Source organism: Muriicola marianensis (genome assembly GCF_014638095.1).
Taxonomy (GTDB): domain Bacteria; phylum Bacteroidota; class Bacteroidia; order Flavobacteriales; family Flavobacteriaceae; genus Muriicola; species Muriicola marianensis.
On sequence record NZ_BMFH01000001.1, the window covers coordinates 1,595,256 to 1,710,598 of the forward strand.

Annotated in this window: 110 protein-coding genes (2 of these 110 cut by a window edge); 40 read left to right on the forward strand and 70 right to left on the reverse strand. The window is 48.8% G+C overall.

The features are described 5' to 3' along the window. Nucleotides 1-1,460: the 5' portion of a Na/Pi cotransporter family protein gene (locus tag IEV19_RS07220; RefSeq protein ID WP_188369981.1), read on the reverse strand. The gene continues 316 nt to the left of window position 1, outside the view; only the first 1,460 of its 1,776 coding nucleotides appear in the window; its start codon is at nt 1,458-1,460; its stop codon lies off the left edge, out of view. A 195-nt stretch (nt 1,461-1,655) separates the two neighbouring features. Here IEV19_RS07220 and IEV19_RS07225 point away from each other — a divergent pair, with 195 nt between their 5' ends. After that, complete coding sequence (locus IEV19_RS07225) at nt 1,656-2,162, forward strand: nicotinate-nucleotide adenylyltransferase (RefSeq protein WP_188369982.1); 507 nt, start codon at nt 1,656-1,658, stop codon at nt 2,160-2,162. A gap of 102 nt (nt 2,163-2,264) precedes the next feature. Here the strand turns inward: IEV19_RS07225 and nadD are convergent, their stop codons facing one another. The 6 genes from nadD to IEV19_RS07255 all read right to left on the reverse strand — a co-directional run bounded on the left by nadD (nt 2,265) and on the right by IEV19_RS07255 (nt 7,016). Further along, nucleotides 2,265-2,849: a nicotinate (nicotinamide) nucleotide adenylyltransferase gene (gene nadD, locus IEV19_RS07230; RefSeq protein WP_188369983.1), complete on the reverse strand. Its 585-nt coding sequence runs from the start codon at nt 2,847-2,849 to the stop codon at nt 2,265-2,267. Beyond that, a complete protein-coding gene (gene gmk, locus IEV19_RS07235; RefSeq protein WP_188369984.1) occupies nt 2,846-3,463 on the reverse strand; it encodes a guanylate kinase in 618 nt (205 codons plus the stop codon). Before gmk ends, nadD begins: the two co-directional genes overlap by 4 nt. Further along, nucleotides 3,460-4,317: a YicC/YloC family endoribonuclease gene (locus IEV19_RS07240; protein ID WP_188369985.1), complete on the reverse strand. Its 858-nt coding sequence runs from the start codon at nt 4,315-4,317 to the stop codon at nt 3,460-3,462. The genes gmk and IEV19_RS07240 overlap by 4 nt, the downstream gene beginning before the upstream one ends. Nucleotides 4,318-4,383: 66 nt before the next feature. After that, entirely contained in the window at nt 4,384-5,196 is an 813-nt protein-coding gene (locus tag IEV19_RS07245) for a 3-keto-disaccharide hydrolase (RefSeq protein WP_188369986.1), read from the reverse strand. Nucleotide 5,197: 1 nt separating this feature from the next. Then, nucleotides 5,198-5,953 (reverse strand): 3-keto-disaccharide hydrolase, encoded by a 756-nt coding sequence (locus IEV19_RS07250; protein WP_188369987.1) that lies wholly within the window; start codon nt 5,951-5,953, stop codon nt 5,198-5,200. Nucleotides 5,954-5,963: 10 nt separating this feature from the next. After that, nucleotides 5,964-7,016: a sugar phosphate isomerase/epimerase family protein gene (locus IEV19_RS07255; protein ID WP_188369988.1), complete on the reverse strand. Its 1,053-nt coding sequence runs from the start codon at nt 7,014-7,016 to the stop codon at nt 5,964-5,966. Between the two features lie 245 nt (nt 7,017-7,261). Between IEV19_RS07255 and IEV19_RS07260 the strand changes: the two genes are divergently transcribed. After that, entirely contained in the window at nt 7,262-7,729 is a 468-nt protein-coding gene (locus IEV19_RS07260) for an ASCH domain-containing protein (protein WP_188369989.1), read from the forward strand. A 6-nt stretch (nt 7,730-7,735) separates the two neighbouring features. Here IEV19_RS07260 and IEV19_RS07265 read toward each other — a convergent pair whose 3' ends face one another. The 4 genes from IEV19_RS07265 to IEV19_RS07280 are packed head-to-tail and all read right to left on the reverse strand — an operon-like array spanning nt 7,736 to nt 11,583. After that, nucleotides 7,736-8,872, reverse strand: coding sequence for a Gfo/Idh/MocA family protein (locus IEV19_RS07265; RefSeq protein ID WP_188369990.1), 1,137 nt, complete (start codon nt 8,870-8,872; stop codon nt 7,736-7,738). Between the two features lie 8 nt (nt 8,873-8,880). Beyond that, a complete protein-coding gene (locus IEV19_RS07270; RefSeq protein ID WP_188369991.1) occupies nt 8,881-10,110 on the reverse strand; it encodes a nucleoside permease in 1,230 nt (409 codons plus the stop codon). Between the two features lie 18 nt (nt 10,111-10,128). After that, nucleotides 10,129-10,572, reverse strand: a complete 444-nt coding sequence (locus tag IEV19_RS07275) for a DinB family protein (RefSeq protein ID WP_188369992.1) — start codon at nt 10,570-10,572, stop codon at nt 10,129-10,131. A gap of 15 nt (nt 10,573-10,587) precedes the next feature. Next, nucleotides 10,588-11,583, reverse strand: coding sequence for a sugar phosphate isomerase/epimerase family protein (locus IEV19_RS07280; protein WP_188369993.1), 996 nt, complete (start codon nt 11,581-11,583; stop codon nt 10,588-10,590). A 221-nt stretch (nt 11,584-11,804) separates the two neighbouring features. Here IEV19_RS07280 and IEV19_RS07285 point away from each other — a divergent pair, with 221 nt between their 5' ends. The 3 genes from IEV19_RS07285 to IEV19_RS07295 are packed head-to-tail and all read left to right on the forward strand — an operon-like array spanning nt 11,805 to nt 15,096. After that, complete coding sequence (locus tag IEV19_RS07285; RefSeq protein WP_188369994.1) at nt 11,805-13,523, forward strand: GMC oxidoreductase; 1,719 nt, start codon at nt 11,805-11,807, stop codon at nt 13,521-13,523. Then, complete coding sequence (locus IEV19_RS07290; protein WP_188369995.1) at nt 13,523-14,170, forward strand: gluconate 2-dehydrogenase subunit 3 family protein; 648 nt, start codon at nt 13,523-13,525, stop codon at nt 14,168-14,170. Before IEV19_RS07285 ends, IEV19_RS07290 begins: the two co-directional genes overlap by 1 nt. 11 nt (nt 14,171-14,181) lie before the next feature. Continuing rightward, nucleotides 14,182-15,096 carry a hydroxypyruvate isomerase family protein gene (locus IEV19_RS07295; RefSeq protein WP_188369996.1) on the forward strand — a complete coding sequence of 305 codons (915 nt, stop codon included), beginning with the start codon at nt 14,182-14,184 and terminating at the stop codon, nt 15,094-15,096. A gap of 344 nt (nt 15,097-15,440) precedes the next feature. On the opposite strand, the gene IEV19_RS07300 is transcribed toward IEV19_RS07295, so the two are convergent. From IEV19_RS07300 to IEV19_RS07315, 4 genes are all read right to left on the reverse strand, one after another. Next, on the reverse strand, nt 15,441-17,927 hold the full coding sequence (locus tag IEV19_RS07300) for a ribonucleoside-diphosphate reductase subunit alpha (RefSeq protein ID WP_188369997.1): 2,487 nt from the start codon (nt 17,925-17,927) through the stop codon (nt 15,441-15,443). A 121-nt stretch (nt 17,928-18,048) separates the two neighbouring features. Next, complete coding sequence (locus tag IEV19_RS07305) at nt 18,049-19,035, reverse strand: ribonucleotide-diphosphate reductase subunit beta (protein ID WP_188369998.1); 987 nt, start codon at nt 19,033-19,035, stop codon at nt 18,049-18,051. Nucleotides 19,036-19,504: 469 nt separating this feature from the next. After that, nucleotides 19,505-19,660 (reverse strand): hypothetical protein, encoded by a 156-nt coding sequence (locus IEV19_RS07310; RefSeq protein WP_188369999.1) that lies wholly within the window; start codon nt 19,658-19,660, stop codon nt 19,505-19,507. A 147-nt stretch (nt 19,661-19,807) separates the two neighbouring features. Continuing rightward, a complete protein-coding gene (locus IEV19_RS07315; protein WP_188370000.1) occupies nt 19,808-20,383 on the reverse strand; it encodes a DUF3109 family protein in 576 nt (191 codons plus the stop codon). Nucleotides 20,384-20,509: 126 nt separating this feature from the next. On the opposite strand from IEV19_RS07315, the gene IEV19_RS07320 reads away from it, so the two are divergent. Both IEV19_RS07320 and IEV19_RS07325 read left to right on the forward strand, forming a co-directional pair. Further along, nucleotides 20,510-21,085 carry a MarC family protein gene (locus IEV19_RS07320; protein WP_188370001.1) on the forward strand — a complete coding sequence of 192 codons (576 nt, stop codon included), beginning with the start codon at nt 20,510-20,512 and terminating at the stop codon, nt 21,083-21,085. Between the two features lie 30 nt (nt 21,086-21,115). Next, complete coding sequence (locus IEV19_RS07325; RefSeq protein WP_188370002.1) at nt 21,116-21,316, forward strand: hypothetical protein; 201 nt, start codon at nt 21,116-21,118, stop codon at nt 21,314-21,316. Between the two features lie 20 nt (nt 21,317-21,336). On the opposite strand, the gene IEV19_RS07330 is transcribed toward IEV19_RS07325, so the two are convergent. The 4 genes from IEV19_RS07330 to IEV19_RS07345 all read right to left on the reverse strand — a co-directional run bounded on the left by IEV19_RS07330 (nt 21,337) and on the right by IEV19_RS07345 (nt 24,839). Beyond that, nucleotides 21,337-22,950 (reverse strand): S41 family peptidase, encoded by a 1,614-nt coding sequence (locus tag IEV19_RS07330; RefSeq protein ID WP_188370003.1) that lies wholly within the window; start codon nt 22,948-22,950, stop codon nt 21,337-21,339. Nucleotides 22,951-22,956: 6 nt separating this feature from the next. Continuing rightward, nucleotides 22,957-23,397, reverse strand: a complete 441-nt coding sequence (locus IEV19_RS07335; protein ID WP_188370004.1) for a deoxycytidylate deaminase — start codon at nt 23,395-23,397, stop codon at nt 22,957-22,959. A gap of 116 nt (nt 23,398-23,513) precedes the next feature. Then, on the reverse strand, nt 23,514-24,098 hold the full coding sequence (locus tag IEV19_RS07340) for a HupE/UreJ family protein (RefSeq protein ID WP_188370005.1): 585 nt from the start codon (nt 24,096-24,098) through the stop codon (nt 23,514-23,516). Nucleotides 24,099-24,107: 9 nt separating this feature from the next. Next, a complete protein-coding gene (locus IEV19_RS07345) occupies nt 24,108-24,839 on the reverse strand; it encodes a tellurite resistance TerB family protein (protein ID WP_188370006.1) in 732 nt (243 codons plus the stop codon). 115 nt (nt 24,840-24,954) lie between these two features. Here IEV19_RS07345 and IEV19_RS07350 point away from each other — a divergent pair, with 115 nt between their 5' ends. The 4 genes from IEV19_RS07350 to IEV19_RS07365 all read left to right on the forward strand — a co-directional run bounded on the left by IEV19_RS07350 (nt 24,955) and on the right by IEV19_RS07365 (nt 28,349). Next, on the forward strand, nt 24,955-25,365 hold the full coding sequence (locus tag IEV19_RS07350; protein WP_188370007.1) for a BrxA/BrxB family bacilliredoxin: 411 nt from the start codon (nt 24,955-24,957) through the stop codon (nt 25,363-25,365). 62 nt (nt 25,366-25,427) lie between these two features. Then, on the forward strand, nt 25,428-26,165 hold the full coding sequence (locus IEV19_RS07355; protein WP_188370008.1) for a lysophospholipid acyltransferase family protein: 738 nt from the start codon (nt 25,428-25,430) through the stop codon (nt 26,163-26,165). Then, nucleotides 26,162-26,821 (forward strand): HD domain-containing protein, encoded by a 660-nt coding sequence (locus tag IEV19_RS07360; protein ID WP_188370009.1) that lies wholly within the window; start codon nt 26,162-26,164, stop codon nt 26,819-26,821. The genes IEV19_RS07355 and IEV19_RS07360 overlap by 4 nt, the downstream gene beginning before the upstream one ends. A 103-nt stretch (nt 26,822-26,924) precedes the next feature. Beyond that, entirely contained in the window at nt 26,925-28,349 is a 1,425-nt protein-coding gene (locus IEV19_RS07365; RefSeq protein ID WP_188370010.1) for a Gfo/Idh/MocA family protein, read from the forward strand. Here IEV19_RS07365 and IEV19_RS07370 read toward each other — a convergent pair. The 7 genes from IEV19_RS07370 to IEV19_RS07400 form a co-directional block, all read right to left on the reverse strand. Next, nucleotides 28,341-29,411 (reverse strand): PA0069 family radical SAM protein, encoded by a 1,071-nt coding sequence (locus IEV19_RS07370; protein WP_188370011.1) that lies wholly within the window; start codon nt 29,409-29,411, stop codon nt 28,341-28,343. The genes IEV19_RS07365 and IEV19_RS07370 overlap by 9 nt on opposite strands. Nucleotides 29,412-29,470: 59 nt before the next feature. Next, the gene (locus IEV19_RS07375; protein WP_188370012.1) at nt 29,471-31,021 is read right to left on the reverse strand and encodes a hypothetical protein; all 1,551 of its coding nucleotides are present in this window, start codon (nt 31,019-31,021) and stop codon (nt 29,471-29,473) included. Between the two features lie 24 nt (nt 31,022-31,045). Next, nucleotides 31,046-31,828, reverse strand: a complete 783-nt coding sequence (locus IEV19_RS07380; RefSeq protein WP_188370013.1) for an enoyl-CoA hydratase/isomerase family protein — start codon at nt 31,826-31,828, stop codon at nt 31,046-31,048. Between the two features lie 2 nt (nt 31,829-31,830). Next, complete coding sequence (locus IEV19_RS07385; RefSeq protein ID WP_188370755.1) at nt 31,831-33,249, reverse strand: sensor histidine kinase; 1,419 nt, start codon at nt 33,247-33,249, stop codon at nt 31,831-31,833. A 139-nt stretch (nt 33,250-33,388) separates the two neighbouring features. Further along, nucleotides 33,389-33,937: a CopD family protein gene (locus IEV19_RS07390; RefSeq protein ID WP_188370014.1), complete on the reverse strand. Its 549-nt coding sequence runs from the start codon at nt 33,935-33,937 to the stop codon at nt 33,389-33,391. Between the two features lie 5 nt (nt 33,938-33,942). Next, nucleotides 33,943-37,071, reverse strand: coding sequence for a WD40/YVTN/BNR-like repeat-containing protein (locus tag IEV19_RS07395; protein ID WP_188370015.1), 3,129 nt, complete (start codon nt 37,069-37,071; stop codon nt 33,943-33,945). A gap of 87 nt (nt 37,072-37,158) precedes the next feature. Continuing rightward, nucleotides 37,159-40,290 (reverse strand): VPS10 domain-containing protein, encoded by a 3,132-nt coding sequence (locus IEV19_RS07400; RefSeq protein ID WP_188370016.1) that lies wholly within the window; start codon nt 40,288-40,290, stop codon nt 37,159-37,161. 224 nt (nt 40,291-40,514) lie between these two features. Here IEV19_RS07400 and IEV19_RS07405 point away from each other — a divergent pair, with 224 nt between their 5' ends. After that, nucleotides 40,515-41,315, forward strand: coding sequence for a DUF481 domain-containing protein (locus tag IEV19_RS07405; protein WP_188370017.1), 801 nt, complete (start codon nt 40,515-40,517; stop codon nt 41,313-41,315). 61 nt (nt 41,316-41,376) lie between these two features. Here the strand turns inward: IEV19_RS07405 and IEV19_RS07410 are convergent, their stop codons facing one another. The 3 genes from IEV19_RS07410 to hemH all read right to left on the reverse strand — a co-directional run bounded on the left by IEV19_RS07410 (nt 41,377) and on the right by hemH (nt 44,456). Then, complete coding sequence (locus IEV19_RS07410; RefSeq protein ID WP_188370018.1) at nt 41,377-41,919, reverse strand: porin family protein; 543 nt, start codon at nt 41,917-41,919, stop codon at nt 41,377-41,379. Between the two features lie 117 nt (nt 41,920-42,036). Next, nucleotides 42,037-43,425: an MATE family efflux transporter gene (locus IEV19_RS07415; protein ID WP_188370019.1), complete on the reverse strand. Its 1,389-nt coding sequence runs from the start codon at nt 43,423-43,425 to the stop codon at nt 42,037-42,039. Continuing rightward, nucleotides 43,425-44,456 (reverse strand): ferrochelatase, encoded by a 1,032-nt coding sequence (hemH, locus tag IEV19_RS07420; RefSeq protein WP_188370020.1) that lies wholly within the window; start codon nt 44,454-44,456, stop codon nt 43,425-43,427. The genes IEV19_RS07415 and hemH overlap by 1 nt, the downstream gene beginning before the upstream one ends. A gap of 163 nt (nt 44,457-44,619) precedes the next feature. On the opposite strand from hemH, the gene IEV19_RS07425 reads away from it, so the two are divergent. Beyond that, complete coding sequence (locus tag IEV19_RS07425) at nt 44,620-45,687, forward strand: mechanosensitive ion channel family protein (RefSeq protein ID WP_188370021.1); 1,068 nt, start codon at nt 44,620-44,622, stop codon at nt 45,685-45,687. 24 nt (nt 45,688-45,711) lie between these two features. On the opposite strand, the gene IEV19_RS07430 is transcribed toward IEV19_RS07425, so the two are convergent. Further along, nucleotides 45,712-49,821, reverse strand: coding sequence for an FG-GAP-like repeat-containing protein (locus IEV19_RS07430; protein WP_188370022.1), 4,110 nt, complete (start codon nt 49,819-49,821; stop codon nt 45,712-45,714). Between the two features lie 194 nt (nt 49,822-50,015). On the opposite strand from IEV19_RS07430, the gene IEV19_RS07435 reads away from it, so the two are divergent. Next, entirely contained in the window at nt 50,016-50,858 is an 843-nt protein-coding gene (locus tag IEV19_RS07435; RefSeq protein ID WP_188370023.1) for an N-acetylmuramoyl-L-alanine amidase-like domain-containing protein, read from the forward strand. Nucleotides 50,859-50,874: 16 nt separating this feature from the next. On the opposite strand, the gene IEV19_RS07440 is transcribed toward IEV19_RS07435, so the two are convergent. Beyond that, nucleotides 50,875-51,252, reverse strand: coding sequence for a VOC family protein (locus tag IEV19_RS07440; protein WP_188370024.1), 378 nt, complete (start codon nt 51,250-51,252; stop codon nt 50,875-50,877). A 98-nt stretch (nt 51,253-51,350) separates the two neighbouring features. Beyond that, the gene (locus IEV19_RS07445) at nt 51,351-52,238 is read right to left on the reverse strand and encodes a helix-turn-helix transcriptional regulator (RefSeq protein ID WP_188370025.1); all 888 of its coding nucleotides are present in this window, start codon (nt 52,236-52,238) and stop codon (nt 51,351-51,353) included. A gap of 199 nt (nt 52,239-52,437) precedes the next feature. Between IEV19_RS07445 and hemA the strand changes: the two genes are divergently transcribed. Genes hemA through IEV19_RS07495 form a run of 10 tightly spaced genes read left to right on the forward strand, consistent with a single transcriptional unit; the run spans nt 52,438 to nt 61,365 of the window. Further along, complete coding sequence (hemA, locus tag IEV19_RS07450; RefSeq protein ID WP_188370026.1) at nt 52,438-53,694, forward strand: glutamyl-tRNA reductase; 1,257 nt, start codon at nt 52,438-52,440, stop codon at nt 53,692-53,694. After that, on the forward strand, nt 53,691-54,605 hold the full coding sequence (hemC, locus tag IEV19_RS07455) for a hydroxymethylbilane synthase (RefSeq protein WP_188370027.1): 915 nt from the start codon (nt 53,691-53,693) through the stop codon (nt 54,603-54,605). Before hemA ends, hemC begins: the two co-directional genes overlap by 4 nt. Beyond that, nucleotides 54,602-55,279 (forward strand): uroporphyrinogen-III synthase, encoded by a 678-nt coding sequence (locus tag IEV19_RS07460; protein WP_188370028.1) that lies wholly within the window; start codon nt 54,602-54,604, stop codon nt 55,277-55,279. The genes hemC and IEV19_RS07460 overlap by 4 nt, the downstream gene beginning before the upstream one ends. Before the next feature lie 2 nt (nt 55,280-55,281). Further along, the gene (gene hemE, locus IEV19_RS07465) at nt 55,282-56,313 is read left to right on the forward strand and encodes a uroporphyrinogen decarboxylase (protein WP_188370029.1); all 1,032 of its coding nucleotides are present in this window, start codon (nt 55,282-55,284) and stop codon (nt 56,311-56,313) included. Next, nucleotides 56,310-56,813: a DUF6973 domain-containing protein gene (locus IEV19_RS07470; protein ID WP_188370030.1), complete on the forward strand. Its 504-nt coding sequence runs from the start codon at nt 56,310-56,312 to the stop codon at nt 56,811-56,813. Before hemE ends, IEV19_RS07470 begins: the two co-directional genes overlap by 4 nt. Beyond that, complete coding sequence (hemF, locus tag IEV19_RS07475; protein WP_188370031.1) at nt 56,810-57,721, forward strand: oxygen-dependent coproporphyrinogen oxidase; 912 nt, start codon at nt 56,810-56,812, stop codon at nt 57,719-57,721. The genes IEV19_RS07470 and hemF overlap by 4 nt, the downstream gene beginning before the upstream one ends. A gap of 11 nt (nt 57,722-57,732) precedes the next feature. Continuing rightward, complete coding sequence (locus IEV19_RS07480; RefSeq protein WP_188370032.1) at nt 57,733-58,524, forward strand: PhzF family phenazine biosynthesis protein; 792 nt, start codon at nt 57,733-57,735, stop codon at nt 58,522-58,524. 42 nt (nt 58,525-58,566) lie between these two features. Then, on the forward strand, nt 58,567-59,556 hold the full coding sequence (hemB, locus tag IEV19_RS07485) for a porphobilinogen synthase (protein ID WP_188370033.1): 990 nt from the start codon (nt 58,567-58,569) through the stop codon (nt 59,554-59,556). 51 nt (nt 59,557-59,607) lie between these two features. Then, nucleotides 59,608-60,885: a serine hydrolase domain-containing protein gene (locus IEV19_RS07490; RefSeq protein ID WP_188370034.1), complete on the forward strand. Its 1,278-nt coding sequence runs from the start codon at nt 59,608-59,610 to the stop codon at nt 60,883-60,885. Nucleotides 60,886-60,888: 3 nt separating this feature from the next. After that, complete coding sequence (locus tag IEV19_RS07495) at nt 60,889-61,365, forward strand: methylated-DNA--[protein]-cysteine S-methyltransferase (RefSeq protein ID WP_188370035.1); 477 nt, start codon at nt 60,889-60,891, stop codon at nt 61,363-61,365. Nucleotides 61,366-61,519: 154 nt separating this feature from the next. On the opposite strand, the gene IEV19_RS07500 is transcribed toward IEV19_RS07495, so the two are convergent. Next, nucleotides 61,520-62,641: a hypothetical protein gene (locus IEV19_RS07500; RefSeq protein ID WP_188370036.1), complete on the reverse strand. Its 1,122-nt coding sequence runs from the start codon at nt 62,639-62,641 to the stop codon at nt 61,520-61,522. 168 nt (nt 62,642-62,809) lie between these two features. On the opposite strand from IEV19_RS07500, the gene IEV19_RS07505 reads away from it, so the two are divergent. Next, a complete protein-coding gene (locus tag IEV19_RS07505; protein ID WP_188370037.1) occupies nt 62,810-63,523 on the forward strand; it encodes a 3'-5' exonuclease in 714 nt (237 codons plus the stop codon). Nucleotide 63,524: 1 nt separating this feature from the next. On the opposite strand, the gene IEV19_RS07510 is transcribed toward IEV19_RS07505, so the two are convergent. The 9 genes from IEV19_RS07510 to IEV19_RS07550 all read right to left on the reverse strand — a co-directional run bounded on the left by IEV19_RS07510 (nt 63,525) and on the right by IEV19_RS07550 (nt 70,250). Next, nucleotides 63,525-64,508, reverse strand: coding sequence for an endonuclease/exonuclease/phosphatase family protein (locus IEV19_RS07510; protein WP_188370038.1), 984 nt, complete (start codon nt 64,506-64,508; stop codon nt 63,525-63,527). Between the two features lie 61 nt (nt 64,509-64,569). After that, nucleotides 64,570-64,908 carry a hypothetical protein gene (locus IEV19_RS07515; RefSeq protein WP_188370039.1) on the reverse strand — a complete coding sequence of 113 codons (339 nt, stop codon included), beginning with the start codon at nt 64,906-64,908 and terminating at the stop codon, nt 64,570-64,572. A gap of 14 nt (nt 64,909-64,922) precedes the next feature. Next, on the reverse strand, nt 64,923-65,378 hold the full coding sequence (locus IEV19_RS07520; protein WP_188370040.1) for a GNAT family N-acetyltransferase: 456 nt from the start codon (nt 65,376-65,378) through the stop codon (nt 64,923-64,925). Beyond that, the gene (locus tag IEV19_RS07525; RefSeq protein WP_188370041.1) at nt 65,368-66,213 is read right to left on the reverse strand and encodes an MBL fold metallo-hydrolase; all 846 of its coding nucleotides are present in this window, start codon (nt 66,211-66,213) and stop codon (nt 65,368-65,370) included. Before IEV19_RS07525 ends, IEV19_RS07520 begins: the two co-directional genes overlap by 11 nt. A 9-nt stretch (nt 66,214-66,222) precedes the next feature. Continuing rightward, nucleotides 66,223-66,795, reverse strand: a complete 573-nt coding sequence (locus IEV19_RS07530) for a sugar O-acetyltransferase (RefSeq protein WP_188370042.1) — start codon at nt 66,793-66,795, stop codon at nt 66,223-66,225. A gap of 9 nt (nt 66,796-66,804) precedes the next feature. Continuing rightward, nucleotides 66,805-67,530: a hypothetical protein gene (locus IEV19_RS07535; protein WP_188370043.1), complete on the reverse strand. Its 726-nt coding sequence runs from the start codon at nt 67,528-67,530 to the stop codon at nt 66,805-66,807. A gap of 162 nt (nt 67,531-67,692) precedes the next feature. Then, entirely contained in the window at nt 67,693-68,466 is a 774-nt protein-coding gene (locus tag IEV19_RS07540; protein WP_188370044.1) for a DUF6090 family protein, read from the reverse strand. A 32-nt stretch (nt 68,467-68,498) separates the two neighbouring features. Then, a complete protein-coding gene (locus IEV19_RS07545) occupies nt 68,499-69,260 on the reverse strand; it encodes a DUF6090 family protein (RefSeq protein WP_188370045.1) in 762 nt (253 codons plus the stop codon). A gap of 30 nt (nt 69,261-69,290) precedes the next feature. Then, nucleotides 69,291-70,250 (reverse strand): amidohydrolase family protein, encoded by a 960-nt coding sequence (locus IEV19_RS07550; protein ID WP_188370046.1) that lies wholly within the window; start codon nt 70,248-70,250, stop codon nt 69,291-69,293. Between the two features lie 362 nt (nt 70,251-70,612). On the opposite strand from IEV19_RS07550, the gene hflX reads away from it, so the two are divergent. Continuing rightward, a complete protein-coding gene (gene hflX, locus IEV19_RS07555) occupies nt 70,613-71,824 on the forward strand; it encodes a GTPase HflX (RefSeq protein ID WP_188370047.1) in 1,212 nt (403 codons plus the stop codon). Nucleotides 71,825-72,093: 269 nt separating this feature from the next. Here hflX and IEV19_RS07560 read toward each other — a convergent pair whose 3' ends face one another. The 10 genes from IEV19_RS07560 to IEV19_RS07605 all read right to left on the reverse strand — a co-directional run bounded on the left by IEV19_RS07560 (nt 72,094) and on the right by IEV19_RS07605 (nt 81,447). After that, the gene (locus IEV19_RS07560; protein ID WP_188370048.1) at nt 72,094-72,603 is read right to left on the reverse strand and encodes a DUF2480 family protein; all 510 of its coding nucleotides are present in this window, start codon (nt 72,601-72,603) and stop codon (nt 72,094-72,096) included. A gap of 23 nt (nt 72,604-72,626) precedes the next feature. Beyond that, nucleotides 72,627-72,953, reverse strand: coding sequence for a DUF59 domain-containing protein (locus IEV19_RS07565; protein WP_188370049.1), 327 nt, complete (start codon nt 72,951-72,953; stop codon nt 72,627-72,629). Nucleotides 72,954-72,960: 7 nt separating this feature from the next. After that, complete coding sequence (locus IEV19_RS07570; protein ID WP_188370050.1) at nt 72,961-73,386, reverse strand: SufE family protein; 426 nt, start codon at nt 73,384-73,386, stop codon at nt 72,961-72,963. 99 nt (nt 73,387-73,485) lie between these two features. Beyond that, complete coding sequence (locus tag IEV19_RS07575; RefSeq protein WP_308418528.1) at nt 73,486-74,712, reverse strand: aminotransferase class V-fold PLP-dependent enzyme; 1,227 nt, start codon at nt 74,710-74,712, stop codon at nt 73,486-73,488. Between the two features lie 21 nt (nt 74,713-74,733). Further along, nucleotides 74,734-76,050 carry a Fe-S cluster assembly protein SufD gene (gene sufD, locus IEV19_RS07580; RefSeq protein WP_188370051.1) on the reverse strand — a complete coding sequence of 439 codons (1,317 nt, stop codon included), beginning with the start codon at nt 76,048-76,050 and terminating at the stop codon, nt 74,734-74,736. A 47-nt stretch (nt 76,051-76,097) separates the two neighbouring features. Next, a complete protein-coding gene (gene sufC / locus IEV19_RS07585) occupies nt 76,098-76,850 on the reverse strand; it encodes a Fe-S cluster assembly ATPase SufC (RefSeq protein ID WP_188370052.1) in 753 nt (250 codons plus the stop codon). 34 nt (nt 76,851-76,884) lie between these two features. Then, a complete protein-coding gene (sufB, locus tag IEV19_RS07590; protein WP_188370053.1) occupies nt 76,885-78,330 on the reverse strand; it encodes a Fe-S cluster assembly protein SufB in 1,446 nt (481 codons plus the stop codon). A 17-nt stretch (nt 78,331-78,347) separates the two neighbouring features. After that, a complete protein-coding gene (locus IEV19_RS07595) occupies nt 78,348-78,677 on the reverse strand; it encodes a HesB/IscA family protein (protein WP_188370054.1) in 330 nt (109 codons plus the stop codon). 162 nt (nt 78,678-78,839) lie between these two features. Further along, on the reverse strand, nt 78,840-80,183 hold the full coding sequence (locus IEV19_RS07600) for a hypothetical protein (protein ID WP_188370055.1): 1,344 nt from the start codon (nt 80,181-80,183) through the stop codon (nt 78,840-78,842). A 7-nt stretch (nt 80,184-80,190) separates the two neighbouring features. Beyond that, nucleotides 80,191-81,447, reverse strand: coding sequence for a choice-of-anchor B family protein (locus IEV19_RS07605; protein ID WP_188370056.1), 1,257 nt, complete (start codon nt 81,445-81,447; stop codon nt 80,191-80,193). Between the two features lie 75 nt (nt 81,448-81,522). Here IEV19_RS07605 and thiL point away from each other — a divergent pair, with 75 nt between their 5' ends. Further along, entirely contained in the window at nt 81,523-82,572 is a 1,050-nt protein-coding gene (gene thiL, locus IEV19_RS07610; RefSeq protein WP_188370057.1) for a thiamine-phosphate kinase, read from the forward strand. 1 nt (nt 82,573) lies between these two features. Here the strand turns inward: thiL and IEV19_RS07615 are convergent, their stop codons facing one another. Further along, nucleotides 82,574-82,792 (reverse strand): DUF1660 family phage protein, encoded by a 219-nt coding sequence (locus tag IEV19_RS07615; protein ID WP_163691879.1) that lies wholly within the window; start codon nt 82,790-82,792, stop codon nt 82,574-82,576. Between the two features lie 258 nt (nt 82,793-83,050). Between IEV19_RS07615 and IEV19_RS07620 the strand changes: the two genes are divergently transcribed. Further along, nucleotides 83,051-84,328 (forward strand): branched-chain amino acid transport system II carrier protein, encoded by a 1,278-nt coding sequence (locus IEV19_RS07620; RefSeq protein WP_188370058.1) that lies wholly within the window; start codon nt 83,051-83,053, stop codon nt 84,326-84,328. Nucleotides 84,329-84,339: 11 nt separating this feature from the next. On the opposite strand, the gene IEV19_RS07625 is transcribed toward IEV19_RS07620, so the two are convergent. After that, nucleotides 84,340-85,638 carry an aminopeptidase P family protein gene (locus tag IEV19_RS07625; protein WP_188370059.1) on the reverse strand — a complete coding sequence of 433 codons (1,299 nt, stop codon included), beginning with the start codon at nt 85,636-85,638 and terminating at the stop codon, nt 84,340-84,342. Nucleotides 85,639-85,745: 107 nt separating this feature from the next. Here IEV19_RS07625 and IEV19_RS07630 point away from each other — a divergent pair, with 107 nt between their 5' ends. From IEV19_RS07630 to IEV19_RS07650, 5 genes are all read left to right on the forward strand, one after another. Further along, nucleotides 85,746-88,595, forward strand: a complete 2,850-nt coding sequence (locus tag IEV19_RS07630; RefSeq protein ID WP_188370060.1) for a WD40/YVTN/BNR-like repeat-containing protein — start codon at nt 85,746-85,748, stop codon at nt 88,593-88,595. Between the two features lie 203 nt (nt 88,596-88,798). Next, complete coding sequence (locus IEV19_RS07635) at nt 88,799-89,467, forward strand: succinate dehydrogenase cytochrome b subunit (protein WP_188370061.1); 669 nt, start codon at nt 88,799-88,801, stop codon at nt 89,465-89,467. Between the two features lie 3 nt (nt 89,468-89,470). After that, nucleotides 89,471-91,474, forward strand: a complete 2,004-nt coding sequence (locus IEV19_RS07640) for a fumarate reductase/succinate dehydrogenase flavoprotein subunit (RefSeq protein ID WP_188370062.1) — start codon at nt 89,471-89,473, stop codon at nt 91,472-91,474. Nucleotides 91,475-91,480: 6 nt separating this feature from the next. After that, nucleotides 91,481-92,227 carry a succinate dehydrogenase/fumarate reductase iron-sulfur subunit gene (locus IEV19_RS07645; protein WP_188370063.1) on the forward strand — a complete coding sequence of 249 codons (747 nt, stop codon included), beginning with the start codon at nt 91,481-91,483 and terminating at the stop codon, nt 92,225-92,227. A gap of 106 nt (nt 92,228-92,333) precedes the next feature. Then, on the forward strand, nt 92,334-93,482 hold the full coding sequence (locus IEV19_RS07650; protein ID WP_308418529.1) for a methionine aminotransferase: 1,149 nt from the start codon (nt 92,334-92,336) through the stop codon (nt 93,480-93,482). Here the strand turns inward: IEV19_RS07650 and IEV19_RS07655 are convergent, their stop codons facing one another. From IEV19_RS07655 to trhO, 8 genes are all read right to left on the reverse strand, one after another. Continuing rightward, the gene (locus tag IEV19_RS07655) at nt 93,483-94,634 is read right to left on the reverse strand and encodes a serine hydrolase domain-containing protein (protein ID WP_188370064.1); all 1,152 of its coding nucleotides are present in this window, start codon (nt 94,632-94,634) and stop codon (nt 93,483-93,485) included. 15 nt (nt 94,635-94,649) lie between these two features. Then, the gene (locus IEV19_RS07660; protein WP_188370065.1) at nt 94,650-95,174 is read right to left on the reverse strand and encodes a GNAT family N-acetyltransferase; all 525 of its coding nucleotides are present in this window, start codon (nt 95,172-95,174) and stop codon (nt 94,650-94,652) included. Between the two features lie 325 nt (nt 95,175-95,499). After that, complete coding sequence (locus IEV19_RS07665) at nt 95,500-96,153, reverse strand: CoA transferase subunit B (RefSeq protein WP_188370066.1); 654 nt, start codon at nt 96,151-96,153, stop codon at nt 95,500-95,502. Then, nucleotides 96,153-96,854: a CoA transferase subunit A gene (locus IEV19_RS07670; RefSeq protein WP_188370067.1), complete on the reverse strand. Its 702-nt coding sequence runs from the start codon at nt 96,852-96,854 to the stop codon at nt 96,153-96,155. The genes IEV19_RS07665 and IEV19_RS07670 overlap by 1 nt, the downstream gene beginning before the upstream one ends. Before the next feature lie 15 nt (nt 96,855-96,869). Continuing rightward, the gene (locus IEV19_RS07675; RefSeq protein ID WP_188370068.1) at nt 96,870-99,212 is read right to left on the reverse strand and encodes a penicillin-binding protein 1A; all 2,343 of its coding nucleotides are present in this window, start codon (nt 99,210-99,212) and stop codon (nt 96,870-96,872) included. A gap of 3 nt (nt 99,213-99,215) precedes the next feature. After that, nucleotides 99,216-99,698, reverse strand: coding sequence for a gliding motility lipoprotein GldH (locus tag IEV19_RS07680; protein ID WP_188370069.1), 483 nt, complete (start codon nt 99,696-99,698; stop codon nt 99,216-99,218). Then, nucleotides 99,691-100,857 (reverse strand): PSP1 domain-containing protein, encoded by a 1,167-nt coding sequence (locus tag IEV19_RS07685; RefSeq protein ID WP_188370070.1) that lies wholly within the window; start codon nt 100,855-100,857, stop codon nt 99,691-99,693. The genes IEV19_RS07680 and IEV19_RS07685 overlap by 8 nt, the downstream gene beginning before the upstream one ends. 87 nt (nt 100,858-100,944) lie before the next feature. After that, complete coding sequence (gene trhO / locus IEV19_RS07690) at nt 100,945-102,015, reverse strand: oxygen-dependent tRNA uridine(34) hydroxylase TrhO (protein ID WP_188370071.1); 1,071 nt, start codon at nt 102,013-102,015, stop codon at nt 100,945-100,947. A 271-nt stretch (nt 102,016-102,286) separates the two neighbouring features. Between trhO and recA the strand changes: the two genes are divergently transcribed. The 4 genes from recA to IEV19_RS07710 all read left to right on the forward strand — a co-directional run bounded on the left by recA (nt 102,287) and on the right by IEV19_RS07710 (nt 105,823). Next, on the forward strand, nt 102,287-103,294 hold the full coding sequence (gene recA, locus IEV19_RS07695) for a recombinase RecA (protein ID WP_188370072.1): 1,008 nt from the start codon (nt 102,287-102,289) through the stop codon (nt 103,292-103,294). 67 nt (nt 103,295-103,361) lie between these two features. Further along, the gene (locus tag IEV19_RS07700) at nt 103,362-103,781 is read left to right on the forward strand and encodes a hypothetical protein (RefSeq protein WP_188370073.1); all 420 of its coding nucleotides are present in this window, start codon (nt 103,362-103,364) and stop codon (nt 103,779-103,781) included. A gap of 40 nt (nt 103,782-103,821) precedes the next feature. Next, the gene (locus IEV19_RS07705; protein ID WP_188370074.1) at nt 103,822-104,352 is read left to right on the forward strand and encodes an RNA polymerase sigma factor; all 531 of its coding nucleotides are present in this window, start codon (nt 103,822-103,824) and stop codon (nt 104,350-104,352) included. A 10-nt stretch (nt 104,353-104,362) separates the two neighbouring features. Continuing rightward, a complete protein-coding gene (locus IEV19_RS07710; RefSeq protein WP_188370075.1) occupies nt 104,363-105,823 on the forward strand; it encodes an outer membrane beta-barrel protein in 1,461 nt (486 codons plus the stop codon). 95 nt (nt 105,824-105,918) lie between these two features. Here the strand turns inward: IEV19_RS07710 and IEV19_RS07715 are convergent, their stop codons facing one another. Further along, nucleotides 105,919-106,659 (reverse strand): lysophospholipid acyltransferase family protein, encoded by a 741-nt coding sequence (locus tag IEV19_RS07715; protein ID WP_188370076.1) that lies wholly within the window; start codon nt 106,657-106,659, stop codon nt 105,919-105,921. 72 nt (nt 106,660-106,731) lie between these two features. Here IEV19_RS07715 and trpS point away from each other — a divergent pair, with 72 nt between their 5' ends. Further along, nucleotides 106,732-107,700, forward strand: coding sequence for a tryptophan--tRNA ligase (gene trpS, locus IEV19_RS07720; protein ID WP_188370077.1), 969 nt, complete (start codon nt 106,732-106,734; stop codon nt 107,698-107,700). Between the two features lie 163 nt (nt 107,701-107,863). On the opposite strand, the gene dprA is transcribed toward trpS, so the two are convergent. Further along, on the reverse strand, nt 107,864-108,967 hold the full coding sequence (gene dprA / locus IEV19_RS07725) for a DNA-processing protein DprA (RefSeq protein ID WP_188370078.1): 1,104 nt from the start codon (nt 108,965-108,967) through the stop codon (nt 107,864-107,866). Nucleotides 108,968-109,070: 103 nt separating this feature from the next. Between dprA and IEV19_RS07730 the strand changes: the two genes are divergently transcribed. After that, on the forward strand, nt 109,071-110,015 hold the full coding sequence (locus IEV19_RS07730) for an HU domain-containing protein (RefSeq protein WP_188370079.1): 945 nt from the start codon (nt 109,071-109,073) through the stop codon (nt 110,013-110,015). A 57-nt stretch (nt 110,016-110,072) separates the two neighbouring features. Beyond that, nucleotides 110,073-110,582, forward strand: a complete 510-nt coding sequence (locus IEV19_RS07735; RefSeq protein ID WP_188370080.1) for an acyl-CoA thioesterase — start codon at nt 110,073-110,075, stop codon at nt 110,580-110,582. Here the strand turns inward: IEV19_RS07735 and IEV19_RS07740 are convergent. The 6 genes in view from IEV19_RS07740 to IEV19_RS07765 are tightly spaced (at most 33 nt apart) and all read right to left on the reverse strand, a layout consistent with a single transcriptional unit that may run on beyond the window. After that, complete coding sequence (locus tag IEV19_RS07740) at nt 110,571-111,458, reverse strand: aldo/keto reductase (protein ID WP_188370081.1); 888 nt, start codon at nt 111,456-111,458, stop codon at nt 110,571-110,573. The genes IEV19_RS07735 and IEV19_RS07740 overlap by 12 nt on opposite strands. Nucleotides 111,459-111,470: 12 nt before the next feature. After that, entirely contained in the window at nt 111,471-112,700 is a 1,230-nt protein-coding gene (locus IEV19_RS07745; protein ID WP_188370082.1) for a murein hydrolase activator EnvC family protein, read from the reverse strand. 1 nt (nt 112,701) lies between these two features. Continuing rightward, nucleotides 112,702-113,502: a lipoprotein insertase outer membrane protein LolB1 gene (lolB1, locus tag IEV19_RS07750; protein WP_188370083.1), complete on the reverse strand. Its 801-nt coding sequence runs from the start codon at nt 113,500-113,502 to the stop codon at nt 112,702-112,704. Beyond that, nucleotides 113,492-114,406 carry a tetratricopeptide repeat protein gene (locus IEV19_RS07755; protein WP_188370084.1) on the reverse strand — a complete coding sequence of 305 codons (915 nt, stop codon included), beginning with the start codon at nt 114,404-114,406 and terminating at the stop codon, nt 113,492-113,494. Before IEV19_RS07755 ends, lolB1 begins: the two co-directional genes overlap by 11 nt. A 33-nt stretch (nt 114,407-114,439) precedes the next feature. Continuing rightward, the gene (gene dut / locus IEV19_RS07760; RefSeq protein WP_188370085.1) at nt 114,440-114,874 is read right to left on the reverse strand and encodes a dUTP diphosphatase; all 435 of its coding nucleotides are present in this window, start codon (nt 114,872-114,874) and stop codon (nt 114,440-114,442) included. Continuing rightward, nucleotides 114,864-115,343, reverse strand: the 3' portion of a protein-coding gene (locus IEV19_RS07765; RefSeq protein ID WP_188370086.1) for a lipopolysaccharide biosynthesis protein. It continues 987 nt past the right edge of the window; only the last 480 of its 1,467 coding nucleotides appear in the window; the start codon falls outside the window, past its right edge; it ends in the stop codon at nt 114,864-114,866. The genes dut and IEV19_RS07765 overlap by 11 nt, the downstream gene beginning before the upstream one ends.

Consider the following 115,343-nt stretch of genomic DNA (forward strand, 5'->3'; position numbering starts at 1 on the left):
CTGTAGAAGTCGTATTCCTTCTTCATATGCGGGTTATCCTTAGTGGAATAGGTGCGGATATTCCTGTTGACCTCCCTTGTGTGGCGGATGATCTCCACCATCTTCCGATTGGCAAGTTTGATCTCCATGATGCGGTTGTTCTGGATCGATGTCAGTTTGAGCGAGCTCTGGGCCTGGGTGGCGAACTGAAGAATGGCTCCATAGATAGTCTTTACCTTAGTTAGGTAGAGCTCCCGGACATTTACCTTTAAATCTTCCTCCGTCTTTTTGATCACTTTTTTTGCCTTAATATCCGATCGAAGGTCATCCCTGTGGATATTAAAGGCATGGGTGACGATCTCAAAGACGGCGTTCTCGAACAGGTGTTTGGACTCACTGACCAGGGTAGCTATAGCTGTTTCAGGGAACTTCAGCATCCTCTTGTTGAGGTATTTCGGTTCATCGATACCCCGTACGGGAGCTATTTTTTCGGGTACCGCCCATTCTACGAGTCGGGCTATGGGTTTGATAAACCAGATCAGCAGAAACGTATTCAAAATGTTGAAGACCGTGTGGAAAAGCGAAAGGGCCACCGGGATGGCCGCTGCGCTAACCAGAGGTGAATCACTCCCGGTCTGTACGGCCAGCCAGCTGATCATCCGCATAAAGGGATAAAAAAGGATGAGGACCCAGATAACCCCCAGAAGATTGAAGATCAGATGTGCCCGGGCCGTGCGTTTGGCCTGGAAATTAGCGACAATGGCTGCCAGGTTCGCGGTGATGGTCGTTCCTATGTTCTCTCCCAGTACCATGGCAGCCCCCAGCTCAAAGGGGATCCAACCTTCTGCGGTCATCAGCAGGGTCAGGGCCATCGTAGCACTGGAGGACTGCACTAAAATGGTGAGCACGGTGCCAATAAACAGGAACAACAGGACGGAAGCAAAGCCCAGGTCAGCATAGCTGTTCAGGAATTCAAGGATCTCCGGATTCTGATTGATATCCGGCATGGCATCCTTTAAAAATTGCAACCCGATAAAGAGTACAGCAAAACCCAGGATAAAACTTCCCAGATTCTTTAGTTGATCCTTCTTGGAAAACGTAAAGAGGAATCCCAAACCGCATAAAGGCAGAGCGATAACACTCATACTTACCTTAAAACCCAGTATAGTGATGAGCCAGGCAGTGATCGTGGTCCCGATATTGGCGCCCATGATCACACTAATGGCCTCGGTAAGGGTGAGCAAGCCCGCATTGGAAAAACTCACTACCATAAGGGTGGTTGCCGAGGAGGATTGTATTACCGAGGTGATCAGGAAGCCCATGGAGACCCCTAAAAATTTATTGTAGGTCATTTTGGCCAGGATCCTTCGCATCCTGTGTCCCGCCAAAAGAAGAAGGGCATCACTCATCACTTTCATCCCAAAAAGGAAGAGACCCAGGGCTCCCAGGAGTTGCAAGGTTTGATACAATCCGAATTCCATATCCTCGGTAAGTGATCAGGTATTTATACCGTTCAATTTATCATTATTTTTTTAACCCGCCTATGGATCGTCAAAATCCTATAAAATATATAGGAAAGCTGATAAATATCATTGCGTTCGGGAACCCATTTTCTTATATTATAGGTCCTTGAGTGTTATACTAAATAAGGCATTCGTAACACTAAATTCAATGCCATGAAAAAAGTTATCCTTGGTTTACTTGCTCTTGGACTTGCCATCCCAGCCTTTACCCAGGATGTAAAGGTTGAAGAGCTTACTGAAGTGGTCATCAGGCCGATGAACTTCAAATACTTGAATGCGACCGATGCCAGGGAGGCAGCAGTTCCCGTGAGAATGCTGGAACGCGCCGTCGCCTCCTATGACGTTACGGAAGCTGATTTCTATATGGACGACTTTGATTTCTACACCGTTTCGTTCTATATCCCCGACGGAAAGATCGTCGCTGAATATGACGCAAACGGCAAGATTTTGAGAACTATAGAGAAATTCAAGAATGTTGCATTGCCTAATGACGTTAAGACTGCATTATTGGAAAGGTTCCCCAATTGGACCGTATCCAAAGACGTTTACCGTGTAACCTACACCGAAGAAAACGGTGCTAAAAAGATCTATAAGCTACTGCTTGTGAATGGCGACAAAAAAATGAGGGTTAAAGTGGATCATATTGGAACATTCCTCTAAGTCACCTCTATTGCCCCGGCTTTATTTAGTGATCATGTTAACAAGGAAAAAAGAGGTGCTGTCTGTTTAGGCAGCACTTTCTTTGTATTACTCCGGAAATTCTCAGCGGTAAAAATTCATCTCGTCCATATATCGCCATACCCCCTCAGGCAACATGGGCCTGATATTCTTTCCCTTTTTATGGTTCTTCCGGATAAAGGTAGAAGAGATCTCCATGATCGGGGCATCGATGTAGTGGATATGATCGTGGCCTTCAAATCTCTTGGGGATATCCCCTCCCGAGATCCTGGGATAGACATAGATATGATGGTTTTCCAGGATGACCTCGTAATTCTTCCACTTGTGGAAGGTCTTGAGGTTGTCCTCCCCCATCAGAAGGGAAAAAGCGTACTCTTCCCCGTATTTTTCACGCAGATGCACCAGGGTATTGATCGTATAGTTGGGCTGGGGCAGGTCGAATTCAATGGTGCTCGCCCTGAGTTTTGGATAAGGTTCTACCGCTTCCTGCACCATCTGATACCTGTGATGATCAGACAGCATACTCTGTTTTACCTTAAACGGACTTTGGGGGGTGATCACGAACCAGATCTCCTCCAGATCCGAGAACTCCACCATGTGGTTGGCGATCACCAGGTGGCCGATATGGATGGGATTAAAGGTGCCAAAAAAGAGTCCGACCTTTTTCATTCGCCTTTTTCCCCGGATTGTTCTTCTTCAAAGGACGGCACGACACCCAGGTAATCCGCCACCATCTTATGGGCTTCCTTCAGGGCCTTATCCAGGTCGTAGTTCTTGATGATCCTGTCGAACTGAGGTGCGGTGGCCAGTTCTACGGAGGCCTTTGCGATCCTCATATTGATCTTCTCATCGCTTTCTGTACTCCGCTTTTTCAGCCGGATCTTGAGTTCGTCCACACTCGGAGGTTTTACGAAGACGGCCAGGGTCTGTTCCGGAAATTTCTTCTTGATCCGCAATCCGCCCGCCACATCGATATCGAAGATCACGTTTTTCCCCTCCGCCCATAGTCGTTCTACCTCACTTTTCAGGGTGCCGTAAAAATTGTCCCTGTACACCTCCTCCCATTCCAGGAAGTCCCCGTTCTTTATGTGTTTCTTGAATTCGGAAAGGGTGATAAAGTAATAGTGTTCCCCGTTTACTTCCTTCCCTCTGCGCGCCCTGGAGGTCGCAGAGATCGAAAAGGCCAGGTTGAGTTCGGGCTGATCCAGCAGATAGCGCACGATCGTAGTCTTGCCACTCCCGGAAGGGGCTGAGAATATGATGAGTTTACCCCCACTACTCATAAGACATTGAGCATTTGTTCCTTGATCTTCTCCAGTTCATCTTTCATTTGCACCACCACCTGCTGCATAGGTGCGTAGTTGGCCTTGGAGCCTATGGTATTGATCTCCCGCCCGATCTCCTGGCTTATAAATCCGAGCTTTTTCCCATTGGAGTCAGGAGAAGCCATGGTCTCCCTGAAGTAATTTAAATGGTTCTCCAGCCTTACTTTTTCTTCCGTGATGTCGAGCTTCTCAAGATAGTAGATCAGCTCCTGTTCAAAGCGATTGGCATCCACTTCCATTTTGATGTCTGCCACCGACTTTTCGAGACGTTCCCGTACGGCCTGCAGGCGTTCCACATCCAGATCACCCACCTGCTGCAAAAGGCTGTGCAGGCTTTTAATACGGGAAGAGAAGTCCTTTTCCAGCATGCTACCTTCTTCCGACCTGAAGGCCTGAATGGCATCCAGGGCATGTTTCAGGGCATCCAGGATCGCCTTGTATTCCTCGGAGTCTACCTCATCCTTGTCGGTCTTTAAAGTATCAGGCAATTTAAGGGCCATTTCCATCAGCCTCATGTCATCTCCGTCGGCGATGGTTCTTAGCTGTTTCATATAATGTTTGACCACCGCCTCATTGATCTGGGAAGTGGTCTCGTCACCAGTGATCTCCACATACAGGTTAAAATCGACCTTCCCCCTGTGAAGAGCAGAGGCGATGATCTTACGCAACTCCAGTTCTTTTTCCCTGTAAAGAGGGGGCATCCTCGCATTCAGGTCGAGAGATTTGCTGTTCAGGGATTTCAGCTCTACTGTGATCTTTTTCGTGGGCAGCTGCACGACGTGCTTCCCAAATCCTGTCATGGACTGGATCATAACTTCGGTTTGATTTGGCTAAGGTAATTATTTTCAATCGCCTGCATAAGTCAAATTTTCTAGTGGTTATAACTCCCTGACCCAGATATTGCGGTAACTCACCCTGCTGTTGTCCCCGTGGTCCTGTAACCGGATCGGACCCTTGCCATGAGGCGGATTCTTAGGCCAGCCAATATAGGGGGTGGTTCCTTTGATCTCAACGTGGTCCTGCACGAGGATGCCGTTGTGCAGCACGGTTATGGTTCCTGATTTCGTCTTGGCCCCTGCTTCGTTGAATTCCGGAGCGTGATAGATGATGTCATAAGTATTCCATTCTCCACTGGGCACAGAAGCCATGGCCAGGGGGATGTGCTGCTTGTAGATCGAAGCCACCTGCCCGTTCACATAGGTTTCATTATTATTATTGTCCAGCACCTGCACCTCGTACAATCCCTGAAGGAAGACCCCGCTGTTGCCTCTGCTCTGCCCCTCTCCGGCCACCTCTGCCGGGGAACGCCATTCTATATGCAGTTGTAGATCCCCGAACTGTGCTTTTGTCATGATATCCCCGGTCTTGTCCTTTACCGTCATGCTCCCGTCTTCATTCAGGTGCCAGACCACTTCAGAACTGTCACGGACCATCATCCACTGGTCAAAGGAAGTCCCGTCGAACAAGACGATGGCATCGCTCGGGATTCCGTTATTTCCTTTCGGATCAACCCTGGGAGGAACAGGTTCGTACACCTCTGTCTCTTCAGGAGTCGTAGGTTCTTCTCCCGCATATTCCTCATAAACGATTCCCTCTTCCTTAGTATGAATCTCAACAGCTTCCTTCGAATTCGAATCCTTACAGGAGAAGAGGACCAATAGTGCGATACCGAAATACAGTGCTGATTTCATATCAAAGTTTTTTGATTCTGATATTTCTGAAGGCCACCACATCTCCGTGGTCCTGCAGCCCGATCTTTCCCGTATGGAACTTCCCGAAGCCCTTCCAGCCGGCAAATTTTGATTTTGAGACCATGGCATCCCATTCCTCATTCCCCAGGGGAAAGCTCACGATATCCACCCCGTTGAGATTTACCTTTCCCTTGTGTTCCCCGTAATTAACCGTAATGACACAGGTATTCCACTCGCCTGCGGGCTTTGTGACATCTTCAGTGGGAGCTACCATGTCGTACAGAGCCCCCGCCTGATGCGTGTTACCGGCCTTGGCATCGGGATGACGTTCGTTGTCCAATACCTGTATCTCAGGGCCCGTCTCATAGGGCTGGCCATAGGCATCATCCTCCTTTACTCCCCAAAAAATTCCGCTGTTGGCCCCCTCGGCCACCTTCCATTCCAGTGACAGTATAAAATTGGTATAGTCCTGACGGCTCACAATATTGAAGCTTTCTCCCTTCTTCCTTTCCTTTGGGGGATAGAACACCATGGCGCCTTCCTCAATCTTCCAGTTCTCGGCCATCCCGTCACTTAGGTATCCCTTCCAGTGATCGAAGGAGGTCCCGTCGAAAAGCACTTCCCATTCCTCCTCAACCGAAGTAGATTCCTCTGAAATTGCCATTTCTTCCGCGTTTTTATTTTCTGTTTGTGACTTCTCTTTGCATTGCAGGAAAGAAAGGCCGGCGACTACCAGTAAAATGTGAACTATTTTCATGTGTTAAGCTTTATGTTCCCAGTATTTTTCGGAGCATTTTCTTGTCTATATCCCCTCCGGCAAAATCGTCAAAGGTCTTCTCCGTGGCTTCTATGATATGATCCTGTATAAACTTCGCTCCTTCCCTCGCCCCCTGTTCCGGGCTCTTGATACAGCATTCCCATTCCATGACTGCCCAGACATCGCAACCGTACTGAGTCAGTTTTGAGAAGATCGTCTTAAAATCGATCTGCCCGTCACCCAGGGATCGATATCGCCCGGCCCGGTCCCCCCAGTCGTTATACCCTCCGAAGGCCCCTTTCTTCCCGGTGGGATTAAATTCGGAATCTTTCACATGGAAGGCCCTGATAAACTCGTGGTAGTGATCGATGTAAGTGATATAATCCAGTTGCTGCAGGACGAAGTGGCTGGGGTCATAGAGGATGTTCACCCTTTTGTGGTTGCCGGTGGCCTCCAGAAAGCGTTCAAAAGTATCCCCGTCGTGGAGGTCTTCCCCGGGATGGATCTCGTAACACACATCTACCCCCTCCTTGTCGAAGTGGTCGAGGATAGGCTTCCACCTCTTTGCGAGTTCCTCGAACCCCATCTCAACGAGGCCCTTGGGACGCTGTGGCCAGGGATGCCAGGTATGCCAGAGGAGGGCTCCCGAAAAGGTGGCATGCGATTTCAGGCCTAAACGCCTGCTTGCCGTAGCCGCTTTTTTAACCACGTCAACCGCCCATTCCGTCCGGGCCTTAGGATTGTTCTTCACAGCATCCGGTGCGAAATTGTCGAACATAAGGTCATAGGCAGGATGCACGGCCACCAGTTGGCCCTGCAGGTGGGTAGAGAGTTCTGTGATCTCCAGTCCGTAGGAATTGATCTTGCCCTTGAGCTCATCACAGTAATCCTGGCTGCTTGCAGCTTTATCAAGATCTATGAGAAAGTGTTCCCAGGTCGGTATCTGAATCCCTTTATACCCCAGGTCTGCTGCCCATTTGCACATGCCTTCGAGAGTATTGAAAGGGGGTTTGCTGTCTACGAATTGTGCAAGGAATACAGCTGGTCCTTTTATTGTTTTCATGGAGAGTTGTTTAGTTGTGTTCTTAAAAATGTACCTGATGCCCTTTTCGGATTTTAGTCCTATCTTTAATCGATAAAACCGAAGAAGGCTTCTTAAAAAGGTGAAGTCCTAAATATAGGAAATACACAGAATTAAATGGAAAATGTAACCCATATTATGAGGAGTCGATTCGGGGCAGCGATCTTTCAAAAGGAGGGTTTCCTATTTTTATCATTCCAAAATCTATTTCTTAACCTGCGATTCCTATGAAAAATGCATCAGCGAGAAACCTGTGGGGTGATTTTTTAGACAAGCATCTGGAATACGCCTTTGCCTCAGAACCCACAGTAACTCATTTCTGCGATAACGAAAAAGACGCCAATACCTGCCTTAAACTGGTCCTCAAGGGGGTCAAACGAGCTACGAGCCATTCCCTTCTGGGCCTGCAATACAGGAAAGAACCCCTGCCTAAGATTGGCGACTTCACCATCATTACAGACTGGGACGGAAATGCGAAATGCATCGTGCGCACAGTAGCCGTAGAATTGAAACCCTTCTTTAGCATCAGGGAGTCCTATGCAAAACTGGAAGGGGAAGGTGACAAATCCCTTGCTTACTGGAAGAAGACTCACTGGGATTATTACACCCGGGAACTGGAGCCCTATGGAAGGGTCCCGCGAGAGAGCATGATCATAGTCTGCGAGGTCTTTGAAAAGGTGTTTGAGAGAAAATAAGTACCCCTAGTCCAGATCGACCCAGATATTCCCGCCTTTGTGTGAAGCCACAGTAGCCTCGATAAAGTTTAGGCCGCGAACCCCGTCATTCATGGTTGGGTATTCCCCATCGTTGTATTTCTCCCCCCGGATCGCTCTGGCTACACCGAGGTAGATATTGGCCATGGAATCAAAGATCCCTTCCGGGTGTCCCGGGGGCAGTTTGGTGCCGTCAAGCGAAAGGGCACTGTTGTAGGCATGACCGGGTTTATAGACCTCCATGGGTTCAGTATCGCTGATCTTGTACAGATAATTAGGGTTTTCCTGCTCCCAGAGCAAACCGAATTTCTCTCCGTAGATGCGGATGGCCAGGCCGTTCTCCTCCCCTGTGGCTACCTGGCTCGCCCTGATCACCCCTTTAACGTGTTCTCCCATTCGGATCAAGGCCGTGCCGTCTACATCCATTTGGTTGTCGGCATAGAGGTAGTTGAAGTCGCACAAAAGGGATTTCACCTTTAACCCGGTAGTATATTCAACCATGTTGAAGGCATGTACCCCTATGTCCCCCATACAGGAACTGATCCCGGCCTTTTTTGGATCGAGGCGCCATACGGTTGAGCGCTTGGCCTTGTCGTGAATGATGGGATTGATCCATCCCTGGTAATAACGGGCATCTACCTTGTGGATCTTACCCAGTTCACCTGCTTTGATCATCTCCCGCATTTGTCTTACCATAGGATACCCTGTGTAGGTATGCGTCACCGCGAATACGGTCCCGGCCTTCTTATGGGCATCCCTGAGGATCTTGGCCTCCTCATAGGTAGTGGTCATGGGTTTTTCACAGATTACGTGAAACCCGTTGTCCAGCAATTTTTTCGCCATGGGGAAATGGAGAAAATTAGGGGTTAGCACTGCGCATACCTGTATCCGCTTATCCTTTGGCAGTTTCATCTCTTCTTCCACCAGGGTATCGAAGTCCTTGTAGATCCGGTCTGTGGGTACATCGATCTGTTTAGCAAAGGCTATATTGTCCTCGAATTTCGGATTGAAAACAGCCCCGGTAATGGCGTAATTATCATTGATAAAGGAGGCTACCCGGTGCAAAACACCTATAAGGGAATCTCCTCCTCCTCCGAGTATTCCAAGTCTGATTTTTTTTGGCATTGTGAATTCTATTTTTTGTATTCGATGATTTCGTTCTTAAAGAAGATAGCAAAAAGTGCCATGACCACAAAGGCGAAAATGGCCGGGAAGATCCAGATATTCGTCCAGTCATGAACGTTCTCTGATACCAGGTAGAGGTCTGATATCTTCCCTGCAACCCAGAAACCGATCAGCATTCCAAGTCCGTAGGTGGCCAGGGTGATAAGGCCCTGAGCGGCACTCTTGAATTTCTCACCTGCCTTGGAATCCGTATAGATCTGCCCGGAGACAAAAAAGAAATCGTAACAGATCCCGTGTAAAGCGATTCCGATGATCAGCATAAAGGCCAGATCGCCAGCATTTCCGTATGCAAAGAGGAAATAGCGAACCGTCCAGGCCAGCATACCTGCAAGGATAGTGATCTTAAATCCAAAGCGTTTAAAGAAGAAAGGAAGCAGCAACATAAAGAGTACCTCAGAAGCCTGTCCGATCGTCATTTTGCCGGTAGGATTGGTCACTCCGATCTCAGCGAGAAATGGGTTCGCATTCTGGTAATAGAAGGCCAGCGGGATACAGATGAGAATGGATGAGATAAAAAAGATTAGGAAATTCCTGTCTTTCAGCAGCTTAAGGGCATCCAGGCCCAGGATGGTCGAAATGTTAACATTCCCGTCCTTGATAGACGTTGGCGGTGTCTTCGGAAGTGTAAAGCTGAACAACCCAAGGAAGGCCGAAGCGATTGCTACCATCAGGAAGGTATTTTTCAGCATACCTTCCGCCCTCGATTCCGCAGAATCCCAAAGGAATACATAGCTGATGATGAGACCTGCCACGATCCACCCGATCGTACCGAATACCCTGACAAAGGAAAACTCCTTAGCCGGGTCTTTCATCTGGTTGAAGGAAATGGAATTAACCAGGGCCAGCGTGGGCATGTAAATGATCATATAGCCCAGGACGTAGGGATAAAAGACAGAGAAATCTGGAGCAGTGTACAACTGGTACATCAGGAATGCCCCGAGGAGATGCAGGATCCCCAGGATCCTTTCCGCATTGAAATACCGGTCTGCGATAAGGCCAATAATAAATGGTGCAATGATAGCCCCCCAGGACTGGGTGGAGAATGCCATGGCGATCTCCCCTCCTGTGGCCTTCAGATTATCTCCCAGGAAGGTTCCCAGGGTGACAAACCAACCTCCCCAGATAAAGAATTCCAGGAACATCATAAAGGACAGTTGCACTTTTATTTTCGTATTCATATTGCTCTGTTTAGGTTGTTATCGCTTGTAAAATACATAATCCAGGGAAATCGGTTCTATTCCGTTTGCCCGAAGATCGGCCAGGATCTGAGCCCTGTGGTGCGTAGAATGGTTGATGATGTGAAACAGCATATCCTGTACTGTATTGGTGAACAATCGCCCTTCAGAATTTTGATAGTCGATTCGTGCCTCAAAATCATCAGTGTTGGTAATGATCTCAAAAGTATTGCGCTGGTTCTCATAATGGACGTCCGTCCACTCGGCCTGGGTGTGTTCCTCCCATACTCCAAAGCCCGGCTCTGCTCCGTTTATCCTGGCATTCCAGATATGGTGGGCATTTAAAAGATGGTTAAATAAAGACGTGGTTTTTTCGGGCACATCCTCCATCCGGGCAAAGGCTTCTATCAATTGTTTGTTGCAATAGAAGTTGTAATCAAAGAGTTCATTGAAGAATTCTTCCATGGATATATTCCGGTATTAAGACATTTCAGATGCCGATTTCAGAAGCAAGGCCTTTGTAGCCATGATCCCTTCCTGTTCGCCCAGGTCGTTCCCCTCGTATTCCACTCCGATGAAACCAGTATACCCGGCATCCCTTACGATCTGTAGCATCCTGGTATAGTCGATCTCGGTCTCATCTCCGGCTTCGTTAAAATTATGGGATTTCGCGCTGACTGCTTTTGCGTAGGGCATCAATTCCTGCACCCCTTTGTAGATATCATACATCTCGGCACACCCACTGCCGTAGTCCGCTGGATCGTTGCGCCGGATACAGAAATTTCCGAAATCGGGAAGGGTCCCGCAATTATCCATATTCACCTCAGACATGACCCTCGCGAGCATGGCCCCATTGGAGGACAGACCGCCGTGATTCTCTACAAGAATATTTATCCCCTTGTCCGCTGCATAAGTGGCCAACTGGGTAAGGCCGTCCACCGAATTGGCGATCCAGGTATCAGGTTCCGTGCTGCCTGAAAGGTTGACCCTGATCGCATGGCAGCCCATGGCTTTTGCAGCATCGACCCATTTGTGATGGTTCTCAACCGCACTCTTTCGTTCTGCAGCGTCCGATGTCGCCAGATCACCCTGTCCGTCTATCATGATAAGGACGTTTTCCATCCCGTGTTTCTCGGCCTCGGCATTCGACCTGTCTACAAATGCCGCCATGGCCTCAGCGCTGTAATTGGCCTCCCTCAGTTCTTTGTCGTAGAGCTGGCTCACATATTCGAGGCCGGTAAAGCCCCATTCCGCAGCTTTTGATGCAAAGGCATATGGATCCAGTTCCCCGTCCCAGATCATACGGTGTACCGACCATTGGGCAAGCGAAAGCTTAAAAAAGGGTTCTGCCATGTCAGCAGCAATCTCTGCTTCTTCTGTGCCTTCCTTTTTCCCTTGTTTGCATCCGTATACGCCCAGGATGGATAAACCCATACCTGCTGCTGCGGTATTTCTGACAAATTTTCTTCTCTTCATGGTTGTGGTATTATCTGTATAAAAACACTCCCCATTTAACAGCTTGATAACTATATCCTCCTGCCTATTGGTTGATGGAACCTAACTTACATTTTCGAGTCTTTTGAAACATTCATTAAAACTCCTGTTAATTAACAGGAATTCCTCAAGAATATGGCCGATTAAATGTATACAATTAATTTTATAATTAATACATTTAGCTCTCAAACTACAGAAAAGGGATGAGCAAATTTTATTACAATGAAGTACAGGATTCCTATGATGCTATTGTGGTCGGTTCCGGAATGAGCGGAGGCTGGGCAGCAAAGGAATTATGTGAGAAAGGATTAAAAACCCTTGTTTTGGAACGAGGCAGGATGGTAAGGCACAGGGAGGACTATCCCACAGCCAACATGGATACCTGGGACTTTCCGAACAACGGTGAATTACCCCCGGAGGAAGTCGCCAAACAATTCAAGCAGGCCCGAACGGGATACACGGTAAGGGCCCCCCATAATTTTTGGTTCGTCAATGACCTGGAGCACCCCTATAACGAGACCAAGAGGTTCGACTGGATGCGGGGTTATCACGTAGGCGGCAGATCCCTGCTTTGGGGTCGGCACAGCTACCGGTGGAGCGACCTGGATTTTGAGGCAAATAAGAAGGAAGGCATTGGGGTCGACTGGCCCGTTCGGTACAAAGATATTGAGCCCTGGTACACCTATGTGGAGACCTACGTCGGTATATCGGGAGAAGCTCTTGGTCTTCCCCAGCTGCCGGATAGCGTGTTTGAGCCCATGATGGAACTCAACTGCGTGGAGCAGCACGTTCGGGAAAAGGTAGCTGAACACTTTGACGGTCGTGTGATCACCTCGGGAAGGGTAGCCCATATCAACAGTGATAAACAATTTGGCGGGGACGGTCGGATCCGCTGTCAGTACAGAAACCGATGTATCAGAGGGTGTCCTTTTGGAGCCTATTTCAGCAGTAATTCCTCCACCCTGCCCGCAGCAGAAGCTACCGGAAACCTCACCCTGAGGCCGGATTCCATCGTCCATGAAATCATGTACGACCCGGATACCCAAAGGGCCACAGGAGTAAAGGTTATAGACAGGGTGACCAAAGAGACCTTTGAATTCAAGGCTAAAGTGGTATTCCTCTGTGCCTCAGCCATCGCATCGGCTTCTATCCTGATGCAGTCCAAATCGGATCGATTCCCCAACGGAATGGGCAACGACTCCGATCAGTTGGGAAGAAATATCATGGACCACCACCTGGGTGTGGGAGCGGCTGGGAAGTACGACGGTTTTGAAGACAAGATCTACAAAGGCCGGAAGCCCAACGGGGTATATATCCCCAGGTTCAGGAACCTCGGTGGCAAATCGAACATGTCTACCTTCAAAAGGGGTTACGGATACCAGGGAAGTGGCAGCCGCGGGAACTGGGAAGAGGTCGTCACCGAATTGTCTCACGGAAAAAGCCTGAAGGAGGCCATCCTGAAACCCGGAGGCTGGACTTTCGGGATTGGCGGTTTTGGGGAAGTTCTACCCTACGAGGACAACAGGATGACTCTCGACTATGACAAACTCGACCAGTGGGGTCTGCCAACGGTCACTTTCGATGCCGAATTCAAGGAAAACGAATGGAACATGCGGGAGGATATGAAGGAACAGGCTTTTGAAATGCTCACAAAGGCAGGACTCAGGGATGTACAGGCATTCGACAGACCAGGAGCTCTCGGTCTCGGCATACACGAGATGGGAACGGCCAGGATGGGCAGAGACCCAAAGACCTCTGTGCTCAATGGCTACAACCAGGTTCACGCTGTTCCGAATGTATATGTCACGGATGGGGCATTCATGACCTCAGCAGCCTGTGTCAACCCTTCCCTGACCTATATGGCCTTTACGGCACGTGCTGCAAATCACGCGGCAGAACAACTTAAAAAAGGAGTACTGTAATGGATAGAAGAATCGCTTTAAAAAATATGGGCCTGGCACTGGGGTATACAGTAGCAACCCCCACCCTATTATCCCTAATGCAGGGATGCAAGGAAGTTGAGAAGGTAGACTGGACACCTGATTTTTTCACCAAGGAAGAAGGTGAAATCCTGATCCAGTTAGTGGATATCATCTTACCCAAAACAGATACTCCTTCGGCCTCTGAAGTGAACGTACACGTCTTTATCGATCGGTTTACTAATGAGATTGTGGATGAAGTGCAGCAAGATCTGACCAGGATATCTTTTAAAAGATTTATCGAAAAGGCATTGAAGGAAACAGGAAAGGAGAAAGTCGAAGATCTGACCACCGAAGACCTGGAGCCCCTCTTTGTCAAAGATCTGAACGCACCCGAAGAAGAGGATATAGAAAATATGGAGCTGATGATAAAAAATACGTCAGCAGCTTCCCAAGGCGAAAACGATGCCGTTGCGGATGAAATGATCCATTTTTCCTTTGCAAAAAACCTCAGGGAGATGACCATCTGGGGCTATAAATCATCCGAATACGTAGGGGAGAATGTTCTGGCCTATCTCCCCATACCCGGGGAATACATTGCCTGTGGAGATGTGAACGAACTCACAGGAGGAAAAGACTGGTCCCTCTAACAGGATATGCATTGAAGAGAAGGCACTTTATAGAAAGAACGGCTTTGGCCACCGGAACCCTGTCCCTGACAGGGTTTTCTGTCCTGGGCAAACAGCTCGCCCCTGCCCATACATTTAATCTGAATTACGCTCCCCACATAGGGATGTTTCGCGAAAGTGCCGGGGATGATCCCCTGGATCAGCTTCATTTCATGGCCGATGAAGGATTCCGGGCATTCGAGGACAACGGCATGACAGACCGCCCAGTGCAGGAGCAGAAGGCCATGACCTCAGTCATGAAAGATAGGGGACTGCAAATGGGCGTTTTCGTCGCCCATAAGATCTACTGGAACAGTGCCAACCTGGCATCAGGGGATACTGAAAAACGGGAAGAATTCCTGTCCCAGATCAGAAACGCCGTTGAGGTGGCTAAAAGAGTCGGTGCCAGGTGGATGACCGTGGTCCCCGGACATAAAGATATGCGTTTGGATATGGGTTACCAGACAACCCATGTCATAGAAAGTTTAAAACGGGCCTCAGAGATACTGGAACCCCACAACCTCACTATGGTACTGGAGCCCCTGAATTTCAGGGACCATCCCGGACTCTTCCTCACGGAAAGTCCTCAGGCATATGAGATCTGCAAGGCTGTGGGTTCCCCTGCCTGCAAGATCCTCTTTGATATCTACCACCAGCAGATCCAGGAAGGGAACCTCATCCCCAATATTGAAGCTTGCTGGGATGAGATCGCATATTTTCAGATCGGCGATAACCCGGGAAGGAAGGAACCTACCACCGGGGAAATCAACTACGCTAATGTCCTTAAATTTATTCGCGATAAAGGTTTTACGGGTATCCTGGGGATGGAACACGGGAACTCGAAACCAGGTGTTGCGGGTGAAAGGGCCGTGATCGATGCCTATAAAAAGGTCGACCCAATGCCCTGAATCATCCCTGACTCCATCCTTAGTATTTTCACAAAGCGTTAATTTTCAGATAACTGCAGCCTGCTTGCGATCCGAACCCTATCTTTTGCACGTATATTAATGTAAAGGTGGGTGTCATGGAATACTATTTCTTACTGCTTTTGTTTTATGTCCTTCTATTGTTTGTCGGGAATGCCGCGATCAGGCCCAGGTTTGATAAATAAGATCACAGGCGGAAAAAGAATATACCCCGGGATAACTCCTTTCTTGGGGAAAAGGGTTGCCGGGGCATAAATTAATAAACACTCTCTACTACCTAAGCTGTAAGCATTCCGGGTTCAGGGTAGGTCCAGGTTAATTTTCAATCAAGAACCGCACATGAGGCAGTCGTCGTCTGCCTGACCTGCCTTTGCCTGTGCGATCAAGGCTTTCATTTCTTCCGGGGTCATAGGCTCTACATCCCCTTCTGAATCACTTACCGAAGAGGCCTGTACCTGAATAGCCTTAGCGGCCTTGGGATCCGGAGGAGTTGCGGCCGTTACCTCTGCATCGGCTGCAACACTGACCGGTACTTCCTTCTTCTTGGTGTTATCAAGGGTGAATTTGATCGCATCAACAGCCGCCTTCGTCCGGAGATAGTACATCCCGGTTTTAAGTCCGCTTTTCCAGGCGTAAAAATGCATGGAGGTGAGCTTGGAGAAATTGGCATTCTCCATGAATAGGTTCAGGGATTGACTCTGGTCGATGAAATATCCTCTCTGGCGAGACATATCAATGATGTCTTTCATACTCAACTCCCATACGGTCTTGTAAAGCTCCTTGATGTCCTCCGGAATCCCTTCGATGTGCTGAATAGAACCGTTGGCCCTCATAAGTTCCTGTTTCAGGTTCTCATTCCACAGACCGAGATTTACCAGGTCTTCCAGAAGGTGCTTGTTCACAACAATAAACTCACCGGAAAGTACCCTTCTCGTATATATATTGGAGGTGTAGGGTTCAAAACACTCATTGTTCCCCAGGATTTGGGAGGTAGACGCCGTTGGCATAGGAGCCACCAGCAGGGAATTCCTCACGCCATGCTTTTTGATGCTTTTTCGGAGTTTAGCCCAATCCCATCGACCTGACAGTTCCTCGTCCTTGACTCCCCAAAGGTTATGCTGAAATTTACCTTCTGAGATAGGGGAACCTTTGTACGTGGAGTAAGGGCCTTCCTCTTTTGCCTCCTCCATAGAGGCAGTCACTGCTGCGAAATACAGGGTCTCGAAGATCTCCTGGTTCAGTGCCTTGGCCTCGTCACTCGTAAAGGGCATCCGCAATAAGATAAAGGTATCTGCCAGACCCTGTACTCCAAGACCTATGGGCCTGTGACGCATGTTGGAATTCCTGGCCTCTTCGATGGGATAAAAATTCCTGTCGATAACCCTGTTGAGGTTCTTGGTCACCCTCTTTGTTACGCGGAATAACTCCTTGTGATCAAAAGTGCCATTCTTGACGAACATGGGCAGGGCAATAGATGCTAGGTTACATACGGCCACCTCATCAGGAGACGTGTATTCCAGAATCTCGGTACACAGGTTGGACGACCTGATGGTTCCCAGGTTTTTCTGGTTGCTCTTGCGGTTAGCCGCATCCTTGTAAAGCATATAGGGCGTTCCTGTCTCTATCTGAGACTCCAGGATCTTCTCCCAGAGCTCCCTGGCCCTGATTGTCTTCCGGCCCTTGCCTTCCTGCTCATATTTTGTATAGAGCTTTTCAAATTCCTCGCTGTGACTGGTAAACAGGCCCGGACATTCGTTAGGGCACATGAGGGTCCATTCCGCGTCTGTCTCCACCCGCTTCATGAACAGGTCCGGGATCCACATGGCGTAGAAGAGATCGCGCGCACGCATCTCTTCCTTCCCGTGGTTCTTTTTCAGTTCCAGGAAATCAAAGATGTCGGCATGCCATGGTTCTACGTAGATAGCAAAACTTCCCTTCCTTTTACCTCCGCCCTGATCGACATACCTGGCAGTATCATTAAACACCCTGAGCATGGGAACGATCCCGTTGGAGGTACCGTTGGTCCCTGCAATATAGGAGCCTGTAGCCCTGATATTGTGGATAGATAATCCTATTCCCCCGGCCGATTGGGAGATCTTGGCAGTATTCTTCAAGGTATCGTATATACCGTCTATGCTGTCCTCTTTCATAGCCAGGAGGAAGCAGGAGGACATCTGAGGTTTGGGAGTTCCCGAGTTGAACAGGGTGGGTGTTGCGTGGGTAAAGTACTTTTTGGACATCAACTCATAGGTCTCAATAGCCGAATCCAGGTCGTTGAGATGGATTCCGACGGCTACCCTCATCAACATGTGCTGCGGCCTCTCCACTATCTTCCCGTTCAGTTTCAGGAGATATGAGCGCTCCAGTGTTTTAAAACCAAAATAATCGTAGCCAAAATCGCGGTTGTAGATAATGGTGGAATCGAGTTTTTCGGCATTTTCCAAAATGACCTGGTAAACTTCATCCGAGAGTAGCGGAGCATCTTTCCCCGTCCTTGGATTCACGTACTCATACAGGTCCTTCATGGTTTCTGAGAAGGACTTTTTGGTATTCTTATGCAGGTTGGAGACGGAGATACGCGCGGCGAGCTTGGCGTAATCGGGATGGGCCGTAGTCATGGTCGCAGCGATCTCAGCAGCAAGATTGTCGAGTTCCGAGGTGGTCACCCCGTCGTAAAGTCCTTCAATCACCCTCATGGCCACCTTTACGGGATCTACCAGGTCATTGAGTCCATAACACAATTTACGAACCCTGGCTGTGATCTTGTCGAACATCATGGGTTCCTTTCTGCCGTCTCTTTTTACTACATACATTTTGCTGCGCTTATTTGGTTAGAATACTATGGTTTAGTCAAGTTTCACAAAAACTTAACATTTCAAAAACAGGGCATAAAAAGCCCCGAGTACAGAGGACTTCTTACGCTATGGGGTTTACTTAGAAATCAGCGTCGAAACTGATCTTCTGAGAATCTGTATCTTTTTCCTTATTGAGGACGCCTGCCTTTTGATATTCGGATACGCGTTTCTCGAAGAAATTGGTTTTCCCCTGAAGGGAGATCATATCCATAAAATCAAAAGGATTGGTAGAGTTGTATACCTTTTCACATCCGAGTTCTACAAGCAGACGGTCTGTGACAAACTCGAGGTATTGAGTCATCAATTTTGCGTTCATCCCGATAAGGCTTACGGGGAGAGACTCGGTGATAAATTCCCTTTCTATGTTCAGGGCATCCACAATGATCTCGGTTATTCGTTTTTTAGGCACCTTGTTGACCAGGTGTTTGTTGTGCAGATGAACGGCGTAGTCGCAGTGCATTCCTTCGTCCCTGGAGATCAATTCATTGGAGAAGGTCAGTCCGGGCATTAGGCCTCTCTTCTTCAGCCAGAAAATAGAACAGAAGGCTCCGGAGAAAAAGATTCCTTCAACGGCAGCGAAGGCGATCAACCTCTCGGCAAAGCTTGGGGACTCTATCCACTTCAGGGCCCAGTCGGCCTTTTTCTTTATCGCAGGGAAGTTCTCTATGGCCTTGAAAAGAACATTTTTTTCCTTTTCATCTTTTACATAGGTGTCTATCAGAAGGGAATAGGTCTCAGAATGGATGTTTTCCATCATGATCTGAAAACCGTAGAAGAATTTGGCCTCTGTATACTGCACTTCGTTCACGAAGTTCTCAGCCAGGTTCTCATTCACGATCCCGTCAGAGGCGGCAAAGAAGGCCAGGATGTGTTTGATGAAGTACTTTTCATCTGCATTGAGCTTATTGTTCCAGTCGGAAAGGTCCTGATGCAGGTCGATCTCCTCAGCAGTCCAGAAACACGCCTCGCATTTCTTGTACCATTCCCACAGGTCGTGATGTTTGATCGGGAATATTACAAATCTGTCTTCATTTTCCTGCAAGATGGGTTCTACGACGTCTGACATTTTTTAAGCTGTATTTAGAGTTAGTATTGAGGTGAAAAAGTGCTTCGAGTTGGGACTAACAAAGATTCAAAAATGTTATTAAACTGTAAAGTCTGTTTTAAGATAACGCGACCAAAGTTTTTAACACAACGTGTTGAAATCTAGGCTCGCCGGTTGTAGCTTCGGCCCTAAGCGAAACCGGCATAAACTGATATTTTTTTGAAATGCTTGAACAGGAAGAAGTCTAACCAGGGAGTATATTTTGGGATACTATTCGGTATACTGGCTGGCAAGTCTCTGGGTGCAGTTACGAACCCTCATTAGTTGGAGGTCCGGATGATCATTTTGATAGTATCGATATCGAGCCGGAGTCGGCAATTACATCCCGGAAAAATCAATTTAAAAGCGTAAGAAAGAGAATAAAAAATGCGGAGCTCAGGTAGAAATCCGCATGATATTCTTTAAAAATGAGAGGAAAGGGTATAGATCCTTATGGAGTATCGTTGGCAGCAGGTAACATTTCCTGAAGCGCGAGTTCCTGCTGACCCATTTCGGATTTGACAGCCTCTCTTTCCCTGTTCTCAATGATAGACGCGACCGCGAGTACGAACACGAAGAGAAGGAATAAAAGAACACACTTTTTCATGGTCTTAACTGGTTAGATTATCTATCCTCAGCTCTAATCAAATCCTTTAAATAAGATCGGATTTTAAACCAAGGGAATCTAAGCTAGTCAATGAGAGAGGTCCCTGAAAAAATACTCCATAAACGGTATAAAAAATCTGTGAAATACCTAGCTCGTGGTGCGGTGTTGTCTTGCTACTTCCTCCAGTTCAGCGTACCATCGCTCCCCAAATTTGCGGATCAGGGCATCCCTGACGAATTTGTACACGGGAACCTGAAGCTGCTCCCCGAGTTCACAAGCGGGATCGCAGAGCTGCCATTTGTGATAATTCACAGCAGTAAGAGAAGAATATTCCGTAACCCGAACCGGATACAGGTGGCAGGAAACAGGTTTCCTCCAGGCGGTGGCCCCACGGTTGAACGCTTCCTCTATTCCGCATTTCGCCACACCATCGGCATTGAATACGGTGTAGGCACATTCCTTTCCCTGGATCAGAGGCGTTTCACTTTCCCCATCTTCCCCTATCACCCAGGTTCCCTGCGACTCAATAGCCTTGATGCCTTCGGGTCTCAGGAAGGGTTTTACATCGGAATAGATGGCCTCCAAAATCTCCGTTTCACTTTCCTCCAGGGGTGCGCCCGCATCACCATCTACACAGCATGCCCCTTTACAGGCAGTGAGATTGCAAACAAAGTCCTTCTCGATGATCTCTTCGGATACCAGGGTTTTTCCTAACTGGAACATAGGTTTACGAATAGTTCACAAAGATATCCTGATTCTCAGAACATATTGCCATATTATTTCAGTTTTACTCCACTATGGATGCAAAAAATATATAGTACTTTTGCACCGTTTTTAACGCCTGAAGGTATGCACCTGAATTTTCGCGAAATTGCAACGGCCAGTATTATCCTCTTTGCGGTCATAGATATCGTTGGTAGTATTCCCATCATAATTGATCTGAGGAAAAAGGTGGGGCATATTCACTCAGAAAGGGCATCCATCATCGCAGGCTGCATCATGGTGGCCTTCCTTTTTGTGGGAGAGGAGATCCTAAACCTTATCCGTATCGATGTGTATTCCTTCGCCGTCGCCGGTGCATTTATTATTTTTTTCCTGGCCATTGAAATGATCCTGGGTATTACCCTCTACCGGGATGAAGAGCCGAGTTCTGCCTCCGTGGTACCCATCGCATTTCCGCTGATCGCTGGTGCCGGAACCATGACCGCCCTGCTGTCGCTCAGGGCAGAATTCTACGTGGAGAACATTATTGTGGCTATTATCGTGAATATCATCTTTGTCTACCTCGTATTGAAATCATCGGCAAAAATAGAACGTGTACTGGGCAAAGGCGGACTCGGAGTCATCAGGAAGGTCTTCGGGGTGATCCTCCTGGCCATAGCGGTAAAACTCTTTGCCACAAACATCAATCAGTTATTTCCTTAAGGAAGTAGAGGAATCAAAAAAAGCCGTGCAATGAATAAGAAATTTTCCATCGTACTGATCATCCTGGCCTTAGCCCTGATCGCCTACAATGTAACCGTCATCGACTTTAATGACCCTCTGGGAGAAGACAGCATTATCGCTGTCATCGGAGTAGTGGCGGCCCTTTGCGCCATCATGCTTTTGCTTATCCTTCTCGCCTCGCAAAAAATACAGGATAAACTGAAGGACTAATGAAGTAAAATAGGAAAATTTCAATCCTCTAGAGATGGTTTCTCGGCTTGAATGGTTGGAGCATCCAATTCGAGTACCTTCTGCAGCATGAGATCGATCTCCCCTTTGATCTTGGCACTGAGATTTTCAGAAAACAACTGTTCAGCCAGGGCTGCCTTGAGGTACAATTTGATCCGCTCATCGTACTGATAGAAGTCCATCGTAATATTGCTCTCCAGGGCAAAATCTACAAACTTCTCAAAGAGGATATCATCGACCCTGAAATTTCTTACAAAATCATCTTCGGTATACGAAGCATAACGCTCCCTGTCTTCCTCTAGATGCTCAAAGATAAAACGGGAGATAAATCCGAGGCTTTCCATACTCTTAATGGTCTCCACCTCCATATTTCCGATAGGTACAAAAACATCGGGGATAATTCCTCCGCCCCCGTAGACCACCTTGCCCTTAGGGGTAGTGAACTTGAGAGAATCCGCCACCTTAATACTGTCGGCAGAGACGAGTTCCCCATTTTCATATCGTTCCTCGAACCGCTCGTAATAGTCTTCACTACCGTTGTGGTAGTCTCGCTGAATTGAGCGCCCTGTAGGTGTATAATACCTGGATACCGTCAGCCGCACCGCAGAACCGTCGCCCAGGGCCATTTCTCTTTGTACCAGCCCTTTCCCAAACGAACGCCTGCCGACGATCGTGCCGATATCATTATCCTGTAAAGCCCCGGCGATGATCTCACTGGCCGAAGCCGAGCGTTCGTTGATCAGCACATATACGGGTTTGTCCTCAAAACTACCGGCATCAGTGGCATACATCTTCTCGATCTTGCCTTTCTTGTTCTTGGTAAAAAGGATGAGTTTCCCTTCCTGCAGGAATTCATCGGCCATCTGTTCTGCAATCCCCAAATACCCTCCGGGATTATCCCTGAGGTCCAGGGTTAGTTTCTTCGCTCCGGAACGCTGTAATTCCCTGAGGGCTTTCCTGAATTCCCTGAATGTAGTTTCCGCAAACCTGTTGATCTTGATATAACCCATATCAGGAGATAGCATATAGTAGGCTTCCACGCTTCTAATGGGCACCCTGTCTCGCTGAAGGGTCACATCAAAAAATCGGTTCTCTTTTTTCCGATATACCCTGAGATTCACTGTAGAACCGCTCTCCCCTTTCAGTGTACTCACGATCTTCCTGCTGGGCAGGTTCTTGCCGTAGAGCGTGTCCCCGTCTGCCACCATGATCCGGTCACCGGGCTCTATGCCTTTCAGGAAGCTCGGTCCGTTTTCTATGGTCCTGATCACGGTGATGGTATCCTTGTACATGTAAAAGTTGATGCCAATACCCACGAAATCCCCCTTCATATTTTCGGATACCTGGGTGAGTTCCTCCTTTGGAATGTATACAGAATGAGGATCCAGCTTGTCGAGGATATTATTTACAGTGACATCCACAATGCTATCCGTATTGATATCGTCTACATACTCGTAGTCGATATAATCAATAAGCCTGTTGAGTTTGTCTTTTTTGGAATTGGTTGTAAAAAGCTTTTCAGGGGAGTCATTGAAATTCAGCTTTCCCCCAATCAGAATACCCAAGGCAAGTGCCAGGGCGATCACTGCAGGCCATATGTAATGATATCTCTTCATGAGTCCTTACGCATTGTCTTCGTGGATCTCCGGCAGATGTTCCAGTACAACCCCCGCCTTCTCTAAAAATTCCAGTCCGCTGTTGTCCTTGTACACGATCTGATAGACCACACGTTTTATGCCAGACTGGTGTATGAGTTTGCTGCATTCCCTGCAGGGAGAAAGGGTAATGTACAAAGTGGCGCCCTCACAGGACTGAGTTGAAGAGGCCACTTTAGAAATGGCATTGGCTTCCGCATGCAAGACGTACCATTTGGTGTACCCTTCTTCGTCTTCGCAAATATTCTCAAATCCTGTCGGGGTACCATTATACCCATCGGAGATGATCATCCGGTCCTTGACAATGATGGCACCTACCCTTTTTCTCACGCAATAGGAAAGCTTTCCCCATTCGTGTGCCATCCTCAAATAGGCCTTATCGTATTTTCGCTGCTTTTTCTTGGTCACTTCTAAGCGGATATACTATTGTCTCAGATGGCGATCACGCACTAAGATACCGGCTTTGCCAGAGTTCGCCAACCGATTATGGTTAATATTTAATTAAAACCGTTGAGCCGCACCTTTCACCACGGCCATGTATTGATGATCATGGGAATAGTGATGGCGATCACCAGAGCCGTTGTCCCGATGATAAAATACCTGCGGGGTACCTTCAAAATCCCTTCCAGCAGGGCTGCAAATAGTAGAACGCCGAGAATCACAATAAGTTGTGAGAGTTCTATCCCCATTGCAAAACCCAGGAGTGGATTCAATTTCTCTTCCTCCCCGGCCATAAGCATCTTAAAATAATTTGAAAACCCAAAGCCGTGAATCAATCCAAAAAAAACTGTGGCAACTGCCTGCATTTTAAAGCTGAGATCACTGTGTTCCTTCAATCCTTCCCTGAGGTTGAACAGGGCGGTCAAAAGGATGGTAACCGGGATCAGGAATTCTATCAGGGCCACATCCACCTCTGCAATCCCATAGACAGAAAATGCAAGGGAAAGGCAATGGGCTACAGTAAAGATGGTCACCAGGGTGAGTACCTGCTTCCACATCCTGAACGTGTAAGGGATGGTCAGGGCCATAAGGAAGAGGATATGGTCATACGCATTTAGATCCAGCACATGGCCGAGCCCTAATTCTATATAAAATCCGAAACTACCCATGTTTAACGGTTATATCCCCCTCTCCCTCTGTATCTGTTCGTAGGCCTTCTGTACCTCCTTGAATTTCTCCTCGGCCCCTTTCTTGATGGCTTCGTTCTCTGTATTGACACGGTCCGGATGGTACTTTTTGGCCATGGTCCTGTACGCCTTCTTTACTTCATCATCGGTAGCAGTCTTATCGATCTCCAGGATCTTGTAAGCGTTGTCTGCTGCTTTTACGAACATGGCCTGAATACTTTCGTAGTCGATCCGCCCTATACGTAAATAGCCTGCGATCTCCCGGATCTTGTCTATCTCTTTTGCGCTGATGGACCCGTCTGACTGGGCGATGGCGAATAAAAAGTGCAGGAGCTGGAGCCTGACTTCGTACCGGGTGCGCTGGTTGAGGTAATTACAGATGCGCTGCGCCGAGATCTCCCGTTTCTTGATCACCTCGTTGAACGTCCTGAAAATGGCGTTGGCCTTTTCCTTCCCATAGGTTTGGAGGAAGTACTGCCGAACGTAATCGAGTTCACGCTGGCTGACCTGCCCATCGGCCTTGATGACTATGGAACAGAGGGAGAGCAGGTTGAGTTCAAAATCGGCTGGAGTTACCTTCTGACGGGACAGGTCCTGAAAAATAGTCCTTGCACCAGACCCGGAGCCCATACTGTCCATCACGCTTCCTAAAAAGAAGCCGATAATGGCCCCCGGCAAGCGAAATAAGAAGTATCCGAGAATGGCTGCAATCCAGCGAATCATAAAAAAATTTTGGCAAAGATAGGATTTAGCAAAGAAAAGCGGGGGCAGTGTTAAGAAAGCTTTGGCTAGAAAATAGTAGTTATTCCTTATCTTTGCCCCAATAAAAAATAAGACTATGTATCCCGCAGAATTGATAAAACCCATGAGAGACGACCTTGCATCCGCAGGGTTCGAGGAATTGTTCACCGCAGAGGCTGTTGAAAAGGCCATCCACCAGGAGGGTACTACCCTGGTGGTAGTCAACTCCGTCTGTGGATGTGCGGCTGCCAATGCAAGACCGGCCGCCAAGATGAGCCTCAGAAACGAGAAAAAACCGGATCACCTGATCACTGTTTTCGCAGGGGTGGATACGGAAGCCGTAGATGCAGCCAGAAACCTGATGGTCCCCTTTCCTCCATCTTCCCCCAGCATGGCGCTGTTTAGGAATGGAGAACTGGTCCACATGATCGAAAGGCACCATATTGAAGGTCGTCCTGCCGAAATGATCGCTGAAAACCTCACAGAGGCTTATGACGAATTTTGCTGATCCGCAGGTAGTAAAATAAAATGAACCGCACCTTCTTAAGTGCGGTTTTTTATTTTTGTGGAATGCGAAAGATCCTGGCTTATCCCCTGACCGTTCTTTATTTCCTGATTTTCGGGATCACCCTCCTTATTTTTCATCCCATTCAGTGGTTCTGTCTTAGGGTTTTTGGATACAACGCCCATAAAAAGAGCGTAAGTATTCTCAACCTGGTCCTCATATGGTGCACCTATATCCTGGGAACGCGGTACACCTTTATCAATAAAAACACCATCCCCAATGACAAACCGTTAATCATCGTATCTAACCACCAGAGCATGAATGATATTCCTCCTATCATCTGGTACATGAGGCGCCATCATCCCAAATTCGTGAGCAAGATTGAGCTCGGAAAAGGCATTCCCAGCGTCTCCTTCAACCTCAGACACGGTGGCTCTGTTCTTATAGACAGGAAGGACAGCAAGCAGGCCCTTGCGGCCATTGCAAGACTGGGAGTGTACATCGAAAAGCACAACCGAAGTGCCGTCATATTCCCTGAGGGAACCCGAAGCCGGACAGGAGAACCCAAGAAATTCCAGACCACAGGCCTTAAGGTATTGATGAAAAATGCCCCTTCTGCCCTCCTCGTCCCCATCAGCATCAACAACTCATGGAAAATGCTTCGCTACGGCAAATTTCCATACGGCATTGGCTCCCACCTTATTTTTAAAGTACACCCCCCTATTCCCAACACGGGAGATCCGGAAGCGATCATTGCGCAGGCAGAAGAACTCATTAAAAAAGATATCCTCCCTCACTCATGAACACCACCGAGATCGTAGAGTCTACTATTGAATTTGTCAGGGAAACCCTTGGCGATGCAGAGGCAGGGCACGATTGGTTCCACACTCAACGCGTCTTCAGAAATGCTCTTTTACTGGCAAAGGATGAAGATGTCGATATTCTTGTGGTAAGCCTCGGGGCCCTTTTGCACGATATTGCAGATGCCAAATTTCACGATGGGGACGAAAGCATTGGACCCCGCATGGCTAAGGAATTCCTGAATTCCATAGGAGTGGAAAGTGAAATCATTGATAAAGTGTGCTTTATCATAGAGGAGATATCCTTTAAGAATTCCATCGGCCGGAAAAAGAAAACGGACCTTCCCCTGGAACTGCAGGTGGTGCAGGACGCGGACCGTCTGGATGCGCTAGGGGCCATCGGTGTAGCCAGGGCCTTCCAATACGGAGGCCATAAAAACCGGAAAATATACGACCCGGACATCTCCCCGAATTTAAAAATGGACAAGGAGACTTACAAAAAATCGGAAGGGCCCACTATCAATCACTTTTATGAAAAGTTACTGTTGCTCAAAGACAGGATGAACACGCAGACCGGGAAGAGGATAGCCACCCAAAGACATGAATTCCTGTTGAGCTACCTGGAACAGTTCTACGCAGAGTGGAACGGAGAAAGATGATCGCCTATAGTCCGGTACTTTCCCTTGCCCGGATCACATATCGAGCCAGGTCCCTTTACGAGAATTCTTTTTTTGTATCTTCCGAAATCAAAAAATCTCATTTATGCAAAGGCGAAAATTCATTAAAAATGTTACGGCTTCAACCGCTGTATTCTCAATAGTTCCCAGCTTTGTACTGGGCAAAGGACATGTACCCCCCAGTGATACACTCTATGTAGGCGCCTTTGGGGTCGGTGGAAGAGGGTTGGGGGTGATCCGGGGACTGCAGGAAACCGGAAAGGTGAAGTTCGTATCCTTTTGCGACGTGGACGAAAGGCGTGCTGCTCAGACCTATGAACTTTTTCCCGATGTGAAGCGGTATAAGGATTTCCGCAAGGTCTATGACAAGCAGTTAAAAGATATGGACGCGGTGATGGTGGCTACTCCGGACCATACGCATGCCACTATCGCCCTGCCTTTTATGAGGGCAAAGAAACACGCCTACGTGGAGAAACCCCTGACCCACAATATTGCTGAAGCGAGACTTATGACCAAGGTTGCCCGGGAGAACGGGATCGTTACCCAAATGGGCAATCAGGGAGCCTCCAGTGATGGTAGCCGACTGGCCAAGGAATGGATAAATTCCGGGGTGATTGGAACTGTGGAAAAGGTCGACTGCTGGACCAACCGCCCGGTTTGGCCGCAAGGAGTACCCCTGCCAGAAGGAAAGGATGAGATCCCTGAGGGGCTCGACTGGGACCTTTGGCTGGGACCGGCTGCAGAAAGAGACTACAACAATGCTTATTTGCCCTTCAAGTGGAGGGGCTGGTGGGACTTCGGCACAGGAGCCCTGGGGGATATGGGTTGCCATATCATGGAAACCCCATTTGGAGTACTTGACCTGGGTTATCCCACTGAGGCCGAAGCCAGTTGTACCACCAATTGGGTCGGCGACTTCGTAGAGGCCGATTACAGTGCCTCCTGTCCCGCTTCCTCTATAGTCCGACTTAAATTCAATACGGAAAAACACGGTAACATCGACCTCAACTGGTACGATGGCGGGATCATGCCGGATCTCCCTGACGAATTGAAGGATGGAGAAACCATCGGGGATAATGGCGGAGGTTCCATTTTCTACGGCACCAAAGGGATCCTGGTATGCGATACGTACTCCAGGAATGCGAGATTACTCCCCTCTGAAATGATGGATCTCTTTTCTCCACCGACTCCCACATTGCCAAGGGTGGAAGGCAGTACGGGAGGTCACCAGAGAAACTGGGTGGAAGGTTGCCTGGAGGGCAAACCTACCTCCTCCGCCTTTGAACGTTCCGGCCCTCTCACAGAAGCCGTATTAATGGGTAACCTCGCGATAAAAGGATTTCAATACAAGGAAATAGTACCTCCGGAAGAACCGGGTCGCAGGCCTTCCATCATAAGACCAGGAAGAAAGAAATTGATGTGGGACGGGGAAGCTATGCGGGTGACCAACTGGGAAAAAGCTAATGAATGGGTAAAAGGATTTTACAGAAAAGGCTGGGAATTAAAATAACCTCAGCTGCCCCTTCTTATAACTCTGATGTAACTCAGTATTGAGTTTGGGAAATTTCTTCCCCTTAAAATACCTCTGCTTGGCGATGCGGGCCACTTGGTGAAGATGAACTGCCAGCGGGCCTTCCCCCTTGTTCCTAATACCGAATCTGCTGTCTGACAGCTGACCTCCATGGCAACTCTCTATCTGGCTCAGGACCTTATCAGCCCGATCAGGCATTGTCCTCCTGATCCAGTCAGTGAAGAGTATCCCTATAGCCCCGTTGAGGCGAACGACCGTAAAGGCGAAGGAAAGGGCGCCCTGATCAGATACCGTTTTGGCAAGAGCCATCAGCTCATGGCTGTTGATGCCCGGAATAAGAGGGGCCAGCATAGCGTTTACAGGGATCCCGTACTCTGAAAGCTCTTTGATGGTATTAAGCCGCTTCCCAATTGTTGCTGTCCTGGGTTCCAGCAGGCGCCTCGTCTCTTCCTTCAGAGAAGTGACGGATATGTTGACCCCAATCAACCCGTATGAGTTCAGTTCTGCAAGCAGATCGAGGTCGCGCAGGATCAATGCATTTTTGGTGATGATCCCCACCGGGTGCCTGTATTTCAGGAATATCTCCAGGCAGGCCCTTGTGATCCTGTATTTTTTCTCTGCAGGTTGATAACAATCCGTATTACCGGATAGCACAATGGTCTCCGCCTTCCAGGAGCGGCTTTTCAATTTTTCTTCCAGTAGTTCAGGGGCGTTCTCCTTGATCAGTACTTTTCTTTCAAAATCAAGACCTGCGCTGTATCCCCAGAATTCATGAGTATTCCGGGCATAACAGTAAATACAGCCGTGTTCACAACCCTGATAAGGGTTCATGGAGTAGGACATCCCCACATCCGGGCTGGTCACTTTGTTTACCATGGATTTGGGAAAGACAGGAATGTAGGTTGTTTTATTGTTGTCTGCCAATTCTCCCTGTTTCAGACAGTATTCCAGGAAATCATCCCTCCATTCGGAATGGAGGGTCTCGAATTTATTATGTGAATTGTGTTGGGCACCCCTGCCTTTGAGGTATTCCTTTTTCATGGTATTGGATTATATCCAAATATATGGATATTTTCCAATATTTGTATTTGCAGGTATTGCTAGTGGATGGCTACGTTTACCAATTGTTTTTTGGTACCTCGCTTGGCATAGAACAGGATGGTACCTTCGGGGATGTCTATAAGGGGGCTGGATACCATAAGGGGGAGGCGCGCATCTTTGGAATCTATGATCTTTTCATAGCTCATCTGTCCATTTTCATCCAGCTGAATAACAAACACATTCCTGTTTCGACTCAGGCCCTGTTTAAAGATGATGCGCTCCTTATTCAGTACCTGAGGGTTTTCTGCAGCCGTGCTGATAAAGAAATAAGTCTTCCCATCCCTGGTCAGGGCGCTATAGGAAGTGTAAGCCCCGTCGCCCTGGGTTACTTCTGATTTATTGATGTTCCTGGCCCAAACTGTATTCCCGTCGGGATCGAGTTTTGCACTTACAATATCGTTGTGGTGATATCTTTCTACCCGTATTCTTCCTCCACTGGAGTTGGCTTGAACACTCTGAGTTACAAAATATTCTTCGGCATTGAAAAGGATGTGGTTGTCCGGAGTGACCACGGCACTTTTAAAGACGAGGTTCTGAATTTCCTTGTCGTATTCCTGCCCGAATTTATCGTACATGAACTGTTCGGTAAAGGGGTTGTACTTTTTCCTCTTGATCTCCATAGATGATGGATCTACCCTGAAATAGGCGAGCCCATTATATCGGTTGTCCTTTCTGTCTGCGTAGAACCCGACACAGATCAGGTCACCCTGATTGAAGAGTGGCGTTAGAGACTCCGAATATTTCCCTTCTGAATCGAATGTCAGATTTGTGATCCCGGAGGAAGTGAGGCGGATGAGTTCATACTGGAATTTTCGTTCCAGGGCCGTAAACCTTCTTTTTTTGAAGTAGGCCTTCCCAATGATAAACACCTGGCTCAGGTCAGCGGATACCTCCACGCGTTCAAATGCGTAGTTCTTCTCCTCTACTTCTGAGGAAAAGTCCTGGTACATCACCTGTTTGAGATTGGAGGAAAAGAGATAGATCTCATGCCTGTTGTTCTTTCCCTTTTTGTAATGGGTACTGATGACGAATGAATTCCTGTTCTCCGGAAAAAGCACGGTCGTAGTAAAACCCGAATTGAAATTCCTGTTGTAGTAATTCTTATCCAGAGGTTGCCTTACCGGGGCGGAGTAAAAAGACAGGAGCTTTTCGCTGGTAAAGGAAAAGGGTTCTATCGGACTTCTGTGTACCCAATATTCATAGGCCTCTTCTTCAAAATTATAATCCAGGAAAAGGAGATACAGCTGCCCATTCCTGAAATAACCGTCGACAAATTCCCCCTCTTTTAACTTGTAATTGTACTCGGAGATCAGTTGCAGGTTCTCGTCATAGTGTTCAATAAGATACCCCTTGGGTTTGAGGATAAGTCCTGTATAATAAGCCCTTACGAGAATACTGCCCCCTTTGCCATCATCTTCAATGGCAAGGAGATTAGAGTATTTATACCGATCATTATATTTCTCACCAAAGGTATATTCTATGGGGTATTCCTGTGCCCACCCAAGAATTCCCAGGCCTAGCAGCCCGAAAAGCAGGATCTTTTTTAGCATACGTAAGAATTAAGGCTGATGTGGTCAGGATCCCTGAAAAGAAGCTTTCCTCTTTTCCAGGAATGCCGTGGTACCTTCTTTGAAATCATCGGTGCCAAAACATTGTCCGAAGGCATTGATCTCTATTTCAAAGCCGTCCACATCATTTTTAAAACCTGCATTTATGGCTTTTATTGCCTGACTGATAGCCATAGGGGAATTTTTTGCAATCTTTTTTGCGATGTTCTTGCAGAAATCAAGCAGTTCTTCAGAGGAGGTGATATGATTGACAAGGCCATATTCTATGGCCCTTTCCACATCGATCATACCCCCTGTCATGATCATTTCCATCGCCCGGCCTTTGCCTATAAGCTGTGGTAATCTTTGTGTTCCTCCATATCCGGGAATGACTCCCAGGGACACTTCGGGCAGACCCATCCTTGCGTTGTGACTTGCGATCCTGAAGTGACAGGACATGGCCAGTTCGAGTCCACCCCCGAGGGCAAACCCATTGATGGCCGCAATAATCGGTTTTTGGAGGTTTTCGACGAAATCAAATAGCAGTTCCTGCCCCTGAGCCGCCAACTGCCCTCCCTGTTTTGTATCGAAGTGGGCAAACTCTGAGATATCGGCACCTGCCACGAATGCCTTTTCCCCGGATCCGGTAAGGATGATCACCCTTACTTTGTTGTCCTTTTGCAAAGCTTTAAAAGCAAGGTGGAGCTCTTTAATGGTGGCAGTGTTTAGCGCATTGAGTTTTTTTGGCCTGTTGATCGTCACGATCGCCAGATCGTCTTCTATTGAAACAAGGATATTATTGAATTCCATAATTATGGGGTTTTATTCGCTTTTGGAAACAGCACGGTAAACACTGTGCCCTTACCCGGCTGTGAAGTCAGGGATATGCTTCCCTTATAGGTCTCAACGATGGTCTTGACCATCCCCAACCCAAGTCCCATGCCGCTCGACTTGGTGGTGAACTTGGGTTCAAAGACCTTTTCTTTTACCTCATCCGGTATGCCGATGCCATTGTCTGCCACCGAGATCTTTACATAGTCGCCCTCCGAGGCCACAGAAACCAGGATTCTTGGTGAGGGGACATCAGGCACCGCCTGTATCGCATTTTTCACCAGGTTGGTGACGACCCGGATCAATTGGGTACGGTCTAATTTCGCAATTATTTCCTCTTCCTCAGAGATAAAATGGATGTAATTCTCATTAAAGATATCCAGAGCCAGTTTTACGGTCTTGACCACATTAAGAGTCTCATTCTGCTGGGCGGGCATCTCAGCAAAATTCGAAAATGCAGCTGCGATACTACTCATGGTATCGATCTGCTGAATGAGCGTATGGGAGAACTCCTCTATCTTTTTGCTCGCCTCAGGATCAGCAGGATTAAATTTCCGCTGAAAACTCTGAACGGTGAGCCGCATAGGAGTAAGGGGATTTTTGATCTCGTGCGCCACCTGTTTCGCCATTTCTCTCCAAGCCTGTTCCCTTTCGCTCCTGGCCAGTTTAACTGCACTTTGCTCCAACTGGTCGATCATACTGTTATAGGAATCGATCAGCTTGACGATCTCTTCGCTGGGATTCTTGACGAAGATCTTCTCATTACGCTTGGCGATGTTTGTCTGGTGGAGTTTTTCCGAAATAGTCGCCAGTGATCTCGTTATGTACTTGGAAATAAAATAGGCCAGGACGATAGCGATGATGAACATCAGCAGGTAGACCCCTCCAAGGCGGAAAAGGAATTCCCTTAACTCCATGCTGTTAAAGGAATTATCCTCGTAATAAGGGAGGTTCAGGATGCCAATGGGCTTGAATTTCGGATCCGTGATATACGTGTAAGAAGCCTGGTATTTGTCCCCGGCAGCCAGATTGTCCTCAACCAGCCTTTTATCAGCACTCTCCTTTAGCGCATTCAGTACCTCCGCGCTGAGGCACTCCGAAATGGAATCATTGTAGAATTTTGGCCTGGAACTTTTGATAAGTTGACCTTCCAGGTCATAGATATTGAAATTCACGTTCTGAACGTCCGCGATACGATAGATCTCATCCTTGAATATCAATCCCAGATTCTCGGTAATGACAGGGTAGGTCGTCTCCTGCAAGGTGTAGGCAATGCTTTGTTTTACCTGTTCTTCCTTTCTTTCAAGGCGTTCCTGGTGGTAGTCCCTCGACTGCTCACGGTATTGATATATGGTGACCCCGGCGATCAGCACCGAAGCGATCAACACCAGTAAGATCATGGTAACGAATATCCTGGACCTGAGGGAAAACTTCTTGAACAAGACGCCTTAATTTGAGCTTAAAGATAGCAATAATCGGTCCAAAGTATGCCGAGCCTGCAGGATCCCTTTGCTCTTCCTTTGCTTTAAAACGACTCTTTCAGGCTTCCGGGTTCTTTTCCCTGATCCGTTTATACAGGCGTATACCTAACATGAGCAGTACTCCCAGTGCGATAATTCCCACTACTCCGAAGATCCAGTCGAATGCACTCTTAAGAACGACCAGAAAGGTCACGGCGAACAAGACAAGGGTAGCCCCTTCATTCCATATCCTCATAAAGTGGGATGTATACCGGATCTCATCCCTCTGAAGCTGCAGGTACATCCGGTGGGTCTTGAGATGATAAACAATAAGTAAGACGACAAAAAGCAATTTAACATGCATCCAGGGCTGGCTAAGCCAGGAAGGCATGAGCAGCAGCAACCATATGGCAAAGAGGGTACATAGCACAGCAGATGGCCAGGTGATGATATACCACAATCTTTTGGTCATCAGTTTCAGCTGATAGGTAAGGATGGTCCTGTCGGGTTCAGGCTTCTCAGCGGCTTCAATGTGATATACAAACAGTCTGGGGATATAGAACAACCCTGCGAACCAGGTAACGACAAAGATCAGGTGAAGCGATTTTATATAGTTGTAATATTCCATAGGATCTAATTCACCTGGATAGCCCCTATTCCGCTATCCCACAGCATTTTGTTATAGGCAGGAATGGATTTTTCAATGATCTGTTCTGCCCTTTCTCTCAAAGCCGACCATTGGACGTCCAGTTCTTTTTTTCGGTCTCTTGAACCCTGGTTGACCCGGGGGATCTCGCTGTTGGTCATGTTGATCAGGAAGATATACTCTGCCGTAAATTTATTGGGAAAGTTTTCCACATCGTCATAGGCCTGGGATTTCCTCTGTATCATGTCCTCGTCCCACGCGACCAATTCTGCAAGCAATTGTCTCCCGGATTCCCTGAGGGTACTATCTTCCATGTTCTGCAATAGGTTTCGCAACTGGGCCTGAACCTTAAATAATCGGTTTACCATCCGGTGCATCGCATTGAGCTCAGCCTCCATGGCGCTCATAAACCTGTCGTATTCAGCATATTCCTCCCCGGTTACCCCGAATCCGGGGGTAGGCAGGATATTCCCCTTAGTGACGGTAATGTCATCGCCCATTCTCAGTCGGATCTCATAACTCCCCGGTGAAGCCTTGTGGCCGGTAAATCCCGCTTCCATATACACCCCCGGTATGCCCTCCAGGATAGGATGATTCAAATCCCAGACAAACCTGTTCAATCCCTTTTCTTTTGGCAATACAGGTTTAGGGGGCGGACCCCCTCCATTGTGTTCCTGGTAGGTCGTGTCTTTTTCTGATGTAAAGGTGCGTATGAGCCTGCCTTCTGCATTCCTGATCTCCATGGTCAACGGAGTACTTTGAACTGTTTCGGGCAGTTCGTAATACAAAACCATTCCGTTGGCCGGGTTTACGCCATAAAGGGGGTGTGTTCCGTCGAAATCCTTAGCGTCTCCGTTCAGGGGGCTTCCCCAGGAGGCATTCAGGGCATCTTCCGGGCGGAAGATCCTGAATCCCGGCTTTCCTGGCTCGTACTGGCTGAGAGCCCCCAGGTCGTCAAGAATCCAGAAGGACCGCCCTGATGTGGCCACCAGAAGATCTCCCTGGTGCACCATGAGGTCTGTGACGGGCGCTTTGGGCAAATTAAGTTGCAATGGTTCCCATGAAGTACCGTTATTCCAGGAAATATAGATCCCTTTTTCTGTGCCTGCGTACAGCAATCCTTTACGAGATTTATCTTCCCTGACCACCCGGGTAAAGGATCCGTAAGGTATTCCGCTGCTGATGTTTGTCCATGTCTTTCCGTAATTATCTGTCCTGTAAAGGGCTGGAGTATGGTCATTGAACTTATATCGGGTAGTGGCTATATAAGCCGTTCCGGGATTATGAGGAGACACCTCGATGGCGTTTATCAGGCATTCCTTAAGGCCCTTGGGAGTCACATTCTCCCAACTCTGTCCCCCATCCCGTATGAGGTAGACCAGTCCGTCGTCGCTCCCCGTCCAGTATACTCCTTTTTCATGGGGAGATTCTGTCATATAGGCAATTGTCCCGTAGTTTTCCGCACCCACGGCTTCTACTGTATACGGCCCGCCGCCTTTCCCTTGTTTTTCGTCTATATTACGGGTGAGGTCAGGGGATATTTCCTCCCAGGTAACCCCCATATCCCTAGTCCTGAGTACGAACTGGGCGCAGTGAAAGAAGGTGTTGGGCTCGTGTTGGGATCTTATGATGGGTGCATTCCAGTTAAACAGATATTTCATGTCCCGTGCTGCCCGACCGAGGTATTGGATAGGAGCAGCCATTACCTTGGTGTTTGCGCCTGTTTTGGTGTCGAGCAGGTCGATGTATCCCAGGTAACTTCCTCCCATCACGTACCTAGGGTCGTCCGGATCAAATGCCAGAAAGGCACTCTCTCCTCCTGCCGAGTAAGACCAGTCCCTTTCACGGATACTGCCTGCAGACAGGGCCAGGTGGGCGATCCTAACCGAAGTATTATCCTGCTGCCCCCCATAGAGATTATAGGGAAAGAGCCTGTCTGCATTGACCCTGTAAAACTGTGCCGTGGGCATATGATCCAGGGAAGACCAGCTTTTACCATAATCAAAAGTAATGGCCGCACCCCCGTCATCAGCGATGATCATATTCCTTGAATCTGAAGGGTTGATCCACAGATCGTGGTAGTCACCGTGTTTACCTTCGATCTCTTCCCACGTCTTCCCCCCATCGATAGACCTCAGGGCCTGGGCAGTCATGACATAGACCACCTGCTCATTATTTGGATCGGGGAATACTTCAATATAATACCAGGCCCGCTGTACCAGCCTGTTATCCCCACTAATCATCTTCCAGGATGCCCCGGCATCACCCGAAACGAAGAGACCCCCCTGGTCCTTATCAGAATCACTTTCTATGAGTGCAAATACCTTTTGGGGATTAGCCTGACTGACCGCAATTGCCATTTTTCCTTTTTCCTCGGGAAGCCCATTGTGGATCTTTTCCCAGCTTTCCCCACCGTCTGTCGATTTGTACAAACCGCTGCCTTCACCTCCGCTGATCACCTTGTCCGGCGTTCTCTGGTGGTGCCACATACTCGCGTACATCACCTCTGGGGTAGACCAGACCATGGAGAGTTCATTACTCCCGGTGAGTTCATTCACAAAAAGGACCTGCCTCCAGGTAGCCCCTCCATCCGTACTCTTGTAGATCCCTCTTTCTTTTGTCGGGCCATACAATGCCCCCTGAGCGGCCACGTATACAATGTTCGGATCAGTAGGGTGGATAAGGATGCGTGCTATGTGTTGTGTCTTTTCAAGGCCGATCTTTTTCCAGGTCCGCCCGGCATCTGTCGACTTGTACATCCCATCCCCGTAGGAAGTCATCACGCCCCTGACTGCGTGTTCCCCCATCCCGCAATAGACGATATTCGGATTTGATGCGGAAACAGCTACCGCCCCTACAGATCCCATCTCAAAGTAGCCGTCCGAGATGTTTTTCCAGCTTACTCCGGCATCTGTGGTCTTCCAAAGACCGCCTCCGGTGGTGCCCATATAATAGGTAAGAGGGTCTCCAACCACGCCCGTTGCTGTCACGGAACGACCCCCGCGAAACGGGCCAATATTTCTGTATTTCAAAGGCTTGAAATATGTTTCTGCGGTCTGACCCAATGCACTGCCACTGATGGCAAAGAGCAGGAGGAAAATCTTAATTGATTTCATATGTGAGGTGATGATTGGCGTGATACTTTATCTCTGGAATACCGAAAGGCCCACGTTTAATCTTGTGGGCCTTTTCGGATAAGGTATTTATTCTTCTACAAATAAATAATTCAGTTTGAGGGTATTGAAGGATTCGTTAAACGACCTGATCTCCTCACTGACCACCTTGTCGAACTGGGCCAGCTGTTTCTCAATCTCAGCGGTCAGTTCATTTTTCACCATGATATCCTGGGCCGTCGGATGGAAATCGTCTATGGAAACAAGGCTGTTCAAATGAGCCAGCTTATTGGTCAGTTTGATCGGAAAATTCAGTGGATCCTGACCGCTCCTGTTCTGAGTTTGGTACAAGGCCTTTTCCACTGCTTCGAGATCCGCCTTCATCGCTTTTGCTTTATCCACCAGCTCTTTGGTGGCCTCATTACCCTTATACTGGGCTTTGAAGGAATCGAGTTGTTCCTTGATCTTCCTTATCTTCTTGATGGAACCGTGCGCCTTGTCTACGGTGCTGTTGATATCGCTGATAAAATCGTATTGCTGCTGCATCTGGGCAACCGTAACCTCGGCCCGGGGGTCGGGTAAAATGGTAAAGGGCTGGGATTGTGTCTGCCCATTAACTGTAAGGTGAACGCGGTAGGTTCCTGGTACAGCTTTTGGTCCATCGAGATTGGCCCACCACAGGATCATACCTTTGAAATCCTGGGCACCTTTACCCCGAGTATCCCAAACATGTGTGTTCCCTCCTGATTTCGCCTTAAGCTTCTTGTCGTTCTCTTTGGCATAAGAACTGTAAGAAGCAAGTGTGTCTCCTGCAGTGGTAGTATAAGTAAGGGCTATACTATCCTTCTCCTTGAGATCCTTGAGGTAGAAATGAGTGATCACCCCATTGGGATGGTTCTGCCCTGATGTTTTCGAGGGGGTCCTTGTGGTTCCTCCTTTGGTCCTGTAAGCGTCCTTAGGCTTAAAGAGGATCGCAGCCTCACCGGAAGCCCCTTCCCTGAGCTGGTGCAGGACCGTCAGGTCATCGATGATCCATAAACTCCTGCCCTGGGTAGCCACCACGAGGTTGTTCTCCTTTACGGCAAGATCTGTGATGGGAACAATGGGCAGGTTTAGCTGGAAGGGCTTCCAGCTTCTGCCGTCATTAAAAGAAATGTACATACCTGTTTCCGTACCGGCATACAGCAGTCCTTTCCTTTTGGGATCTTCCCTGACTACCCGGGTGAAATGTTCACTGTCTATCCCGGCGGTGATCTTTTGCCAGGTTTTACCGTAATCGGTGGTCTTATAGAGGTAAGGCTGAAAGTCGCCCAGTTTGTATCTCGTCGCAGCTACATAACAGGTACCTTCATCAAATGCAGAAGGTTCAATGCTGTTCACCATGGACCATTCGGGCATGTTGGAAGGAGTTACATTTTCCCAGTTCTCTCCCCCATCTCTTGAGATGTGGATGAGGCCATCATCGCTCCCAACCCATAAAAGGCCTTCTTTAAGCGGACTCTCATTAGCGGCAAAAATGGTACAATAATATTCCACTCCCGTGTTGTCCTGTGTGATGGGGCCCCCACTGGAGACCAGCTTATCGGGATCGTTGCGCGTGAGATCACCGCTGAGTAGTTTCCAGCTTTGTCCCTCGTCTGTGCTCAGGTGCACGTGGTTGGAAAAGGTGTATAATTTCTTTGGGTCGTGTTTACTGAAAATGATGGGGAAGTTCCATTGAAAACGATATTTCATCCCTTCAGCACCATATCCCATGGGATTATCCGGCCAGACATTGATGCCTCTTGTAGTATTCGCCTTATGATTGACGCGGGTCAGAAAGCCTCCGTAGCTCCCTCCGTAGACAATATCATTGTCAGTGGGGTCAATGGCCAGGTGAGCAGATTCGCCTCCAGCCGTAGATTCCCAGTCGTCGTCCCCTATGGTCCTGCCATCACTTCGGTGTCTTATCCTGATTGTAGAATTATCCTGCTGAGCCGCATAGATCCTGTAAGGGAATGCGTTGTCTGTGGTGACCCTGTAGAACTGGGCTGTGGGCTGGTTGTAATAGGTACTCCAGGTGATTCCTCCGTCATAGGAGATCTGTGCACCTCCATCGTCTCCTATGATCATCCTTTTTGGGTTTTCCGGGGCGATCCAAAGGTCGTGGTGGTCCCCGTGCGGGGCATTAAATGTCTCGAAGGTCTTCCCTCCATCGGTCGATCTGTGATAGCGTACATTCAGGACATACACCATATCCTCGTCCTCGGTATCGGCATAGACCCGGGTATAGTACCAGGCGCGTTGCCTGAGTTTGCGTTCAGAGTTAACCTGACTCCATTTCTTTCCTCCATCTTCCGACCGATACAGGCCTCCTTTATCCTTATTCTCTACGATGGCCCATACCCTGTCAGGGTTTACAGGCGATACTGCTACTCCCATAATTCCCAAAGTATCCTCGGGAAAACCTTCATTTTTTGAGATCTCTGTCCAGGTCTCCCCGCTGTCTGTACTCTTCCAGAGGGCTGAACCTTCCCCTCCGCTACTGAGGCTGTACGGGGTACGCTGTGCTCGCCAGGTTGAGGCATAAATGATCCTGGGATTGGTCGGATCCAGGATGAGGTCTACTGCACCTGCCTGGTCATTGGCATACAGGATCTTTTTCCAGGTTTTACCCCCGTCCGTGCTTTTATATACACCCCTTTCTTGAGATGGCTTGTAGATATCTCCCAGAACAGCGGCGTAGACAATGTCCGGATTGTCAGGATGGATTCGAATCCTTGGAACATGCCGGCTCTTCTCAAGACCAACAGAGCTCCAGGTCTTTCCGGCATCTACTGATTTCCACACCCCGTAGCCGGAAGAGACATTTCCTCTGAGTGTTTTCTCACCTCCTCCAACGTAAATAACATTGGGGTCGCTTTTGGCCACTTCCACAGCACCGATACTGCCTCCGAAGAAGCCGTCAGAGATATTTTCCCACGTCCTTCCCCCGTCCGTGGTCTTCCAAACTCCACCTCCCGTGGCGCCGAAATAAAACAGGTTGGGCTGACCGGGAACTCCGGTTACAGCCGCCGACCTCCCTCCTCGGAAGGGGCCAACCAGCCGGTACTCCAGACTGGAATACAGAGTTTCCGGGTAAGGATCAGAGACCGGTGCTTTGGATCGCCGTTGGGCGCTTACCGTAAACGCGATAATAAATAATGGAATGAAAAATAAAATGAGACGTAAGTTGAGCTTCATTGCAATTAGTGTTCAGGTTCGTAATCGCTAAAAGTACCAAAAAAGGCGTAAATGAAAAACGGCTAATTTCTATTGGTTTTCAAAACGGCGGTTAAGGTTTTCCATTTCACGACCACCTGCTAAATCCGACTTGAATATCAATAGGCATTGGCAAGTACACCAGATCAATTTTTATTTCCGTCTATTCTAATTATCTACCTTTATCCGGTTCAAAAACGATCACTATGAAATCCCTGTTAACCGCCGTTTTGATACTGTGCCTTGCAATCCCCAGGTTGTCTCAAAGCCAGGTGCTGCATACAGAAAACTTCAATGTCATACTGGATTCCACGAAGAGAGTCAAAGGCTCCTTTATCCCGAGTTTCAGATACCGGAATGTGAAACAAAAATTTTTTGAGATAGAGAACACGGCCGACATTTCATTTAAGGTAAATCGCCAGGCCTTTACATTAGCAAACAAACTTGAATATTCCCGTTTCGGGGACGAAGATATCCTCTCTGGTGGGTTTGTTTATTTCGAGAACAGAAATCCTTTACACCAAAATGTATTACTGGAATCCTATGCGCTGATCTTGTGGCAGGAGATACGAGGATTGCGGATTAAATACAGTGTGGGTGTAAACGCCCGAGTTCCTCTGGTGGTCAATTCACGGGAAGGACTTTTTGCCGGACTGGGCCCTTCGTATGAATTTGAGAGGTGGACATACTCAGGAACGTCTGACCCTTCTTTAATACCCCCAGATCCTAAACCGATAGAAGTTGAAAAAATAAGGGCCAACTTGTATATGAACTTTAAAAGTAAGTTGAGCGATGAGTTCACCCTGGATATCAGTGGTTATTATCAACCGGCTTTAGGTAATTTTTTCTCCAATTATCGCCTGGCAAGCAGTTCTGAGATCACTTACAATTTTACCAGAAATATCGGCTTGTCCCTGCTGTATCAAAACATCTATGATCCAAAACCAGTAGTGCCTATCAGCACCTTATTTCACGATGTGAGTGTAGGCTTGAATCTTTCCTTCTGAGAAGGATCAAAAAAAAACAGGAGTCGAAACCCCTGTTTATCAATGCTAGTCAGGTAATTATTTAAAATCTGTAGCCAACTCCTAGCTGAAATCCTTTGGTTCTGAGTTTGGCATCACTAAAACCCGGGTCATCTTCTGCTATATTCGCGACCCCCAGATTGTACCGTGCATCCGCAAAGAAACCTCCTATAACTTCAAAGGCCGCTCCGAAATTCAGTCCGAAGTTAGTGCCTTTCAATCCGTCAGTCCCTCCCTCGGCATCTGCGAGGATACCGATTTGCGGTCCGGCCTGTATGTTAAACCCTTCCACAAGGTAGTATTTCACCATTAAAGGGACGTTTACATAACTTACTTCAGCATCCTGAGCTCCTTCAATAGAGTACAGCAGCTCGGGCTGGAAGTGGAAATTCTCTGAGATCCCTACATCGACGAGACCACCGACATACAGACTGGTGGCACCATCTGGGGAGGCTCCTTCACCGTCGAATACCACCTTGAGGTTAGAGAAGTTTGCTCCCGCTTTCACCCCGAAAGTAACATTCTGGGCATTGGCGTTTGTCCCATAGGCTATCAAAGCAACTAAAAGAATAAGCGTTTTTTTCATGGTTCTATTAGATTTGTTTTAGTTGAAGTAAAAATAGAACTTTTATAAATAAAAATTACAACTTCAACGGTACTGCACGCCCCCCCCTGAATCTTCCAGGGATTTCAGAGCAGTAGCTCAGTTACCCTCTTTTCTTAGAACCAACCTGACTTCACGTTTGAGAAAGTACCCCGTTACTATGGTGGAGAGCGTATCGGCGACAGGAAAAGACAACCAAACCCCTAGTTCCCCGAGGTACAGTGGTAATATCAGTATTAACGGGATAAAGAAGAACCCCTGGCGGGTCAGGGTCAGCAGCAGGGCGGGCACTGCCTTCCCAACGGCCTGAAAATAGGCTGCCCCGATCAACTGAATGGCGATTATGGGGGTTGCTGCAAAGACCCAGCGCATGGCCGAAGGGGTGTTTTCAAGGACAAAGGTATTACTGGCGATTTCCGCTGCCGACATATCTGCCCTATGGCTCAGGAACAGGCCCGTGATCTCTGCCGGAAATACCATCAGCCCGATAAAGACCACCGTAGCCACAACGGCTGCATAGGTGATGGCGGTATTGATGGATTCCCGGACCCGCTGGTATTTCTTCGCCCCGTAATTGTACCCGGCAATGGGCAGGAATCCCTGGGTAACCCCGAAAACAGGGAAAAGTGCAAACATCAGCATTCGTCCTATAATGGCATAAACCGCAACCATGGATTCACCTCCGAGATCGAAAAGGATATTGTTCATGAGCAGGTAGGTGACGCTGGTCACAGCCTGGCGGGAGAGGGTGACAAATCCAAGGGATCCGATCTCCCTTAGGATCGGTAAATGGAGCCCGAAATGAGTCAGGTTTATCTTCAGTTCTGAGTTCCTGGAAAGGAAAAAATACAGAATATAGGCAAAGCAGAGTAGGTAGCCCCCTGTTGTCGCCCAGGCTGCCCCTTCCATCCCCCAGTCGAAGATATAGATAAAGATGTAATCCATCAGCAGGTTCCCGACAGATGGAATGATCATGGCGATCATGGCAAACTTAGGTTTCCCTTCAGCCCTGATCACGGTATTCCCCATCATGCAAAGGGCGAGGAAGGGCACACCGTAAAGGACAATGGTATAGTAGATCTTTGCCGGCTCGAAAATGCCTCCTTTACCCCCGAAGGCAGGGATCAGGTCATTGGCAAAATAGAGGCCAAAGCCCACCATGGTGATGGTGACGAGGAGGGTAAGGGTGATCTGGTTGCCAAAGGTCCTGAGCGCTTTTTCAGGATCATTTGCCCCGAGTGCCCTCGAAATGATACTGCTCCCCCCTATCCCAATGGCCATCCCCAGTGCCGCGATAAAGAAGGATACCGGCAAGACCACATTGATGGCCGCAATGGCAATGGATCCTATCCAGTTTCCCACAAAAATGGTATCCACCAGGATATTCAGGGACATCACCAGGATCCCGATAGAAGCAGGCACCGCCTGTTTGATCAGGAGCCTGCCGATGGGTTCTGTCCCCAGGTCCTCTGCGGATACCCTGGCCATCAGACGGGAAGAATGTGCTGAGTCTGCCAGTCGCGTATCCAGGTCGCCATAAGCGCCACCCAGTCGTCCCGTTCATTCAGGCAGGGAATGTGAATGTAATGTTCGCCTCCGGCTTCTTCGAACTGCTCCTTCCCTTCCATGGCGATCTCTTCCAGGGTCTCCAGACAATCACTGACAAAAGCCGGTGTCACGACGGCCAGCTTTTTCTTGCCTTCTTTTGCAAGACGTTCAAACTCGTAATCGGTATAAGGTTTAAGCCACGGATCGCCCGCCAGACGGGATTGGAAGGAGGAACTGACCTTCTCTACGGGAAGCCCAAGGGCCTCCACGACCAGGTCTGTGGTTTTGTAACACTGGTGCCTGTAGCAGGTGTGGTGGGCCACCGAATTCACCTTGCAGCAACTGCCGTCTATCTTGCAGTGAAAGCGGGTGGGATCCGATTTACGGATATGCCTTTCAGGAATGCCGTGGTATGAAAACAGTACGTGGTCATAATCAAAGTCCTCCAGGCCCTCGGCAATGCTCGCCGCAAGTACCTTGATGTATTCCGGATTGTGGTAAAAGGCCGGAAGTGTGGTGACCTTCATATCCGGGAAATGCTTCTGCTGTTCTTCCAGGGCTTTTACCACCACAGTCTCATAGGAAGACATGGCGTAATGGGGATATAAGGGAACCAGCAAGACCTCATCAACGCCTTTGTCTGCCAATTCCTGTAATGCTTTTTTGATACTCATGCTCCCGTACCGCATTCCCAGGGCAACGGGGAGATCTGTCTGCGCCCTTACCTTCTCGGCAAATCGTTCAGAGATCACGATCAGGGGAGACCCTTCCTCCCACCAAATCTTCTTGTACGCTTTGGCAGACCTCTTGGGACGGGTTTGCAGGATGATCCCTCTCACGATGATGTTCCTCAAAATCTTGGGTACGTCAATGACGCGTTCGTCCATCAGGAATTCATCCAGGTAGGGTTTGACATCCTTGGCTGTAGGGCTGTCTGGCGAGCCCAGATTTACTAATAATACTCCTTTCAAAACAACATTTTTTAGCGCCTCAAAAATACTACTTGTGCCTTAACTGACCAGCGTTCACCTCCAATACTTTGCTTATACGATCATAGAGATTGGTAATAAAATATGGTATTGCGATGATTCTTCCTTATTTTCCATATCGAACCAACGTTACCCATTCGACCCTATGCGAGATGAAATCCTGAAAATTCCCTCGAATACCTCCCTTATGTATGTCTTTGGAGGGCTCCTTCTACTAATGCTGATCTATTTTGCCGCTGTTCTCCTGCTAAGACGGTTGGGAAAGGATCCGGAATATGTGATCCCACCGGATACTATGAAGAAGATCTCCTTTCCCCTAATTCTCATCCTCTTTTCCTTTCTGTTAAGGATGAATTCCTTGAGGGATTTACTGGGATTAGGGGAATTCGGATACGTATTCCGCAAATCGAGCACACTGCTATTTATCTTTTCCTTTACGTGGTTGCTTATCAAAATTATCAAACTCGTCAAGCAACTGGTGATAGAGAATTACGATGTAAGCTCTGCGGACAATCTGAAAGCGCGAAAGGTCTATACCCAGTTCACGATACTGGAGCGGATCTTTATTTTCATAGTTACCATTATGGCACTGGGTATTGCGCTGATGAGTTTTGAGGAAATTCGCGAGATCGGGATCAGCATATTTGCCTCCGCCGGGGTGGCAGGTATCATCATTGGATTTTCGGCACAGAAGATGATCGGCGCTATCCTGGCCGGAATACAGATCGCCATAGCCCAGCCGATCAAGATCGACGATGTGGTGGTGGTCGAAGGAGAATGGGGCCGCATAGAACAGATCACCCTCACCTATGTGGTGGTCGCGATCTGGGATAAAAGACGACTTGTATTACCTACCACTTATTTTATCGAAAAACCATTCCAGAACTGGACAAAGACGACCGCCGATATCCTGGGCACCGTCTTCCTTTACACGGATTACCGCCTCCCCATAGAACCGCTTCGGGATGAACTGAAGCGGATACTTGAAAACACCGAACTGTGGGATGGCCAAGCACAGAACATACAGGTCACTAATGCTACAGCCAATCACGTGGAGATCCGGGCATTGATGAGTGCCAAGGATTCTCCTACCGCATGGGACCTTCGGGTACATGTCAGGGAGCAGTTACTCACCTTCCTTCAAAAGAACTACCCGAATTCCCTCCCTCATACCAGGGTTTTCCTTATCAACGAATTTGATAAAAATGAGTAATGAGGTGGTGATTGCCGACTTACCCTAATCCGAGACGATCACTTTTAAGGGCTTTCTGATGTTCCCATCCTGAACGACCAGGAAATAGATTCCCTTTCCCAGGGATGAAAGAGAGAGGGTCTGCTTGCCTTCCACAGTTCTGACCAACTGTCCGGCAAGGTTGAAGACCTCTACCTTACTGTTCTCCCCCAGAGATGGAATGTTGAGTTCACCGCTTGTGGGATTGGGATAAGCCAATAGGCCTGTGGGTATGGAAATGGTCCTGGAAAATTCCCCTTCACAGGGCAGGCCGGAAGACAGGACAAGAAAGTCACCGTCTGTCACCGGGATATTGAATCGGGAAGTATTAAAGGTGCCCACTACCTCATTGTTCTTCTTCAGGGTAAAGGGAGGTGTGCCTTCCGTCACCTCAAAGCTGGCCCTGAAAGCCAGGCCCTCCTGTTCCAGTTTGGAAGAGACCTCCATAGCGGGTACCTCCTGTATCCTGAGGTCGTAGCAACGTTCAAATTCAGGGTTGTTTTCCACGCTGAGGCAAATAGTGTACATCCCGGGTGGGAGATTAGGGATGACGATCTCCCTGTTAAAACTGAATTCCTGTCCATTTACCGTCAGACGATAGTCGTAGTAATCCGTAGCCTCAATACTGATAGAGCCATCATCACTCCCATGGCAACTTTCACCCCGGGTCCGGACAAGGAAATTCTCAGTTGTAATATTCACCAGACCGTTGAAGTATTCACCGGCCAGGTCAAAGGCCTGGTTCCCGATCTTTTCTCCCATGATCCGCCCGGGAATATCATCGACGGGAGGATGGATGCCCCCCCAGATACGGGACAGACTTGTCTGGTCTGAAGCGTCACGGTAGGTGGCCCATTGCAGGCTGAACCCTTCACTGGGACCCTGTTCAAAGACCAGGAAATTGTTTTGTTCCACATCAAAAACTCCCATACCTCCGGGAAAATAGGCGTCGCCGGTAAGCCTGGTCATTACCTCAGCGGCAGCCCTGGAAAAAGTGGAATGTCCGGAGACGTAGCCCGCAAAAGGAGGGGTGACAAATGTCGGCCTCTGATAAGGCCACCAGCGGGTACCCAGAATCCATCCCACTCCGGCAATGTCAGCAGTTGGGTCTTGTATCTCATCGGGGCCTTTCCAGGCGTAAACCTTGACCTTCCCAACATTCTCATTACTGGCCCCTGCCAAAGGGTCGCCGTTCTGTATGAGTTCTATCCGGCCCGGGATCAGGGGCAGTCCGTGGGGATGGAATCCGGGGAGGGAAGGATCTGAACTCTGTCCTTTTGAGGCCATATAACGGATCGCGGAGATCGGCCTGATATAATCATAATACCCCTTGATGGCCCAGGTATTGATCGCCGCATCGTGCATGGCACCACCCAGTGCCAGGTAACACTTTACATCCCATTCCCATTCGTCTACCACTTCCCCTTTTCCTTCTATCTTCTTAACGGTCTCGGGGTGGTCACTCACGTAATTCAGGATCGTGAACCAGTGCCCGGGAGGCGTTTCAGAGTCCGGTCCGTCTGCCCAGAATTCGGCCAGTACCCTGGCGTAATCAGCCCGTTTTACCAGCTGGGGTTCATACGGGAGTCCGGTAGCCGGGTTTACGGGATGACCCGCCCCTGGATCTCCCCCGTCCATGAAATCGTAGAACGACTGATATTCATCAAAACTCGAGGGAAATGCACTGATGTCTACGTTTCCCAGGCTGGCAGGAGAAATGTCGACTAGGGTGGCATCGGCCGGATCGAGGTGGGATGACCATGAGGCGACCAATGCAAAATGCCACTTGTATGGATCCTCTATCCCGTCTTGAGCAGAATTCTGTATCTGAGGAGGCATACCCGGATCTTCGTAAATATAGCTGTTGAATGAACCATTGTTCAGGATCTTCAGATCGGACTCCTTCAGGGCAAATGGCAATACCTCCCCCCATTCCGGACTCAGGAATTCAGGGACACTGCCGGTGATCGTATTCCCACTCTGGTCTACAAAGCTCTCAAAGGCCAGGGGTTGCCACCTGTTGGGGTCTGCGAGATCGTAGCTGTCCGAGTACTCATCCAGGGCAAGGGGTTCGTTGACCGGCTGGTAGAATTCATTCTCATAACTGTCTTTCTCGTTCGACCCGTCCTGGTACCCGAAGTCGATCAGTTTGGCACCGAGGTAATTCCCAAGCGCGGCATAAGACCCATTGCTGTAGTCCGTACTCGCGAAGGAGGGGTCAAATCCCAGGCTTTCCATCAGTTCATCAAACCGCTGCAAGGCAAAGGTCACTCCCGGAGATTCTGCGAATCGGTACGTTAGAAGCCTGTACATGGCAAAACTGGTGATCTCAGCCCTGGCCTGTTCCAGGTCGGTAGGGGGATCGATCCCATCGAACTCACAGGAAAAACCATGGGCGGTCTTACCTAAAAAAGCTGTCTCGGCCGTCTCGTCAAAAACGGCCCATGCATCGTACATAGCCAGGGCGCTGTGATACAGGTTTCTGGCATGTACCGTGGGCCTGGCAAAGTCGGTTCGTATGGCATCCAGCAAGGCTTCATTCCATTGTCTCGGCACAGAAAGATGGGCAAATTCCTCGGCCCTGGTGCCCACCCCGTTATTCCCGTCGCTCGACTCTACGGGGTTGGTTCCTTCCACCAGGATTACCTTTTGGTTAGGTGCTATATTTTCGAAACGATCCGTGATCCCGCTCAGCCAGGTCACTTCTATATAATCCACCGAGGTGGCATCGCCCAGACCAACAAATTGTGTCTGGCTGTTCTGACTGATAAACCCTTCACCACAAAGGGTGTATCGGTACTGGACCTCACTCCCGATCCCAACCTTTATAAATGAACCCACTCCCATTCGGTTACTCTGGGTTCCTTCGAGCTGGATCTTGAGCCAGTTGTTCTGGGTGGCCGACTGGTTTTCCCAAAGGTTGATGGGTTGATCTCCGATATTGATCACGGCTATATCGGGAAGGCCGTCATTTTGTATATCCCCTATGGCATTGCCATAACTGGCCCTTATATCATCTGCAAATCCCGAGGTGGAAGAATCTGTATAAACCCCATCCCCGTTGTTCTCGTAGTAGGCTGATGAAGGCTTCCCGTCCGACCCGTCCAGATGGCTAACCACATACAGGTCGAGGTCCCGATCATTCTCCCCGTCGAGGAATACCGCCCCCCAGGCAAACCCGTCGAAACGGGTACCGTTAGATTGGGCGATATTGCTGAATGTTCCGTCCCCGTTGTTTCTCAGAAAGGCATTACCGAGCACGCTGGTTGTGAAAACAGGCGGATAGATATTGGTCACGTAAATATCCAGCCATCCGTCATGGTTGTAATCCCCTACGGTGGCCGACATCCCGTCCATCTTCAGGTCCATCCCAGAGGCGATGCTCACATCTATATAGGTACCATCACCCCGGTTCCTGTAAAGTGTATTAGGCAATTCGTCCTTGTCATTGGCCAGGAAGAGATCCTGATACCCATCCCGGTCATAATCCAAAAAAGCCGCACTCTGGGTGAACTGGGCTTCCAGGGACAAACCGGCAGCCGCAGTCACATCGGTAAACACCCCTCCACCCTCATTTCGGTACAGCAGATTATGGTCTACAAAATCGTTGTCCCTCACGATCAGGAAGAGATCCAGGTCCCCGTCGTTGTCGATATCTCCCCAGGAATTTCCCCAGTAGGTTCTGGGTTCAGGGGCGATCCCTGAACTTCCAATGATATTCGCAAAGGCGCCGTTTCCATCGTTCCTGTATAACCAGCACTGGCCTTCATCGCTGTTGGCAAAGAAATCCATGTCGCCGTCATTGTCGAAATCCACCCAGGTCACCTGCCGGGCTTCCAGTCCCCCGCTGCTGATAGGCAGGGTCTGAACCTCGAACTGACCTCCCGTATTTCTCAGGAATTGAAAATCGCGGGTGGTAGAGGCGGGTATGGAAATATCGTCCCATCCGTCATTGTCGTAATCGGCAAAGGAGATTCCCGGACCGTGGAAAGTGGCTACGTCCCCATATCTCACTTCCTGGTCGGCCTTTTGAGAAAGGACATCAGAAAAGAAGGCCTGTCCAAAGGCAGAGATCCCGTAAAAAAAAGAAAAGATCGAAATGGCAGCTTTCTTCATCAGTCTGTTTCCTCGTATTTCGAAGATGTACTCCTTGAGTATTCCGGTAATTTTCGCAATTAAGCATAATTTTTCGGCCAATGCCAACTTAATCGACAGAATTACGGGTCGGAAGGTTGTGTCATCAGACCAATTGCAACAGACTCTCAATAAGCGTTGGGCAAAATAAATTAAAGTTACTTTTGTACCTGACTATGAAGTATTGGATCATTTTTTTTATGACCGTTTTGATCAGTGGGTGGACATATGCCCAGCAGATCAGGTGTACCCCTGCCAATAAAGAGGCGGTCCTGCAAAAACTGGAGCAGATACGAGCCATTCCGGATACCAACCTCGGGGAGGAACTCGTTTCGATTGGCCGAACTTTTCTGGGTACCCCCTATGTGGCCCGCACCCTGGAGGGAAATGTTGAAGAATCACTGGTAGTCGACCTGCAGGGACTTGATTGCACCACCTTCGTTGAGAATGTGATCGCCTTCGGTCTCATCCGCAGGGAGGGTACTTTTACTTTCGATGCCTATCTGGACGCCCTGGAAATAATCCGGTATCGCGATGGGAAATTGAACGGGTACCCTTCCAGATTGCATTACTTCACGGAGTGGATCACAGACAATCAAAAGAAAGGACTGGTCAGGGATGTTACGGCAGAACTTGGCGGAAAGGAAATCCTGAAAACTCTTGATTTTATGACCGGCCACCGCGATCTGTATACAGCTTTGGCAGAAGAAAGGGACTATGAAGAAATGCAGAGGATCGAAAAATCGATCAGCGAGGTACCCCTTTGTGTTCTGTCTGTTGAAGTGTTGAAAGAGAATGAGCACATGTTGGCCTCGGGGGATGTCATCGCCCTGGCAACCTCCATCAATGGACTCGATGTCACCCATACGGGGTTCGCCATCAGGATGCCGGACAACAGGACCCACCTTTTGCATGCCTCTTCATCAGGAGAAGTGGAGATATCCGATCTGCCGCTGGTAGATTATCTGAGAAAGATCAAAAAGAATACGGGAATTATTGTGGCCCGACCTGCATTCTGAACTGTAGAGTGCAGAATCAGACGATCCTCCAGGGCGGATTTTTGCGGTTTTTCCCGGCATAATACAGCACCAGCTGGTTGAGATCAGGGTCTGTCAAACGGGCTTCCCGCCATATCCATCTCTTGTCGTTGGGCATCTCATCGAATTCAATGCCTTTCTCCACCAATTCCCCTACGTATTCATCCAGATTCCGGCATTCAAAATAGACCATGACACCCTGACCCTCCGGCAAGGCATCTACCTGGTGTATAGAGAAAGTAGCATCCCCTTCGGGACATTCAAACCGGGCGTAATTCGGCAGCGCCTTGACAATAAGCTTCAGGCCGAGCTTCTCATAGAAGGCGACAGACTTCGCCAAGTCCAGTGACGGCACTGTTACCTGGTTGAGGTTCATTCGTAGTTTGTTTATTCTAAGGTCGTGCCCTAAATATCTACAATTTGAACCAATTTTAAAAATGCAAAAGCTCCCCTATGTTGGCTTTTCAGTTCAGCCTACTGAGACTGGGCCATCAGGTATTTTTTAGGGGTGGTACCGTATTTTTTCTTGAAGGCAGCGATGAAATGGCTGGAAGTACTGTACCCTACCCTGAGGCCCACCTCATTTACATTGTACTGATTGGATTCCAGCATTTTACGGGCAGTTTCCATCTTGTAATCAAAGAGGAAGCTGTAGACGGAATCGCCGTAGATCTGTTTAAACCCTTCTTTTAGTTTTTTCAGGCTCAGCCCGATCTCCTCAGAGAGTTCCTGCAGTGTCGGGGGTTCGGCCATCCTCTCGAGGATGATCTCCTTTGCCTTGCGGATTCGCTTTACGTTTTCTTCGTCCACCAGGAAGGGGCACTGTTCCTCTACCCCGGGATCGACACGATTAAAACATAGTGCGATCAGTTCATACACCTTCCCTTTCAGATACAGGTCGGATATATTGGGATGAATGTTTTGATTCATCAGCTGACTCAGCACTACAGCAATGGCCGGGGTGATGGCCTCCTGGGTATAGTATTTTTTTTCCCTGAATTCTTCGCTTAAAAAAGGAATCTGTTCTGCCTGACGGGAAAAAAGAGAATGGAATTTCTTGATGCTCATCACCAGGGAGATCATCCAGGAGCCTGGTTGAAGTTCACATTGTAAAGGGAGGTCTATCTGAGTGTTGAAAAGCAGGAGCGACTGTTCTGCAGGTACGTCCAGAGCGTAATTGCCCTGGTTAAAAATAAACTTTGCACCCCCTTTGGTACAGAAGTGGAGTTGCAGATAAGTACGGTCTATCTTCCTGTTGTACTGCTGTTTACGGGACATATCATTTTGAAATTTCAGCATCAGAATTCCGGGCTCCACATAGGTTTCTATAAAAGAACCTTGAGCGATGTTTTTTTCATCCATGAATCTGCATTTTAGAGCGTTATTATTTAGAATATTTCTAAATTAAGATATTGGAAACACCCTGTTTCATGGCAAAAATAGTGGTATTCCGAGATATTCCTAAACCCGGAATGCAAAAAAACCTGAAACGATACTTAAAGTACCTTTAGCGTTATTTTCTCTTTCAGGCACATCTTATTTTTGTGGCTGATTTGTTATGATGAAGAATTACCACATCTCCAGGCATAATTCGTTTTATACCGTAGGGCTGAGTTATCTCAAAGCCGATGCAGATCTGAGAGGAAAATTCAGTCTGGATGAGAATGGAGAAGATAAGATTCTCACTGAGGCGGCAGAACTCGGAATAGACGGCCTGCTCATCACCGCTACCTGCAACAGGACAGAATTGCACGGATTTGCCCAGCACCCGTTTCAGCTTATCAAGCTGCTGTGCGACCATTCCTTTGGTAGTGTCGAGGAGTTCCAGGAAGTTGGATATGTCTATAAAAACTACGAGGCCATCGACCATCTGTTTCGCGTAGGTACCGGCCTCGACAGTCAGATCCTAGGAGATTTCGAGATCATTAGTCAGATCAAAAAAGGGTTTGCCCGTTCCAAGGAAAAGGGATTGACTAATCCTTTCCTCGAACGCCTTATCAATTCTATTCTGCAGGCCAGCAAACGGATCAAGAACGAGACGGAGATCTCCTCGGGAGCCACCTCCGTGGCCTTTGCTTCGGTACAGTATATCCTGGAGACCGTCCCGGATATATCCGAGAAAAACATTCTATTGTTCGGCACAGGAAAGATCGGGAGGAACACCTGCGAGAATCTGCTGAAGCATACGGAGAATACACATATCACCCTGATCAACCGAACCCGGGACAAGGCGGAGAAGGTCGGCGGTAAATTCGATCTGCTGGTCCGGGATTACTCAGACCTTCAGGCTGAGATCCGTCAGGCTGATATTCTCGTCGTGGCAACCGGGGCTCAGAAACCCACCATCTCGAAGTCCCTCCTCCACCTCACAAAACCCCTCCTCATTCTGGACCTGTCTATACCAAAGAATGTGGACGAGGATGTAAACGCACTCCCTGAAGTCACCCTGGTACACCTCGACCATCTCTCGCAGAGAACAGACAAGACCCTGGAGAGACGTAAAAAGTATATCCCCCAGGCCGAGATGATCATTGATGAGATCAAGGCTGAATTCACAAAATGGCTGGAGACCCGTAAATTCGCCCCGGTGATCAAGGCTCTCAAAAAGAAGTTAAAGACTTTAAAGGAAGAGGAGATCGATTTCCATTCGAAAAAACTGCCGGGTTTCAATCAGGAGCAGGCCGATATTATCTCGGAGCGCATCATCCAAAAGATCACCAAGCAGTTCGCCAACCACCTCAAGGACAGCGAAGTGGATGCAGAAGACAGCCTGGAACTCATCCAGAAAGTCTTCCAGTTAGAAGTGGAAAAACCATGAACAGGGTGATCCGGATAGGGACCCGAGACAGCGAACTGGCCCTCTGGCAGGCCCATACCGTAAAGAACAAACTGGAAAAGGAAGGGTATGAGTGCGAGCTCCTTCCGGTAAAGGCCACCGGGGATATCATCCTGGACCAGCCTTTGTACGAGCTGGGGATCACCGGCATCTTTACAAAGACGCTTGACGTTGCCCTCCTGAAAAAAGAGATCGACATAGCCGTACATTCCATGAAGGATGTACCCACGAGCCTGCCCAAAGGGGTGGTACAGGCTGCTGTCTTAAAAAGGGGCAATCCCCGCGATATCCTGGTTCACAAAGGCCTGGATTTTCTCAATGAAGAAGGTGTTGTGGCCACGGGAAGCCTCAGGCGAAAAGCCCAGTGGCTGCATCGCTATCCCCTCCACGAGATCACTGACCTCAGGGGAAATGTGAATACCCGACTACAGAAATTCCGGACCCAGCCCTGGAATGCGGCTATTTTTGCCGCGGCCGGACTCGAACGCATCGACCTGCTCCCGGACCACTTTACGACACTGAATTGGATGGTCCCGGCTCCGGCTCAGGGCGCCATGATGGTTGTTTGTCTGGAGGATAACACCTTCTGCCGTGAGGCCCTCACCACCCTGAACGATGAACAAACCGAGATATGTACCGGTATTGAGCGGGAATTCCTGAAAACCCTGGAAGGGGGCTGTACAGCACCCATTGGGGCCCTGGCCGAGATCAAAGGGGAAAAATTGCATTTTGAAGGTGTGCTCCTGTCTCTGGACGGGCAAAAGATATTCAGAGTCAGGAAAGAAGTCGAATCAGCACATCCGGAAGGTTTTGGTCAATCCTGGGCTAAGGAGATACTTGAGCAGGGCGGGGATGAACTCATGCAGGAGATCAAGCAACAATTGGAAAAATGAATTCCGTTCTGTCGACACGAAACCTCAGCAGCAGTCAGCTGGCCCTCCTGGCCAAATCCGGCATTGGGATGGAGTGTTACGACGCTATCCTGATCAAACTATTGAAGGCTGAACTTCCTGAGGGATTCGATGAGTATATCTTTACCTCCAAGAACGGGGTTAAGGGATATCTGAAAAACCGGGTACCGGAAGCAGAAAACCAGAAAAAGATCACCTGCTATTGTGTGGGAGAGAAAACGCAGGCATTTTTGGAAGAAAAAGGCTTGTTTGTGGCGAAAATGACTCAAAATTCACGAGAATTAGGTGATTTTCTGGTAAAAAACGATAAAAAAGGTCCATTTTTGGTCTTTACGGGCAACCGGAACCGACCCGAACTGGGAAGCAAACTGGAAGAACATCAGATCCCTTTCCGGGAAGTGTTGGTTTATGAAACACACCTCAATCCCAAAAAGATCGAAAAGAATTTTCAGATCCTCCTCTTTTACAGTCCGAGTGGGGTCCAGAGTTTTGTTCAGGTAAACGACCCGAAGGATGAGACCGCACTCTGTATCGGAGAGACCACTGCCCGGGAGGCCCGCAAGCACTTTCGAAAGGTTGTGGTGGCTGATAAGCCGACGACCGATAACGTCATTGAAAAATTAATTGAGAATTTCCCAACCCTTTCAAACGCATAAATATGGCATTAAAAAATGACCTGCTGCTAAAAGCCCTGCGCGGAGAGACCGTTGAACGACCCCCGGTATGGATGATGAGACAGGCCGGCAGATATCTCCCGGAGTTTATGGAACTGAAAAAGAAATATGATTTCTTTACCCGCTGCCAGACCCCGGAACTGGCCTCTGAGATCACTGTGCAACCCATCAGAAGGTACGGGATGGATGCCGCCATCCTGTTCAGTGACATCCTGGTCATCCCCCAAGCCATGGAGATCGAGGTGCAGATGAAAACGGATTTCGGGCCCTATCTCCCCAATCCCATTCGTTCCAAAAAAGACCTGGACCGGGTGGTGGTCCCCGATGTGGAGCAAAGCCTAGGTTACGTATTGGATGCCATTAAAATGACCAAGGAAAAACTCGCAGATGAAGTGCCCCTGCTGGGCTTTGCGGGCTCTCCCTGGACCATCCTGTGCTACTGTGTACAAGGCCAGGGCAGCAAGAGCTTTGACAAGGCCAAGGAATTCTGTTTTACCCAACCCGATACCGCCCATGCCCTGCTCCAAAAAATAACAGATACCACTATCGCCTATTTGAAAGCCAAGGTTAATGCGGGCGTCAATGCCGTTCAAGTTTTTGATTCCTGGGGCGGGATGCTCTCCCCTGAGGACTACGAAATATATTCCTGGCCCTACATCCAGCAGATCGTGGATGCCCTCAAGGACGAGACCCATGTGATCGTCTTCGGAAAGGGGTGCTGGTTTGCCCTGAAAACCATGTCGCAATCAGGTGCTTCTGCACTTGGGGTCGACTGGACATGCTCCCCTCAGAATGCGCGGTACCTGAGCGGAGGACAGATCACCCTCCAGGGGAATTTTGATCCGTCCCGCCTGTTCTCTCCCCCTGAAGAGATCAAAAAAATGGTAAAAAAGATGATCCGCGAGTTTGGAAAGGACCGGTATATCGTAAACCTGGGTCATGGTATTTTGCCTACCGTCCCCCTTGAAAATGCCCGGGCGTTTATCGAAGCTGTAAAAACCTATTCCGAAGGGTGAATGAGATCTGGGCAGTGATCCGGCGGGCACGGCCGAGGCAGTTATTCCGACTGGTGTGGCTTTGCCTGACCCATATCAGGCTGGTATGGCCCACCTACAGGGCAACCAAAAAGACCATCAGCATTGCTGATGAGCACTTCGCCCACGAGCACCGAAGGAATACTCCGGCCAATGCCTTCAGGCATGCCCTTTGGAACTGGATGATCGCAAAAGAATGTACCCTTGTGGTAAAGGAGGAGGAAAAAGTCTTACGATGGACAGAATTGATCACAGATATGCATGAGAGGATACTTCCTGGAAATACGCTAACGAATGCCATGGACCTGCATAACAATGCAGTGGGCAGGACCCTATTTAGAAATGAGGAAAGGAAGAATAACGATAGAAGTGTCTCCTTATTCCTCGAAATGACAGAGAACTCCCTGCTGGTCAGTTCCCTCCAGGAAATACAACAAACTCCGGAAACCCGACTTGTGCATCTTATAAACACGGTATCATGAAAGAAAAATTCTATGCTTATATCGAATCCCTCCAGGACAGGATCTGCTCTTCGCTGGAGAACATTGACGGAAGGGCGTCCTTCCTGGAAGATCTTTGGGATCGTCCGGAAGGTGGCGGCGGCCGTACACGGGTGATCCAGGAAGGAGCAGTCTTTGAGAAAGGCGGGGTCAATATCTCTAAGGTGCACGGCCCACTGCCCAAAAGCATGCAGGCCTACTTCGGGGTGGGTGAATCCGATTTCTTTGCCTGTGGCCTGAGCCTGGTCCTCCACCCGGTCAATCCTATGGTCCCCACCGTACACGCCAATTGGCGGTATTTTGAGCTCTACGACAAATCGGGAAAGGTGGTCGACCAGTGGTTTGGTGGAGGTCAGGACCTCACCCCATATTATCTCTTTGAAGAGGACGCTGTTCATTTCCATGCCGTTTGCAAACAGGCCTGTGACAACCATCGCCCGGAATTCTATACCCGGTACAAAGAACGGTGCGATTCTTATTTCTGGAACGCCCACAGGGATGAGGCCAGGGGGGTAGGCGGACTCTTCTTCGACTATTGCCGACCCGGAGAAGACCTATCCCTTGACCAATGGTATGATTTTGTCACCGAAGTAGGGGATTCCTTCCTGCCTTCCTATCTTCCCATTGTGGAAAGAAGGAAAGACCTGGATTATTCTGAAGCCGAAAGGGACTGGCAGGAGATCCGCAGGGGCCGGTACGTGGAATTTAACCTGGTACACGACAAGGGGACTTTGTTTGGACTGAGGACCAACGGCCGGATTGAGAGTATCCTGATGAGTTTGCCCCCAAAAGTACAATGGCGATATGACCACAACCCGAAACCCGGCAGTCGGGAAGCCCGGCTGGTGGAAGTCCTGAAATCCCCAGAGAACTGGGTAGAAAAGAAATAATCTCAAGCGTTATGAAAACACTCACTCTCTATCAAATTGACGCATTTACTGCTGAACTTTTTCAGGGAAACCCGGCGGCTGTATGCGTGCTGGACTCCTGGCTGGAGGAGGAGACCATGCAGCAGATCGCCATGGAGAACAACCTGGCGGAAACAGCCTTTGTGGTAAAAAGGGATAAGGATTATCACATCCGCTGGTTCACCCCTGAGCTGGAAGTAGACCTGTGTGGCCATGCCACCCTGGCTTCGGCCTGGGTGCTTTTCCACGAGTACGGACACCCGTCAGACATCGTCCATTTCCATTCGGACCGAAGCGGATCGCTTCGCGTAAGAAAGGAAGGGACAGGGGAACTTACCCTGGACTTCCCGATCGACCCATTGGAGGAGGTATCCCCCATAAAGGAGATCAATATCGCCCTGGGGAGGGAACCCCAGAAGATTTTTAAGGGGAAAACGGATTATATGCTCATCTACTCCAGTGAACAGGAGATACGAGAAATAGAACCTAATTTCTTCCTGCTCGACAAGGTAGATGCCCGGGGAGTCATCGTAACAGCCCCGGGTGAGAAGGTGGACTTTGTCTCCCGATTCTTTGCGCCTAAGTGCGGCATCCCGGAAGATCCCGTGACCGGATCGGCCCACACCACCCTGACCCCCTATTGGGCAAAAACATTTGGCAAAACGGATCTTACTGCAAAACAACTTTCCCAAAGAGGCGGAGACCTGAGGTGCCAACTCAGGGGAGACCGGGTATTGATCTCCGGGAGGGCCGTCCCGTATTTGAAAGGCGAAATTACACTGTAAATCTGGTGCAATTCCCGTACCTTTAAAAAGAAATATCTTGCCATGTATCCATTAAGAAGAAACCGGATCTTACGCTCCAATCCCTCCATCCGGAAGATGGTCCGGGAGACCGTACTACAACCCGCTGATTTTCTGGTCCCGCTGTTTGTGGTGGAAGGCCACGGGGTAAAGGAAGAAATACCTTCAATGCCCAATTATTACCGACTCAGCCTGGACCTGCTGCAAAAGGAAGTGAAGGAACTATGGGATATGGGACTTTGCGGGGTGCTGCTTTTTGTTAAGATCCCCGATAACCTCAAGGATAATACGGGGGCAGAAGCCCTCAATCCCCATGGGCTTATGCAACGGGCCATCAAAACCGTGAAGGAAACCTGCCCGGATATGCTCGTCATGACCGACGTAGCCCTGGATCCCTACTCCACTTATGGGCATGACGGGATCGTGGCTAAGGGGCAGATCCTCAATGACGCCACCAATGAGGTGCTGGCCCAAATGAGCATTACCCACGCCCAGGCGGGAGCTGATTTTGTCGCACCCAGCGATATGATGGACGGCAGGATCCGGATCATCAGGGAGGCCCTGGAAGATGAAGAACTCACCAATACCGGCATCATGAGCTATGCCGCCAAATACGCCAGTGGTTTCTACGGGCCTTTCCGGGATGCCCTGGAATCGGCGCCTGTGGCTTCAAAGGAAGCCCCCGAGGATAAACAGACCTATCAGATGGATCCCGGAAACCGACTGGAGGCCATCAAAGAGGCCGAAATGGATATTGACGAAGGGGCCGATATCATTATGGTGAAGCCGGGATTGTGCTACCTGGATATCGTGCGCGACTTAAGGGAAGTCGTAGACGTCCCCCTGGCAGTCTACCAGGTCTCCGGGGAATACGCCATGCTGAAAGCCGCCGCGGACAGGGGATGGCTAGACCACGACACGGTTATGTTGGAGCAATTGATCTCCATCAAAAGGGCAGGTGCCAATATCATCGCCTCTTACTTCGCAAAAGAGGCCGTAAGGCTGCTCAGCTAAGGGGATAATGCCTGAGGTTTCCCTATCTTAAGGATCGAAAATCCAGCACTTATGAGCCGGAGGCAATTCGTGATATTACTTTTCATACTGTACGGTATTTTTGAAACTGCTTATAGTCAAAATACTGAATATAAGGACTTTAATTCTCTTTCGCGAAAGGCAGATTCCATTATAACATTTGGTATTTTAAATGAAGCTTTCCCTGGAGCCCAGGTCCTGGTTGCCCATAAAGGAGAGATACTTTTTCACAAAACCTATGGCTACCATACGTACGACAGCCTGGTCCCCGTACAGAAAAACGACCTCTACGATCTGGCTTCGGTCACCAAGATTTTGGGAACCCTTCCCCTGCTCATGAAGTTGGTGGAAGAGGGGCGAATCGACCTGGATGTCCCTTTTAGCCACTACTGGAAACCCTGGGAAGGGAAAAAGGACAAAAAAGATCTGACCCTGAGGCAAATCCTCAGCCACCAGGCGGGACTGACCCCTTATATAGTCTTTCTCAATGAAGTCATGGAGAACGGGACGCTCAAAAAACGCTTTGTCCGATCTTCCGCCACTAAGAGATTCGGGTTACAGGCCTATGAGGATCTCTGGGTCAGGAACACCTTTGAAAATCGGGTCTTCAGGAAGATCAGCCGGTCTGAGGTAAAACAGGAAAAGAAATACCTGTACTCCGGCCTTGCCTTTTTGCTCTATCCCTCCCTTATAGAACAGATTACCGGCCATTCCTTTACCTACCTGCACACCAAAGAATTCACTTTTCCCATGGAGATCCCCTCCTTGGGATACCTGCCATCTGCAAAGGGATTCCCCAACCCTGTAGTGCCCACGGAATTCGACTCCCTTTATCGAAAAGAGCTGGTGCAGGGGTGGGTACACGATGAAAATGCCTCTTTGTTTGGAGGGGTATCCGGTAATGCCGGACTTTTTGGTACTGCGCGCGACCTGTTTCGATTTATGCAGATGTACCAGAATTTCGGGGAACTGGATGGTCACAGATACCTGAAAGAAGCTACCGTAAAAGAATTCACACGGGTACAGTATCCCGATAATGACAACCGACGGGGACTGGGGTTTGACAAGCCCCTTTTGGACAATGCCGACCAGCCCCTCTCAGAAGCATACCCCGCTCCGTCTTCAAGCCCGGAAAGCTTCGGACATAGCGGTTTTACAGGCACTTTCGTGTGGGCCGATCCTGAATACCAATTGGTATTTATATTCCTGTCAAACCGGGTATATCCCAGCAGGACACACCGAAATTTATACGAATTGAATATCCGTGTTGCCCTACATCAATTGTTTTACGAACACCTCATAAATCAATAACCTATGGTTACAGCATTTGTAAAAACCCCTCTCGGAATGGCAAAGATCGAAGGAGACTCTAAGGGGGTCACTTCTATTTGTGTTCTGGATGATATAGAGGAAACTTCAAGTGAAAATCCACAGGAATTAACCGAGGCTGTCAGACAACTTCAGGAATACTTCAACGGAAACCTAAAGAATTTTACATTCGATCTGAATCCCAAGGGGACCGAATTTCAAAAAAAGGTATGGGGTGCCTTATTAAAGATCCCTTTCGGGAAGACGATCTCCTACCTCGACCTGAGTAAAAAACTGGGCGATCCGAAAGCCATTCGTGCGGTGGCTGCTGCCAACGGAAAGAATCCCATCTGGATCGTCATTCCGTGTCACCGTGTGGTAGGAAGCAAGGGTGAAATGGTAGGCTATGCCGGGGGCATACATCGGAAAAAATGGTTGTTGAACCACGAGCGTTCCGAAAAGCAGCAATCCCTTTTCCCATAAAAACAAACCACCCGGTCTGTAGTGTTTATTTTTCTAATTCCGAATCAGGTAAAGTGGTATGTTGAACGAACTTTTTCGGGGTTAAACCGACTCCGATTGTTATCCTGCCCTCAATTTTCCTTTCAAAACCGACTCCCCGGTCGGATTGCAGTTTTCAAGGCTCCACGAAGTAGGTAGGCACAAAAGAGAGGGGTATCCGGTCTAGTAATTGCCCTGTTTTGGAGATCACGAGGACACCCCCATTAAGATCATTCTGGAAATCGGCATTGGCATATCCCACAAGGAAAACCTCTGCATCGTCATAGTAGCGAATAGCTGTCAGATCTATATTGGAACCGGTGTCGGATTCTACCTGTTGAACGATCCCGAGGATATCGATCTCCACATTGGTATTCGTCCCGAAATCAAAGTAGGCCGGCCCGAAGGGAACTTCTGAGGGCTGGGCCAAGTTGTTGGTGTAGTAGAGGGTAGATCCAAAAACAGTGCCCTGCAGAGGCCCGGGGGGAAGGAATACGTCCAATGTAAAAGGAATTTCTGAGAGTTGGTCAAGCATCTCTATATCGTATACCTGGTAGGTAAAAATGGAATTCCCCAGTCCTACAAGGATACCAATGTTCCCAACGTCATCGATCAGGATATTGGGTATCCCCTGGCCAAAGTCGAGCGTTAACAAGAGCGTCCGGCTCTCCGAATCAAAGATCCCGATCTTGTAGCTGCCTGCCTCATCCCGGTAAGTGAACATCAGCCTTTGGCGGTAATACAGGGGGGCATAAGCCTGCTGTATATTCAGGGCGATGGGCAGGTCTGTAAAACTGCCATCGGAAGGGTCCAGGGTCCTTATCTCAAAATCCCGACTCCCTTTGGGACTGTAGTTCCCCAGGAAAATAAGGTCCTCAGAATTGGCACCCCAGGTGATGGACCGTTCGTCCGTCACCGTATAAAAATCCGGATAGGCCACCGATTGTCCTGTAAAAGTATTGACCTGTACCAGGGAAAAACTCCCGGAAGAAAAGCTGTAAAAGGAGACGACATCCTCCACCTGTCTAAGAGTGAGGTACAGGGGGTCCACCCCCAGGCTTTGGGTCAGGTTGGTCTCCGTCCCAGAACCGGCAATCCGGTCATAGGAAAACCGGTATACATTGTCTGTGTTTTCCCCGATCAGCCTGAAATCGGGAAGGACAACCTCTTCTTCTTCCATGACCGACGCATTGTCCTTTGAGCAGGACCCTATCGTCAGAAGGAGGAGGCAACATCCCAGAAATAGAGAAGAGCGCATGCAATTTTTTCTTAAAAATACACATTCTTAAAAACTGGGGCGTTTCTGAAGGGAAGATTCGGTGAAATGACCTCTCTTTGTATAGTGTCGGGCAATCGGAATTACATTTCTTACTATCTTGAATATCTCGTAGATCATCTATGTTTAAATTCTTGAAAACATCGGATCATGTTGAACAAAGTATCCCTTGAAGACATCCTCTTCCTCGATATAGAGACGGTACCGGAGAGCGCCTCTTTCACCGAGCTGGACGAGGTGAGGCAAGCCCTCTGGGACCAGAAATCCCAATACAAACGGGGTGAAGGGATCTCCGCAGAGGAGTATTACGAAAATGCGGGGATTTGGGCCGAATTCGGCAAGATCATCTGCATTTCGGTGGGCTACTTCCACTTTAAAGGAAGCCGGAGGCAATTCCGGGTCACCACTTTTCACGGGGAGGAGAAAAAACTCCTGCAGGAATTCCGCAACCTGCTCACCACCCATTTCAGGCCTCAAAAATTCCTGCTCTGTGCGCATAACGGGAAGGAATTCGACTTTCCCTATATCGCCCGCAGGATGATCGTACACCACATTCCCCTGCCCGATAAGCTCAATCTCTTTGGGAAAAAACCCTGGGAAGTCCCCCACCTGGACACTATGGAACTCTGGAAATTCGGGGATTACAAGCACTACACCTCCTTAAAATTGCTGACCCATGTGCTGGGTATCCCCTCCCCCAAGGAAGACATAGACGGGAGCATGGTACGACAGGTATATTACGAAGACAACAACCTGGACCGCATCATCGAATACTGCGAACGAGATGTGATTACGGTGGCCCAGGTCATTCTCAGGCTTAAAAATGAACCCCTACTTGAGGAAGAGGAAGTGCTAAAAGTATAGATCACCCCACTTTTTTACTGTACCTCAACTGTACGTACACCGGAAAATGGTCGCTGTGCCCGCCCAGGTATTTTTTTCCCACATAGGTCCGGAACGGGATGCCCCTGTACCTCCCGTGCCATTCTTTCAGGAGGTGATCGTCGAAGATCCCGGCATGGGCAAAGCTGTGGTGGCCGGCAGAATGGTTAAAAAATGTCTTTGACAACAGGATCTGGTCAAAGAGGGACCAGCGGTTCCTGTAATTGGCACTTCCGCTGTTAGCTGTATGTAGGCTCCCCATAGGATTGTGCAGGTCGGCCTCCGCTACCAGATGCATGATGCTCTTATCGGTGGGCCCGTCGTTGAAATCTCCCATGATGATGTAGTTAGGAGATCGAATGTCCTTTTCGATCTTCTTCATTTCCTTCAAAATGGTATTGGCAGCTTCCAGCCGCTTGTAGGCCGTAATGGTTTCCCCATCCCTGCGGGAGGGCCAGTGGTTCACAAAGACATGAAGGTCTTCCCCGTGCAGATCGCCCCGCACATAGAGGATGTCGCGGGTGGCATCCCGCTTTCCGTCCGTGTTGTCCACATATAGTGGGATCCTTTTGGAGGAGGTGACTGAGAAATGGGCCGGGTGGTAGAGCAGGGCCGTATCTATGCCCCTTTCATCCGGGGAATCGTAATGCACAAAGCGATACCCCTTTTTCCTCAGGGCCGGCATGCCCAGCAGGTCGTGGATCACCTTCTTGTTCTCCAGTTCAGCCAGGCCCACCAGGACAGGGGGGTGTGAACTGGTCTTTCCGCCAAGGCGGGAGATGGTTCGGGAGAGTTTCCTCAGCTTGTTGCGGTAGCGTTTGGGCGTCCACTTCTTAAACCCTTTGGGGGTAAAATCATCGTCCAGCTTACGGGGATCATTCCGGGTATCAAAGAGGTTTTCCAGGTTGTAGAAGGCGATGGTGCAAACGTCTTCCTGTCGTTTTCCGGGAAAGAAGGTAAAAGCCATATCTCAGCGTTTGATTCCCAAAATACGAAATCAACTGTTGCAACCGGCCCTGGCTACTGGCTTAGGCAAACCGGTGGTAAAGCACCAGGACCACGCCCAGGAGGAAAAGGCTGGTAAAGATCAGTTTGTTGTGTTTGGCCAGCCACTCCGGGAGGAAGATGTCAAAATTATGCCTGTCGGAGTCGGAATATTTTCTGGCGAGGACGGTCAGGGGACAGAACATTTTAAACAGGAGCAGGACAAGTCCTTCCCCAACGATGATCCCCATCCCGATCCAGGTAAACGTCGTGATCCGACCCGTGATCCCGGAATACAGGATGTAAAAAATAACCCCGACAAACAGGGCCCAGATCAGGGTGTGCAGGATCTTGATCAGCAGGAGTTTTTGAGTATCCTTCATAGCGGTGTTGTAATTCAGGTGAGGTGCATTTTCATCCCCTCATGGGTGGCGGTAAAGCCCAGGGCCTCGTAAAAAGCAATGGCCTCCGGTCTTTTTTTGTCCGTGGTCAACTGGAGTACATGGGCCTTCCGCTCCCTGGCCCGATCGATGGCCCAGGTGAACATCTTCCTGCCGATGCCTTCCCCCCTCTGGTCCTTCCGGATACGCACGGCTTCGATCTGGGCCCTGACCCCTCCCCGGTAGGTAAGGTATTGCAGGAAACTCAGCTGGAGGGTCCCGATGACCTCCCCTTCTTCGTTCTCCAGGACGATGAGTTCCTGGTTGGGATCCACATCTATGGCCTGAAAAGCCCGGACATAAGATTCCGGCAAAGGCTCACGATAATCCTCCCGGGCCATCCCCAGGGGGTCATCGGCCAACATGGCCACAATGGCCGGAAGATCATCTTTTATCGCTTTTCTAAACTTCATTTTTTTTCTTTTTAATCTCTCTTTCTTCAATATCCCGGATCACTGACCGGACCATATTCATTTTGGACAGGTGTTTCCCTGAGAGCCATTTTACCATGCGGTTTTCCTTTAGGCCTAAGTTCTTAAAAATCTCTTTTTCCGAATAGCCTCTGGCATGCTGGGCGGCTACCTGCTCAAAAAAGGTAGACAAAAAATCCAGCTTTTTCTGCAAGGCCTCCCTCCCCTCTGTCAGCTGGGGCTTATGGGAGCAGAAGAGGATGTTAAAATCCAGTTGCAGCACTTTTTTAATGGACTCCATCTGCTGCCAGACCGACTCGTCCGGGAGGAAATACCCAATATAGGTGTTGACAAACAGATCCGCAGAGAACAGCCATTTTTTATCGGGTTCATACAGGGCCACCATGTCCGGGGCATGGCCCGGGATGGGGATCAGCTCAAAGGTATGCCCACTCGTTTTGATAACGCCCTCTACCGGCACCAGGGTGGCACAGGCCTCCCGCTTGCCCCACAGCCACTGTTGCACAAAACTGATCCGGGGAGGGTCCTTCATGATGCGGCAGGTCTCCGTGGAGGCATATGCCTCGCAACCATGCAGCTCCTGCAGGGCTTTGATATTCCCGCTGTGGTCTTCGTGGAAATGGGTGATAAACAACTGCTCTACCTCAAGGTTCTCATTTGCCTGTAAGATCCGCTTTTGTGCTTTCCGCTGGCCCGTATCTATCAGCAGGCCGTCCACAAAATACTGGTATACGAACAGGGTGGGCATGCCCGGAATTGAATAGCCAAACCGCAGCCCCAAAACCCCATCGTGTGTAAATGAATCCGTGACAACCATTGAATTCTTCTAAAGTTTCCGCACCACCTGACACGGATTCCCGTAGGCTAAAACATTATCAGGGATGTCTTTGGTGACCACACTCCCCGCCCCTATGGTGACATTGTCGCCTATTGTGACCCCAGGAAAAATGACCGTATTCCCCCCTATCCAGACATTGTCCCCTATACTCACGGGTCTGGTAGAAGTGAGGTAGCGGGTGTCCGTCCCCTTGCCGATAATGCGGTCCGAAGCATTCAACGGGTGGGAGGCCGTATAGATCTGTACATAGGGGGCTATCAGGCCATTCTTCCCAATGCTGATCTTGTTATTGTCCAGAAAAATGCAGTTGGTATTCACAAAGGTGTTGTCCCCGATGGAGATATGCTCCCCGTAATCGCAGAAAAAGGGGGCTTCTATCCAGACCCCCGAACCCTTTTGTTGAAATAGCTCGCCCAAGATACGGTTTCGCTCGGCGAGATTTTCTGAATCCAGGGTGTTGTACTGCTGCAACAGCTTCCGCGCCCGGTGGTAGGCCCGGAGCAATTCGGGATCCCGGGAATCATAGGCCTGCCCGGCCAGCATTTTTTGTTTTTCGGTCATGATTTTGGCTCAGTTCTCACTTGCTCTGTATTTCTTATGTTCACTTTTGATATACTCCTCCCCAAATTCGCCATTTTCACTGACATGCCTCAGATGCTTACCACGTACCCTCCACAGGTATTTCTCAGTCCGGGAAGATTCTCCATAGATGTCATGGGTTTCCTGAGGTAAAAAGATATTTACTTTGGAAACATAACCCCTGAAGGGTTGTAAATCGATATCGAGTCGGCCGTAACCAAATGAACTTATTTCTAAGCGGTCAATCAAATCGTCAGAAGATGAGTACCGTATCCTGCCCATTTTGTCTGTTCCCACGCTGCCAATTAAAGAATCCTTCGCATAAAGATTGACAAATGACCCATAGGATTCGATAGGCTGTCTTTCCTCGTCATAAAGCTCCAGGGATAAGGTCAGATAACTTCCCTCCTCCTTCGGTTTTTTGTTTCCTGGGCTCCCGCAATGTTCCTTTCTTTCAATCTCAAACCAGGGTTTGGGCCGGCCATAAGGTTCATAATGTAATATCAGGGTATCTCTTTTATCCTCATAGTATCCTTTTTCAAAAAAGGACCCATGTGCAAGAAAGACGCTTGAAGACTTGATGAAACGTGATGAATCGAGAAGTTGAATCCTATGGGTGTGTATCCCACCTTCTTCGCAGAGTTCGTAATTGCCCTGTACGCGCTGAGAGGCAGCCGAGACCGGTATTATTAATAATAGTAATACCCAATATTTCACCCGTTCCTGCATGTTTATTTCCGCGGCATATGGTTCCGGCTTTGGATATTTGTATGGATAATTCTTGGACCTAGCAAGTAACTTCTAACAGACATTTGCGCGATCTTTTCATGAGAAAACCGGGATAAGGGCTTACCAATAGCCAATATTCTGTTTTCATAACTACTTATGGGAGTCTATTTCTTCCTTAACCATATTCAATATTTCTAAGGACCTCTGTTTCAGACTTTCATTTCCAGACTTTTGTAAAGAAGCCAACGTATTTCTATAAGCAACCTTGTTAATAAGTCTAAGCTTGTTAGTGGGTTCGTTCAGTATTTGAATTATTGTATTCTTTAGTTCCTCATCATCCACTATTTTGTTTTGGAATGGATAAAAATCATTGAATTTTTCCACCATCCTTTTGGAGTTTCCGTAGGATGCAAAACCTCCATAATCAATAAATGTATGAGTAGTTAAATTGTCAACAAGATTGGTATTATTGATGTTTGTGTTCATCGCAAATAATTCAATTTGTTGGTTATAGGTTATTAGCTCATCTTTCAAATTTATATTTTGGATTATATTGATTTGATTAGAATTAAGCATTTGAGAAAGGGTCGTATTCGCATTGGTAAACGTCCATCGCGTTGAGAGATCATTCAACTTTGGAAGGATACTGTCCATGTCATAAAAGCCATTATTTGATTCATAATGTTTAATGACTTCATTGGCATGGTTGATTATAATACTTTCGTAATCAATATAGACGTCCAGCATATTTATTTGAGCAGTCAGATCATCCCTTAAATTCATAAGGTATGTAATCTCTTGATCACGAAGTTTTTGATTCTCATTCCAGTTATTGATCCCCAGGGCGATCAGAATCCCGATCACCACCAGGAATATCTCGCCTATGGCATAGAGCAGATACCTGCTGATCTTATTCTCGGTCATGAGTTTTCGTCTGATCTTTCTTAAAAAGGTGATCATTTAGTTTCCAGGTGTTCAATTTCACTGTCGATTTGCGACATCAATCCTACAATCCTGCTCTTGAGCTGGGCGTATTGCCAATCCAACAGGATTTTGGTCCTGTTTCGCGTCGATCGTATATAATACAACATCTCCTTATCGGTCTTCAGGGCCTCAAAATTCAGTGGCTTCAGGCTTCCCGGGAAATCAGGCTGGGTGAGGTCGTAGTCGTAGGCCGACTCAAACCTTGTGGGAAAGACCTCGGCATAGCCCCTTTCCAGCTCATCCACAAAATACCGTTCATTTACCAGGAAGAAATTGTACTGGGAATCGTAAACGCCTATGATGGCATCCCGCAATTCTTTGTTGGAGATGGTGGTGATGCCTTTGGATTTCAGGGTCTCAAACGCACTAGTGGAATACCGGAAAAAGGTGGGGGTCATAAAGTCGGAGAAATTGCGGGAGATCTTCTCAAGGTCGTAATCTATATCATTTTCCAGGGCAAGCAGGATGGTATCCGAGGCCGCCAGCCCCCGTTTATGCCATCTCACATTCCCCTCCAGGTCCTGGAGGTCTTTTTGCAAACCGTCCTTAAAAGAATAGAGCAATTGCAGTTCAAAGGTCTGTTCCTTTCGTTTCTCATTCCAGTTATTGATCCCCAAAGCGATCAGGATCCCGATCACCACCAGGAATATCTCTCCTATGGCATAGAGCAGGTACCTGCTGAATTTGCTTTCAGCCAGCAGTTTTAGGCGTAATTTTCTGAAGAGTGCGAGCATACATCAGTATTCACGAGTGACATTTAACCCCTAACGACTTTTGTGTTTTTGGATCTCTTCCTCTGTTAGCCTGAGGAATCGGGCTGCATTGTCGTAGAAGATGGCCGACTTCTGCTCCAGGGTTAGGAAGCCTGCGTTATTGACAGATTCAATGCCTGTACTGATTACCTGGGGCCATGCCATCTGGTCGGTGCCGTACATGATGCGGTCACCAAATCCCGCATCAATTAATGTTCTTAAGTATTTATTGAACTCTTCCTGAGGTAAGATCCAATTCACCACAGCGATGTCTACATACACGTTGGGATGGGCGTACATCAGAGCCTTCACATCTTCTACGTAAGGCCATCCCCCATGCATAATGTAGAGTCGAAGATTGGGGAAGGCCACCAGGACGTCTTCCAGTTGCTGGGGATTGGCGTTGTAGGTGCGCATAGCACCCAGCATTTCGGGCATCAGGTGAATGCCATAGTTAGGTCCTCCGGGAAAAATGTGGAATCCCACGGGTATGTCCAGCTCCTCGGCCAGGGCAAAGTAGGGGATCTGAGAAGGATCATCGGCCAGTACCCCACCGTAAAATGGAGCCATCTCCGCCATCACCTGAAGGTGGCCTTCCTCGAACTGTTTTCTCAGGGATTCTACGTCCCGGTTGGCCGCCCCAATCAGGATTTCTCCGGAAAAGTCTTCCCCCCAGGATTGGCCATTGGTGACCACAGCCATAACAATCTTGTGCGTTTGAAAGGCTTCCAGTGTTTTATCCTTCTGTTCGGCAGCAGACTTAACCCCTTCGTACACTTCGCCCCTCAGGGTTTCGGGATGTTCAAACCCTATCAGGGGATTTCCATCTGCAAAGGCATGTATATGCATGTCAATGATGGGTCCGCTGTAAGTAGTGGTTGGTTTATCCGCTGGATTAATCTTATTTTCTTTTGGCGTTGTATTGCATGACAGCAGCAATAGGACCACCAGGAAGAGAGTGAATTTTTTCATTTTGAAGGTTTGGTTGTCAGGTATGTGCTCCCTAAGATAGGAAATAAGATGAGATGTGGGTCTGGAAGGATTAAGGTCATCTTTGCATGCCCTCAACAATCAAATCATTATCGATGGTATCATAATAAATATTGAGCGGACTTACCATATGCTTCTAGTAGATCCAGGCAGCCAAGGACCGGAACTCCGGTTTGAGCTCCTTCTCCTCCAGAAGTTTCAGGCGGAGTTTTCTGAAGAGTGCGAGCATTGTTTACTGGTTGGTCACAAAAAAGAAAATTCTGTTATCTCACTTCTAATTTACCACTTTCTCCTTTCTGAATGATATTATAATTACCTCCCCCAGAATTCGTAATTTTGCACCCATGCTGGAGAGAAAGACCATAGACCATGAAAAGGCCGTCCTGATCGGGATCATCAACCGGGAACAGGATGAGGAGAAGGTCACTGAATACCTGGACGAGCTGGAGTTTCTTACCTATACCGCGGGAGGGGAAGTCATCAAACGCTATGTACAGCGCATAGACGTGCCCAACCCCAAGACCTTTATCGGGAGTGGGAAGATGGCAGAAGTAGAAACCTTTGTAAAGGAACACGAGGTAGGCTCCGTCATCTTTGACGACGAGCTTACCCCCGTGCAGCAGCGCAATATAGAAAAGCAGCTCCGCTGCAAGATCCTGGACCGCACCGGGCTGATCCTCGACATCTTTGCCCAGCGGGCCCAGACCAGCTATGCCCGTACCCAAGTAGAGCTGGCCCAGTACGAATACCTCCTGCCCCGCCTCACCGGCCTCTGGACCCACCTCGAAAGACAGCGTGGAGGGATCGGGATGCGCGGTCCGGGGGAGACAGAGATAGAAACAGACCGCCGTATCGTGAGGGACCGTATCGCACTGCTGAAAAAGAAACTCACCAAGATAGACAGGCAGATGGAGACCCAACGCGGCAACCGGGGTTCCCTGGTGCGGGTGGCCCTGGTGGGATATACCAACGTGGGGAAATCCACCCTTATGAACGTGATCAGCAAGAGCAACGTCTTTGCCGAGAACAAGCTTTTTGCCACCCTGGATACCACGGTGCGCAAGGTGGTCATCGGGAACCTACCTTTTCTTCTGAGTGATACCGTAGGGTTTATCCGTAAGCTGCCAACCCAATTGGTGGAGAGCTTTAAAGGCACCCTGGACGAGGTACGGGAAGCAGACCTCCTCCTGCACGTGGTGGATATCTCCCACCCCAATTTCGAGGAACACATAGATTCCGTTAACCAGGTGCTGAGTGAAATCGGGTGTGCCGAGAAGGCCACCATCATGGTCTTTAACAAAATCGACCTGTACAAACATGAAGTGATCGCGGAGGATGATCTCACCACGGAGAAGACCGCCCGACACATGACCCTAGACGAATGGGAGAACACCTGGATGAAGCGCATGGGCGGGAACGCCCTTTTTATCTCGGCCCTGAACAAGGAGAATTTAGACGAATTCAAGCAACGGGTCTACCGGGCCGTGCGGGAGATCCACGTCACCCGCTTCCCCTACAACAACTTTTTATACCCGGAAAACCTGGACGCCTACTAAAAAGGTCCGCTTGGGGTATGTCATTCACCGACGTTTTTGACCCTTCGTAAGACACACAACAAATTCCCCGCGATTGACAACACGGATTTGGCGCTCCGCCTTCCTCTTTTTACTTTTACAGTGTAGTTAAGTGTAAGTGTTTATCCCCAAATCCTACCCTGAACTATTTCTTAGTGTTCATTTCCCCAAATCGACACCAGGAATCAGAAATTGAACATTTCATAGCAAATGTAGACCTGCAAAAATCCCGGCTTCTCGCCGGGATTTTTTTATTTCTTCTTTTTAAACAAGGGCACCGAGGAACAGGCCTCCCCGTACATCACGCTCCGGGCGACGCCCTGTAGTTTTCGGGTGGCCCAGATATAGGCGTTGGGGGGTACGGGCTTGTTCGCACACCCCTTGATGATCACAGGTTTGTCTTTCAGGTGGGATACGTCAAGCGCATCCAGGGTTTTCTGGTAGAGCACGGTCTCAAGCAATTCCAGGCTTCCCTGCACCACCTCAGTCGCAAATGGTTGGAGACGGGTGGTGACCAGCATAAAGGCCCAGCCGGGCACGATAGCGTCCATAGAACAGTGCACGGCCACGAAGGCATCCTCGTACTGCTCCCAGTTGTGCGCCTCCACCTCAGCCCGGAATTCCTTTTCCCTCAGGATGACCCCTTCCATCAGCCAGGGGCTGATATCCAGCACCATACGCTTCCCCTTGGGATAATGATCCTCCAGGTCAAAGGTCACCAGCGGACTGGCACTTACTCTGTTGACGATCTCTTCGGACATGGTCAGAAAATAATGGAAATATTTTACAGTAGGCCCAGCTCCAGCTTGGCCTCCTCGCTCATCAGGTCCTGGCTCCAGGGCGGATCAAAGGTGATCTCCACCTCGGCGTCCTTTACGATGTCCAGGGATTTTACCTTCTCCTCCACCTCCACGGGCAGGGTTTCTGCCACAGGGCAATTGGGGGAGGTCAGGGTCATCAGGATCTTTACCTCGTTGTCTTCGTTGACAAAGACATCGTAGATCAGGCCCAGTTCATATATGTCGACAGGGATCTCAGGATCGTAAATGGTCTTCAGTACCCTTACGATCTTTTCTCCCAGTTCCTGTGTGTCTATAGCGGTCTTACTCATCTCGCTCTTAATTTAATTGGGTTTGGTAGGCCACGGCGTACAGCTTCAGCTGCTTGATCATGCTGACCAGGCCGTTGGCCCTGGTGGGCGACAGGTGCTCCTTCAACCCGATCTCATCGATGAATTTTGTGTCGGCATCGATGATGTCCTGGGGTTTCTGGTGACTGAACGCCCGGATCAGGATGGCGATGATCCCCTTGGTAATGATGGCATCACTGTCTGCGGTAAAGACCAGCTCGTCCCCTTCCAGTTCGGCGTGTACCCAAACCTTGCTCTGGCAGCCTTTGATGATGTGGTCCTCTGTCTTGTATTCCTCTTTGATCAAAGGCAGGGATTTCCCCAGCTCGATCATATACTCATACCGCTGCATCCAGTCGTCGAACATGGAAAATTCTTCAACGATCTCATTTTGTATCTCGGGTATGCTGCTCATCCTGTTTGTTTTGTCGCAAAAATACGATAAGTATTACTGTCTTTCAACAGAACTACCCCATCCTAACATTTTATTCACAAGGAGGTCTCTGCCGGGTGATCAGGTCAGCATCTGCCTGGCCTTTACCAGGGCCTCCACAAAGCGGTCTACCTCTTCTTTGGTATTGTAGAAGCTGAAGCTGGCCCGTATGGTGCCGGGGATCTGGAAGAAGTCCATCACAGGCTGGGCGCAGTGATGGCCGGTGCGTACGGCGATGCCCATCTTGTCTAACAGGGTGCCAACGTCATAGGGGTGGATACCTTTGATATTGAAGGAGATCACGGCCGTCTTTCGCGTAGCCGTGCCGTAGAATTGCATCCCTTCGATACGGGAGAGCTTTTCCGTGGCATAGGCCAGGAGTTCGTGTTCATACGCGTCTATAACCTCCAGGCCGATTGAGTTCAGGTAATCGATGGCCGCTCCAAAGGCAATCCCGCCGCAGATGTTGGGGGTGCCGGCCTCGAATTTATAAGGCAGGTCGGCATAGGTGGTTTTCTCAAAGGTCACCTCGGCGATCATCTCCCCTCCCCCCTGGTATGGGGGTAATTTTTTGAGCCAGTCCTGTTTCCCGTACAGCATACCAATGCCCGTGGGCCCGCAGAGTTTGTGGGCAGAAGCAGTGTAGAAATCTACATCCAGCTTTTGCACGTCTACTTTTAGGTGGGGAGACGATTGAGCCCCGTCAACCAACACGGCTGCCCCTACGGCATGGGCCAGGGGGATGATCTCTTCGATGGGGTTGATGGTCCCCAGGGCGTTGGAGACGTGGTTGCAGACGACAAGTTTGGTACGCCTGGAGAGTAATTTCTTGTAGTCATCCATTTTCAGGACGCCATCGGTATCCATGGGAATTACTTTCAGGGTAGAACCGGTTCGCTCACAGAGCATTTGCCAGGGCACGATGTTGCTGTGGTGCTCCATGGCCGAGACCAGGATCTCATCCCCTTTTTTGAGGAGGGAAGTAAACCCATTGGCCACCAGGTTGATGCTGTGGGTGGTCCCGGAGGTAAAGATGATCTCGTGGGTATGGGCTGCGTTGAAGAACTGCTGTATCTTTTTCCGGCCTTCTTCATAGGCCTCCGTGGCTTCCTGGGCCAGGGCATGCACACCCCGGTGGATGTTGGCATTGTACCGGCTGTAGTATTCGACGATGGTGTCTATGACCTGCCTGGGTGTCTGAGAGGTGGCCGCATTGTCGAAATAGACCAGGGGGTTCCCGTTCACCTTCCTGGTGAGGATAGGGAAGTCCTTTCTTATTTTGGCAATATCCAATTGTGTCTCAGTCATCCCGAAAATGTATTCTCGAAGTTAGAGGTCGAATCCAAGCCGTACCCCCAGTTTTGTGGCGATCAGCTTGTTGATGCGTTTTTTGAGCTCCGGCAGTCGCACGCTCTCCAGTACATTGTTTGCAAAGGCGTACATCAGGAGGCCGGTGGCTTCCTTTCTGGGGATGCCCCTCGACTGCAGGTAGAACAGTGCGTCCTCATCGAGCTGACCTATAGTACAGCCGTGGGAACATTTCACGTCGTCTGCGAAGATCTCCAACTGGGGCTTGGTGTTCACCGTCGCCTGGTCGCTGATCAGCACGTTGTTGTTCTGCTGAAAGGCATTGGTCTTCTGGGCGATCTTGTCTACAATGATCTTCCCGTTAAAGACGCCGGTTGATTTTTCCCCATAGATCCCTTTGTAATCCTGGTGGCTTTCGCAATTGGGCTGTTGGTGGTGCACCAGGGTATGGTGGTCTACGTGTTGCTTTTCCCCCAGGATGGTCACCCCCTTGAGGGTAGATTCTATGTGCTCCCCGTGCTGGTAGAAGTTGAGGTTATTGCGGGTGAGTTTCCCCCCGAAGGAGAAGGTATGCACATTCACCACGCTCTTATCTTTTTGGGCGATATAGGTATTGTCTATGAGGGTGGCCTGTTCGCTGTCATTCTGAACCTTGTAGTAGTCTACAATGGCATTCTTTGCCGCGAAGATCTCGGTCACGCTGTTGGTGAGCACCGGGTTGCCCGTCAGGCTCTGGTGTCTTTCGATGACCTGCAGCTCAGCATTCTCTTCTGCAATGATCAGGTTTCTCGGCTGCAGCATGAGGGAAGCTTCATTCCCGGTGGCGAAATGGATGATCTCCACGGGTTTCTTGGGCGCTTTGTTCTTTGGGATGTAGATATACGCCCCTTCCCGGCTAAAGGCCGTGTTCAGGGTGGTAAGAGATTCATCGTTGGAAGCAGCCTTATTGAAATACACGTCGATGACTGGTTTGTACATGGGCTTGGTGAGAGCAGAGCTCATCAGGCAGATGTCTACCCCGTCATGGGTGGTCTCCGAAAGATAGGAACTGTAGATCCCGTCTATAAATACGATCTTATAGGTATCGATCTCGTGCAGGAAATACTTCTTTACCTGGTGGTATTCCAGGGCGTTCTCTTCCTTTGGGAAAATGCTGAAATCTGTCTTCAGCACGCTGTTCAGAGATGTATATTTCCAGGCCTCCTCCTTTTTTGTGGGGAAGCCCTTGGCTTCAAAATTCTTGATCGCCTCCGTGCGGATATCGTGTACGGGGTGGTCTACATCCACGTTGTTCTCGAATGCCATGAAGGACGATACCAATTTTTCCTTTAGATCCATTTCTCTTGTTTTCTTTGCCCCGTTTCCGGGTAGTCCTTATGATAATCTCAGGCTACGGGTTCTTTCTTGATCCAGTCGTATCCCTTCTCCTCCAACTCCAGAGCCAGTTCCTTGGTGCCGGATTTGACGATCTTCCCATCGTGGATCACGTGTACGAAGTCGGGGATGATATATTCCAGGAGTCGCTGGTAGTGGGTGATCACGATGACCGCGTTGTCCTTGTTCCTGAGTTTGTTTACCCCATTTGCCACGATGCGGAGGGCGTCAATGTCCAGGCCGGAGTCAGTCTCATCCAGGATGGCCAGTTTGGGCTCGAGCATGGCCATCTGAAAGATCTCGTTTCTCTTCTTCTCTCCCCCGGAGAACCCTTCGTTCAGGGAACGGGAGAGGAATTTACGGTCGATGTCGAGCAGTTCGGATTTCTCACGGATGCGCTTCAGCATTTCGTTGGCCGGCATGTCTTCCAGGCCACGGGCCTTGCGCGACTCGTTTATGGCCGTCTTCATAAAGTTGGTCACAGTAACCCCTGGGATCTCCACCGGGTACTGGAAGGAGAGGAAAATGCCTTTGTGTGCTCTTTCTTCAGGAGCCACCTCTTCCAGGTCTTCCCCTTCAAAGACCACAGAGCCTTTGGAGATCTCAAAATCTTCTTTTCCGGCGATCACAGAGGCCAGGGTACTTTTTCCCGAACCATTAGGTCCCATGATGGCGTGTATCTCCCCCGGGTTTACTTCCAGGTTTACCCCTTTCAGGATCTTCTTTCCCTCTACCCCTGCGTGCAGATTTTTGATTTTCAACATGATATTCTCTTTTTCTTCTTTTGTCAATGATTTCTTATCCCACAGAACCTTCAAGGCTGATCTCCAGCAATTTCTGTGCTTCCACGGCAAATTCCATGGGCAGTTTGTTCAGTACCTCTTTGCTGAAACCGTTCACGATAAGGGCGATGGCCTTTTCGGTATCTATCCCCCTCTGGTTGCAGTAAAAGATCTGGTCTTCCCCTATCTTGCTCGTGGTAGCCTCGTGTTCTATCTGGGCTGTCTTGTTCTTCGCTTCAATGTACGGAAAGGTATGGGCCCCGCATTCATTCCCCATCAAAAGGGAATCGCACTGGGAGAAGTTCCGGGCATTCTCTGCCCTGCTGTTCACCTGTACCAGTCCGCGGTAACTGTTCTGTGATTTCCCTGCCGAGATCCCTTTAGAGATGATGGTGCTCCTGGTGTTCTTCCCCAGGTGGATCATCTTGGTACCTGTATCGGCCTGCTGGAAATTGTTGGTCACGGCGATAGAGTAGAATTCCCCGATGGAATTGTCCCCTTTGAGTATACAGGAAGGGTACTTCCAGGTAATGGCCGAGCCGGTCTCCACCTGTGTCCAGGAGATCTTGGCATTGCGCTCACACAGCCCTCTTTTGGTCACAAAGTTATAGACCCCTCCTTTTCCTTCCTTGTCGCCCGGGAACCAGTTCTGGACGGTAGAGTATTTGATCTCCGCATCGTCAAGAGCGATGAGTTCCACAACGGCGGCATGCAATTGGTTCTCATCCCGCGATGGGGCTGTACACCCTTCCAGGTAACTCACGTAGCTGCCCTCGTCAGCGATCACCAGGGTCCTTTCGAACTGCCCGGTACCGGCCTGGTTGATCCTGAAATAGGTGGAGAGTTCCATTGGGCACTTCACGCCCTTTGGGATATAGCAGAAGGACCCGTCTGAGAAAACAGCTGAATTCAGGGCCGCGTAAAAGTTGTCTTTGGGGGGAACCACGGTTCCGATGTATTTTTTAACCAGTTCAGGGTGTTCCTGTATGGCTTCGGAGATGGAGCAGAAAATGATGCCTTTCTCAGCCAGGGTCTTTTTAAAAGTGGTGGCCACGGAAACAGAATCCATAACGATATCCACAGCAACGCCGGCCAGCTTTTTCTGTTCGTCAATAGAGATCCCCAACCTTTTGAAGGTGTTGAGCAGCTCAGGATCTACCTCATCCAGGCTGTTGTACTTGGGCTTTTTATTGGGAGCTGAATAATAGCTGATATCCTGAAAATCGGGTTTTTTGTAGTGAATGTTTGCCCATTCGGGTTCTATCATCTCCTTCCACCCGCGGTAGGCTTCCAGCCTCCACTGCGTCATCCAATCGGGTTCTTCCTTCTTCTTGGAAAGGGCGATGATGACCTCTTCATTGAGTCCTTTGGGAAAGGTGTCCGATTCAATATCCGTATAGAAACCGTATTCGTATTCTTTGGTTTCCAGTTCTTTCTTTAATTCTTCCTCTGTGTAAGCCATATTCTGTGTTCTTCAGATTAAAGGGAAAAACTCTCTCCGCAGCCGCAGGTTCTCTGGGCATTGGGGTTGTTGAAAACAAATCCCTTCCCGTTGAGGCCGCCTGAATATTCCAGGACCGTTCCCACCAGGTAGAGAAAGCTCTTCTTATCGACGAGGATACGCACGTCATTGTCCTCAAAGACCTTGTCTGTATCGTTGATCTGATTGTCAAACCTGAGCTCATAGGACAAACCGCTGCAGCCCCCGCTCTTTACGCCCACGCGAACGTAGTCTTTGGCAAGGTCATATCCTTCCTCTGTCATGAGGGCGGATACCTTCTTTTTAGCCGATTCAGATACTTTGATCATCTTAATTGGACTTATTCTAAATAGTTTACAAATATACACTAAATACAGGGAGTTCAAACGAATCCTAACATTATAATAACATATATGAGGATCAGTCTTTTCTATGCTCCAGGTCAAGAAAAGATCGAAGGCAAAAAAGCGGATAGGTAAAAGGTGGGATTCTTATTCTATTCTTACCATGATAAGGTCTGTACCTCCCCTGTTCTCAAGAGGGAATAGATCTGTGCTTGCAGTCTCTCCTACTACGATGATCGCCCCGTCTGAGGTTTCCAACACGTCAAATCCAAATTCGAGGTCCGTCCCGCCAAGGGCCTGCTCCCACAGCAATTGCCCGTGGCTGTCTACTTTGAAGATCCAGAGGTCGTTCTCCCCTGCATTGGTGCTGACGTCCTGGTCGGTGCTCCTTGAGTTACCCACGATAACATACCCGCCGTCAAGGGTCGGGCAGATGGCTTCAGCTGCTTCGAAGGCTGAGCCCCCATAGGTTCGTTCCCACAGGAGTTGTCCCTGCGCATCTGTCTTGATCACCCAGGCGTCCGAGCCGCCGTGGGAGGCAGATACATCCCCGTCAGCGCTAAAGGTACTGCCAGTGATCACATATCCCCCGTCACGGGTCTGTGCCACATCATTGGCAATGTCTATCTCGGTACCGCCATAGGAATGCTGCCAGGCCAGTTCCCCTGTTTCGCTGACCTTTACCACCCAGAAATCGTAGGATCCTCTGGGGTCCGAAATGTCAAAATCATCGCTTTCCGAAAACCCGGCCATCACATAGCCCCCATCATGGGCCCTGGCGACCGCATGGGCCCGGTCATTGTTGGTCCCGCCAAAATATGACCTCCATTCGATATCCCCTCCAGAATCCAGTTTGGTCCCCCAGAATTCTCCTACTCCGTGCCGGGTAAGGGAGGCATGTTTTTCGGTATATCCATCCGCCCGGGCGGAGGTAATGTCCAAAAATCCGGTAAAGAATAGGCCGCCTTCCGGGGTCTCCACCAGATCGTAGCTGTGGTCGTGACCCGAAAACCCGAAGCTCTGTTCCCAAAGCAGGTTTCCCAGCCCGTCAAGCCTCAGTACCCAGTTGTCGTGAAAGCCTTCATTATTGCTGGCGTCCCCATCGGAGCTCATCGAATAACCTGTGACCGAAAATCCCCCGTCTGAGGTTTGAATGACGGCCTGACCCCGGTCGTCCATAGATCCCCCGTAGGTCCTGGACCATATCGCATCCCCATTCCTATCGGTCTTCAGCAGCCAGTAATCATTCACCTGGGTCGACTTCCCCTGGAGATCCCCGTCTGTGCTTTTGGAATACCCCAGTACGGCAAATCCTCTATCAAGGGTCTCGACCACCGAACGGGGGGTATCATCCCCTGAACCCCCGAACGACCTTATCCAGACTACCTCCCCTCTGAACTCCCGAAGCTCTTCCTCCGGCTCGGGCATTCTGTCATAGGAACACCCAGCCAGAGCCAGGATCAAAAAAAGGAAACCTGTCTTCTTGAACATGACCTTGCTAGTTAGATGGGGCGATCACAAAGAATCCGGAATTGATGTCATTCAGGACGATCTTGCCGCTTTCAAAATAAGGATACACGCTCCACACCCCTGAGAAAGAGGCGTTGTTGGAGGATGGAAAGGTATCAAAATAACCCACTTCCGAGATCGTCCCGCCAGGCAGGTCCGTAATGTCCAGTATTCGAACACCGGCGGTGTAATTGGCCAGATAATAGGTATTCCCTTTCACATAACCGTTGTGGTCGATGGCAGAGGTCGAACCTGTGTAAGTGGTCATCAAAGCAGGGGCATCCAGGTCGACCAGATCAAAGACCAAGGTCCTGGAATTAAAGCCGAAATTGATCTCGTCCAGTTCGTCCCCCAGGATAAAATAACGCTGATCTTCCGTGAACCATCCCTGATGGGTATAGCCCAGATTGGAATACGAAATGGTGGATATGCTGGCAGGGTTTTGTTTATCGGTAACATCTACCACAACCATGGCATTTTCATTGGCCCCTATAAAGATCTCTCTGCCTGTGTAATCGGCGTCCGGGCCGTTGTAGAGGACAACCTGGGCGTCATGGGTGTAGCCGCTATCGCCATATCCCCCCTCTGCTGTTGGATTCAAGGGATCCTGAATGTTGACGAAATGGACCCCTCCATTATAGGCATCGCCCCGGTCGGTGCCCACTCCGTAGGCATAGCCGGTTGCCTCGTTGATGACGATATTGTGTGAATTCCCGAAACCGGTGTACCGTGTATCCGCAGTGAAGGTGGCAGGCGTGTTGGTGACCGAAAGCAGGTTACGCAGGTCAAACACCTGCATCCCGTGCCCCCCGGCTTCTGCTCCGATAAAGGCATAATCCCCATAGACTTTGATATCCCGCCAGGAACTGGATGTGGTGGCCGTAGGCAGTTTGCCGAGGTAGACCAGGTTCTCCGTATCCGTGATCTCTACAAAGGCCGTCCCGTTGTTAAGTCCGACCAGGGCAAATTCCCTTGAGGTTGCAGTGTCTGTCCACCCCCAGATATCATTCCCCGCCGTTGCACCAAGGGCACTCAGATCCAATCGGCCCAGCAGATCGTACCCTTCGCAGGGAAATACTCCGGCCATACCGTTCTCGCAGGGCACAAAACTGGTAACCGGATCTACTGGTTCTTCCACTGGAGGGTCATCCACGGGATTGATAACATTGAAATCAGGTGCAGGGTCATCATTTTTTGAGCAGGCAAAAGAAATGATGAATAAAATGAGGAGGAGGGTTCTTTTCATAGCAAACCGACTTGGGAACGAGTACTTTTCAAAGTAAAGATACGATTTCTGTCAGATCCTCCTTAATTTTGCAGGATGCTGGAAGACAAAGATCCTCAAAAGACATCCCTGGAGAAACTGGGCGAATTTGGCCTGATCGATCGGCTCACACAAGCCTTTTCCCCAAAACAACCTTCTACCCTTTACGGGGTAGGTGATGATGCAGCGGTCCTGAAATTTGGAGACGAGGCCGTCCTGGTAAGTACGGACCAACTGATCGAAGGCATCCACTTCGACCTCAGTTTTATGCCCCTGAAACACCTCGGGTACAAGTCGGTTGTAGTAAACCTCAGCGACATCTGCGCTATGAATGGCATCCCTACCCAGGTGACCGTTTCCATCGCCGTCTCCAACCGCTTTCCGCTGGAAGCCCTGGAAGAACTCTATGCCGGGATCAAGCTGGCCTGCGATATCTACCAGGTAGACCTCGTGGGGGGTGATACCACCTCCTCAGACAGGGGACTGTACATTTCCGTGACCGCCATAGGGCATGCTGCCGAAAAAGAGGTGGCCTATCGAAACGGAGCCCAGCCCAATGACCTGCTGGTCGTCACGGGCGACCTGGGCGGAGCCTATATGGGGTTGAAGGTGCTGCAGAGAGAAAAGGAAGTCTTTAAGGTGAATCCCAATAACCAGCCGGACCTGGAGCCTTATTCCTACATAGTGGAAAGGCAGTTAAAGCCAGAAGCGCGCAAAGACATTGTAGCCTTGCTGAAAGACCTTGAGGTAAAGCCCACTTCTATGATCGACATCAGTGACGGGTTGTCTTCTGAGATCCTGCATTTGTGTGAGAAGAGCAAGGTAGGGTGCCAGGTATTTGAAGATAAGATCCCGCTGGATCCCACGGTGATCTCCGTCTGTGAGGAATTCGTATTGGACAGTACTATGATCGCGCTGAGCGGGGGAGAGGACTATGAATTGTTATTTACAATCAGTCAGGATGATTATCCCAAAATAAAGGGCAACCCCAATCTTACTGTCGTGGGGCATATGACAGAAGCAGATCGGGGCGCACACTTAATTACCAGGAATGAGGAAAGTATACCCTTAAAGGCCCAGGGATGGAATTCCTTTGGGCAAGGGTAATTCAGGCTACTTGCTGTTCACCTGCATGTCTTTTTCTATAGATAATCTCGAGGGTATGATTAATGTCCTGCAATTCGGGGGTGAGGACGGATAAGTTACCACTGACGTCCGTGGTCACTTCCTTTCCACAATGGACGCATTTATATTCCTTGATGTGCTGGGTCACTTTCTTGGACACGGAGTAGTGGTGTCCGAAGATCTGGCAGAATATTTTTTTCATGAAGTAGGTTATTAAATCGCATGGCCTGGTCGGGGGAACCTCAACAATGCATTGTTACATTTTAGTTTTCAGCATTCATCACAGGGTTTCTCGTTAACATTTTAAAAAGGAACGTTCACTTTAAACTATTTATTGAGTGCCCTGCGGTATTTTTCTCATTTTTTCGATGAACGTATCTTTTCTCCCCTTAAGTGTTACGATTAATATGTGATTCCGGATCTCGATTTTTCCATTATCTTTCAACAATATCTTAGTTATATGAGACAAGTCCGGGAACTCCTGGTCACGGCCTTTGCACTCTTTTCCCTCTTCTTCGGGGCAGGGAATCTTATCCTGCCTCCAATGCTTGGGTTTAAGGCGGGGCCCGATTGGTGGCTCGTGGCCCTGGGCTTTGCCGTATCTGCCGTGTTTATTGCCATTCTGGGAATTCGTGCCCATGCCAGATTGCAGGGTACCATCTTCGATTTTGGTGTTAAGGTCTCCCCTGCATTCAGTCTGGTCTACTGTTATATCGTCTATGCGATCTCCATCAGCCTGCCATCCCCTAGGACGGCATCGGTGACACACGAAATGGCCATCGCCCCCTTTTTTGAGGTCAGCTCCCTGGCCACCAGTTTCTTTTATTTTGGCCTTGTCCTGGTCTTTGCCCTCAATCGGAATAAGATTCTGGACATTATCGGGAAACTGATGACCCCTGCCATCTTGCTTATCCTACTCGCTATCATAGGCTTGATCATCTTTTCAAAACCCTTTGAGTTTGTTGAACCCCTGATTGCACATCCTTTCAGTTATTCCATTTTGGAGGGCTACCAGACCTTTGATGCCATAGGTGCGGTGGTGGTCGGAGGAGTGATCATCGTCTCCGTCAACCTCAAAAACAACAAAACTTATGAGGAAAAGCGCAAACTGATCGCCAATGCCGGATGGCTGGCCGGAGGCACCCTTCTGCTGGTCTATTCAGGGTTGATGCTTTCGGCCGCTTTGATGCAATCGGATTTCGAGACGGATATCAGCAGGACAGCACTACTGCAGCAAATGAGTCTTTTTGCCTTAGGTCCGGTAGGAAGGGGACTTTTTTCAATTCTCGTAGGACTGGCTTGTTTCACCACAGCAGTTGGGGTAGTTACCGGTACAGCGGATTTTGTCAGATCCAGATTTTCAGATTCGAAATCGGCCTATGTGATCACCGCCGTGATCGGCAGTCTCCTCGGGGTCCTTATGGGACAGCTGGAAGTAGGGTATATCATAGACGTGGCACTTCCGGCCCTGATGTTCATCTATCCGATCACCATCGTCCTCATCATCCTTAATGCCTTGCCTGAACGCTGGGCCTCAGCGGGCGTATTCAAAAGCGTGGTATGGGTGACGATCCTTTTCAGCATACCCGATTTCCTCCAGAGCCTTAACCTGGGAATTGACCTGAAGGCTGTTAATACACTCATCCCCCTGAGTGATATGCAACTCGGATGGGTACTGCCTGCCTTCCTTGCCCTAATCGTTGCCAATGGAAGAACCTTCTTTAAAAAAAGAAATTAAAAGCCTTTAGATCAGGCCCTGGATTGCATGATGGCTTCAATCTCTTCGGCTTCGATCGGGATGTTCTTCATCAGATTCAGAGGGGCTCCTTTTTCCTGTATCACCACGTCGTCTTCCAGGCGGATACCGAAACCCTCGTCGGGGATGTAGATACCAGGCTCCACGGTAAAGACCATATTCGCTTTCATGGGGGTTTTCAAGGGACCGTAATCATGGGTATCCAGACCTATATGGTGACTGGTGCCGTGCATGAAGTATTTTTTATAGGCCGGCCAGTCCTTGCTCTCATTCTGCACATCGGCCTTGGTGAGCAAGCCCAGCCCCAGGAGTTCCGAGGTCATGATCTTCCCCACCTCCTTGTGGTATTCGGCCCACATGGTCCCGGGGACGAGCATCTTTGTGGCTTCATTCTTAACCCGGAGAACCGCATCGTAAACTTCCCTTTGCCTTTTAGTGAATTTCCCATTGACGGGTATAGTACGCGTCATGTCGCTAGAGTAATTCGCGTATTCTGCCCCTACGTCGAGGAGAATGAGATCGCCATCCTTGCATTGCTGGTTATTGACCACATAATGCAGGACATTAGCATTGTTCCCGGAGGCGATAATAGGCGTATATGCGAACCCTTTAGAACGGTTCCTGATAAATTCGTGGAGAAACTCGGCTTCGATCTCGTATTCCCACACCCCGGGCGCAGTGAAGTTGAGGACACGCCTGAACCCTTTTTCGGTAATATCACAGGCTTGCTGCATCAAGGCGATTTCCTGGGGTTCCTTCACTCCTCTGAGTTCCTGTAAAATAGGGTTGCTCTTGGCCCAGTTGTGGGCGGGGAATTTTTCCTTGCACCTGCGGATAAAACGGTCTTCCCGGGTCTCGGTCTCCACGGACTGGCGGTAGTGCTCGTTGGTATTGAAATAGACCATATCGGCCTCGGTCATCAGGTCGAAGAACACCTTGTCAAAATCTTTCAGCCATTGTATGTTTTGTATCCCACTTACGGCAGTTGCCTTTTCCTTCGATAATTTTTCCCCTTCCCAGACCGCGATATGATCATTGGTCTCCCTGACAAAGAGGATCTCCCGTTGCTCCTTGTTTAAGGCATTTGGAAAAAGCAGGAGGATGCTCTCTTCCTGGTCTGCCCCACTCAGATAGAAAATATCCCGGTGCTGCTCGAAGGGCATGGTGCTGTCTGCACTTATGGGATAGATATCATTGGAATTGAATATGGCGATGCTCCCGGGCTTCATTTTTGCCATGAACTTTTCCCGGTTTTTTACAAAGAGCTTAGGGTCGATAGGGTGATATTTCATCAGGGTATCAAATTTTTCCAAATGTAACCAATTGCGGTCAATTCTTTCAGGTGGCCCTTGTCCTACTTCTGTCAAATTCATACCTTCCAAGAATCAAATTTTTTACTATGAAATACAAGCTTTTTCTGGGTGCTTTGTGCGGAGTTATGATCCTCTACAGCCAGCCTGAGGCTACCTCCTCAAAAAAGGTCATGGATGGACTGTCCCAAAAGGAAAAGATGGAAGCGAACTCCCTCGTCAAAAATATCCCGTTTGAGAATATAGGTCCGACCGTCATGAGCGGGCGTGTGGTAGACATAGACGTGAACCCGAACGACCCCACTGAATTCTATGTGGGCTACGCTTCGGGGGGCCTCTGGCATACCTCCAATAATGGCACTTCCTTCACTCCCGTCCTGGACAATTCTCCTACCCAGAATGTGGGAGATATCGCAGTAGACTGGAAGAGCGGAACCATCTGGGTAGGCACCGGCGAGAACAACAGTTCCCGTTCATCTTACGCAGGGATTGGCCTCCTGAAATCTACAGACCGTGGTAAGACCTGGGAAAATATGGGGTTGGCAGATTCCCATCATATAGGTCGGATCCTGATCAACCCTGATAACGTCAACGAAGTAGTGGTGGGCGTTACAGGTCACCTGTATTCTGAAAATACGGAAAGAGGGGTATACAAGACCACAGATGGAGGTAAGACCTGGAAAAGAACCCTTTTTGTAAACAACGAGACGGGGATTATCGACCTGGCCGTATCACCTGTCAACTTCAACATTCAGTACGCAGCGGCCTGGGACAAAGACCGGAAAGCCTGGAATTTTGAAGGCAACGGCAAGGGCTCCGGCATCTATAAGAGTACAGATGGCGGGAATACCTGGAGGCTGGTAAGCGGCCCGAACAGCGGTTTCCCAACTGGCGACGGGGTAGGGCGAATCGGCCTGGCGGTCTTTGACAATAACCTTGTCTACGCCGTTCACGACAACCAGTACCGCAGGGAGAAGAAACAGGAGGAGGAAGATGAAGAGGAAGGCCTGAAAAAAGACGATTTTAAAGAAATGAGTGTACAGCAATTCCTCGACCTGAAGGATGATGACCTGAACGACTTTCTGAAAGAGAATGGCTTCCAGGAAAAATACAGGGCGGAAAACGTGAAGGAAATGGTGAGGAGCGGTGCGGTCAAACCCGCCGACCTTGCAGCGTACCTTGAGGATGCCAACTCACTCCTGTTCGACACCCCGGTGATCGGGGCGGAGGTCTACCGCAGTGATGATGGGGGCGCCACCTGGAAAAAACAAAATGAGGATTTTATAGACAACCTGTTCTACAGCTACGGATATTATTTTGCACAGATCCGGGTAGACAGGAACAATCCGGAGAAGATCTACCTGGCCGGGGTTCCTCTGATCGCCTCTTCGGACGGTGGCAAGACTTACAAAGCCATAGACGGGGACAATGTGCATGCAGACCATCACGCCCTGTGGATCAACCCGGTAAGACCCGGACACCTGATCAATGGGAACGACGGAGGTGTCAATATTTCCTATGACGACGGGGGGCATTGGATCAAGAACAACTCCCCGGAAGTGGGGCAGTTTTACGCCATCAACATCGATCATCAAAAGCCCTACAATGTCTACGGTGGCCTGCAGGACAACGGGGTCTGGAAGGGTCCGCACAACGCCGAGGAGAACAGTCGCTGGCATCAGACCGGAGAATACTCCTGGAAATCCATCATGGGTGGGGACGGGATGCAGGTTCAGATAGATAAAAGAAATCCGAACATCGTATATACCGGCTTTCAATTCGGCAACTACTACCGCCTCGATCTCTCCTCAGGGAAAAGGAAAAACATACAGCCCAAGCACGAATTGGGGGGGAAACCCTATCGCTTTAACTGGCAGACCCCAATCCTGCTGTCCTCACACAACCAGGATATCATCTATTTCGGCGGGAACAAGCTACATCGTTCCCTGAATCAGGGAGACGACTGGGAAGCTATCTCCGGAGATCTTACCAAGGGTGGAAAAGAGGGTAATGTTGCCTATGGCACCCTCACTACCATTTCGGAGTCTCCTCTGAAATTCGGCTTGCTATATACGGGAAGTGATGACGGACTCATCTACAGGTCGGACAATGGGGGCGGCAGCTGGGACTTGATCTCCGGGCAGTTCCCAAAAGACCTCTGGGTGAGCCGGGTAGCTGCTTCCAAACACGATAAAGATCGCGTCTATGCTTCTTTGAACGGATACCGGTGGGACGACTTTACTCCTTATGTGTATGTCAGCGATGACAGGGGCAGGACCTGGAAGAACATAGGCGCCGGCCTTCCAACCTCACCTGTGAATGTTGTCCTGGAAGATCCGGTAAATGAGGATTTGCTATTTGTCGGGACAGACAACGGGCTTTATCTTTCATTAGACAGGGGAGCATCATGGGAACTGTTCCAGAACGGGATACCGAATGTGGCCGTCCACGATCTGGTCATTCAGCCCGAGGAGAAACACCTGCTGGCAGGCACCCATGGAAGGAGTATTTACAAAGCGGATATCGGCCCCCTGCAGCAAATGACACAGGAGAAGATGGAGGAAGATCTTTTTGTCTACGATATCGCCCCTCTTAAACATTCAGATTACTGGGGGCATAAGTGGAGTGCCTGGGCTGAGCCGAACACACCGGGAATAGACATTACCTTCTACTCCAGGAAGAAAGGAGATTTCACGGCAAAGATCCAGACCCTGGACGGGATCGAGGTAAGCGGATTTGAGATGCGGGCAGACAGGGGCATAAATATCCTGTCTTACGACGTGGCATTTTCAAAAGCAGGGAAGCTGGCCTACCTGTCTAAGAACAAGGTAAAACTTAAAACGGCAGATGATGGTAAGACCTATCTGCCCAAGGGTTCTTATGAATTGGTACTTAGTGGAAATGGAAAAGAGGTAAGAACGCCTGTAGTTATAGAGTAGTTTGAGAGAGTTCTTAAAGTCTTCTTAAGGGAAGGCGATATTTTGTTGAATTTTTAAGGGCGAAAATAGCCTTATGACACCCCCTGGATTCAACAGGGTTGAACACCTGTGAAAATTAGCTCAATACGCCGTAAGTATTGGCCTATTTCGTTTGCTATTGCGGGGGTTCTGCCGTAAATTTGTGACCCTAAACAGTAACTGTAATGAGTAAAATCATACGATCTTCCATAGCCAGAAAAGTCGTAATGGCACTTTCTGGTATTTTTTTGGTCTTATTCCTGGCCTTGCATTTCACCATCAACTTTACTTCGGTCATCTCTCCGGAAACCTTCAATGAATTATCTCATTTCATGGGATACAACGTCATTGTGCAATTTATAATGCAGCCCATCCTGATCGCTGGAGTGGTTATCCATTTCGTGATGGGATTTGTTCTTGAGATTCAGAACAACAGGGCGAGGGGCGTTAAGTACGTACAGTACAAAGGAGGCGCTAACGCTCCCTGGGTGTCCAGGAACATGATCATCTCCGGAGCAGTCATCCTGGCCTTCCTCGGACTTCATTTTTACGATTTCTGGGTACACGAAATGGCCTACAAATACGTGGAAGCCAATCCGGAGGACCCCACCCGGTATTATGCCGAGACCGTTGAGAAATTTGCACCCTTCTGGAGGACCGCTATCTATGTGGTCTCCTTCGGGCTCCTCTCCCTTCACCTGTGGCACGGGTTTGCCTCTTCCTTCCAGACTATGGGGGTCAACAACAAGTATACCCCATCCATTGTCAATTTCACAAAGATATATGCCGTAGCGATCCCCTTAGGTTTCGCCTTTATCGCCATCTATCATCATTTTAATCCGATAATACACTAATATATGGGCATTCTAGACTCCAAAGTTCCAAAAGGGCCCCTGGCCGATAAATGGACCAAACATAAGAACGATATCAACCTGGTAAACCCTGCCAACAAAAGGAATATCGACATCATTGTCGTTGGGACAGGTTTGGCCGGAGGATCTGCCTCAGCCACCCTTGCCGAGCTGGGTTATAACGTAAAGACCTTCTGTTACCAGGACTCTCCGCGCAGGGCGCACTCTATCGCAGCCCAGGGGGGTGTGAATGCTTCCAAGAACTACCAGGGAGACGGGGACAGTGATTACCGCCTCTTTTATGATACCATCAAAGGTGGGGATTACCGATCAAGGGAAGCCAACGTATACCGGCTTGCTGAAGTCTCCGGGAATATCATCGACCAGTGTGTGGCGCAAGGGGTGCCTTTTGCCCGAGAATACGGCGGACTTTTAGACAACCGGTCCTTCGGTGGGGTTTTGGTCTCCCGTACCTTCTACGCTAAAGGTCAGACCGGGCAGCAACTCCTGCTGGGTGCCTATGCAGCTATGAATCGGCAGATCCAAAGGGGAAAGATCAAGTCCTATACCCGTCACGAAATGCTGGATTTAGTGGTGATCGATGGAAAAGCGAGAGGGATCATTGCCCGAGACCTTGTCACAGGTGAGATTGAGAGGCACTCTGCCCATGCCGTGGTCATCGCCTCGGGAGGCTATGGAAACCTCTTCTTCCTCTCAACCTATTGCATGGGAGCCAATGTGATGGCGGCCTGGAGGACCCACAAAAGAGGGGCCTTCTTTGCCAATCCATGCTTTACACAGATTCACCCAACATGTATCCCGGTTTCGGGAGATCACCAGTCTAAGCTCACCCTTATGTCTGAGTCCCTGAGAAATGACGGCCGTATCTGGGTACCTAAGAAACTCGAAGATGCAAAAGCCATTCGGGAAGGGAAATTAAAGCCTACCGAACTTGCTGAGGAAGACAGGGACTATTACCTGGAAAGAAGATATCCTGCATTTGGTAACCTGGTCCCCAGGGACGTCGCATCCCGCGCCGCCAAGGAAAGGTGCGATGCCGGATATGGAGTGAATAAAACGGGAGAGGCCGTATACCTCGATTTTGCATCAGCTATCAAACGATACGGAACTGAGAAAGCCTATACCTCAGGGATCCAGGATCCCGATGAGGACACAGTAAGGAAACTGGGAGAAGAGGTGATCGAAGCCAAATACGGAAACCTCTTCCAGATGTACGAGAAGATCGTAGACCAGAATCCCTATAAGACCCCTATGATGATTTACCCCGCCGTGCACTATACGATGGGCGGACTCTGGGTAGATTACAACCTGATGACCACAGTTCCCGGTTGCTATTCCATTGGGGAATCCAACTTCAGTGACCACGGTGCCAACCGCCTCGGGGCTTCTGCCCTGATGCAGGGACTGGCAGACGGTTATTTTGTCCTGCCCTACACTATCGGTGACTATCTGTCTGACGATATCAGGACAGGAAAGATCCCTACAGACAGCCCGGAATTCGACCAGGCAGAAAAGGACGTCAGGGATAGGCTTAACAAATTAATGTCAGGAAAAGGAAAGCATTCCGTGGATTATTACCACAAGAAGCTCGGGAAGATCATGTGGGACAAATGCGGGATGAGCCGGAATGAGAAAGGCCTGAAAGAGGCCATAAAAGAGATCGCCGAACTGCGTGCGGATTTCTGGGAAAATGTGAAAGTTACCGGTAGTCCGGATTCCAAAAACCAGGAGCTGGAGAAAGCGGGCAGGGTAGCTGATTTCCTGGAGATCGGTGAGCTCTTTGCCAAAGACGCCCTCGAACGCAACGAGTCCTGCGGCGGACACTTCAGGGAAGAGTACCAGACCCCTGAAGGCGAAGCGCTGAGGGATGACAAGAATTACAAGTATGTGGCCGCCTGGGAATACAAAGGCGAGCCCAAAGATGCCAAACTTCACAAGGAAGAACTGGTATATGAGAATATTGAACTTAAGACACGATCATACAAATAAATTGCTATGAAAATATATTTGAAGATATGGCGACAGAAAGACGCCACCTCCAAAGGAAAGATGGTCGATTATACCCTTGACGGGATCGAAGGCGACATGTCCTTTCTGGAAATGCTCGACATCCTCAATGAAGAGCTGATCTCCAAAGGCGAAGAGCCTGTTGAATTCGATCACGACTGTCGGGAAGGGATCTGTGGAACCTGTTCCCTGCAGATCAACGGACGGCCTCACGGACCGGACACCCGTATCACTGCATGCCAGCTGCATATGCGCAGCTTTAAGGACGGGGATACAATCACCATTGAACCTTTCAGGGCCAAGGCATTCCCGGTTGTCAAGGATTTGATCATAGACCGATCTGCCTTCGACAGGATACAGCAGGCAGGAGGTTACATCTCTGTGAATACTTCAGGGAATACCGTTGATGCGAACGCCATTCCGATTGAAAAAGAAAAAGCAGATCTATCTTTTAATGCCGCCACCTGTATCGGTTGCGGTGCCTGTGTGGCTGCTTGTAAAAATGCGAGTGCCATGCTGTTCACCTCAGCCAAGGTATCCCAGTTTGCACTCTTGCCACAGGGTAGGGTTGAAGCTGCAGACCGGGTAATGAATATGGTGAGGCAGATGGATCTGGAAGGATTCGGAAACTGTACCAATACAGGCGCCTGTGAAGTGGAGTGCCCCAAAGGGATCTCCCTTGAGAACATCGCCAGGATGAACAGGGAGTACCTGAGTGCATCTGTCAGAGGATAATAAAATTCTTTTGCTAACCACCCCTGTCCGAAAAGGCAGGGGTTTTTTTATGGATCCCGGTCGATTTCAATTTTACTACCTTTAAAAGAACTTAAAACCACTCCCCTTGATAGATCGTCTTCCTTCCAAATTGCCTGATCTGCAGTCCTCCATCTTTACCGTTGTGGGAAAATGGGCTCACAAGCATCAGGCGCTCAACCTCAGCCAGGGATTTCCGAATTTTGGGGCCGACCCTGAACTCCTGAACTTGGTCTCAAAAGCCTTGGAAGCAGGGTACAATCAATACGCCCCTATGGAGGGCATCTATTCCCTGAGGGAAGTGATCAGTGATAAGATTCATCAACTCTACGGGAGAAGATATGACCCGGATAAGGAGATCACAATGGTAGCCGGAGCCACCCAGGGGATCTTCACAGCCATTACAGCAGTTGTTCACAAGGGCGATGAGGTGATCGTGTTCAAACCTGCGTACGACTGTTATGAGCCCGCCATTGAGCTCAACGGGGGGAAGGTCGTGCCCCTGCAAATGAAAGGGAAGGATTACCGGATCGACTGGGATGAGTTCGGGGCTGCTATCAGCGGGAAGACCCGACTGGTCATCATCAACTCCCCTCACAACCCTACGGGCAACATCCTATCTGAAAATGACATGGAACAACTGTCGGAATCCCTCAGGAACACTGATATCATGGTGCTAAGCGATGAGGTCTATGAGCATATGGTTTTTGACGGGGAAATACACAGAAGCGTTTCCAAATACCCGGAACTCGCCGAGCGGAGCTTTGCCATGGCCTCCTTCGGGAAGACCTTTCACGTGACCGGCTGGAAGATGGGCTATTGTGCTGCCCCTGCCCCTTTGATGAAAGAATTCCGTAAGGTACACGAGTTCAATGTTTACGCCATCAACCACCCCATCCAAAGGGCCCTGGCCGAATACCTGGCTGAACCCGATCATTACCTAGGCCTTTCAGATCTATTCCAGAAAAAACGAGATCTTTTTCTCGATGCGATACATCCCTCACGATTCACTTTTACTCCCAGTAAGGGCACGTACTTTCAACTGCTCGACTACTCCCGTATCACCCAGGAAGGGGATGTGGACTTTGCTAAGCGACTTATATTGGAAAAAGGGATTGCGAGTATACCTGTTTCTGTCTTCAATCTCGGAAATCTGGACCAGAAACACCTTCGTTTCTGTTTTGCCAAGACCGATGAAACGCTCCTGAAGGCTGCGGAGATCCTCAATTCGATCTGATCAGAGAGCCTTTCGCAAGAGGGCCATGAATTCACCCATCTTTGAAGGTTCAAGCCACCGTGTAACCACCACCAGATCGTGTTCCCTGTCGACAACAATGAAATTTCCCCCGAAGCCGGCGGCGTAGAATAGATCTTCAGACCATCCTTCCCAATGCCGTTCTCCTTTGGTATTCAGCCACCAGAGATACCCGTAATTAGGATTGGGAATGGAAGGTGTCGTGGCCTTTTGGATCCAGGTCTCACTGATAATCTGGTCTTGGCTCCATTTGCCTTTGTTGAGGAATAACATCCCGAAACGGGCCATGTCGAGGGTGTTGATAAAGATGCCTCCCCCGCTGTGCCCTCCTCCGGTCACAGATTTTACCTGAACCCCGTCTACCTCGGTCCAGGCATTCTCATAACCAAACCACCTCCAGGTAGAACTCGCACCGATAGGATCCATCACCTCTTCCTTTAAGACTGCCGGGAGGGATTTGCGCCAAACGTGGGTAAGGCAATAGGCCAGCAGGTTTACCCGTACATCATTGTACTCCATCACGGTCCCCGGCTCATTTAGTTCCCTGAATTTCCAGTCGTCCAGATCTCCCTCCCTTGGGGGTCTGTCTGCCCAGTCGAGTCCGCCCCAGAGCTCCCCCGACCAGTCGGAAGTTTGCTGCAGCAAATGCTCCCAGGTGATCTTGGCATTGTGTTCCCCGGAAAAAGTGCCATCCCAGATATATGTATCAACCTTATCTGTTGTGGTGGCAATCAACTCATCGTCCTCTGCCACGCCTGCGACTGTCGAGAGGAAGCTTTTAGTCACACTGAAGGTCATATCTACCCTCCCGACATCCCCCCAGGAAGCAACCAGGTATCCATTTTTCAGGATCATCCCGGCAGGTCCACCTCTCTTCTTGGTGGGACCCAGGATCTCGTGGAAAGGCTCTCTTTTGAACCCTTTGAGGATGGCAATTCTCAGATCGCGGGAACCTGAATATTCATTATTCACAGCAAATTTCACGGCATCATTTATGGCAGATGCATTCATATTCACTTGTTGGGGAGATCGGGTCGTCCATACAGCATGCCTGTCAGGAAAATAGTATGCTTCCTGCCCCCTTGAAGATAGGGCCAGCAACAGAAAAAGCGAAAGAAGCCAAAGTGTTCTCATATCCAAAGTTTAAAATTACAAGGTAGGCAATTGCAGTTTCATCAACCAGTCCATTTGCCTGTCCTTGCCAATATAATAGGGGTGTTTCCCGAACTTTTCAAATCCCAGGCTTTCGTAGAAGGAAATGGCGCCCTTGTTCTCTTCCCAAACTCCAAGCCAAATATAGCGTTTCCTGAGCTCAATGGCTTTTTGGATGACCTCATTGATCATCCGTCTGCCAAGCCCCTTATTCTGGTACTCCGAGACCACATAAATGCGTTCCAGTTCAATGGCCAGGGGATCCTTCAGATCGGTTTGTGCTGCTGCTTCATTGTATTTGAAGTATCCAGCCACTTTCCCTTCATGGTACACAAAATAAAAATGGGATAAGGGGTTCTGTAATTCAGACAACAAAGTCTTTGATGAAAGAGCGGTATTGAGGTAGTGCTGAAAATCCTCAGGGTCGTTCGCGGCTTCGAACGCATCCGAAAATGTCTTTCGTGAGATCTCTGTCAGACTCTCCAAATCTTCAGGTGTACAACGCTTTAAGACCAATTCCACTACACAAGCAAATGAGCCGAAAACTAATAAAAAAAGGAGTAAAACCTATGATTTTACTCCTTTCTTCGCTCGTGTTCCGATATCAGAACATAAACAACTTTTTTGCCAGTTGTAGAACGCCGTGAAAGAAATCGTTCCTGTAGACTTGTACTTTTTCTTCAGAAGGCGCCTGATTAGTCTTTGTGTCCATAGCTTCTTGGGGTTAAGATTAGGTTTAGTTCTTTCATTTTCAAAGGGCTCCTAAAATAATAATAGAACGCAAAAAACCGGCAATAATTGTTGTTAAATTATCGGCAAAAGTTGTGAACTCAGAGAAATGAGAAGTTTATATGACCATTTCCGGAATATCCCCTTCTATGATCAGGTTGCCCTCTGTGGCTTCGGCAATCGTTTCTACTGAAACTCCGGGTGCTCTTTCCAGGAGTTTAAACCCTCCCTCTACTACCTCGAGCACCGCCAGATTGGTGACGATTTTTTTAACGCAGCCCACGCCGGTAAGTGGCAGGGTACAGCGTTTGAGCAATTTGGATTCACCCGCTTTATTGGTGTGGGTCATGGCGACGATGATGTTTTCTGCTGAGGCTACGAGATCCATGGCGCCTCCCATTCCCTTCACCATTTTTCCGGGGATCTTCCAGTTGGCGATGTCCCCGTTCTCCGCCACTTCCATAGCCCCTAAAATGGTCAGGTCTACGTGTTGACCGCGGATCATGGAGAAACTCAGGGCCGAATCGAAGAAGGAGGCTCCCGGGAGGGTGGTTATGGTCTGTTTTCCGGCATTGATGATATCAGCGTCCTCTTCTCCTTCAAAGGGGAAGGGTCCCATTCCCAGAACACCATTTTCACTTTGAAACTCCACATGTATATCACTGCGCACAAAATTGGCTACCAGGGTGGGTATGCCAATTCCCAGGTTGACGTAAAAGCCATCCCTGACTTCCTTCGCTATCCTTTTTGCTATTCCGTTCTTGTCCAGCATCAGTTTCGGGTTCTTACGGTTCGTTGTTCGATTCTCTTTTCGTACTTCTCCCCTTTGAAGATCCTTTGTACAAAGATTCCCGGAATATGAATTTCATTGGGATCAAGAGATCCCGCAGGGAGCAATTCCTCTACCTCTGCAACTGTGATCTTCGCAGCACCACACATACAGGGATTAAAATTCCGAGCTGTGCCTTTGAAGATCAAGTTTCCGGCCTCATCCCCTTTCCATGCCTTTACAAAAGAGAAATCGGCCTTATAAGCGTATTCCAGCACGTACATCTTTCCATTAAACTCACGTGTTTCCTTTCCTTCAGCCACTTCGGTACCAAATCCTGCCGGGGTATAAAAGGCGGGAAATCCGGCCTGGGCCGCCCTGCATTTTTCAGCAAGGGTTCCCTGGGGTGTGAGTTCCACTTCCAATTCTCCGCTCAGCATCTGTCGTTCAAATTCGTCATTTTCACCTACATAGGAGGAGATCATTTTCTTGATCTGGTGCTTTTGCAACAATAATCCCAGACCGAAGTCGTCTACCCCGGCATTATTGCTGATGCACGTCAGGTCCTTGACACCCAGCCTGACCAATTCCGCAATGGCATTCTCCGGGATACCGCAAAGACCGAACCCACCCAACATCAGGGTCATACCGTCCTTTACTCCATCCAGGGCTTCTGCAGGTCCTCCAACTGTTTTTGGGATCATAGTTTGTGGTTTTATTTAGAAATCGAGGTCCAGATCGTCTTCCAGGTCGTCTTCTTCCCCTTCAACCTGTATGACTTTGGAACAATCGAGATTTATGCTCATGTTTTCCGGTGCCGGGAATTCCTCTTTTGAAACACCCAGGTCCGGATTTTCGTAATTCTTTTTCATGTACAGGGCCCAGATAGGCAGGGCCATGGAAGCTCCTTGTCCGTAGTTGATGGACTTAAAGTGAGTGGCGCGCTCTTCCCCTCCAACCCATACTCCTGTGACCAGGTTGGGGACCATACCCATGAACCACCCGTCACTTTGGTTTTGCGTGGTCCCGGTCTTTCCGGCAATAGGATTGGTAAATTCATAAGGATACCCTGTGATGATCTCCTTGTAAAGGGCATCGTTTTTATTAAAACTGTGCCTGAGTCGGGTTCCCGATCCGCCTTCCGTAACCCCTTCGAGGAGGTTGATCATGGCGTAGGCCACTTCCTTGCTCAGTACATCTTTGGTCTCAGGGACGTATTCGTAAAGCACGCTTCCGTTCTTGTCTTCGATACGGGTCACCATGACGGGCTTCACATACACTCCCTGATTGACAAAGGTGCCATAGGCACCCACCATTTCATATACGTTAAAATCGGGTGTTCCCAGGGCAATAGAGGGCACTTCAGGAATCTCCCTGGTAAGGCCGAGGTTTTTTACAATGGAAACGACCGGTTTAGGACCGACCTTGTCGATAAGTTGTGCGGTTACCGTATTTACTGAATTTGCCAGGGCCCTTTTCAGGGTATACATGTTGCCGGAATACCTGCCGTCCGAATTCTTAGGGCACCAGGGTTCGGGGTTGCCGTGTTTCCCTGCTTCTATACAATACTGGCTATCCGGCAGCTCGTCGCAGGGGGACATCCTGAGCTGGTCAATGGCAGCGGCATACACAAAAGGCTTGAAGGTAGACCCGGCCTGCCTTGCGCCCTGAATAACGTTGTCGTATTGAAAATGCTTGTAGTTGATCCCCCCTACCCATGCCTTCACATGGCCGGTCTGGGGTTCCATTGACATCATGGCCGTCCTGAGGATGGTCTTGTAATACCGGATGGAATCCATAGGTGTCATCACGGTATCTTTCTCCCGGGTATCGCTGTTCCAGTCAAATACGGTCATCTCCGTTTTCTGATTGAAGGATTCCCGGATCTCTTCTTCCGACTTTCCGGCTGCTTTCATGGTACGCCACCGTTCGGAATTCTTCATGGCCCTCTCCATGATCGTCTTTATCTCCTCTCTCTCCAGGTCGAGAAATGGAGTTGTAGGGTTACGCTGGGGCGTATTCTGATGAAAGAATTCTGCCTGCAGTTTTTTCATATGTTCCGCCATGGCATCCTCGGCATTCTTCTGCATCCTTGAGTCGATGGTAGTGTACACCTTCAGCCCGTCGAGATATATGTTCCAGGTCTCTCTTTCCCCTTCTGCCACGACCGGTTTTGGGTTGTTTTTGATCCAGTTGTTTAAAAACCCCTGCAGGTACATCCTGAAATAGGTGGCCAGACCTTCCCTGTGCGATTCGGGACTGAAATTGATGTCCATTTTCAAGGCCTGGAGTGAATCTTTCTCCTCCTCAGTAATGTACTCGTATTTCTCCATCTGGGAGAGGACGGTATTACGCCTGTCGAGTACCAGTTGCTCTCTTCGGATGGGATTGTAGAGGGACGAGTTTTTCAGCATCCCGACCAGGACCGCAGACTCCTCAGTTTTCAGGTCCTTGGGTTCCTTTCCAAAATAGATCCTGGAGGCCGACCGGATCCCGTCGGCATTATAGCCAAAGTCGTAGATGTTCATGTACATGGCTATGATCTCCTCTTTCGTATAATTGCGTTCAAGCCTGGTTGCGATCACCCATTCCTTGATCTTCTGGGTAACCGCCTGGAATAGATTTTTTGATCTTACTCCCACGAATAACTGACGTGCCAACTGTTGGGAAATAGTACTGGCACCTCCTCTTTGACCCAGGAAGATAAAGGCCCTCATCGTACCTATACCATCGATCCCGGAATGATCGTAGTATCGTGCATCTTCGGTGGCGACCAGGGCATTGACAAGATTTTCAGGCAGGTCTTCGTAAGCCACAGGGGTCCTGTTGTCATCCAGGTAAAATTTACCTAAGGTGGCCCCGTCAGAGGATATGATCTCGGTGGCGAGATTGGTCTGTGGGTTTTCGAGCCGTTCAAAGGTTGGCATCTCCCCAAACACTCCCCAGGCAGCTAGCAGGAAGATCAGGAATACTCCCAGGATACCGCTGAGAAACAGGATCCAGAACCATTTGATAAAAGGGTGAAATGAATTGTCGACAGATTTTTTCTTTGCTTTCGCCATGTTCTAACGCCTTTCAATTTCCAGACCCACATCGGTGATTCCTTCCAATTCGGATATCCCCTCAACGCTTCCGTTTTTCCGCATGGCCTGTTCTATTCGTATTGTATATACGCCTGAAACGGGCAATTTGATGTTTTCCTTGTACCAAAGCTTGTTTTCTTTGATACTTCCATAACCTAAACCCAGCCAGGTCCCGTCTGCCTCAGCCATCACATACTCCAGGGTATCACGTGTTGTCTCGCCCTCAGGGGATTCCAATTCCGTGATCAGAAACAGGTTGCTGTAGGGAAAACTCTCATCATTCCTGACATTGATATAAAAATCATAAACCTGGTCTGAACTCAGTTCAGGCGTCTTGAATTCTGCAATGTCATCCCTGTCCCACCGACCGTTCTCAAGGGGGTGGAATTCAGAGAATTCTACGGCATTGCCGCATCCGGTCAACAGAGCTCCCAGGAAGATCAAAAGGTATGTTGCTCTATGCATTTTTCCTTGAGGATTTTGCCGGATTCCTCCTTCTTTTGTTGTTCTTTTTCCTTCGTTTTTTCTGCTTTGGCCTGTCGAATCGCGTGAGGCTGTCCTGGCCGGAAGAATTGTCGAATAGTGCTGCCTCTCTTTCCACATTGTCGGTGGCATAGATCTCCAGGCTCGCCACTTTTTCCTTCGACTTGTTCTTCTGTATGATCTCCTGCACCTGCTCCTTTGTCAGGGTATGCCATCGAGACGGGTCCTCCTTGTAGGAATACCAAAGCAACCCTTTGAAGATATCTGTTTTTTGGCAAAAAGCAGTACCCTTTTCAGTGAAGAGTTTGCTTTCCTGTGGAGGGAAATCTTTGAGCGCCTCCAGGTACATGTCGAGTTCGTAATTGAGGCAGCATTTCAACTTGCCACACTGCCCTGCGAGTTTTTGTGGGTTCAGGGAAAGTTGCTGATATCTGGCTGCCGAGGTGCTGACCGACCTGAAATCTGTAAGCCAGGTAGAACAACAAAGTTCCCTTCCACAAGAACCGATTCCGCCGAGTCTCTGGGCCTCCTGCCTGTATCCGATCTGCCTCATTTCGATCCGGATCCCAAAGGCCTTGGCCATGTCTTTGATAAGCTGCCTGAAGTCTACCCTGTCTTCTGCTGTGTAATAAAAAGTAGCCTTGGAACCGTCTCCCTGGAATTCCACATCCGAGATCTTCATTTGAAGTCGGAGCAGGATGGCCATTTCGCGCGACCTTTTCTTGATCTCATCTTCCTTCCCCCTGCATTTCTGCCATTTGTCTATGTCCTTCTGGGTAGCTTTCCTGTAGATCTTGGGCAGCTCTGCATCGTCGTAGGCCACCTTTTTCTTTTTCATCTGTATGCGGACGAGTTCTCCGGTGAGTGTCACGATGCCCACGTCATGGCCTGATTTGGCCTGCGTGGCGACAATATCTCCAATGGAAAGTGGTATATCCTCAGGAACCCGGAAGAATTCCTTCCTGCTGTTTTTAAACCTGACCTCCACACAGTCGAATCGCTTTTCCCCATTGGGGAGAGACATGTTGGAGAGCCAGTCAAATACCGTTAACTTATTACAACCATCCGTACCGCAAGTACCATTGTTCTTGCATCCCCTAGGTTGTCCATCCTTGACGGTTGAACAACTGCTACAACCCATAATTCTTTATCTTGATTTGAACAAGAACACCCGGGTCCTTGCCAAAAAAGGTTCGTAAAAATTCTTACGGGTAAAGATACTATTTTTTTAGTGTGAAGTAAAAGAGTTGCTGACAGGCTCCTGAGGTGGTTTTTTATAGACCAGGACCTCCGAGCGACCTTTTTTAAAGATCTTATTGCTCTTTGATATTCCCTTTCTGAGCTCCTTCTGAACCTCTTCGGGCAGGGCGATGACCTCCTGGCATTCATGAGAACAGCAATGGTCCATCTTCTCCGCACAGGACTCACATTGGATAAACAAGAGGTGGCAGGCCTCGTTGGCGCAATTTACATGGGTGTCACAAGGTTCCCCACACTGATGGCAATTGGATATGATGTCATCGGATATGCGTTCACTTCTCCTCTGATCAAAGACAAAATTTTTGCCCATGAACTTGTTCTCCAGTCCTTTGGCCTTTACCTGCCTGGTGTAATCAATGATACCCCCTTCGAGCTGGTAGACCTGCTTGAATCCCTTATGCCTGTAGTAGGCACTCGCTTTTTCACATCGGATACCTCCGGTGCAATACATGACCAGTTTCTTATCCTCTTTGTGGTCTGATAGCTGTTGTTCAATTATATCGAGTGAGTCCCGGAAGGTATCCACATCCGGGGTGATGGCGTTCTTGAAATGACCTATCTCACTTTCGTAATGGTTGCGCATGTCTACCAGGAGCGTATCCGGGTCCTCAATGAGTTCGTTGAACTGTTCTGCACCCACGTGGATCCCTTTGTCAGTGACGTCAAAGGTGTCGTCATTCAGACCGTCTGCGACGATCTTGTCACGAACTTTGATCTTCAGTTTCAGGAAGGATTTATTGTCGTGTTCGATGGCGATGTTCAAGCGGACGTTTTCCAGGAAGCTGATACTGTCCAGATGGGCTTTAAAAGCATCAAAATTCTCGGCGGGAACAGAAAGTTGGGCATTGATCCCTTCATGGGCCACATAGATCCTGCCCAGGACGTCCAGTGCGTCCCATGCCACAAAAAGATGGTTCCTGAAAATTTGAGGATTGCCGATGTGTGCGTATCTGTAGAAGGAAATCGTGAGACGGTCCTTGCCGGCCTCTTCAATAAGGGCTTCCCTTTCTTTCGCACTTAATGTATTGTACAGTTGCATGCTATACCGTAATTAAGGTGAATGAAAATGAAGGACAAAAGTACAATTTTTGCAGGGTAATCAAATAAAAAAGGGCCCTGATTGTCAGGACCCTTTACGATCACTTTAATGAAATCTTCTTTTCCATAGTAGTCAAAACCAATAAAGTGAACAAGATTTAATAATGCTTTTGAAGTAGATGGGTTTATTTCAAAAAGGTTGCTTTTCTGATTGTGATATGCAAAAAGAAGTGGTAATTTTATCACCCTTTTTAATTTAAGACACAGAAGACATGAGCAGTGAGAAAGAAGCCAAGTTGAAAGCCCTTAAACTTACCCTGGACAAACTCGACAAGACCTATGGGAAGGGGGCTGTTATGAAGATGGGGGATGATGTGGTCGCTGATGTAGAGGTGATCTCATCGGGTTCGCTCGGTCTGGATATCGCCCTGGGAGTTGGAGGCTATCCAAGAGGCAGGGTGATCGAGATCTATGGTCCCGAATCTTCGGGAAAGACAACCCTGACGTTGCACGCGATTGCGGAAGCGCAAAAGAATGGAGGCATTGCGGCTTTTATTGATGCAGAACACGCATTCGACCGTTTTTATGCCCAAAAGCTGGGAGTGGATATTGACAACCTCATCATTTCACAACCCGATCACGGGGAACAGGCTCTTGAGATCGCTGACAATTTGATCCGTTCCGGGGCCATCGACATCGTGATCATAGATTCTGTGGCCGCCCTTACGCCAAAAAGCGAGATAGAAGGCGAGATGGGAGATTCCAAGATGGGATTGCACGCCCGACTCATGTCACAGGCGTTGAGGAAACTCACCGCATCTATTAGCAAGACCCATTGTACCGTGATCTTTATCAACCAGTTGAGGGAAAAGATCGGGGTCATGTTTGGTAATCCCGAAACCACTACCGGAGGTAATGCCCTTAAATTTTACGCTTCTGTCAGGCTCGATATCCGCAGATCTACCCAGATCAAGGATTCCGATGGAAATGTTCAGGGTAACAAAACCCGGGTGAAAGTGGTTAAGAACAAGGTGGCGCCACCTTTCAAGACGGCCGAATTCGACATTATGTACGGGGAAGGGATCTCCAAGGTTGGGGAAATTCTGGACCTGGGGGTTGAATTCGAGATCATCAAAAAGAGCGGGTCCTGGTTCAGTTACGGTGATACGAAGCTCGGACAGGGAAGGGATGCCGTGAAGGTCCTTCTTCAGGATAATCCCGAGCTACTCGAGGAACTCGAGGAGAAGATCAAAGAGGCCATTACCGCCATTAAGGTATAGACCTTTCTCTTCCAGCCCAAAGCAACCTTTATCCCTTAACTTCATCTTAGGGAAAACCTGTAATGAGATGAGCTTAAAGAAACCCTTATCCCTGTTGCTTTGCGTAGTTTTTCTCGGGCTTTCATCCTGTAAGCTGGAAGATGACCGCGTGAATTTCAGATTTGTACCCCTGCAGATCCTTAGCGTAGATCTTCCGGAATCATTCGAACTCAATGAGACCTATGAGATCAGGGTGACCTACCTGCGTCCCAGCGCCTGTGTTTTCTTTGAAGGATTTGATATCACTAAAGAAGGCGTAACCACGCGAAATGTGGTTGCCATCGGTACAGATTTCTACGATGAAGTATGCACCCTGGCCACTGAAGAACTCGAAGCCTCATTTAATTTTATCTGTCTTTACGATGAGCCCTATCTCTTCCGATTCTGGACAGGGGAGGATGAGAATGGGAATCAGCAGTACATAGAGGTGGAAGTCCCCGTGAACTGATCGTAATTTAGGGAGCAGGGATCAAAATCTGACCAACATTTTGGATCTGAAAAAGCTCATACATCGTTGCATAAAAGGAGACAGGAAGGCTCAGGAAAAGCTTTACCGGAAGTATTCCGCTGTCTTATTTGGACTTTGTCTGAAGTATTCCCGAAATAAGATGGAGGCCGAAGACAATCTGCACGATAGCTTCCTCACTATCTATGACAAGATAGACCAGTTCAAGTTCAAGGGCTCCTTCGAAGGTTGGTTAAAGCGGATCACTGTGAATACCGTTTTGCAGAAGTATCGAAAGGAGCAATTCATGAATGTGGTCTCCGATAATTTGAAAGAGGAAGAGGAGGTTGAATTCGAATATGCCGACGTGCAGCTCTCCACCTTATTGCAATACGTACAGGAGCTGCCGACAAAATACAGGCTTACCTTCAACCTGTATGTACTTGACGGGTATACCCACAAGGAGATCAGCGAAATGCTCGGAACCTCAACAGGGACCTCCAAATCTAATCTCTCCAGGGCTAAAATGATCTTGAAGGAGAAGTTAAAGAAAGAAAATATCAACATCGCTTAATTCCATGGGCATGAAAAAGAAAGACATAGAAAAGGTATTCCGGGAAAAGCTCGAAAATTTCAGTCAGATCCCAGAGGAACACGTCTGGGAAAGGGTATCGGCATCACTGGACAAAAAGAAGAGTAAACGAAGGATCCTTCCCGTATGGTGGCGGATAGCCGGCGTGGCGGCCCTGCTTATTGCAGGCCTTTTCCTCTTTCTTCCCGACGGGGATGTTCCCAACCCTTCAGAATCCGTAACGGAAACCCCATCAGTTAGTCCTGCAGACCCTGAACCGGGGTTGATGGATCTGGAAAATACCGAAGACCCAAATAATTCGATCGTCATCTCACAAGAAGATCGTGTGAATGGTCAGGAAACATTAAATGGAAGTCAGGAAGATACAGGAACTGAAAACACAAAAGGTAATGGTTTGAATACCGCTCCGTTAAAAGGGCAAACAACCCTGGCCCGGAATGAACCTTCCATTTCCGGAGATGCCATGGAGAATGTGGAATCATCTTCTCGAAAGGATGCTGCTGAATCCGAGGAAATAGCTTTGGGGCGTGCGCCGATGGCCGGAAAGGAAAATGGAGAAAAGGACATCAAAAAAGAGGTAACCCCTGAACAAACTGTCGCTAAGAATTCAGAGAAAGAACAGGCTGAAGAGGTTCCAGTTCCCGAAACTGAGAAAACTGATGAAAAGCCGTCTATTCTGGAAGCTATTGCGGCCCAGGAAGAGGAGTTGATCGAAGAAAGATCAGGAGGAAAATGGGAAGTAGGTCCTAGGGTTGCCCCGGTCTTCTTCAGTTCACTGGCCCAGGGTTCTCCTATCCATTCGAGTTTCAGGGATAACGCAAAATCCGGAAATGTCAATATGAGTTATGGGGTTGCTGTTAGCTACGAGCTCGCAAAAAGGCTGAAAGTGAGATCAGGAGTACACAGGGTCGATTTTGGCTATGACACAAGGGATGTTTCTTTTTCCTCCTCCCTGAATGCAAATACGAACGGGATCATCAACAACATCGACTACAATCTCAGTTCGCGGAATCTCGTAGTGAGGAGCAATACCAATAGCGGAAAACTCGACCTTGAGAATGCACAGGATGTGGCCGGACCGGATCCTTCCCTGAACGGGAAGATGGTCCAGGAATTCGGGTATCTGGAAGTCCCCCTGGAGCTGACCTATGCGCTGGTTGAGCGCAAAGTAGGCGTCAGCCTGGTTGGAGGAATCAGTTCTCTATTTCTCACCAATAATACCGTAGTCCTTGAATCAAACGGGAATACCACTGAAATGGGCGAGGCAAATAATATAAACGACCTCAACTTCAGTACGAATTTTGGGATAGGCGTCTCCTATGAGATCAACGATAAATTACGACTGAACCTGGAGCCTATGTTCAAATATCAACTGAACACCTTTACCGATACCTCAGGGAATTTTCAGCCGTTTTCCATGGGGGTCTATTCCGGGCTTAATTTCAGGTTCTAAGATGTTGGTTAGGTTGGTTGCTGCCTTCTCAGCGACCCTGAAGCACCTCGCATCTCCGCGGGGTGTTTTTTTATACCGTTGTGTATATTATGACATTAGACGTCCTCCAGAAGTTTCTTCAACATGAAATCCCTGGTGGAATCCCTCAGAGGAATTGCTTGATTTTCGCTAAGAGTTTCGGTTTTAATAAAAGGGTATACACTTACCCGTAAAATTCCGGGGCCACTTCCTTTCAAGGTAAAAGGGAAGCGTTCCTTTGCATCAAAAAAGATCATAGGAACGATCGGTATTTTATGTGAGATCCCCATCTTAAAAGCCCCGTCCTTAAATGAATCCAGGACCACATCCTCCGGGGGTACACCACCTTCCGGAAATATACATATACTCAGGCCCTGGTCCAGCCTTCGTTGTGCCCGCCAATACACCCCCATCCTACTTTTACTGTCGTCCCTGTCTACCATGATACATACCCTTTTGTAGAAAAATCCGAAGATGGGGATCCTGACCAGTTCCTTTTTTCCAACAAAGACGAAGGGATTCCGACTAGCCCTGAGCATAAGCATAATGTCCAGCATGCTCGTATGGTTGGCGATCAACATATAACTTTTACCTCGAATCAGCTTTTCTTGATAACTGATCTTAGGAATACAGCCCATTCCATAGAGGATCAAATTGGCCCAGATATTCCTGGCCAGCCAGAAAAATTGCGGATAGGTCTTTTCGGAGAGGGTTAGGAGCACCAGAAGAGGAGAGAAAAATAAAATCGGAATCGCCACCAGTATGTAAAACCAAACGCGGTACAGCAGTTGGCCGATCCAGATAAGTCCTTTTAACATGGAATCAAAAATAACAATTTTAGCAGGGTTCTAGGATTTCTTTTACTTTTGTCATTCTTTACCAGAAGGCATATGGCGCGAATATTAACAGGGATTCAAAGTACGGGTACACCGCACCTGGGCAACCTGCTTGGGGCGATCATCCCGGCCATTGAGATGGCCGGTGACTCCCGCAATGAATCCTTCCTTTTTATAGCCGATATGCACTCCCTTACCCAGATCAAAAACGGGGAGGAATTGAGGATGAATACATACGCCACCGCCGCCGCCTGGCTGGCTTTTGGCCTGGATGTGGAAAAAACGGTGTTCTATCGCCAGAGCGATGTACCCCAGGTAACCGAACTGGCCTGGTACCTGAGTTGTTTCTTTCCTTACCAGAGACTGACACTCGCCCATTCCTTCAAGGATAAGGCAGACCGACTGGGAGATGTCAACGCAGGCCTGTTCACCTATCCCATGTTGATGGCGGCAGACATTCTGCTTTACGACGCAGACATAGTGCCCGTGGGAAAAGATCAGCTTCAGCACCTCGAAATGACAAGGGATGTAGCCTCGCGATTCCACGCCCAACTGGGGGAAACCTTCGTGATGCCCGAAGCCAGGGTAAAGGAAGAGACCATGTATATCCCCGGAACAGACGGGGAAAAAATGAGCAAGAGCAAAGGGAACCTTATCGATATCTTCCTTCCTGAAAAACAACTCAAAAAACAGATCATGGGGATCCAGACAGACAGCACTCCCCTCGAAGATCCCAAGGACCCGGATAAGGACACAGTCTTCGCCCTGTATTCGTTACTGGCCTCCCCTGCTGATGTAAAGCAGATGAGAGAAAATTACCTCGGCGGGAATTACGGGTACGGTCACGCTAAAAAAGCCTTATTAGAATGTATTCTTGAGAAATTTGAGGTGCCCAGAAAAAAGTTCCTCTACTACATGGAAAACCTATCTGAAGTAGACGAATTATTACATCTGGGATCACAAAAGGCTCAAAAAGTGGCCGATGAAGTACTGCAGAGAGTGAGGGAAAAACTAGGATATTAGAAATTTGTCAAACCGACTAATCAGTTGGTCTATTTACCTCCGGGATTTTTTAATCTGTCCCTTTCCATGGTTTTACTGCATTATTGATCGGTGGAATACGCCCGGGATCCTCTTTACTTCATCCTTTTTACTTTCTACAAACCAAACAGTTTGTTATACCGGTTCAGATGACCTCAAAAAACTTACCCGGCAGAGGTCTGATAGCCCCTTTCATTTCCATTGAAAGGAGTGCAGAGGCTGTCCTGCCAATAGGGAGACCACTTTTCATGGCAATATCATCGAGTTTTAATCGGCCTCCTTCTTCTAATTGAGAAATAATCTTCTGCTCTTCCGCGTCTAATTGAATGAAGAACTGTTTTTGTATCCCAGGTTGGGGCTTTGCCCCCAGATCCCAGTTTAAATGATAGAGAAGATCAGCAGCTGAGGTCAGCATTTGGGCTTTCTGGGTTTTTATCAAGGCATTGGTCCCTTCACTAAAGAGGTCTGAGGGCCGACCCGGAACCGCAAATACATCCCGGTTATACCCATTGGCCATTTCCGCAGTGACCAGGCTACCTCCCCTTTCCCCCGACTCAATGACAATAGTGGCTTCACTCATCCCGGCAATGATCCGGTTTCTCTTCAAAAAATTATTCCTTTCCGGCTTGCTCGTACTCCAGAATTCTGTAAGAAAGCCTCCATTTTCTTCCACAGGCCCGCAAAATCTCTGATGGAACCTGGGATATATCTGGTTCAATCCATGTGCCAGGCAACCTATGGTCTGCAAGCCGAAATCCAATGCAGCCTCGTGAACACAGATATCGACACCATAGGCAAATCCGCTTACGATCACGGGGTTCAAAGGCCTGAGCTCCTCAATGAGCTTCCTGCAAAACTCCCCTCCCTGGCGGGTCATATTTCGCGTTCCTACGATGCTAAGGATCCTTTGGTCTGTCAGGTGTATGTTGCCCCTTGCAAAGAGGAGCAAAGGACCATCGGAACAATGATTTAAATATCGGGGGTACCTGTGGTCCGTAAATGGAAGGACTTCAATTCCCCTGTCAGCAATATGCCGGAATTCCCTTTCGGCCAATTTGAGATACCGGGAATCGAAGAGATTGTGAATATGCTTGGTCCCGATCCCCTTTAGTTGCAGAAATGTGCTCTTTTTCTCCTTAAAGATCCCTGCTGCACTACCGCAACACTGAATGAGCTTTCTTGCAGAAATTTCACCCAGGTTGGGGATGGCCTGTAGTCGTAATAAAGAAATTATTTCCTGATCCATCATCTCTCATCATAAATTTCTAACGCTCAATGTAGTCCAATAGTTATGTTGATAAAAAGTCGAACTGTGTTTTGAAGCAGGTCTATTTTTTTTCATCTTTGTTCTGATGCGTGCCGCAGAATACATACAAGAACTTCTCTACAGATATAATTGCGTTGTCATTCCCGACTTCGGTGCGTTGCTGACGCACGTAAAACCGGCCTACATTGACCGATCAGCTCATACCTTCCATCCCCCGTCCAAGGTACTGTCCTTCAACAGTCAGCTCCAATCCAACGACGGTTTGCTTATCTCTTATATGGCGGAAGCTGAAAAGTCTTCCTACGAGGAGATACAGGACCGGTTGGCGGCAAAGGTAAAGGCCTGGAAAGCACAATTGAAGCAGGGAGAAGCCCTTGTACTTGAAAATATCGGATCCTTCAAACCTACCCGGGAGGGAAAACTTATTTTTCAGCCAACCCGTCACACCAATTATTTAACCTCATCTTTTGGTCTGAGTCCGATCGTCTCCAAACCCATCCTTAGGGAAGTTCTAAAACAGGAGGTTGAAGAACTCGAAGAAAAGGTACCTTTCATCATCACCCGCGAAGAACGGGAAAAGAGCAATTACAGACCTTTGCTCAAGTATGCGGCCATTGTCTTACTTGCCATTTCAGCCGGATTCAGTGGATACCTCACCTACGATCAGGCACAGAGCAATACGGCCCTTTCTCAGCAAAAAGCCCAGGAAATCATCTCCAGCAGCATTCAGGAGGCGACCTTCTTTGATACCAAACCTCTGGAACTACCGGTATTCCGGTTGGAGGTGGAGAAGAATACCAGAAAACGTCACCACATTATTGCCGGTGCTTTCAGGGAGAGGAACAATGCAGACAAGAAGATCAGTCAATTGCGCAATAAGGGGTTTGATGCCTTCTATGTAGGCCAGAATGCATTTGGATTGTACCAGGTGGCCTTTGAGAGTCACGATACCCCAAGGGAAGCCCTCGATGCCCTGAAAAGGATCCGGGCAACGGAATCAAAAGACGCCTGGCTACTCTCTGTAAAATAAGAACCTGACCTTTTCCCGGCTTTAATTACCTCGTATCTTTGCGAAAACCTTATTTCCATGAATCCCAAGAAACCCAGTGATTCCAGGACCGTTATGACTGACCTGGTGCTTCCCAGTGAAACCAATCCGCTCAACAACCTGTTCGGTGGTGAATTACTGGCCAGGATGGACAGGGCCGCCAGCATCACCGCGAGAAGGCACAGCCGCAGGGTAGCCGTTACCGCGTCTGTAAACCACGTTGCGTTTAACAGGTCCGTGCCTCTAGGGAGTGTGGTAACCCTGGAAGCCGCCATTTCCAGGACGTTCAGGACTTCCATGGAAGTATATATCGATGTCTGGATGGAAGATCGTGTAAGCGGGGAAAGAACAAAAGCAAATGAAGCTATTTACACCTTCGTGGCGGTCGATGAAACAGGGAAACCTACGGTTGTACCTCCCATAGAGCCCGAAACCGAACTGGAGAAGATACGTTTTGACGGGGCGTTGAGAAGAAAACAACTGAGCCTGGTCCTCGCAGGAAAGATGAAACCCCACGACGCCACAGAGTTAAAGGCATTATTTATTTGATTTCCGTATGTAATAATTCCACGCTTTCCTGATCAACGGGGGAAAATCCATAGCCCTTGGGTGCGGCCCGAAACGCTTATTCCGGTCCAGACTATCAAGAAATTGTACATCATTCTCAGAAAGTGTGAAATCGAAAACCTGAGCATTGGATTTAATACGGTCTTTGTTCCTCGACTTGGGAATGGTGACCACACCTTTCTGAAGGTCCCATCTCAATACGATCTGAGCAACTGTTTTCTCGTATTTTTTAGCTAAATCGATCAATTCAGGAATAGTAAATATTCGTCCTCTCATCATTGGAGACCACGCTTCGTACTGTATTTGATTATCCTTGCAATAATCGATTAAATCCTGTTGAACAAGATAGGGGTGAAACTCCATTTGATTTACCATAGGAACAACCGAAGCCTTGTCTAACAGGTCCTCAAGATGATGCGACAGGAAATTGCTTACCCCTATGGCCTTCACACGTTTTTCACTATACAGGGTTTCCAAAGCCCTCCATGTTTCCCTGTATTTACCTTTCACCGGCCAATGAATGAGGTACAGATCCAGATAATCCGTGCCGAGTCGCTCCAGGCTTGCTTCAAATGCTCTGATAGTGGAGTCATATCCCTGTTCCGTATTCCATACCTTGCTGACAAGAAAAATATCTTCCCTGGGAATCCCACTCTCCCGAATCCCTTTACCAACACCTACTTCATTGTGATATACAGCAGCTGTGTCTATATGCCTGTATCCGTATTGCAAGGCTGCCTTAACAGCGTTTATGACTTCTTCACCCTCCCTGGTCTCCCAAACGCCAAGCCCGAAGTAGGGCATCTTAACTCCATTTTGCAGTGTAAATCCTCCTTTGATGTCGGTGATACTATTCATGTTCTAACTGATTTACAATTGATAGATCCACTCTTCCGGATTCAATCGGGTTGCATCCCTGTAAAGATAAAATTTCAACTGGGTGAGCCCATTCAGCCGGTTGGTGTAAATCTCCCCTAGTTCTTCCTTGGCCGCCACCTTGTCCCCTTTTTTGACGTAAAGGTTGGCCAGGTTGTAATAGGTGCTGATGTAGTTACCGTGTTTTACCTGCACGCCCTTACCCCCGCCGGGAACAGCTAAGATGGCTATTACTTCTCCTTCGAATACGGCCCTTGCTTTTGCCCCTTCTTCCGTAGCGATGATCACCCCGTTATTCTGGTGTTTGATCCCGGGGTATACGGCATCGCTGTAGATACCAAAACCCTGCCTCTTGATCCCTTTTTCGACCGGCCAAATAAGCCTTCCCTTGTTTGCAGAGAAATTGTTGGCGATAATAGTTGCCTCAGGGGTCAGCACAAACTTGCTTGTATTCGAAGCGTTACCCGCCTCTTTATTAGAGGCGGCGATCGCACTTCGGATCAGCCTTTCTATCTGTTCATCGATCTTTCTGGCCTCAGCCTTTTTCCTATTGATGGCAGCTGTGTAATTGCTCTCATTCTGCCGGATGGTCTTCAGCAATCCTTTTTGTTCCTCGATCTCCTCAAATAGCTCTTTTCGCGCAGCCTTGTTCTCAGCGATCAAATTTTCCTTTTCCTTTCGCTGCTGAGTGAGTTCATTGTTGAGGGCGATCAGATCATCTGTTTTCTTAGCAATTTGCAGGCCCTGTTCCTTCCTGTATTGGGTGTACTGCTTAAGGTATTGTAATCTTTTAAAAGCCTGATAAAAGCTCTTGGAGGAAAGAAGGAACATCAATCTACTTTGACGTGACCGGTTGCGGTATGATTTCTGGATCATATGGGCATATTCGTCCTTCAGGATCTCCAGGTCTTCTCGCAATTTCGCAATGTTCCGGATATTCGCATTGATCTGTCTGCTCAGCAGATTGGATTGCTGATTGGTGACCCTGATCAACTGCTGTCTCACTTTGATCTTCTGATCCAGCAGTTCCATCTGATCCAGCACCGTGCCTCGCTGCTTTCGTTCCGCGAATAGCAACCGGTTCATTTCGCTGATCTCCCGCTGAAGTTGCTCCCTTTTGGCCTCCAGGGCTTTTTGTTCGTTGGTCTGGGCCCATGCAGAAGGAAATGTCAGCAGCACCAACGCAAAGAATAAAATAAGCGGGTATCCGGGAAGGTTCTTCATTTCAGTTCAACACGATCTTTTCATATCCACTCGGGATCTTGTAAGGAAAACTGACCTTGGTATTGAATTCAATATTTCGATACTCTATATCGATCACATTCCGCTGGTCATTGTCTATTGCCAGAATACCCACATTGTTTGGGACGATCTTTTTGCTCTTTTCCTGATAGTCCTTATACCTGATTTCCAGAAGCCTCTTTTGAAGCGGCTGGGAGATCTGCTGGGAAGCCAGCCTGAAGTTGCCAGGATTCACAGTAAAGAAAGTTTTAAAAAGATCAAGGGTCCTCACCGGTTTCAATTCGTATGTAGAAGAATTCACTGAAACCTCGTATTTCTCTTCCCTGAGATCATACAAGGCCTCCCCGAGAAGCAGGTTCTGTACCTTTTTGAAATCCAGTTCAGTCCCTAACAACTTGCTCAAATATTCGAAGCTCCCGTCAAAATAACTGTTTTCCAGCTTATTGTAGAAAGAAACACGTCCCGGAGTGATCATCGCCTTTACAACACCCAGGGGGGCACTCAGCCAGATAGCCTTGTCCTTCTCCATCCTGAGGCTGACCCCGACGGTTTGGCTTGATTCCCCGTCCGAGTAAGCGATGCGCAGTTTGCCGGTAAGTGTTCGAAAATCGACCTGGTTCCTGTAGTGATTCCTGATGACGGTCCTTGCAGGAAGGTTTTCATCAAAAGTCTTGTCGGTCAACAGCTTCGCCGATTTACAGGAAGATAAGGCTGCGAAAAGCAGCAATACATACCCTGCCCTCAGGGCTAATCTGATCCTCTGCCTCTTCTCTTTAAGATCCATTCTTTATCCTGCTAAGATACATATTTGCTTTGTCCGGATCGCCCAACCCCTGGTAGGTGGTGGCGAGCTCCTTGTAAAATTTATTCGTCAATTCCTCATCATTCGCAATGAAGTCCAGCCCCATAAGCAGATACTCTTCAGCCGACTCATACCGTTCGAGTCCGTTGAGAGCAACTCCCTTCATGAAATAGAAAAAGGGTTGGAGAGGATACGCCTCCAAAGCATCTGTCGCTTCTGCTTCCAGTTGCCCAAAATTGGCCTTTTCCATCAAATCCTGTAATCTGCTAACCCTGGTCTGATAGGGGTCAGGCTCCTCTTCTTCCCCTTCAACGGGCTCCGGCACCATATTGTTGTCCTCCACAGCCAAGGAATCTGCGATCCTTGCCTCCATGCGCGTTTTAAACTCACTTTGGTCAAGTTGCTTTAACAGACGGGAAGCTATGTCGAATTTCCCCTTTTCAACCAACAGACTCGCGAGATTCTCCTTTAATCGGGTGTTTTCAAAGGGTATTTGCCCCTTTAATACATTGAGATCCAGAGAACGAGATCCTGCCAGTTCCAGATAAGTGCTCAGATACCACAGATTTTCCGGCTGCTTTCTCAAAGCATCCAGGGCAAACTCCTGGGCCAAACCCATCTGGTTGTTCAGCCGGTAGGTTTTGGCCAGTTCATGGTCGATTACCGGGCTCTCAGGGTCCATTTCCTTACACCTCAGCAACGCATTGATCGCCTTGTCGTAGTTCTCTATTCCTTTTTGCTTGAGGGCCTCAAAAAAATACTCTTGAAATTCATCCGTGTATTCCTCCAGGAATACTTCGGCACTTTCTTCCTCCTGGGCACTAACTAACAGGGGCAGGAATACAGCCAACAACAATAATATCCTGATGAGCTTTGCCCGTTTCATAGCAGTAGTGATTCTTTCCTTCCTCAGTGAAGGTCAACGGGTCCCGGTACTTCCAAATCCACCTGCACCCCGACTTGTCTGGGATAGTTCCCCGACCTCTTCCCAAATGGCGCGTTCGTGCCTGGCTATAACCAGTTGCGCAATGCGTTCTCCATCCTCAATGACAAAAGGTTCCTGAGACAGATTAACAAGAATCACGCCAATTTCACCCCTGTAATCTGCATCTATGGTCCCCGGAGTATTGAGTACTGTAATTCCGTTTCTGGCAGCAAGCCCGCTTCTGGGCCTGACCTGGGCCTCGTATCCCTGGGGTATCTCCAGAAATAATCCTGTTTTGATCACCTTCCTTTCGAGGGGTTCCAGTCGAACCGATTCTTCCAGATTCGCCCTGATATCCATCCCTGCGGAAGACTCGGTCTCATACCCGGGCAGAGGGTGGCGTGATGTGTTGATGATCTTAATCTTCATTGCCTATAAATATTCTTCTAAGAAATTCGTGTTCCATCCTGTAAACCAGGAGTAAAAATACTAAAAGGAAAACGGATCCGATCAGGATATCCCGATTAAAAACATAGAAGGACAAGGCTGAAAAAAGTATAGATATCCCCAGGTAAAAACAGATTTTCCGGAAATTATATGGTATAGGATAGTACTTCTTCCCCAGCACATAGGAAAGTGCCATCATGCTGGCATATGCTGCCAGGGTAGCATAGGCTGAGGCATGGTATCCTATGGACGGAATGAAAAGATAATTGATAACAATAGTGATCACGGCCCCTGCGATGGAAATGTAAGCCCCGAAACGCGTCCGGTCCGTAACCTTGTACCATACCGAGAGGTTGTGGTAGATCCCAAGGCAAAAACTGGCCAGAATGATAATAGGTACGACCGGCATCGCCTCCCAGTAATCAGAATTTCTAACGATCAGTACCTTCAA

Excerpts from the sequence above, each read along its gene's own strand:
- IEV19_RS07435 (WP_188370023.1), top strand. The coding sequence starts at position 50,016 with ATGAAGTATTGGATCATTTTTTTTATGACCGTTTTGATCAGTGGGTGG.
- IEV19_RS07715 (WP_188370076.1), bottom strand. The coding sequence starts at position 106,659 with ATGTTAAAAGGACTTATCTGGATCGGCCAACTGCTGTACCGCGTTTGG.
- IEV19_RS07360 (WP_188370009.1), top strand. The coding sequence starts at position 26,162 with ATGAACACCACCGAGATCGTAGAGTCTACTATTGAATTTGTCAGGGAA.
- IEV19_RS07605 (WP_188370056.1), bottom strand. The coding sequence starts at position 81,447 with ATGAAAAGAACCCTCCTCCTCATTTTATTCATCATTTCTTTTGCCTGC.
- IEV19_RS07655 (WP_188370064.1), bottom strand. The coding sequence starts at position 94,634 with ATGAGAACACTTTGGCTTCTTTCGCTTTTTCTGTTGCTGGCCCTATCT.
- IEV19_RS07330 (WP_188370003.1), bottom strand. The coding sequence starts at position 22,950 with ATGAAGAGATATCATTACATATGGCCTGCAGTGATCGCCCTGGCACTT.
- hemF (WP_188370031.1), top strand. The coding sequence starts at position 56,810 with ATGAAAGAAAAATTCTATGCTTATATCGAATCCCTCCAGGACAGGATC.
- IEV19_RS07620 (WP_188370058.1), top strand. The coding sequence starts at position 83,051 with ATGAGACAAGTCCGGGAACTCCTGGTCACGGCCTTTGCACTCTTTTCC.
- IEV19_RS07550 (WP_188370046.1), bottom strand. The coding sequence starts at position 70,250 with ATGAAAAAATTCACTCTCTTCCTGGTGGTCCTATTGCTGCTGTCATGC.
- IEV19_RS07530 (WP_188370042.1), bottom strand. The coding sequence starts at position 66,795 with ATGACCGAAAAACAAAAAATGCTGGCCGGGCAGGCCTATGATTCCCGG.
- IEV19_RS07300 (WP_188369997.1), bottom strand. The coding sequence starts at position 17,927 with ATGTATGTAGTAAAAAGAGACGGCAGAAAGGAACCCATGATGTTCGAC.
- IEV19_RS07525 (WP_188370041.1), bottom strand. The coding sequence starts at position 66,213 with ATGGTTGTCACGGATTCATTTACACACGATGGGGTTTTGGGGCTGCGG.
- IEV19_RS07415 (WP_188370019.1), bottom strand. The coding sequence starts at position 43,425 with ATGGCCAGGGTATCCGCAGAGGACCTGGGGACAGAACCCATCGGCAGG.
- hemE (WP_188370029.1), top strand. The coding sequence starts at position 55,282 with ATGGCATTAAAAAATGACCTGCTGCTAAAAGCCCTGCGCGGAGAGACC.
- IEV19_RS07370 (WP_188370011.1), bottom strand. The coding sequence starts at position 29,411 with ATGAAAAAGGAATACCTCAAAGGCAGGGGTGCCCAACACAATTCACAT.
- IEV19_RS07460 (WP_188370028.1), top strand. The coding sequence starts at position 54,602 with ATGAATTCCGTTCTGTCGACACGAAACCTCAGCAGCAGTCAGCTGGCC.
- IEV19_RS07270 (WP_188369991.1), bottom strand. The coding sequence starts at position 10,110 with ATGAATACGAAAATAAAAGTGCAACTGTCCTTTATGATGTTCCTGGAA.
- IEV19_RS07355 (WP_188370008.1), top strand. The coding sequence starts at position 25,428 with ATGCGAAAGATCCTGGCTTATCCCCTGACCGTTCTTTATTTCCTGATT.
- IEV19_RS07315 (WP_188370000.1), bottom strand. The coding sequence starts at position 20,383 with ATGTTCCAGTTAGGAAAAACCCTGGTATCCGAAGAGATCATCGAGAAG.
- IEV19_RS07255 (WP_188369988.1), bottom strand. The coding sequence starts at position 7,016 with ATGAAAACAATAAAAGGACCAGCTGTATTCCTTGCACAATTCGTAGAC.
- IEV19_RS07225 (WP_188369982.1), top strand. The coding sequence starts at position 1,656 with ATGAAAAAAGTTATCCTTGGTTTACTTGCTCTTGGACTTGCCATCCCA.
- IEV19_RS07365 (WP_188370010.1), top strand. The coding sequence starts at position 26,925 with ATGCAAAGGCGAAAATTCATTAAAAATGTTACGGCTTCAACCGCTGTA.
- IEV19_RS07745 (WP_188370082.1), bottom strand. The coding sequence starts at position 112,700 with ATGAAGAACCTTCCCGGATACCCGCTTATTTTATTCTTTGCGTTGGTG.
- IEV19_RS07240 (WP_188369985.1), bottom strand. The coding sequence starts at position 4,317 with ATGATCCAGTCCATGACAGGATTTGGGAAGCACGTCGTGCAGCTGCCC.
- IEV19_RS07325 (WP_188370002.1), top strand. The coding sequence starts at position 21,116 with ATGAATAAGAAATTTTCCATCGTACTGATCATCCTGGCCTTAGCCCTG.
- thiL (WP_188370057.1), top strand. The coding sequence starts at position 81,523 with ATGCTGGAAGACAAAGATCCTCAAAAGACATCCCTGGAGAAACTGGGC.
- IEV19_RS07570 (WP_188370050.1), bottom strand. The coding sequence starts at position 73,386 with ATGAGCAGCATACCCGAGATACAAAATGAGATCGTTGAAGAATTTTCC.
- IEV19_RS07500 (WP_188370036.1), bottom strand. The coding sequence starts at position 62,641 with ATGCGCTCTTCTCTATTTCTGGGATGTTGCCTCCTCCTTCTGACGATA.
- IEV19_RS07515 (WP_188370039.1), bottom strand. The coding sequence starts at position 64,908 with ATGAAGGATACTCAAAAACTCCTGCTGATCAAGATCCTGCACACCCTG.
- hemA (WP_188370026.1), top strand. The coding sequence starts at position 52,438 with ATGAAGAATTACCACATCTCCAGGCATAATTCGTTTTATACCGTAGGG.
- IEV19_RS07425 (WP_188370021.1), top strand. The coding sequence starts at position 44,620 with ATGCGAGATGAAATCCTGAAAATTCCCTCGAATACCTCCCTTATGTAT.
- dprA (WP_188370078.1), bottom strand. The coding sequence starts at position 108,967 with ATGATGGATCAGGAAATAATTTCTTTATTACGACTACAGGCCATCCCC.
- IEV19_RS07730 (WP_188370079.1), top strand. The coding sequence starts at position 109,071 with ATGCGTGCCGCAGAATACATACAAGAACTTCTCTACAGATATAATTGC.
- IEV19_RS07430 (WP_188370022.1), bottom strand. The coding sequence starts at position 49,821 with ATGAAGAAAGCTGCCATTTCGATCTTTTCTTTTTTTTACGGGATCTCT.
- IEV19_RS07245 (WP_188369986.1), bottom strand. The coding sequence starts at position 5,196 with ATGAAATCAGCACTGTATTTCGGTATCGCACTATTGGTCCTCTTCTCC.
- IEV19_RS07285 (WP_188369994.1), top strand. The coding sequence starts at position 11,805 with ATGAGCAAATTTTATTACAATGAAGTACAGGATTCCTATGATGCTATT.
- IEV19_RS07755 (WP_188370084.1), bottom strand. The coding sequence starts at position 114,406 with ATGAAACGGGCAAAGCTCATCAGGATATTATTGTTGTTGGCTGTATTC.
- IEV19_RS07290 (WP_188369995.1), top strand. The coding sequence starts at position 13,523 with ATGGATAGAAGAATCGCTTTAAAAAATATGGGCCTGGCACTGGGGTAT.
- IEV19_RS07635 (WP_188370061.1), top strand. The coding sequence starts at position 88,799 with ATGAGTAAAATCATACGATCTTCCATAGCCAGAAAAGTCGTAATGGCA.
- IEV19_RS07310 (WP_188369999.1), bottom strand. The coding sequence starts at position 19,660 with ATGAAAAAGTGTGTTCTTTTATTCCTTCTCTTCGTGTTCGTACTCGCG.
- trhO (WP_188370071.1), bottom strand. The coding sequence starts at position 102,015 with ATGCAACTGTACAATACATTAAGTGCGAAAGAAAGGGAAGCCCTTATT.
- gmk (WP_188369984.1), bottom strand. The coding sequence starts at position 3,463 with ATGAGTAGTGGGGGTAAACTCATCATATTCTCAGCCCCTTCCGGGAGT.
- IEV19_RS07305 (WP_188369998.1), bottom strand. The coding sequence starts at position 19,035 with ATGTCAGACGTCGTAGAACCCATCTTGCAGGAAAATGAAGACAGATTT.
- hflX (WP_188370047.1), top strand. The coding sequence starts at position 70,613 with ATGCTGGAGAGAAAGACCATAGACCATGAAAAGGCCGTCCTGATCGGG.
- lolB1 (WP_188370083.1), bottom strand. The coding sequence starts at position 113,502 with ATGGATCTTAAAGAGAAGAGGCAGAGGATCAGATTAGCCCTGAGGGCA.
- hemC (WP_188370027.1), top strand. The coding sequence starts at position 53,691 with ATGAACAGGGTGATCCGGATAGGGACCCGAGACAGCGAACTGGCCCTC.
- IEV19_RS07385 (WP_188370755.1), bottom strand. The coding sequence starts at position 33,249 with ATGATCTTACTGGTGTTGATCGCTTCGGTGCTGATCGCCGGGGTCACC.
- IEV19_RS07495 (WP_188370035.1), top strand. The coding sequence starts at position 60,889 with ATGGTTACAGCATTTGTAAAAACCCCTCTCGGAATGGCAAAGATCGAA.
- IEV19_RS07710 (WP_188370075.1), top strand. The coding sequence starts at position 104,363 with ATGAAAAAGAAAGACATAGAAAAGGTATTCCGGGAAAAGCTCGAAAAT.
- IEV19_RS07275 (WP_188369992.1), bottom strand. The coding sequence starts at position 10,572 with ATGGAAGAATTCTTCAATGAACTCTTTGATTACAACTTCTATTGCAAC.
- IEV19_RS07510 (WP_188370038.1), bottom strand. The coding sequence starts at position 64,508 with ATGGCTTTTACCTTCTTTCCCGGAAAACGACAGGAAGACGTTTGCACC.
- IEV19_RS07600 (WP_188370055.1), bottom strand. The coding sequence starts at position 80,183 with ATGTTCAAGAAGACAGGTTTCCTTTTTTTGATCCTGGCTCTGGCTGGG.
- sufC (WP_188370052.1), bottom strand. The coding sequence starts at position 76,850 with ATGTTGAAAATCAAAAATCTGCACGCAGGGGTAGAGGGAAAGAAGATC.
- IEV19_RS07280 (WP_188369993.1), bottom strand. The coding sequence starts at position 11,583 with ATGAAGAGAAGAAAATTTGTCAGAAATACCGCAGCAGCAGGTATGGGT.
- IEV19_RS07665 (WP_188370066.1), bottom strand. The coding sequence starts at position 96,153 with ATGCTGGACAAGAACGGAATAGCAAAAAGGATAGCGAAGGAAGTCAGG.
- IEV19_RS07680 (WP_188370069.1), bottom strand. The coding sequence starts at position 99,698 with ATGCATAGAGCAACATACCTTTTGATCTTCCTGGGAGCTCTGTTGACC.
- IEV19_RS07575 (WP_308418528.1), bottom strand. The coding sequence starts at position 74,712 with ATGACTGAGACACAATTGGATATTGCCAAAATAAGAAAGGACTTCCCT.
- IEV19_RS07625 (WP_188370059.1), bottom strand. The coding sequence starts at position 85,638 with ATGAAATATCACCCTATCGACCCTAAGCTCTTTGTAAAAAACCGGGAA.
- IEV19_RS07685 (WP_188370070.1), bottom strand. The coding sequence starts at position 100,857 with ATGGGTTGTAGCAGTTGTTCAACCGTCAAGGATGGACAACCTAGGGGA.
- IEV19_RS07640 (WP_188370062.1), top strand. The coding sequence starts at position 89,471 with ATGGGCATTCTAGACTCCAAAGTTCCAAAAGGGCCCCTGGCCGATAAA.
- hemB (WP_188370033.1), top strand. The coding sequence starts at position 58,567 with ATGTATCCATTAAGAAGAAACCGGATCTTACGCTCCAATCCCTCCATC.
- IEV19_RS07615 (WP_163691879.1), bottom strand. The coding sequence starts at position 82,792 with ATGAAAAAAATATTCTGCCAGATCTTCGGACACCACTACTCCGTGTCC.
- IEV19_RS07405 (WP_188370017.1), top strand. The coding sequence starts at position 40,515 with ATGAAATCCCTGTTAACCGCCGTTTTGATACTGTGCCTTGCAATCCCC.
- IEV19_RS07320 (WP_188370001.1), top strand. The coding sequence starts at position 20,510 with ATGCACCTGAATTTTCGCGAAATTGCAACGGCCAGTATTATCCTCTTT.
- IEV19_RS07260 (WP_188369989.1), top strand. The coding sequence starts at position 7,262 with ATGAAAAATGCATCAGCGAGAAACCTGTGGGGTGATTTTTTAGACAAG.
- IEV19_RS07700 (WP_188370073.1), top strand. The coding sequence starts at position 103,362 with ATGAGCTTAAAGAAACCCTTATCCCTGTTGCTTTGCGTAGTTTTTCTC.
- IEV19_RS07645 (WP_188370063.1), top strand. The coding sequence starts at position 91,481 with ATGAAAATATATTTGAAGATATGGCGACAGAAAGACGCCACCTCCAAA.
- IEV19_RS07565 (WP_188370049.1), bottom strand. The coding sequence starts at position 72,953 with ATGAGTAAGACCGCTATAGACACACAGGAACTGGGAGAAAAGATCGTA.
- IEV19_RS07340 (WP_188370005.1), bottom strand. The coding sequence starts at position 24,098 with ATGGGTAGTTTCGGATTTTATATAGAATTAGGGCTCGGCCATGTGCTG.
- IEV19_RS07440 (WP_188370024.1), bottom strand. The coding sequence starts at position 51,252 with ATGAACCTCAACCAGGTAACAGTGCCGTCACTGGACTTGGCGAAGTCT.
- recA (WP_188370072.1), top strand. The coding sequence starts at position 102,287 with ATGAGCAGTGAGAAAGAAGCCAAGTTGAAAGCCCTTAAACTTACCCTG.
- dut (WP_188370085.1), bottom strand. The coding sequence starts at position 114,874 with ATGAAGATTAAGATCATCAACACATCACGCCACCCTCTGCCCGGGTAT.
- IEV19_RS07390 (WP_188370014.1), bottom strand. The coding sequence starts at position 33,937 with ATGGAATATTACAACTATATAAAATCGCTTCACCTGATCTTTGTCGTT.
- trpS (WP_188370077.1), top strand. The coding sequence starts at position 106,732 with ATGGCGCGAATATTAACAGGGATTCAAAGTACGGGTACACCGCACCTG.
- sufD (WP_188370051.1), bottom strand. The coding sequence starts at position 76,050 with ATGGATCTAAAGGAAAAATTGGTATCGTCCTTCATGGCATTCGAGAAC.
- IEV19_RS07505 (WP_188370037.1), top strand. The coding sequence starts at position 62,810 with ATGTTGAACAAAGTATCCCTTGAAGACATCCTCTTCCTCGATATAGAG.
- IEV19_RS07250 (WP_188369987.1), bottom strand. The coding sequence starts at position 5,953 with ATGAAAATAGTTCACATTTTACTGGTAGTCGCCGGCCTTTCTTTCCTG.
- IEV19_RS07265 (WP_188369990.1), bottom strand. The coding sequence starts at position 8,872 with ATGCCAAAAAAAATCAGACTTGGAATACTCGGAGGAGGAGGAGATTCC.
- IEV19_RS07395 (WP_188370015.1), bottom strand. The coding sequence starts at position 37,071 with ATGAAATCAATTAAGATTTTCCTCCTGCTCTTTGCCATCAGTGGCAGT.
- nadD (WP_188369983.1), bottom strand. The coding sequence starts at position 2,849 with ATGAAAAAGGTCGGACTCTTTTTTGGCACCTTTAATCCCATCCATATC.
- IEV19_RS07740 (WP_188370081.1), bottom strand. The coding sequence starts at position 111,458 with ATGAATAGTATCACCGACATCAAAGGAGGATTTACACTGCAAAATGGA.
- IEV19_RS07445 (WP_188370025.1), bottom strand. The coding sequence starts at position 52,238 with ATGGATGAAAAAAACATCGCTCAAGGTTCTTTTATAGAAACCTATGTG.
- IEV19_RS07670 (WP_188370067.1), bottom strand. The coding sequence starts at position 96,854 with ATGATCCCAAAAACAGTTGGAGGACCTGCAGAAGCCCTGGATGGAGTA.
- IEV19_RS07560 (WP_188370048.1), bottom strand. The coding sequence starts at position 72,603 with ATGTCCGAAGAGATCGTCAACAGAGTAAGTGCCAGTCCGCTGGTGACC.
- IEV19_RS07350 (WP_188370007.1), top strand. The coding sequence starts at position 24,955 with ATGTATCCCGCAGAATTGATAAAACCCATGAGAGACGACCTTGCATCC.
- IEV19_RS07345 (WP_188370006.1), bottom strand. The coding sequence starts at position 24,839 with ATGATTCGCTGGATTGCAGCCATTCTCGGATACTTCTTATTTCGCTTG.
- IEV19_RS07735 (WP_188370080.1), top strand. The coding sequence starts at position 110,073 with ATGAATCCCAAGAAACCCAGTGATTCCAGGACCGTTATGACTGACCTG.
- IEV19_RS07380 (WP_188370013.1), bottom strand. The coding sequence starts at position 31,828 with ATGGAATTCAATAATATCCTTGTTTCAATAGAAGACGATCTGGCGATC.
- IEV19_RS07595 (WP_188370054.1), bottom strand. The coding sequence starts at position 78,677 with ATGATCAAAGTATCTGAATCGGCTAAAAAGAAGGTATCCGCCCTCATG.
- IEV19_RS07410 (WP_188370018.1), bottom strand. The coding sequence starts at position 41,919 with ATGAAAAAAACGCTTATTCTTTTAGTTGCTTTGATAGCCTATGGGACA.
- IEV19_RS07490 (WP_188370034.1), top strand. The coding sequence starts at position 59,608 with ATGAGCCGGAGGCAATTCGTGATATTACTTTTCATACTGTACGGTATT.
- IEV19_RS07675 (WP_188370068.1), bottom strand. The coding sequence starts at position 99,212 with ATGGCGAAAGCAAAGAAAAAATCTGTCGACAATTCATTTCACCCTTTT.
- IEV19_RS07630 (WP_188370060.1), top strand. The coding sequence starts at position 85,746 with ATGAAATACAAGCTTTTTCTGGGTGCTTTGTGCGGAGTTATGATCCTC.
- IEV19_RS07400 (WP_188370016.1), bottom strand. The coding sequence starts at position 40,290 with ATGAAGCTCAACTTACGTCTCATTTTATTTTTCATTCCATTATTTATT.
- sufB (WP_188370053.1), bottom strand. The coding sequence starts at position 78,330 with ATGGCTTACACAGAGGAAGAATTAAAGAAAGAACTGGAAACCAAAGAA.
- IEV19_RS07520 (WP_188370040.1), bottom strand. The coding sequence starts at position 65,378 with ATGAAGTTTAGAAAAGCGATAAAAGATGATCTTCCGGCCATTGTGGCC.
- IEV19_RS07375 (WP_188370012.1), bottom strand. The coding sequence starts at position 31,021 with ATGCTAAAAAAGATCCTGCTTTTCGGGCTGCTAGGCCTGGGAATTCTT.
- IEV19_RS07480 (WP_188370032.1), top strand. The coding sequence starts at position 57,733 with ATGAAAACACTCACTCTCTATCAAATTGACGCATTTACTGCTGAACTT.
- IEV19_RS07545 (WP_188370045.1), bottom strand. The coding sequence starts at position 69,260 with ATGCTCGCACTCTTCAGAAAATTACGCCTAAAACTGCTGGCTGAAAGC.
- IEV19_RS07540 (WP_188370044.1), bottom strand. The coding sequence starts at position 68,466 with ATGACCGAGAATAAGATCAGCAGGTATCTGCTCTATGCCATAGGCGAG.